Here is a 115343-nt window from a genome sequence, read left to right on the forward strand (position 1 = left end):
GTGGATGCAGACACGAAGCTTGTGCAGTACTCATCGCACCCGCATCGCAGGCTTCGGCGCAGCCGCAGGTATCGGCCTGCACGCGATGCTGGCTACACTCCAGGGCTATCCATGATGCGGGGTGTGCAATGAAGCGAGTTGCCGTAGGACTTCTGGCGATGGCGGTCTCGACCGCACTGATGGCGGCCACGCCGAGTTTCGATGGCGCGCGCATCTCGCGCGACGTCAAGGAACTGGCCTCCGACGCCTATGAAGGCCGCGGCCCGGCCACTGCCGGCGAAGAAAAGACCATTGCCTACCTGAGCGAGCAGTTCGCCGAAGCCGGCCTGCAGCCGGGCGGCGACCTGGCCAACGGCAAGCGCGGCTGGACCCAGGCGGTGCCGTTGCGGCGCGCCGATATCGTCGGCACGCCGACCATTGCGGTGCAGAACGCGGGCAAGCCGCAAACGCTGACCCAAGGCAAGCAAATCGCCATCCGTGCCGCGCTGGATGGCTCATCCAAAGTGGAGATCGCCAACGCGCCGCTGGTGTTCGTCGGCTACGGCGTCAAGGCGCCCGAGCGCAACTGGGACGATTTCAAGGGTGTGGACCTGAAGGGCAAGATCGCGGTGGTGCTGATCAACGACCCGGATTTCGAAACCGGCAAGGGCGACTTCGACGGCACCGGCATGACCTACTACGGCCGCTGGACCTACAAGTACGAAGAAGGCGCGCGCCAGGGCGCACTCGGCGTGCTGGTGGTGCACGAAACCGCGCCTGCCTCGTATGGCTGGGACACGGTGGCCAGCTCCAACACCAACACCATGTTCGACGTGGTGCGCGACAACCCGCGCAGCGCGCATCCCACGCTGGAAGGCTGGATCCAGCGCGATCTGGCCACCGAGCTGTTCAAGCACGCCGGGCTGGATTTCGAGACCTTGAAGAAGCAGGCGCAGACGCGCGGGTTCAAGCCGGTCGAGCTCAAGGACCAACGTTTGAGCGCCAGCTACCAGGTCAAATCCGATGTGATCACCTCGCACAACGTGGTGGCGCGGCTGGAAGGCAGCAAACATCCGGACGAGACGCTGATCTACAGCGCGCACTGGGACCATATCGGCGTGGGCAAGCCGGATGCACGCGGCGACACCATCTTCAACGGGGCACTGGACAATGCCAGCGGCACCGCCGCGCTGCTGGAGCTGGCGCGTGGTTTCGCCCAGGGGCCAACGCCTGAGCGCTCGGTGGTCTTCCTGGCGGTCACCGCCGAAGAAAAGGGCCTGCTGGGCTCGGAGTTCTACGCCTCCAAGCCGCTGTACCCGCTGGACACCACGGTGGCGGTGATCAACATGGACGGCATGAATCCGTTCGTGCCCTCGCGCGACTTCGGCATCTACGGCACGGCAAAGCTCGAGCTGCTCGATCAACTGAAGAGCGTGGCCGCGCAATCCAAGCTGCGTTACACGCCCGATCCCAAGCCGCAGGCCGGGTATTTCTTCCGTTCCGATCATTTCTCGTTCGCCAAGCGCGGCGTGCCGGCGCTGTCGTATGCAGCCGGCCAGGATTGGGAAGTGGGCGGCGTGGCGGCGGGAAAGGCGGCCGCCGACGACTACACCGCCAAGCGCTATCACCAGCAAGGCGACGAATGGAAGCCGGATTGGACCTTCGCCGGCGCCGCCCGCGACCTGGGCGTGCTGTATGCATTGGGCCAGCAGCTGGCCGACTCGCGCCAGTGGCCGAACTGGAGCCAGGATTCGGAGTTCCGCGCTACCCGCGACGCCAGCGCGGCGGCACGCAAGTAAGACGGCTCACAACGTCATTGCGTGAGGACCAGGGCGGCTGCCCTTGCGCGATGGCGCATGTGCCATATCGATATGCCGCGTTTGAATAAGCCTTGCCTGCCATGCGGTTTGTGCTTGCTGTTGTCGGTCAGCAAGCGGCGAACGTTCTGTGTAACGCCCTCGCTGCTGGCGGCATGGATGCCGCATCGCGCCCCAGATGCATTCACGGCGTGTCCGGCGAGCGGCGAGGGCACTGCGCACGCGACACGCCGGGCCTGAGGATCGCCGAGCGCTCGCAGACGTCATTGATGCCTCGATCAAGCGGTTGCATCAGCAAACAAACCACGTGCGATGAGCCGCTTTCCCGGGCATCGCGCAACTGTCTGGTGCGGCGAGGACGCCGCATACTCGACCAATCAAGCTGTTGCCGCAGGCCTTGAGAACGTTCGACCACCGCAATGCCTGGAATTCCAGAGCGCCTTGAGCGATGCAGAGCGACCAACCAATCGCTTGCCCCAACCTCTGACCGCATCGGCACAACGCAACGCCAGCGCCCCGTCGCCGCAACCGATTGCACGCCATGGCACACCAATTGCACCTCTCCGGCAGGATGGCCCGGCCAGCGGTCCGTGACAGGGTCTGCGCTAGGCTGCAATCTGTTGGGGTTGCGTTCGGTCGGTGCGGCGTAGTCTGCCGCGCGGTCCTCGTGGGGGAGGGCGAAGACCGTACGCGGCGTTCGTTCCTTTAACGGTCGATTCTTTAGGATGAGCTGCGAGGTGAGATTGCAGCCAGGAGAACTTGTGCATCGGAGTGGTTTCAGAGCGTCTTGGTCGTACACCGTCGGGCTCGCCCGCTCGGCCGCGTGCCAGGCAACATCGCACTGCATGGCGGGGATGGACCTCCCGTGTCAGCCCGCACTGTCGTCCTCGCGCGACGGGCAGCCCTGATGGATGGCACCGTGACTCCTTCCCCGACAACGACTGCAATGCCCCCCGTTTCCGCCCTCGATGCCGGCACGCCCACGCTGCCGCCGGAAGCACCGCTGGCGATGCCCGAACAGAACCTGCGCGAAGGCAGCCTGCAGGTGCGCCACCAGCGCACTTCGCCGCCCGGCATCGGCGTGCGCCGCTTCTATTTGATCGGCGGCACCTTCGCCACCACCGCCATCGCCGTGTGGGTGATGCTCAGCGTGCTGTGGCCCGACGGCATCAGCGTGCTGGAAGGCTGCCTGCTCGGCCTGTTCGTGTTGCTGTTCGCCTGGATCGCCATGTCCTTCGCCAGCGCGGTGGCTGGTTTCGTCACCGTGGTGGCGCGCGCCGGCCGCAAGCTCGGCATCGACCCGGAGCAACCCCTGCCCACGCTGCGTTCGCGCACCGCGTTGCTGATGCCCACCTACAACGAAGACCCGCGCCGGCTGTTGGCCGGCCTGCAGGCCATCTACGAATCGGTCGCCGAGACCGGCCAGTTGGAGCATTTCGATTTCTTCGTGCTCAGCGACACCACCCGCGAGCACATCGGCCGCGCCGAGGAGCTGGTCTATAACGAACTTTGCGATCGCGTCGACGGGCATGGCCGCATCTTCTACCGCCGCCGCGCCGACAACGCCGCGCGCAAGGCCGGCAATGTGGCCGACTGGGTGCGTCGCTTCGGCGGCAGCTACCCGCAGATGCTGATCCTGGACGCCGATAGCGTGATGACCGGCGACACCATCGTGCGGCTGGTCGCCGGCATGGAAAACAACCCGGACGTGGGCCTGATCCAGACCTTGCCGGCAGTGGTCAACGGGCAGACCCTGTTCGCCCGCATGCAGCAGTTCGGCGGGCGCGTGTACGGGCCGATCATCGCCTTCGGCGTGGCCTGGTGGCACGGCGCCGAGAGCAATTACTGGGGCCATAACGCCATCATCCGCACCCAGGCCTTCGCCGATCACGCCGGCCTGCCGTCGCTGCGCGGGCGCAAGCCGTTCGGCGGGCATGTGCTCAGCCACGACTTCGTCGAAGCGGCGCTGATGCGGCGCGGCGGCTGGGCCATGCACATGGTGCCGTACCTGCAGGGCAGCTACGAAGAAGGCCCGCCCACGCTGACCGACCTGCTGATCCGCGACCGCCGCTGGTGCCAGGGCAACCTGCAGCACGCCAAGGTGGTGAGCGCCAAAGGCCTGCACTGGATCAGCCGCATGCACATGCTGATCGGCATCGGGCATTACTTCACCGCGCCGATGTGGGGTCTGTTGATGCTGATCGGCATCGGCATTCCGCTGGCCGGCGGCGGTATCGATCTGGCCGGCGACCTGCCGTTCTCGCCCGCCCGTTACTGGCACGGCAGCAGCCAGGGCAATGCGATCTGGATCTTCATCTGCACCATGTTCGTGTTGCTGGCGCCCAAGCTGCTCGGCTACATCGCGTTGCTGCTCAACCCGCGCGAACTGCGCGCCTGCGGTGGTGCCTTCCGCGCTGCGGTGAGCATCCTGCTGGAGACCGTGCTGGCCGCCCTGATGGCGCCGGTGGTGATGTACCTGCAGTCGCGCGGTGTGTTCGAGGTCCTGGCGGGCAAGGATTCGGGCTGGGATGCGCAGGTGCGCGACGACGGCAAGCTGTCGTGGCCGGCGCTGTTTCGCAGCTATGGCGGTCTGACCGTGTTCGGCCTGTTCATGGGCGCGGTGGCCTACGCGGTCTCGCCCGCGCTGGCCGCCTGGATGGGGCCTGTGATCGTCGGCATGGCGTTGTCGATTCCGGTGGTGGCGCTGACCTCGCTGCGTCGCACCGGCATGGCGCTACGCCGCGCCGGCATTTTCTGCATCCCCGAAGAACTCGACCCGCCCAAGGTGCTGGTGCGTGCCTCCGAGCTGCGCCGCGCCGCTGCGCTGGAACCGTCGCTGATCTGAGTGTGCGTCGGCGCCGGCCTCATTGGCCGGCGCTGTGGCGCGGTCGCCTGCAGAGGCCCGTGGCGATCGGCGGGCCTCAAGCCTCTGGCGCCGGTTGATCTGGCCCACCCCTCGCGCAAGGCATAATGCCCAGCCCGCAAGCGGAGCTGGATGATGCTGGAAGTGATCGAACGCGAGACCGGACCGAACCCGCAATGGAGCGTGCTGTGGCTGCATGGCCTGGGCGCCGATGGCAGCGACTTCGCCCCGATGGTGCCCGAGCTGGTACGCCCGCAGTGGCCCGCGCTGCGCTTCGTGTTCCCGCATGCGCCGATCCGCCCGATCACCATCAATAATGGCGTGCGCATGCGCGGCTGGTACGACATCGTCGGCATGGATTTCGCCCAGCGCGCCGACAAGGCCGGCATCGCCGAATCGGTCACCCAGGTCGAGGCCTTGATCGCCCATGAGCAGAGCCGCGGCATCGCGCCGAAGCGCATCCTGCTGGCCGGCTTCTCGCAAGGCGGCGCCGTGACCCTGGCCGTTGGCCTGCAGCGCAGCGTGCCGCTGGCCGGGCTGATCGCCATGTCCACCTATCTGCCGGATCCGGCCGCGGCCGCCAGCCAGTTGCAGCCGGCCGCCCTGCGCCAACCGCTGTTCATGGCGCATGGCACGGCCGACCCGGTGGTGCCGTTCGCGGCCGGCCAGGCCAGCATGCAGACCTTGCGCACGCTGGGTTTCGCACTGGATTGGCACACCTACCCGATGGGTCACCAGGTCTGCCTGGAAGAGATCGAGGCCTTGCGCAACTGGATGCAGGCACGCTTCACCGCTGCCTGAGCCCATGGCCCAGCGCGCACCGCAGATCGCCTGGATGCCGGACCTGTGCCGGCTGCCGCGGTTGGGCGCGATGCTGGGCCTGGCCGAGTTGGTGGTGCTGGTGGTGACCTTGGTCCCCGACGCCGGCGCGCGCAACATCACATTGTCGCGGTTCCTCTCCGCCAGCGGCCTGGCGCTGTGGCTGGCGTTGGCGGTCACCGTGCTGCTGTGCGTGTTACGGCCCACCTTGTCGCGATTGCCGCCACGGCTGGGCGGGCTGAGCGCCTTGCTGATCGCTGCCGTGGTGGCGATGCTCGGTGCCGGCATCGTGCACGGCCTGTATGCGGTGCTCGGGCAGGTCCCGCTGGGCGCGCAGGTCGGCTTCTGGCGGTTCACGCTCGGCAGTGCGGCCACGGTGGTGCTGATCACTGCGCTGGCGCTGCGCTACTTCTATGTCAGCGACCGCTGGGAGGCGCAGGTGCAGGCCAATGCACGCGCCGAGGCGGATGCCCTGCAGGCGCGCATTCGCCCGCACTTCCTGTTCAACAGCATGAACCTCATCGTCAGCCTGCTGCGGCGCGATCCGGTGGTGGCCGAACAGGCGGTGCTGGACCTGTCGGATCTGTTCCGCGCCGCCCTCGGCGCCGGCGAGGGCGTCTCCACCTTGCGTGCCGAATGCGAACTGGCCGAACGCTATCTGGCAATCGAATCGCTGCGCCTGGGCGAGCGCCTGCAAGTGCGCTGGCACCGCCAGGAACCGTTGCCGTGGGAGCTGCCGATGCCGCGCCTGGTGCTGCAGCCGCTGGTCGAAAATGCGGTACTGCATGGCGTTTCGCGCATGCCCGAAGGCGGTACGCTGTACCTGTCGCTGCGTCAGCGCGGCAACCAGCTGCAGATCCGCATCGTCAACCCGGCGCCGCAGCCCGGCACCCAGTTGCCGCTGCTGGCCGGCGCCGGGCATGCCCAGGCCAGCATCTCGCACCGGTTGGCGTTCCAGTTCGGCGCCGGGGCACGGATGGCGGCCAGCTGGGCTGAAGGCTACTATGCCTGTGAGATCACATTGCCGCTGCCGTGAGGGGAAAGTCACTGCAGCGAGGGGGAGTCCATGACGGCCACGCAAGTGCGGGTGCTGATCGCCGATGACGAGCCACTGGCGCGCGAGCGCCTGCGCATGCTGCTGGGCGAGCATCCGCAGGTCGAGGTGATCGGCGAGGCCGAAAACGGCCAGCAAGTGCTGCAGCAGTGCGAACAGCTGCGCCCGGACCTGGTGCTGCTGGATATCGCCATGCCCGGCGTGGACGGCCTGGAAACCGCGCGGCTGCTGCGGCAGAGCCAGCCGCCGCCGGCGGTGGTGTTCTGCACCGCCTACGACCAGCATGCCTTGTCGGCGTTCGACGCGGCCGCGCTGGATTACCTGATGAAACCGGTGCGCCCGGAACGGCTGGCATCTGCACTGGAGAAAGTTGCCACCTTCCTGGCCGGCCGCGTGCCCGGCACCGCGTCCAGGCCGCTGCGCACCCATCTGTGCGCGCGCCTGCGCGGCAGCCTGCGGCTGATCGCCATCGGCGACATTCGCTATCTGCAGGCCGAAGAGAAGTACGTCATCGTCCATCACACGCGCGGCGAGGACTTGATCGAAGAGTCGCTGAAATCGCTGGAAGACGAATTTGCCGACCGCCTGGTGCGCATCCATCGCAATTGCCTGGTGGCCCGCGATGAACTGGTGGAACTGCGCCGCAGCGGCGATGGCCAGGTCCACGCGGTGCTGCGCAACGTGCCGCAGACCCTGGAAGTGAGTCGTCGCTGCGTGGCCAGCCTGCGCGATCAACTACGCCAACTGTGAGTTCGGTGCCGGCTCCGCGATAATGCCGGCATGACCACGCTCCGTATCGCCACCCGCAAAAGCCCGCTTGCCCTCTGGCAGAGCGAACATGTCGCCGCCGCGCTGCGTCAGCACCATCCCGGCCTGGAGGTGGTGCTGGTGCCGATGAGCACCCGCGGCGACGAAGTGCTGGACCGATCGCTCGCCGCCATTGGCGGCAAGGGCCTGTTCCTGAAGGAGCTGGAGTTGGCGATGTTGCGCGGCGAAGCCGATTGCGCGGTGCATTCGCTCAAGGACGTGCCGATGGAACTGGACGCCCCGTTCGTGCTGCCGGCCATCCTGGAACGCGGCGACCCGGCCGATGCGCTGGTGTCCAATCTCTACGCCAGCCTGCAGGCGCTGCCGCTGGGCGCGCGCGTGGGCACCTCCTCGCTGCGCCGCCAGGCCCAGTTGCGTGCCGCGCGCCCGGATCTGGAATTGATCGACCTGCGCGGCAACGTCAACACGCGGCTGGCCAAGCTCGACAACGGCGGCTACGACGCCATCGTGCTGGCCTGCGCCGGCCTGCAGCGGCTTGGGTTGGAAGCACGCATCAGCGCGCGGCTGGAGGCGCCGGAATGGTTGCCGGCACCTGCGCAGGGCGCGGTGGCGGTGGAATGCCGTGGCGACGATGCACGCATCCACAGTCTGCTGGCGGTGCTGGATGCCGGCCGCACGCGTGCCTGCGTGGAAGCCGAGCGCGCTATGAACCGCGCCCTGCACGGTAGTTGCCATGTGCCGGTAGCCGCCTTCGCGCGCTGGGAAGGGCAGGGCCTGTTCCTGCAGGGCATGGTGGGCAGCGCCAGCGACGGCCGCCTGATCCACGCCGATGCGCACGGCAGCGCCGAAGATACTGAAGCGCTTGGCCGCCGCGTTGCGCAAGGGCTGTTCGACAAGGGCGCCGCGCAGCTGCTGGCCGAGCTGTAACACGCTGTCGCGTCAACGTGTAACGCGACCGACATCGACGCCGGCGCCCAAGCGCAAGCTCCAGACCTAGCCGCTACACACGCAATGCCGCCCCACGCAGCGCCCGCTCTTCGTAGGAGCGGCCCTGGCCGCGAGAGGCTTTATCGGGAACGCCCTCGCGGCCAGGTCCGCTCCTACCGTTCGCGGTTGTTTACTTGAACGTGTAGACCAGATTGACCGTGGTCAGCGTATCGGTCTTCTTGTCGCCGTCGCTGACGTCGCTGTTGTGACGCATCTGCCACGCCGCCTTCAATGCAAAGTGCGAGTTCATGCTGACCTGCACGCCGAAGTCGTTTTGCGCATAGGTGTTGTACTCGCCCGATTCCACCAGCAGCGTGTTGATCAGATCGGTGTTGTCGGTGACGGTGTACTTCAGGTCGAACAGGCCGCGGCCGATCAACCCGGTTTCGTTACGGTCTTCGTCGCTATTGTGCGCGCGGCGCACACCCGGTCCCACCTGCGCATCCAGGTAGAAGCGGTCGGCGTCGATCAGGCGCGTGCCGTAGCCGATACCGAAGGTGGCCAGACGGTCGTAGGTGGCGAAGTCGTCGTGTTCGTAGCGGCCGGTGGCCGTGAGCTGGCGGTGTTCGCCCAGCTGCAGTGCGCTGCCGACGCTGCCGGTGTAACGCTCGGCGGTGGTCTGGCGCTCGCGCGTGGTGCTGCCGTCGTCGTTGGTGTTGGTGTATTCCGAACTCGAGCGCAACGCGGTGGCATCCAGGCTATGGATCCAGTCACCGTCGGTGTAGCGCAGGCGCACGCGGCCGTTGAGGCTGTCGGTGGTGCTGTTGCCATGCGCCGCTGCGTAGCCGAGCTCGCCGCTGCTGCCGCTCCAGGGCGACGGCAGCACCACGGCGGCCGGGTCTGCCGGCGCCGGTGCGACTGCCTGGGCCCAGACGGAGGGCGTGATCAACAACAGCGGCAACAGGGCAGACAACGGGACACGGCGGGACATGGGCAGCTCGCTTTGGAAGGCGGGAGAGGGGTGGAAGCGATTTCATGATAACGGACTGTGCGGTGACGTCATCGCCAAGTGAATATCCGCTTCATTGCCGGTTGGGACGCCGAAGGCGGCATGGACCGGAGCGGCCCTGCAGACGGGTGCGGCGATGAAAGGCGATTTTTGAAGCGGTCGGCGATGTGGTCGCAGTGGCTGGAGCGACCTGCGAGGTCGTTGTCAGGGGAATGAATGGTGGTTCGGGGCGAATGCCGGGCGTGAACCGCAGCGACCTGCGCGGGTGCGCGTGCGCATGGCAGGCGGCCTGGCGATGTCATCAGGACTTCTGGCCAGCCAAGTGGCAGGAGCCTCAGCGGCCCGCGCGGGTCGCGTGTCAGCGCTACCGGCGATGCCTGCCAACCCGGGGCCTGCGCGACCGCGCGCACGACCCCGGCACGCAGTGGCTGTGGGACCGACCCAACAGACCAGGCCGCTGCATCGCACATCCTCCGGGCGCTTGCCGCTGTCTGCCAGCCGTCACATCGCGATGCTCACCCCGCCACGCAAAGACTCGGACATAATCGACGCATGGACCGCTACGAACGCATCAACTCCCTGCATCGCTTGCTCAAATCGGCACGTTACCCGGTCACGGTGGCGCGGCTGCAGGACGAGCTGAGCTGTTCCCGCGCGACTGTCTACCGCGATCTGGCGTTTCTGCGCGACGCGCTGATGGCACCGGTGGAAGGCGACGGCGAATCGGGCTTTCGCTATCTCTCCGGCGAAAGCGACCGCTTCGAATTGCCCGGCCTGTGGCTGAGTTCGGAAGAACTGCACGCGCTGCTGGCCTCGCAACAGCTGCTCGCGCGCACCGGCGGCGGAGTGTTGTCTTCGATGCTGGCACCGCTGCAGCAGCGCATCGAAGGACTGCTGGCTGCCCAGGCCGGCGTCTCGCAGTGGCCAGTGGATCGGGTGCGGGTCATTCCACATCGCGGCCGCAAGCTGGACGAAGCCAGCTTCCGCACCGTGGCCTCCGGCGTGCTGGAGCGCAAGCAGCTGAGCTTCGACTACCGTGCGCGTTCCACCGACGAATCGACCAAGCGGACGGTGTCGCCACAGCGCATTACCCATTACCGCGACAACTGGTATCTGGACGCGTGGGATCACGGTCGCGACGGCGTGCGCAGCTTTGCGGTGGACCGCATCAACCACGCGCGTCTGCTCGATGCGGCGCCGCGCGATGTGCCCGACAGCGAACTGGACGAGCAGCTTGCCGCCAGCTACGGCATTTTTTCCGGGGCGCCCAAGGGGTGGGCGACCATCGTGTTCAGCTCCAAGGCCGCGCGCTGGGTTGCCGACGAACATTGGCATTCCAAGCAGCAGGGCCGCTTTCTGCCCGATGGCCGCTACGAGCTCAAGTTGCCCTACAGCAACTCGCGCGAACTGCTGATGGACGTGCTGCACTACGGCTCGGACGCAGAAATTGTCGAGCCCATGTCGCTGCGCGAGCAGGCCAAGGCGTTGTTGTCGCTGGCGCTGAGCAATTACGACTGAGCGTGGTAGACAGTTGACGCATACGGCAGGGCCGCAGTTGCGGCAGGCACGTGCACGCGTCTGGAAGCTGCATCAGCCCTGGTAGGCGCAGATGCGATCAATGGCGCCCAAGGCCTGAAGTGGCCGAGGTGCGAAGCGGATTCGGCCTTATGACGTCTCAGGCCCCATCTTGCACCGCGAGCATCTGCTGCGGCTGCAAGCCCAGGCAGTGGAAGTCAACCAAATCCTCACCCTGATGCCACTGCTGCTCTACCCAGGCCTGTCCCCACCGATCCACCTCGTAAACCTCGAACGTTTCGCCGAGCATCGAGAGAAGCCGGTCTCTTTCCAGTTGCGGCAGGTGGCAGACAGTGGACTGGCGGAGATGCGTGACCTGGACGCGCGTACCGACCCGAACGACCAGGCCGATGCTGTCAGTTGTGGTTTGCTCCGTCATGGGGCCTGATACCTCGGTTAGCCGAGCCGCGACGCGGCGTCGCCTTGGACGAATTGCCAGGCCGCGCGACAGGCACGATCGCAGGAGCTAGCGCTGCCACAGGCCGTGATCGTTTCCGCCGAGCAGGTAGATGGCACATCGACCCCGGCCGGGAAGTTCCATCGGTGGGACTGCGACCGTGCCGCCTGCCTCCACGATGGCCGAAACAGCCGATTCGATGTCTTCGACGAGCCAGTAGGGGCGAACAACGGGCCGTTCCGAGTCGCGCAGAGGTGCGCGTACACCGACGATGCCGCCGCCGGCCAGGTATGCGGTGCGGGCGTTACCCAGCTCGGGTACCGGCTCGCCGAATTCGGCGCCCTGCACCGCGTAGGCGGCACAGACCTCCTCCGTGTTGCAGGTAACGATCTCCAAGTACTGAACCTTCAAGCCACACCTCCAACGGATGACGTCCGATCGTGCTAGCGCTTGTTCGGCACTTCAAAGCCCAGGCGGTCCACCTGTTCGCGCAGCTGCGGTACCCGCTTGAGTTTGTCGGTATAGATGGAATAGTCGTCGCGCATCTTGTTGACCAGCATGCGGTACTGGTCGCGGCTCATGTCCGGCTTGCGCGAGAAGATCCAGGCCAGGTCGCGGCCCGGGTAGGAGATCAGCATCCACGAGCCGTCGGGGGCGATCTCCAGGATGCGCTGCTTGGCCGGGATGACCTTGTAGAACCACACGCGCCAGTCGCGGTTGCCGCTGTCGGCATCCACCGAGGCGCGCGCATTGACTTGCTTTTCCGGTTCGCCGAACCCGTCGCGGTACAGATAGCGCACCGCCACCTTGCCGTCTTCGACCAGGGTGTATTCGTCGCGGCTGGTGACGTGGCCACGCTCGACCGCGTTGGGCATGCGCGCAATCACGTACCAGGTGCCCATGATCTTGGACAAGTCGATTGCCGGCTCCGTGGCGGACGTGTCCTTGGCGTGTGCCACGGGCAGGCCGAGGACGAGCAGAACAGCGAGGGCGATCGTAACGGTCAGGCGCATCGCAACATCACAAAGAGGCAATCGGAGCAGCACACTACCGCATGCAGGGGGCAAGTTCGCGTCAACGGTCCCGTCTGGCATCGGCAGCCGGGCAATCCGCGGCAGACGCCGGGCGGCTGGGGCCGGCTGGCGGGCGCCGATCAGGCGCTGGCGCCGCGATCGACCCGCTGGCTGCGCCGCGCGGCGTCGGGCCGGTGCCGCGCGCCGACGTTGCAGGGGTCAGCAGCACGCGTGGAGGCCGGTGACGCGCCTGGGCAGGCGCCCGCAATCGCGCCCCGCAGGATGCCCGCGTCAAGGTCGCAGCCTGTGAGATGGGCTGCGGCAATCCTGCGCGCCTGTTGTGATCCTTCCTGCCACGGAGTGCCGCCATGTCGCATCGTCCTGCTTCCCGTTCCGAACGTCCCGACCCGCGCGTGCTGCGCCCGGTGCGGCAGATCGCCCTGGCCGGGCTGGCCCTGGTGCTGGTCTGGCCGGCCGCGCGAGGCAGCAGCGAGTGGATCGGCTGGTTGCCGCTGTGGCTGGTCGGCATGCCGATGCTGGCGTGGTGGAGCCTGCACCGGTTTGCCCTGCCTTCGTTGGCAACGCGTGGCGCGCGCCGTGTTGCGCCCCGGCGGCGTGGCCCGCAGGCCCAGCGCCGGCGCAGCGCTTCGCGTACGGCGACACAGGCGCGCGCAGCCTGACCTTCGGCAGGGTTGGCTGGCGGGGCGCTGTGCTACGTTCCGGGCATTCGTGTTTCCGGAAACATTCATGCCCAAGTTCGCCTCGATCTGCCTGGTTGCCGGCCTGATCACCGCTGGCGCCGTCTCTGCAGAGGAACCCCCCGTGTCCAACGATCCCTACGCCTGGCTGGAAGATGTCACTGGCGCCAAGCCGCTGGACTGGGTCAAGACCCAGAACGCCAAGACCGAGGCGCGGCTGGCCAGCACGCCGGCGTTCAAGCAGATGGAAACCAGCATCCGCGAAGTGCTGGATTCGGACGCCAAGATTCCCGGCGTGCAGAAGATCGGCGCGTTCTACTACAACTTCTGGAAGGACAAGCAGCACGAGCGCGGCCTGTGGCGGCGTACCACGCTGGACGAGTACCGCAAGGCTTCGCCCAAGTGGGAAACGGTGCTGGACCTGGATGCGCTCAACAAGGCCGAAGGCGAAAACTGGGTGTGGCACGGTGCCGACTGCCTGCGCCCGGACTACCAGCGCTGCCTGATCGCGTTGTCGCGCGGCGGTGCCGATGCCGATGTCACGCGCGAGTTCGACCTGGGCAGCAAGCAATGGGTCAAGGACGGTTTCTTCCGCCCCGAGTCCAAGGGCGGGCTGGGCTGGATCGACCGGGACACCGTCTACGTGTTCACCGATTTCGGCGCCGGCAGCATGACCAGCTCCGGCTACCCGCGCATCGCCAAGCAGTGGAAGCGCGGCACGCCACTGACTGCTGCGACCGTGGTGTACGAAGGCAAGTCGACCGATATGTACATCGCGGCCATGCATGACGACACGCCCGGTTTCGAGCGCGATTTCGTCAGCCGCACGCTGGCCTTTTACAACGACGAGCTGTATCTCAAGGGCGCCGACGGCAAGCTGGTCAAAGTGGATGTGCCCAATTCGGCCAGCAAGTCGGTCAAGCGCCAGTGGCTGACGCTGGAGCTGCGCGAGCCGTGGACGGTGGGTGGCAAGACCTACAAACCCGGCACCTTGCTGGCCACGCGTTTCGACGATTTCATGGCCGGCAAGCGCAACTTCGATGTGTTGTTCGAACCCACCGACACCACCTCGCTGGCCGGCATGGCGTGGACCAAGTCGCATCTGGTGTTGAACGTGCTGGAAGACGTCAAGAACCGTCTGAGCGTGATCACGCCTTCGCGTGATGGCTGGAAAAAGAGCGCGTTCGTCGGTGCGCCGAGCTTCGGCACGGTGGATGTCGGCGCGGTGGATAGCGACGACAGCGACGCGCTGTGGCTCACCGTCACCGATTACCTGACCCCCACCACCTTGTCGTGGGTGGAGGTGGGCTCTGCGCCGCAGCCGCTCAAGACCATGCCGGCGTTCTTCGATGCCGGCAAGGACACCATCGAGCAGCACTTCGCCACCAGCAAGGACGGCACCCGCGTGCCGTATTTCCTGGTACGCCCGAAGACCTTGAAGCTCGACGGCAGCGCGCCGACCCTGCTGTACGGCTACGGCGGTTTCGAGATTTCAATGACGCCCAATTACTCCGGTGGCCTGGGGCGCGCGTGGCTGGAGAAGGGCGGCGTCTACGTGGTGGCCAATATCCGCGGCGGTGGCGAATACGGCCCGCGCTGGCACCAGGCCGCGCTCAAGCAGAACCGCCACAAGGCGTATGAAGATATGGCCGCGGTGGCCAAGGATCTGGTGGCGCGCAAGATCACCTCGACCAAGCATCTGGGCGTGCAGGGCGGCAGCAATGGCGGCCTGATGACCGGCAACATGCTCACCCAGTATCCGGAGCTGTTCGGTGCGGTGGTGGTGCAGGTGCCGCTGCTGGACATGAAGCGCTACAGCCACCTGCTGGCCGGCGCCTCGTGGATGGCCGAATACGGCAACCCGGACACCGACGACTGGAAGTTCATCCAGACCTTCTCGCCATATCACTTGTTCGATGCGAAGAAGACCTATCCGCCGGTGATCTTCCTGACCTCCACGCGCGACGATCGCGTGCACCCCGGCCACGCGCGCAAGATGGCCGCCAAGATGATCGAGGCCGGCAAGGACGTGACCTACTACGAGAACATCGAAGGCGGCCACGGCGGTGCGGCCAACAACGCGCAGGCCGCGCATATGGCCGCGCTGGCGTACAGCTTCCTGTGGGAGCGGTTGGCCGACTGAGGCGCCGTCCACATGCGGCATGATGCGTCGCGCGACACGAGGCCGCTGGCAGTTTGCAGCGGCCTCGTGTCGTCAGAGGGTTTTGTCGTGAGTCAACATGCCCGAGCGTGCGCGATGTTGGCCTTGCCGATGGCGTTGGCGGTCAGCGGGTGCGTAGTGGAGAACGCGCGCGCTACGCAATGCGCAAGGCGTCGGCGCCTTACGCAAAACGTCCGTGCAGCGCACTGCGGGTCACGCAGCCCACTACAACCGCTTCAACCCACGCGCAATCCGCTCTACCGCCTGCTGCAGACGCGGCAGGCTTTGCGTGTAGGCAATGCGTACATGGTGATTGGCGCGGTAGTGGCCGAAATCGATGCCGGGCGTGAACGCAACATGTTCGGTTTCCAAGAAATGCGCGCAAAACGCCTGCGCATCATTTGAAAACCGGCTGATGTCCGCATACAGATAAAACGCGCCTTGCGGTTCGACTGCGATCTCCAACCCCAGCGCGCGCAATGCCGGCAGCAGGTAATAGCGACGCTGCTGGAACTCGGCGCGGCGCGCTTCGAAGAGGGCAATGCTCTCGGGCGTGAAGCAGGCCAGTGCGGCGTGCTGGGCAATTGTCGAGGCACTGATGTAGAGATTCTGCGCAAGCTTTTCCAATTCCGGCACCGCGTCGGGCGGTGCGATCAGCCAGCCCAGCCGCCAGCCGGTCATGCCGAAGTACTTGGAAAAACTGTTCAGCACGAACGCGCCATCGTCCACCTCCAGCACGCTGTGCGCGTCCAGGCCGTAGGTCAGGCCGTGATAGATCTCGTCGACCACCAGATGGCCACCGCGCGCATGCAGCGCCTGCGAAAGCGCAGCCAGTTGCGTGCGCGACAGCACGCTGCCGGTGGGATTTGCCGGTGAGGCCACCAGGGCGCCCACGCTGTCGGCGTTCCAGGCGCTCTCCACCAGCGCAGGGGTCAACTGATAATCGCTGTCCGGGCCGACCGGGACCAGTTGCGCGGCGCCTTCGACCAGGCGCAGAAAATGCCGGTTGCACGGGTAGCCCGGGTCGGCGAGCAACCAATGCTTGCCCGGATCCACCAGCAGGCTGCTGGCCAGCAGCAATGCGCCAGACCCCCCGGGTGTCACCAGAATCCGCTCCGGATCGAGGTTGCAGGCGTAGCGTTGCGCATAGAAGCCGGCAATCGCCTCGCGCAGCGCCGGCAGCCCGCGTGCGGCGGTGTAGCGGGTGTGGCCGGCTGCCAATGCCGCCTGGCCGGCAGCGACGATCGGCGCGGCAGTGGTGAAGTCGGGCTCGCCGATTTCCAGGTGGATCACGTCGTGGCCGGCCTGCTCGAGCGCATTGGCGCGCGCCAGCAGCGACATGACATGAAACGGGGCGATGTCCTGGCTGCGACGGCTATAGCCGCCTGCGTACGGAAGTGTGGAATCCATTGGCTCGATGATAGACCAGCATGACCCAGGACACATGGCGCCCGACAAGGGGCTCTTCCACACTCCGGTGCCGGGATGGCATTGCGTTCATCCAATGGACCCCAATCTGATGAAGCCGTCCTCACTCTTCTGATCGCCAGCCTGATGACCACATCCCCTGCCTTCGCCGCCCTTCCGTCGCCGCCAGACGTCGCCAAGCACCCGCATGTGGTCAAGGCGCCGTTCGGTGCGACCCGCAACGACGACTATTACTGGTTGCGCGACGACAAGCGCGAAGACAAGGCGGTGCTGGCGTATCTCGACGCCGAGAATGCCTACACCGACAAGGTGATGGCGCCGCTGAAACCGTTGGAAGAAGCGCTGTACACCGAGATCGTCGGGCGCATCAAGCAGGACGATGCCAGCGTGCCGTATCGCGAGCGCGGCTATTGGTATTACACGCGGTTCGAGACCGGCAAGGATTATCCGATCCAGGCGCGTCGCAAGGGCAGCATGGAGGCGCCGGAACAGATCCTGCTAGACGTCAACCAGATGGCGCAGGGCAAGGGCTACTTCAGCGTGGGCGATGCCGCAGTGAGCCAGGACAACCGCATCCTCGCCTGGGCCGACGATGCCGTTGGCCGCCGTCAATACACCATCCGCTTCAAGAACCTGGACACCGGCGAACTCTATCCGGACACCGTGGAAGGCGTCTCGGCCAATGTGGTGTGGGCCGACGACAACAAGACGCTGTTCTATGTCGAAAACGACCCGGAAACGCTGCTCACCGTGCGCGTGAAAAAGCATGTGCTCGGCACGCCGTCCAAAGACGATGTGCTGGTGTACGAAGAGAAGGACGACAGCTTCTACATGGGCATCGGCCGCACGCGCGACGACAAGTACATCGCCATCGCGGTGGAAAGCACGGTTTCTTCGGAAACCCGCTATGCGCTGGCCGCCAAGCCGGACACCTTCACGGTGCTGGCCAAGCGCGAGCGCGATGTGGAATACCACGCCGAGCATTTCGATGGCCGCTGGGTGATTCGCACCAATGCCGACGACGCCAGGAACTTCAAGTTGGTCACTGCGCCCACCGATGCGACCACGCGCACGCAGTGGACCGACTGGGTGGCGCACGACGACAACGTCTACATCGAAGACTTCGAATTGTTCGATGGATTCACCGCCATCGAAGAGCGTTCGGGCGGACTGGAGCGTGTGCGCTTGCTCATGCGCGATGGTAGCCATGAATACGTCAAGGCCGATGAACCGGCGTATTCGATGGGTCTATCTGTCAACGCCGAGCCGGATACCGTCTGGCTGCGTTATAGCTACACCTCGCTGACCACGCCGGCGACCACCTACGAGCTCAACACCCAGACCGGCGAGCGCCGGTTGCTCAAGCAGCAACCGGTGATCGGCTACGACGCCAGCAAGTACGTGACCGAACGCGTGTGGGTGACGGCACGCGACGGGGTCAAGGTGCCGGTGTCGCTGGTGTACAAAAAGGGCTTCAAGAAGGATGGCAGCGCGGCGCTGTTTCAGTATGCGTACGGCAGTTACGGCATGTCGATGGACCCGGCATTCAATCTGCCGGCGATCAGCCTGCTGGACCGCGGTGTGGTGTATGCCATCGCGCACATCCGCGGCGGCCAGGAAATGGGGCGCCAGTGGTACGACGACGGCAAGCTGCTGCACAAGCAAAACACCTTCAATGACTTTATCGATGTCACCCGCGGTCTGGTCGCGCTAGGTTACGCCGCCAAGGACCGGGTTGCCGCATCCGGTGGGAGCGCGGGCGGTCTGCTGATGGGCGCGGTGGCCAATATGGCGCCGCAGGACTATCGCGTGATGGTCGCGCAGGTGCCGTTCGTCGATGTGGTCACCACCATGCTCGACGCCAGCATTCCGCTCACCACCAACGAATACGACGAGTGGGGCAACCCGGAAACCCAGGACGATTACCAGTACATGCTGTCGTACTCGCCGTACGACAACGTGCGCAAGCAGGCGTACCCGGCGCTGTTCGTGGGCACCGGCCTGTGGGATTCGCAGGTGCAGTACTGGGAGCCGGCCAAGTGGGTGGCCAAGCTGCGTGACGACAACACCGGCACCCAGCCGATCGTGTTCCGCACCAATATGGAAGCCGGGCATGGCGGCAAATCCGGACGCTTCCGCCGCTACCGCGAGCTGGCCGAATCGTATGCGTTCGTACTGGATCAGTTGGGCGTGAAGTAGCTGGACGGGCGGGATTGGGAAGTCGGGATTCGGGATTCGTTAGAGCGGATGGCTTGGGGGGAGCTGGCTGCTCGCTGGGATGCGAGCGGCTTGCACGTCTTCCATTTTCCGCCTCACCGCCTTCGTTTTTCCTTATCGACGCGCTGCGTTCGCTGCCTCACCCTGCAGCGAGCCGGGCATCGCAGTCAGGCGTCGCTGCGGCTGGGGCTGCGTATCTGACCGCAGCGCGGCGGGGCGACGCGGCAGATCTGGCGGCCAGCGCGCGCTGTACGCCGCCCGCTGCGCAGAGCGCGCCCTTCTGCAGCGATAGAATCATCGCTGCAGGGCCGACTCACCAAACCGCAGCGCTGGCCGTATCATTTGCGCATGACGCGACCGACTCGATTCCGCTGGGCCTGGTGGTTGCTGGCCTACGCCAGCCTGGTTACCGGCATCGTCGGGATCTTCGTCCCGGGGCTGCCGACGACGGTCTTCATCCTGATCTCTGCCTGGGCGGCCTCGCATGGCTCCGAGCGCCTGCACAACTGGCTGCTGTCGCATCCGCGCTTCGGCCCGGCGATCGTGGAATGGCAGACCTACCGGGCAGTCAGCCGCAAGGCCAAGTGGATGGCGACGCTGACCATGACGGTCTGCGCCGCGATCATGCTGTGGTGCGTGCCGGTGCTCTGGATCAAATGCCTGTCGATCGGCAGCATGGCCGTGGTGGCGATCTGGCTGTGGTTGCGCCCCGAGCCACCGCCGCGCTCGCTGCCAGGTGCGCACTGAACGCGGCGCGCCGGCGAGCGCACGGCCATAACGGCGTTCTGGCTATACTTCGGCCCATGAGCATCATGTCCCGACCGTCTGTTCGTCTCGCACTGGTTGGTGCGACCTTTCTCCTGCTTGCCGCTTGCGGCAACAAGGGCCCGCTGGTGATGCCGCAGAAGCCGGTGCCGGTGGAAGCCCAGCCGGTGCCGCAGCCGGCGGATGCGTCGCAACCGCTGGACGAGTCCACGCCTGCGCCTGCGCCGGTGGATGGCGATACCAAGCCCGCATCCACCACCGACCAGCCCGCTAGCAGCGGCAATGAGCGCTGACGGTCGCAGCGGGCGTCTGCGTTTCACCAAAATGCATGGCGCCGGCAACGACTTCGTGGTGCTGGACCTGCGCGACGGTACGCCGCCACCGGATGCCGCACTGGCGGCGCAGCTGGCCGACCGCCACTTCGGGGTGGGCTGCGATCAGATCCTGACCATCGAGGCACCGCGCAGCCAAGGTGCCGTGGCGGCCTACGGCATCTGGAATTCCGATGGCTCGCCCGCACGCCAATGCGGCAACGGCGCACGCTGTGTCGCCGCGTGGCTGGTGCGCGACGGCACGGCCCAGGGCGAGCGCTTCATCATCGACAGCCCAATGTCCGCGCACGCGGTCGAGCGCCTCGACGGCGACCGCTACGCGGTGGCGATGGGTGTCCCGCAGTTCGAGCCCGCCCAGATTCCGCTGGCCGGGTTTGCACATGCGCGCGACGAATATGCGCTGCCGGTGCACGGCGAGACCGTGCGCTTTGGCGCGGTGTCGATGGGCAATCCGCACGCGGTGGTCGAAGTCGGTCGCGTCGATGCAGCACCGGTGGAACGCGTAGGCGCGCTGCTGCAGCAGAACGCGGCGTTTCCCGATTCGGTCAATGTGGGTTTCGTGCAGGTGGTCGACCCCGCGCATGTGCGCCTGCGCGTGTTCGAGCGCGGGGTGGGCGAAACGCTGGCCTGTGGGAGTGGCGCCTGTGCGGCCGCGGTGGTGTTGATGCAACGCGGCCGTGTCGAGCGCGATGTGCAGGTGTCCTTGCCCGGTGGCGAGTTACGCATTCGTTGGCCCGGCGACCAGGAGCAGGTGGTCATGTCCGGCCCGGCGGTGTTCGTCTTCGATGGAGAATGGAACCGATGAGCGAGAACACGGACAAATTCGGCGCGCACGAAGTGGCCACCTGGTTGCGACGTCACCCCACCTTCCTCAAGCAGTTCCCGGATCTGGCGGTGAGCTTGCTGGTGCCGCGCGACGACGGCCCCACCGCTTCGTTGGCCACCTACCAGCTGGAAGTGCTACGCGACAAGAACCGCGAACTTTCGCGCCGCCTGCACGAGCTCGGCAGCAATGCGCAGGAAAACGAGCGGCTGGCAGTGCGCACGCATCAACTCACGCTTGCGTTGATGCGCCAGACCAGCGCGGCCGACACGCTCAAGGCGATGGCCGCCTCGCTGGCGGAAGATTTCAACGGCGAACTGGTGCGGCTGGTGTTGCTAAAGCCCGTCGATGCGCTGGATGCGGACTGGCTGCAGACCATCGCAATCGACGATGCACGGCTGGCGCCGTTTCGCGATTGCCTCAACGATGGCGAGCCCATCTGCGGCCGCCTGCAAGCTGAAAAACACACGCTGCTTTACGGCGCACAAGCGGGGCAGGTGCACTCCACCGCGTTGCTGCCGCTGCCGGGCATCGGCCTGATCGCGGTGGGGAGCAGCGATGCCAACCGGTTCTATCCCGGCATGGGCACGCTCTTCCTGCGCATGATGGGCGAATCGTTGAGCGTGGCGTTGCAGCGCTTCGACGTGTGAGGCCCATGGCTGCGCACACAGGCGTTGGCGACATGGGGCGCTGGTGGTGGCGCTGCTTCTGCAGCAGGGAGAGTGAGGTGTTGGCAGTCGAGTCTCTGCGTTGTCTGCACCTGCAGGGCGCGCGCGTCGCGCGCGTGTTGCAGATGACGGCAGTCACCCCGCGCAATCGGGAGCGCTGAGGTGTCATCGGTCGACGAGTTCCTGACGTACCTGCAGGTCGAGCGGCAAGTATCGGCGCACACGCTGGACGCGTATCGGCGCGACCTTGCAGCCCTGGTCGTCTGGGCGGCCGAGCAGGCGACCGAAGCTGGCGTGCAGGACGCTGCAGTGCCTGGCGAGACTGCACAGCTCGACAGCGCGCACTTGCGGCAATTCGTTGCGGCAGAGCATCGACGCGGGCTGTCGGCAAAGAGCCTGCAGCGCCGCCTGTCGGCATGCCGCAGTTATTACGCCTGGTTGCTCAAGCATGGCCGCATTTCGGCCAGCCCGGCGGCGGCGCTGCGTGCGCCCAAGGCGCCGCGCAAGTTGCCGCAGGTGCTGGACGCCGACGAAGCCGTGCGTCTGGTGGAAGTGCCGACCGATGCGCCATTGGGCCTGCGCGACCGCGCGCTGCTGGAAGTGTTCTACTCGTCCGGGCTGCGCCTGAGCGAGTTGTGCGCGTTGCGCTGGCGCGACCTGGACCTGGACAGCGGCCTGGTGATGGTGCTCGGCAAAGGCAGCAAGCAGCGCCTGGTGCCGGTGGGCTCGCACGCGATCGCCGCCTTGCGCGAGTGGCGACGCGACAGTGGTGCAAGCGCCGACAGCCACGTCTTCCCTGGCCGTGCCGGCGGTGCGCTTTCGCAACGTGCAGTGCAGATCCGCATCAAGCAGCTGGCCGTGCGCCAGGGCATGTTCAAGGACGTGCACCCGCATATGCTGCGCCACAGCTTCGCCAGCCATATCCTGGAATCGTCCGGCGATCTGCGCGGCGTGCAGGAGTTGCTGGGCCATTCGGACATCGCCACCACCCAGATCTACACGCATCTGGATTTCCAGCACTTGGCCAAGGTCTACGATGCCGCGCATCCGCGTGCCAGGCGCAAGAAAGCTGCAGAGTGAGCGCCAAGCTGTAAGCAGCCGGCAGCCGGCGTCATCGATTCGTGCGGTTCATTGCCGCAGGTCGGTCTGCATGTCGCGTGCAACCGTGTTGCTGTCTCGCAAGTGAGCGCCGCCATCCCTGCCTGCGGCGACTGGTCGCGGCGTGCTTGAACCCGGCATGGGCGTCCCCACCTCCTTGGAAACCCTCGGAGGATCCATGGACCCTAGCCAGAACCCCAATATCGTTCACGCCACCACCATCATTTCGGTTCGACGTGGTGGGCATGTCGCCGTCGCCGGCGATGGCCAGGTCACCCTTGGCCATACGGTCATGAAGGGCAATGCACGCAAGGTGCGTCGGCTGGGGCGCGAGGGCCAGGTGCTGGCCGGTTTCGCCGGTGCGGCAGCCGATGCGTTCACCTTGTTCGAATTGTTCGAAGCCAAGCTCGACAAGCACGGCCAGCTGACGCGCGCTGCAGTGGAACTGGCCAAGGATTGGCGCACCGAGCGCCGGCTGGGCAAGCTCGAAGCGCTGCTGGCCGTGGCCGACAAGGAAACTTCGCTGATCATCAGCGGCACCGGCGATGTGATCGAACCGGAAGACGGCATCATCGCCATCGGTTCTGGCGGCTCGTACGCCTTGTCGGCCGCACGCGCGCTGCTGGCGCACACCGAGCTGGATGCCAAGACCATCGCCACCGAAGCGATCAATATTGCCGGCGATATCTGCATCTATACCAATCGCAACGTGGTGGTCGAAGAGCTGTGATTCGGGATTCGGGATTGGGGATTCGCAAAAGCGCTCCTTTCCCTCCGCCCGGATATCCATCGATCGTTCCCATTCCGCTTTTACGAATCTCAAATCCCTAATGCCAAATCCCGATACCGCCACCATGACTCCGCGCGAAATCGTGCAGGAGCTCGACCGTCATATCGTTGGCCAGCACGATGCCAAGCGCGCGGTTGCCATCGCGCTGCGTAACCGCTGGCGCCGCATGCAGTTGCCGGAAGAACTGCGCAACGAAGTGATGCCCAAGAACATCCTGATGATCGGCCCCACTGGCGTGGGCAAGACCGAGATTGCGCGGCGCCTGGCGACGTTGGCCAATGCGCCCTTCGTTAAGGTCGAAGCCACGCGCTTTACCGAAGTGGGGTATGTGGGCAAGGATGTGGAGCAGATCATCCGCGACCTGGCCGATACGTCCGTCAAGCTGTATCGCGAGCAGGCCAAGGTGCGCGTGCGCAATCAGGCCGAAGAGCGTGCCGAAGACCGCATCCTGGACGCATTGCTGCCACGTCGCGCGGCCGGGATTGGGTTTGATCCGGAAGCGGCGCGCAACGAGCCCTCGTCGCAGGACAACGAAACCCGCATCAAGTTCCGTCGCATGCTGCGCAACGGCGAGCTGGACGAGCGCGAGATCGAACTGGACGTGGCGGTGAACGCCAGCATGGACATCATGACCCCGCCGGGCATGGAGGAAATGGGCCAGCAATTGCGGCAGATGTTCTCCAATCTGGGCAGCGGCAAGTCGCAGAAGCGCAAGCTCACCATCAAGGCGGCGCGCCCGCTGTTGATCGAGGAAGAAGCCGGCAAGCTGGTCAACGAAGACGACGTGCGCACTGCGGCCATCGAGGCGTGCGAGCAGCATGGCATCGTGTTCATCGATGAGATCGACAAGGTGGCCAAGCGCGGCGAAGCCGGCTCCAGCGGCGGCGATGTCAGCCGCGAAGGCGTGCAGCGCGATCTGTTGCCGCTGGTGGAAGGCTCCAACGTGTCCACCAAGTACGGCACAGTCAAGACCGACCACATCCTGTTCATTGCATCCGGCGCGTTTCATCTGGCCAAGCCCAGCGATCTGATTCCGGAGCTGCAGGGCCGCTTCCCGATCCGCGTGGAACTGACCGCGCTGACCAAGGCCGATTTCGTGCGCATCCTCACCGAGCCCAAGGCCGCCTTGATCAAGCAGTACGAGGCCTTGCTGCAGACCGAAGGCGTGGCATTGACGTTTGCGTCTGACGCGGTGGATCGGCTTGCCGAGATTGCCGCGCAGGTCAACGAGCGCCAGGAGAATATCGGCGCCCGTCGCCTGCACACGGTGTTGGAGCGTCTGCTGGATGTGTTGAGCTATGAAGCGCCCGATCGCGATGGGCAGAGCGTGACCGTCGATGCAGCTTATGTGGATGCGCAGCTGGGTGAGCTGGTGCAGGATCCGGACCTGAGCCGCTACATCCTCTGACGGTGCTGCACGGTGACGTGCGAACGGTTTAGAAAAGACCCGCCATTGGCGGGTCTTTTGTTTGCAGAAGGCACTGCGAACAAGCCAGGTCTTGGTGCAGACTAGCACTGCGACGCAAGCCAAACAGCAGCGCCACTGCGCAGTGGCATTGCCTGCCATCTGTCACCGCGTACGGCTACGCACCTGCAGTGACGCTGACCTCAATCCTCGCCAATATCTTCGTTCCACACATCCGGGTTGGCGGAAATATAGCCGCCAAGCAGGTCGATGCATTCCTGGCTCTGCAGATCGATCACGTTGACGCCGTGCTCGCGCAACCACGCGATGCCGCCCTGGAATGTGACCGATTCCCCGACCACCACCGTGCCGATGTTGAACTGGCGAACCAGCCCGCTGCAGTACCAGCACGGCGCCAACGTGGTGACCATGATGGTGTCCTTGTAGCGGCGCTGGCGGCCGGCCTTGCGAAATGCGTCGGTCTCGCCGTGTACCGAGGGGTCGTTTTCCTGCACGCGGCGGTTATGGCCGCAGCCGAGCAGGCGCCCGTCGTTGTGGTATAGCGCCGCGCCGATCGGGATGCCGCCTTCGGCCAGGCCCTGGCGTGCTTCGGTAATGGCGGTGTCCAGCAATGCGCGGTAGTCGGGGGTGGTGATCATGCGAACTCCAAAGGGGCCGCGCCGGCAGGGCGCAGCATGTCGAGATGGGGAATACCATCTTCCAGGTACGGTGCGGAAGCAGGTGCAAACCCGTGCGCCGCGTAGAACGATTGCAGGTGCGCCTGCGCACCGAGCTGGATCGCGTGACCCGGCCACTGCGTGTGCACCAACCGGATGCCTTCGCCTAACAGCGCATGCGCAAGTCCAGTGCCACGAAATGCAGCGGCGACGACCACACGGCCGATGCTCGGTTCGGAATAACTCAAGCCCGGCGGCAGCACGCGCAGGTAAGCCGCCAACGCGGCGTCATTGGCGGTGCCCAGCAGATGCAGCACCGCCGGATCGGTATCTTTGCCATCCAGTTCCGGATAGGCGCATTGCTGCTCCACCACGAACACATCCGTGCGCAGCCGCAGCAGCGCATACAGCTGCGTGGTGTTCAGTTGCGCAAACCGCAGGTGCTGCCAGTGCAGGGCAGGAAGGGGCATGGCGGGCATCACTGCATGATAGCGGCAGTGCCGCCGTTGAGCTGCGACGTCATGCCGGTGTGGGGTACTGGCTGCCTGACCTGCGCCGGCACTGGTGCCCACGCGCGGATACCGGTTTGTGCCTAGTCGACTGCGCTGTCGGTATCGACGGCCACCACCACCGACATGCCCGGCCGCAGCCGCGGCGCCAACGGCTGGTCCGGATCGACGCTGATGCGCAGCGGAATGCGTTGGGCAATCTTGACGAAGTTGCCGGTGGCGTTATCGGCCGGCAGCACGCTGAATTCGGAGCCGGCAGCCGGCGAAATGTCTTGCACGCGGCCATGCAGGCGCGCGTTGTCCAGCGCATCCACGGTGAAGCTGGCGCGCTGGCCGATGCGGATCCTGGCCATCTGGGTTTCCTTGAAATTGGCCACGATCCACAGCGTGTCCGGCACCAGCGACATCAGCTGCGTGCCGTTGGTGACGTAGGCGCCCTGGCGCACGCCAAGCTGGCCGAGCTGGCCGTCGCGCGGGGCCAGGATGCGCGTGTTGTCCAGGTTGATCTGTGCCAGCTGCACGGCGGCCTGCGCATTGGCGAGCGCGGCTTCCAACGCGGCGCGGTTGACGGTCACGCTGCGGGCGTTTTCTTCGGCGGCCTGCACTGCGGCACGTGCCTGCGCCACGCCGGCATCGGCTTGCGCGCGCGCGGCAAATGCGGTGTCGCGGTCCTGCTCGGAGACCAGTTGCTGGCTGGCCAGCTGCTGCGTCCGTGCATAGGCCGAACGGGTGCGCTCGCGTTGTGCCTGGTTGCTGCTCAGCGCCGCGCGCTGCTCGGCGATCGTGGCTTCGGCGCTATGGCGTTGTTGATCCCAGTTGGCGAGGTTGGCCTGGGCGGTCTGCACTTGCGCCTTGGCCTGTTCGAGTTGCTGGGCATAGATGCGATCGTCGATGCGTGCCAGCAACTGGCCGCGCTTGACGTGCGCAAAGTCCTGCACCGGTACCTGCGTGACATAGCCGCTCACCTGCGGCGCAATCACCGTGATCTGACCGTGCACCATCGCATTTTCGGTGCGTTCGATCGCACTGACGAACGGCGGCAGGCGCCAGGCATACAGCACCAGCGCCACGCCGATCAGGGCAAGCCCGCCGAAGCCGATGACCCCGGCCAGACGACGACGCCGACGACGTTGCCGGTCGGCAGGCGGGGAGGAATCTGCTGGTGTCTTCATGGGCGCGCAGTGGGAGCAGGAGGAGGAGGGGGCGATACCGAGGGGCGCAGATAGCGGCGCCACAGCAGCACGGACAGGATCCACACGCCGGTGGCGATGGCGATACAGCCGATCAACAGGAACACGTCGTTGTACGCCAGCACATTGGCCTCGCGCGTGGCGACCGTGCCCAGCGTGCGCACGCCTTGGGCCTGACGCAGTGCCGGGTCGCCGATGCTGCGGCCATACAGGCTTGCATAGGCCTGTACGCGCGCGGCCACCTGCGGGTCGGTCAGCGCCAGATGTTCCACCAATTGGCTGGAATGGTATTTCTCGCGCACCACCTGCACGGTGCCGAGCAGGGCGCTGCCGAGCAGGCCGCCCATGTTCTGCGCCATGCCGAACAGCACGATGAAACTGATCAGGTTGCCCGGCTGCGCGATCACCCGGCCGATGCCGGCCACCATCGCCGGGCCGATGAAGAACGTGCTGCCGAAGGCGAGCAGGAACTGGCTCACATACATCTGTTCGGGGCGGGTGAGGCTGGTGGCATCGGCATCCATGAAGCAGCCCACACAGATGGCCGCCACCGCGATGATCAGATGTTCGGCAACCCGCGCCGGGTTGATCAGCCACGCGCTGGCCGCCACGCCGACCACCGCGCCCAGCAGCATCAGCGCAAACAGGGTCTGCAGTTGCGTGTTGGCCAGGCCCAGCGTCTGGAAGAAGCCGATGGCGCCGGTGCTTTGTTCCGACAGCACCAGGCGGATCAACAGGATCGCCAGCCCCAGCCGCAACATGTCCGCACTGGCCAGCCAGCGCGTGTTGATCATCGGATTGCGGCGGTTGTGTTCGATCCAGGCCGCCGTGCACAGCAGCACGATGGACGCGGCCAGCACCACGCCCAGCCACGGCGTGCTGGTCCACCACAGCAGGCGCCCGAGCGAGAGCACCGCGGCCAGGCCGGCGGCGCCGGCGGCGAACAGGCTGAAGGTGAGGAAATCCAGCGGCTCGAACACGCGATACCGGTCGCTTGGCGGTAACTTGAGCGCCAGCACGCAGGCCAGCGCGAACACCGCCAGCCCGCACTCGAACAGGTACAGGCCTTGCCACTCGCCAAATTCCAGCAGGTCGGTGGAAAACACCCGCGCCAGCGGCAACGCCAGCTGGGTCATGCCCAGGCCCAGCACCACGGCCTTGAGCCGATATTTGCTCGGGAACGCCTGGATCACGTAATACAGACCCAGCGAGCTGAGCGCCGCGCCCACCAGCCCATGCGCGGCACGCACGGTGATCGCCGAGCTCAGGCTGTGCACGAACAGGTGCGCGAAGGCGATGAGCGCGTACAGCGCCAGGAAGATTTCGGTGAACCGGCGCAACCCGAACTGCTGGCGAAACTTCACCAGCAGCAGGTTAGCCGACATGTTGGTCATCACATAGGCGGCCGGCAGCCACGCCATTTCGGTGGCATAGGCGCCCAGCGTGCCTTGCAGGTAGGGCAGGTTGGCGGTGACCAGGGCGTTGCTCAGCCCTCCGGTGAGCGCCACCACCGCGCCCACCAGGCCGTACTGAATACGCCGCCGGATAGGGTGCAGGGGGGTGGAGGCCGACCCGGGCAGGGTGGGCCGCTCGTGGGGCTGCCAGTCGCGCTGGACGTACTTGTCGCGCACTGAGTGCTCGCAGGGCCGGTCGCAGGTGAAAACGCGATTGTGGTCCGGTTGCGGTCATGGCGGCGTCAGCAGTGCGATAATCCAGCCATGAGCGAATCCCCCTATACCTCCGGTACCACCCATTTCGGCTTTCGCGATGTCGCTGCCAAGGACAAGCAGAAGCTGGTCGGCGAAGTGTTCACCTCGGTCGCGCGTAACTACGACCTGATGAACGATCTGATGAGCCTGGGCGTGCACCGCGCATGGAAACGCTACTTCGTGGCGACCGCGCAGGTGAAGCCAGGCGACCGCGTGCTGGACCTGGCCGGCGGTACCGGCGACATCGCCGTGCTGCTCAAGGAGCGCGTGGGCAATGAAGGTGCGGTGGTGCTGGGCGACATCAATGCCGGCATGCTGTCGGTGGGCCGCGACCGGCTGACCAACCGCGGGCTGGTGTCCGGTTTCGACTACGTGCAATGCAATGCCGAAGCGCTGCCGTTCCCGGACCAGAGTTTCGACCTGGTGACCATTTCCTTCGGCCTGCGCAACGTCACCGACAAGGACGCCGCCTTGCGCGAGATGTACCGCGTACTGAAGGTCGGCGGCCAGGCGCGCGTGCTGGAATTTTCCGAAGTCACCGCCGAGTGGTTCAAGCCGATCTACGACTTCCACTCGTTCAAGATCCTGCCCAAGCTGGGCCAGCTGTTCGCGCGCGATGCCGATAGCTACCAGTACCTAGCCGAAAGCATCCGCAAGCATCCGCCTCAGGAATCGCTCAAGGGCATGATGGGCGAGGCCGGGTTTGCGCGTTGCCACTTCAAGAACCTGACCGGCGGCATCGTGGCCATCCACTCCGGCTACAAGATCTAAGCAGGTCGTTTCAGCCTGGTTGGCGTCGGCGCGCGTAGCGTGCGCTGGCGCTCGCCCGCCGCGTGCACGGGATCGCGCGTGGCGTGGAAGCGGTGTCGCACATGGATACACCAGCGAAGTTCTGAGACTTCCGTCGCGTTGGCTCCACACGCTCTCGGCGACACTAAACGCTCTTTTGCCGGAGTGTTGGATGCGCTTGTACGCCGGGCTCTCGCGCGTGTTTCCCCGCTCCTTCAGCGCCAAACTGCTGGCGGTGACCTTCCTGGGCATCCATCTGCCGTTGCTGTTGTTGATCGCCTGGTTGGCAGCGCAGAGCGAACTGGACGGGCGCCCGCTGTGGTCGGTGGTGATCGTGGCATTGCTGGCCACCCTGGCCGGCACGGCGCTAACCTTGGTCGCGCTGTACCGGCTGCTGGCGCCGCTGCGCATCGCTGCCGATGCGCTGGATTCGTATTACGCCGATCAACGCCTGCCTACGCTTCCCGAACAGGGTGACGATGAATTGGGCCGCCTGTTGCGCGGCATCAACCGCAGCCTGCGCGGCATCGATGCCGGCATGCGCGATCTCAAGAAACACGCCTTGTTCGACCCGTTGACAGAAGCGCTGAACCGGCGCGGCTGCGAACAGGCGATGCGCGATTCGGTGATCGCCTCCCAGCGCGAAGGCTGGCCGTTCGTGCTGTTCGTGCTGGACATGGACAACCTCAAGCAGATCAACGACCGCTTCGGCCATCTGGCTGGCGACCGCGTGCTGGTGCGTCTGGTGAACTCGGCGTACGGCTGGTTGGGCGCGCAGGACTGGGTCGGGCGTTGGGGCGGCGACGAATTCCTGATCGGCATCCATGCCAGCGAAGACGACGCCACGCTCAAGCTCAACCAATGGCTCTCGATGCTCGAGCGCGAAGATGCCGACGAGGCGCCGCTGCATGTGAGCGCCGGCAGTGCGGTGTGCGAACAAGGGCTGGATGCCACCGAACTGTATCGCCGCGCCGATGCGGCGATGTACCGCGCCAAGTTCTCCGGCGGCCGGCGTCTGGTGCGCGACGGGCACGACGCCCCGCGCGGCCATCCGGTGGCCTGACCTGGGCAAGCCGGTTGCGACAGCGCGTGGCAGGCCATCGCGCGCATGGCCACCGATGGCACGGGCAGGCTGCGGCGCAGGGCGTTAAAATGCCTCATTCTCCTTGCTGCGGTGCCGTCGATGCGCTTCCCGTTCCTGTCGCTGTCCCTGGCCGTGTCCATCGCGCTGGCCGGCTGTTCCAATGACTCCACGCCGTCGGCCTCCCCCACCGCGCCGGCCGCCACTGCCAAGGCCCCCGTGAAAGCAGACGCCCGCAACCACGACGAAAGTTCCTACGCCCAGCCGCAGCTGGTGGTCATCAAGGACCTGGCGCTGGACCTGAAGCTGGATTTCGATGCCAAGCAGATCGGCGGCACTGCCACCTACACGCTGGAGTGGAAGGACAAGGCCGCCAAACAATTGGTGCTGGATACGCGCGAGTTGAGCATTGCGCAGGTACAGGCGGACGATGGCAAGGGCGGCCTGTCGCCGCTGCAGTTCGCCCTGGCACCGGCCGACAAGACCTTCGGTAGCAAACTCACCATCGAAGCGCCGAATCAGCCGGGCAAGGTGGTGATTACCTATCACACCGCACCCACCGCCTCGGGCCTGCAGTGGCTGGAGCCGTCGATGACCGAAGGCAAGCAACTGCCTTTCATGTTCAGCCAATCGCAGGCGATTCACGCGCGCAGCTGGGTGCCGATGCAGGACACCCCGAGCGTGCGCTTCACCTATAGCGCGCATGTCACCTCGCGCCCGGACGTGATGGTGCTGATGAGCGCCGACAACGACCCCAAGGCGGCACGCGACGGCGATTACAGCTTCAAGATGCCCGAGCCGATTCCGTCCTACCTGCTGGCGATCGCCGCCGGCGACGTGGTGTTCAAGCCGATTTCTGCGCGCTCGGGCGTGTGGGCCGAGCCGGCCATGGCCGACAAGGCCGCCAAGGAATTCGAAGACACCGAAAAGATGATCGGTGCCGCCGAAAAACTGTATGGCCCTTATCGCTGGGGCCGTTACGACATGCTGGTGCTGCCGCCGTCGTTTCCGTTCGGCGGCATGGAAAATCCGCGCCTGACCTTCGCCACGCCTACCGTAATCGTCGGCGACAAGTCGCTGGTCTCGCTGGTCGCGCACGAACTGGCGCATAGCTGGTCGGGCAACCTGGTGACCAATGCCAGCTGGAAGGACATCTGGCTCAACGAAGGGTTCACCACCTACGTGCAGGGCCGCATCACCGAGGCGCTGTACGGCAACGAGATGGCCGAGATGGAGCGCGAAATCGACCAGGGCGATTTGCTGGCCGAAGTCAAAGACATGCCGCCGGCCGACCAGGTATTGGAGTTGCCGCCGCTGGCCCAGCGCGACCCTGACGAGGCCTTGAGCCAGGTTGCCTACGTCAAGGGCGCGTGGTTCCTGCAGTTCCTGGAGCAGCGTTTCGGCCGCGAGGTATTCGACCCGTTCCTGCGCGGCTGGTTCGACGATCATGCCTTCCAGAGCGCCACCACCGACCAGTTCGTCGATTACCTGAAGAAGAACCTGCTGGACAAGCATCCCAACACGGTCAGCGCAGCCGAAGTGGATGCGTGGCTGAAGCAGCCGGGCATTCCGGCCTTCGCCGCCAAGGCGCGCTCGCGCAGCTTTTCGATCGTGGATACCGCACGCATCGCCTGGAGCGGCAGCGGCACCTTGCCGAACAAGCAGGTCACCAGCGAGTGGGGCACGCAGGAATGGGTGCACTTCCTCAGCGGCATGGGCGCCACGCTCAAGCCCGAGCAGCTCAAGCAGCTGGATGAGGCGTACCACTTCACCGGCACGCCGAATGGCGAGATCGCCATGCGCTGGTATCCGCTGGCCATTCGCAGCGGCTACACCGATGCGCGCGCTGCCGCGGGCGAGTTCATCGAACGCGTCGGCCGCCGCAAGCTGGTGCTGCCGATCTACGCCGAATTGTTGAAGACGCCCGACGGCATCGCGTTCGCCGAACAGGCCTTCGAAAAGGCCAAGCCCAGCTACCACCCGATCACCACCGCATCGGTGGCCGAGATGATCGCCAAGGCCAAGGCGGCACCGCCGGCGCAGCCGTAAGGGCAGCGGAGGGCGTTGCAGACGCCCTCCCGCCACCTCCATCGCTGCCGTAGGAGCGCACCCGGGCGCGAGGCGGCTTTACCGGGAATGCTCCATCGCGCCCAGGTGCGCTCCTACGGTCGCCGGCGGTTTGATCGCGGCTGTCGCGGGCAGGCTGCTATCGTGGCTGTCGTTTTCCATGCCTTTCGGAGTCGACGATGAAGTATCTGCTGAGCGCGGCCTTGTGCGTTGCCGCCTTGAGTGCCTGCACTGACCGCGAGGCGCAACGTCAGGCGCAGGCCACCGCGCAGGCGCAGGCCAGGGAAGCCCAGGCCGATGCGCTCGCCAAGCAATACGACGAAGCGGTGAAAGCGCAGAACTGGGACATGGCGCGTGCGCATGGTGCGGCCTTGATCGAAGGTTATGCCGGCACCGCGGCTGCCACGCGTATCGAACCCGGCTATGCCGATATCAAGGCCAAGGGCGAGCAGGCGCGCGAGCTGCGCCGCATGCAGGCGCTGTGGCAGTACTCGCAGGTGCCGGCCAAGGGCGGTACGCAGCGCTCGGCGATGATCGACGCCAAGCAACGTGTGGATGTGGATGGCAGCGGGCCCAAGCCGGTCAGCCTGGTGTTTCGCGATCATCCGCAGTGGAAGCGCCACAGCTACCTCGTGCTCAAGGCCGGCGATTTCAATTGCTACGGTGGCTGCAAGGTGCAGGTGGCGGCCGATGGCGGCGCGCCGCGTGCCATGGCGGCGCACCGCCCGGACACCGACGAAGCCATTGCCATGTTCATCGACGATGACAAGGCGTTGTGGAAGCTCGTACGCAACGCCAAGCGCATCAGCATCACGTTCCCGGTCAAGGCCGGCGGTACGCGCACCGCAGAGTTCGAGGTCGGCGGCCTGGACACCACGCAGATGCCCGGGTGGAAGTAGGCCGGCTCGCGATGACATGCCGGCGTACATCGAATGTGTGTGCGGGCTGGTGCAGCACTAGCGGGCTTGATCGACTGTGCGGTACCCCGGTGTGATGGCGCTGCAGCGCGTCGGCACTGCGCGCTCGGGGCGGTCGGCAAAGCTGGCGCGCATTCGTTCGGTGGCAGGCGCGCGCGCGTTGGAGTGTCCGCGCAAGTACATGCCGAGCGGGCGCCACACGCACCGGCTTGGCGGTGCGTGCAGACGCCATGTCGACCGCGTTGGGCGAAGTCGCTGATGGCGCCCTGCAAGTTGGCCGCACCGCCGCATGCCGCATCGAATCGATCACTTTCTTGTCTTTGCACGGATGGACAGCATGACACTCACCGCGCGCGCTCCCACGTTGTCCGACTACCGCCATTGGGTCTTCGACATGGACGGCACCCTGACCGAGGCTGCGCACGATTTCGCCTTGATCCGCCGCGCGCTGGACATCCCGCCAGAGGCGGACATCCTGCACCACCTGGCCGCGCTGCCGGCCGACGAAGCGGCGACCAAGCATGCCTGGTTGCTCGAACACGAGCGTGCGCTTGCCCAAGGCGCACGCGCCGCGCCGGGCGCAGTGGCGCTGGTGCGCGCGCTGCATGCTGCCGGTTGCCGGCTTGGCATGCTCACCCGCAACGCACGCGAGCTGGCAAAGATCACGTTGCAGGCGATCGGTCTGGACGATGCGTTCGCCTGGGACGACATCGTCGGCCGCGACGAGGCGGCCCCAAAACCTGCGCCCGACGGGCTGCACTATTTCGCGCAGCGCTGGTCGGTGCAGGGCAGCGCGCTGGTCATGGTCGGCGATCATCACAATGACCTGGCCTGCGGCCGCGCCGTCGGTGCGTGCACTGTGCTGGTCAATACACCCGGCGATCCCTGGCCCGGTTTCGCCGACTGGCGCCTGCACAATTGCACGCAGTTGCTCGCGCAATGGGAGGGCCAGGCGCGCGTTGTGCCTGTGCAACGCGGGTAACGTGCAGCCGATCGGGCATCGGAATGGTTAACTGCCTGCCGACGCCATGACGCGTCTCAAAGGGGGCTCGCCGTATCCGCATCCGCCTTTCGGACACCTGCTCCCGGCGGAAGAAGAAATGCGTGGCGCCACCGCGCGGTGTTGCTTGCCTTAGCGCATCGCGCTGCACCAGCGGCGCAGCGATCGGGGTCCAGCACACGCCCGGCATTGCTGAAACATCTTTCCCGACCGTCTGCACCACTGTGTCACAGCACGTTCGGCGCAAACTGTGCCAAAACCGTGACAGCGCCAAGTGCCCAGCTCGCCGTCATTGCCCCCAACCCTTGCCGACTCGACGTGGTGCGGCGCACCAGTGTGCTGGCATGACGTTTGCTCAGGTCTCTCCCGACGTTTCCTACGTCCGCATCGCCACGGCGGTGACAGCGCCTGCGCTGCGGGATGTTTCAACCGACTGGTTGTTCAAACGAGAGGGGTAGACGCACATGCACCAATCTTCCTGTCGCAGCGTATGCAGCACTGCGCTGCTTATGCTTGCGCTGAGCGCCGTTCTGTCTGGCTGCAAGAAAGACACACCGACCGAAACTGCGGCGCCGGCAACGGCTGCAACACCTGCCGCTGCGCCCGCCGCTGCACCTGCCGCCGCGGTCGATACCGATAGCGAGTTCACCGCCAATGCCAGCAATGCGGACAACTGGGGCGGTGTGGGGCGCGACTTCGCACTCACCCGGCATAGCCCGCTGGCCGAGATCAATCGCGACAACGTCAAGAATCTGAAGATGTCGTGGGAGATGAAAACCGACGCCACGCGCGGCCACGAAGGCCAGCCGCTGGTGATCGGCAGCATCATGTACATGGTCAGTGCGTATCCGAACAACGTCTTCGCCATCGATCTGGCGGCGCAGGACGACGGCGGCAAGGTGTTGTGGAAATACACCCCGCAACAGGACGAACGGTCGGTGGCGGTGGCGTGCTGCGACACGGTCAACCGGGGCGCCTCCTATGCCGATGGCAAGCTGGTCTTCGGCAGCCTCAGCGGCGATGTGATCGCACTCGATGCCAAGACCGGCAAGGAAGTGTGGAAGCAAAAACTCGCCCACCCGGACAAGGGCGAAACCATCACCATGGCGCCGATCATCGCCGACGGCAAGGTGGTGGCCGGCATCAGCGGCAACGAATTCGGCGTGCTCGGTCGCGTGGCCGCCTACAACCTCGCCGATGGCAAGCAGGCCTGGTCCTGCGATGCGGCCGGCACCGACAAGGCGATCTGCCTGGGTCCGGATTTCAACAAGGCCAATCCGCAGCATGGCCAACTCGGCGACCTGGGCGTCAAGACCTTTCCCAACGAAGAATGGAAGCGCGGCGGCGGTGCAGCGTGGGGCTGGTACAGCTACGACCCGAAGTTGAAGCTGGTGTACTACGGCACCGGCAATCCCGGCCTGTGGAGCCCGTCGTATCGTTGCGGCAAGACCTCGCAGGAGGAGTGCAACAACGGCGAGCATGACAACAAGTGGTCGATGACCCTGTTCGCCCGCAAGATCGATACCGGCGAGGCGGTGTGGGGCTACCAGAAGACCCCGTTCGACCAGTGGGATTACGACGGCATCAACGAGCCGATCCTGGTCGACCTGACCATCGACGGCAAGCAAGTCCCCTCGGTGGTGCAGTTCGATCGTAACGGCTTTGCCTACGTGCTCGATCGGCGCGATGGCACGCTGCTGCGCGCGCACAAGTTCGTGCCGGCCAACTGGGCCGAACGCATCGACATGAAGACCGGTCGCCCGGTCAAGGTGGCTGCGCATTCTCCGCTGGAACGCGGCAAGAAAGTGCAGGCGTTTCCGTCGGCGATGGGCGGCAAGGACCAGCAGCCGTGCTCGGTGGATCCGGCCAATGCGGCGGTGTTCTTCTGCGGCACCAATAACTGGCACATGGAGCTGGAACCGCAGGAGCGCGGCAACACCATGATGGGCCTGCCGTATGTGTTCGCCAACGTGATGATGAAGCCGAACGAGCCGGGCGCGCTGGGCATCGTCAAGGCGTTCGACGTGGTGGAAGGCAAGTCCAAGTGGGAGATCAAGGAGAAGTACCCGGTGTGGAGCGGCACCCTGGTCACTGACGGCGGGCTGGTGTTCTACGGCACGCTGGATGGTTGGTTCCGCGCGGTGGACAAGGACACCGGCAAGAAGCTGTGGGAGACCAAGCTGCCGTCCGGCATCATCGGTAACCCCATCGCCTACAAGGCCAACGGCCATCAATACGTGGCGGTGTTCTCCGGTATCGGCGGCTGGATCGGCCTGCCGGTCACTGCGGGCCTGGATCCGTCCGATCCGTATGGCGCGCTGGGTGCGGCAGGGCTGGCGTTCGGTGCGGGCTTTGACAAGATCCCGCTCGGCGGCATGGTCCACAGCTTCCGTATCGATGGCGCCGGCAAGACCGTGACTGCCACTGCGACCGCCACTGCGGCCGCAGGTGGCGGTACCGCCAATGCCGCAGCGAAGACGGCACGATGATCTGCACGCAAGGCGTTGGACGCGCACCTCGGCAGCGTGCTGCCGGCGTGCGCGGCATCACCCGGCACCTGCAGCAGGTGCTGGTGCTGTGCAGCCTCGGACTCGTCGCCGCAGGCTGCACACGCGAGCCGTCTTCACCGACGGCTCGCGCTTCTCGTTCGGATGTGGTGCCCGCTGCGGCACCTGCATCAACCAACTCGCCGGCAACACCGCCGCCAGCGCCCGACCCGCACGTGCTGCGCGTGTGCGCAGACCCGGGCAACATGCCGTTGTCCAACAAGGCCGGCGAAGGCTTCCAGAACAAGATTGCCCAGGTCGTAGCCGCTGCCATGGGCCGGCGCCTGGAATACGAATGGCGCACCTACTACCAGCGCGGGCTGGCACGCAGCACGATCAACGCGGGCCGTTGCGATGTGCTGATGGATCTCAACAGCGATTTCGAGCAAGGGGTGGTCACGCGCCCGCTCTATCGCTCGACCTATGTATTGGTCACACGCAAAGGCTTGAATGTGCGGCCTGCTTCGCTGGACGACCCGGCGCTGAAGAAGCTGCGCCTGGGCGTGTTCCAGAGCTCGCCTGCGCGTCAGGCGCTGTACGAGCATGGCATCAGCGGTGAGGTGCAATACCTGTTCTACGACTCGGCCACTGCGCCGGAAGAACACCCCGGCAAGCTGGTCGAACGGGTTGCCGCCAACACGCTGGATGCGGCCGAATCCTGGGGCCCGGTGGCCGGGTATTACGCACAGCGCAACGGTCTGGGAATGGTGCCCTTGAACACCATCGACGATGCGGTGCTGGAGTATTCGATGGCCTGGGCGGTGTCGCGCAAGAATGCAGACCTGCGCGATGCGTTGAACACGGCGCTGCAGCAGAGCGCGGCAAAGATCGACCAAATCCTGCGCAGGTATCACGTGCCGCTGGTGCGCTGTAGCGACTGCGTGGTGGCCGGCGATCTGGCGTCGCACGGGCCGTATGTCACGCCGACACCGGCATCCACTGCACCCAGTCCGGCGGCCTCGTCGCAAGAGTTGGCGCAGCTGCAATTGCGCATCGCCGACGGTGCAGACCCGAACCAGGAACTGGCGCATGCACTGGACGCGGGCGATGCCGTGCGTGCGGCATGGCTGCTGCGCCATGGCGCCGATGCCAATCACGCGAACCTGCTGGGCGAGCCGCCGTTGCACCAGGCCATCCGCAACCAGGAGCCGGACCTGGTCGGCCTGCTGCTGGATGCCGGCGCACGCATCGAGGCGCGCGACGCCAGCGGCTGGACCGCACTGATGAAAGCCGCCTGGGCCAATGACGCCGACAGTGTCGGCAGGTTGCTGGCCAAGCGCGCGCCGGTGGACACCGTGTCCAGCGACGGCTGGAGCGCGCTGGATCTTGCGGTGTCCTATGCCGACGTGGGAGTGGTGCAGGCGCTGCTGGACAAGGGCGCGACCGTGCGGCGCGCCAACCCCACCGGGTTCACCCCGGTGATGTTTGCGGTGGCGCGCGACGACCCGGCCATTGTGGAGGCTGTGCTGGCACGCGGCGCCGAGGTCAACCACGCCAATCAGGCCGGTGTCACAGCGCTGATGCTGGCTGCCGCGGCCGGGCGCGAAGCGGTTGCCCGACGCCTGCTGGCCGCAGGTGCCGACCCGTCTGCGCGCAACCGCGACGGCAAGAGCGCTGCGGATTTGGCGCAGGCACGTGGGGACACCGCGCTGGCCACGCTGCTCGCCGAGGCCCCGCGCCCGGCACCCAAATGATTGCCTCACCCGTCGCGCGCACCGGAGTGCGCGGCGTTCCCTCCGATCAAAAAGGTTCGTTCATGCGCACGTCCACTACACGTTATCTCGATCGTTCCGTCTGCGCACCGCTGTGCGCGTTGATGTTCAGCGTCGTGTTGGCGGCATGCGGCAAGGACGCGCCACCGGCCCCGGCCGCCGATGCGCCGCCGCCTGCGCCCCCGGCGGCCGCCGGCGCACCGGCGCCTGCGCCAGCCGCCGACAGCACAGCGTCTGCACCTGCACCTGCGGCCGCAGGGATGCCGAATGTGGCGGCCGGGCCTGCCCCGGATCCAGCGACGCCGGTCGCACCACCTGCCACGATCGTGCCGATTCCCAAGGGACCCGAGGTCAAGGTCACGCCCGAACTGGTCGCCGAAGGCAAGAAGATCTATTTCTCGGCCGGCTGTAATGCCTGTCATGGCGGTACCGGTGGCGGTGGCATGTGCCCGCCGCTGACCAACGACATCTGGGTGTACGGCAGCGACGACGACACCCTGCGTACGCTGATCAATGAAGGCACCGCGGCCATGATCACCCACGGCAAGACCCGCGTCGGGCACGAAAAGGTCGTCGGGCAGATGCCGCCGTTCGCACCGGTGCTCAAGCCCGGCGATACCGAAAAGTTGCTCGCCTTCATCCACTCGATCAACAAGACTGCAGGCAAGGCGCAATGAGGCCAGCGCCTGCTCGCTGGCCATGCATGCTTGCAGCAACGCTGCTGACCACGCTGCTGCTGGCCGGCTGCCAGCGTGACGCTGCCTCGCCGGCCTCCACCGCCGCACCCGCGACGACGGGCACTGCAGCACCGGCGCCGGCAACGCCGCCGGTGTTTGCGTATGTGCCCAATCAACGCAGTGGTACCGTCTCGGTAATCGATACGCACACCGATACCGTGGTGCGCACGCTCAGCGCGCAGGGCCAGCTCGGCAAGCGCTTGCAGCAGCTATTGCCCGGCCCGCAAGGGCATCTGTATCTGATCGATGCCGAGCATCACCGGCTGGTCGAACTCGATACCGAAAAAGATGCGGTGTTGCGCAGCGTGGACATCGGCGAGAACGCCGAAGGCATCGCGTTGTCGCCGGACGGCAAGCAGTTCGCGGTATGCGTGGAAGGCCAGAATCAGGTGACGCTGATCGACGCGGCGCAATTTGTCGTGCAGCAGGTGATCGCCACGCGCGGGCAGGCGCCGGAGCATTGCGCCTACACCCCGGATGGCAAGTGGTTGCTCACCAGCAATGAAGGCTCCAACGACATGGACATGATCGAGCTGGCCACGCATCGATCGCGCGGCGTGGTGGCCACCAGCGGGCATCCGCGCGGCATGGCGTTCGCACCCGACGGGCACAGCGTGTACATCGCCCAGGAAACCGCCAACGTGGTGGACGTGATCGACCTGCAGACGCGTCAGCGGCGCGCCAGCCTGCCGGGCGGCGTGCGCACCGCCGGCGTGGCGCTGTCGGGAGATGGCGCGCGGCTGTATGCCTCCAACGGGGGCGCCGGCACGGTCAGCGTGATCGATCTCAAGACCGCACGCACCCTGGCCGAGATCCCGGTCGGGCAGCGTCCGTGGAATCCGGCGCTGACGCCGGCCGGCGACAAGCTCTACGTTGCCAACGGGCGTTCCAACAGCGTGAGCGTGATCGACACCGCCAGCTTGCGCGAACTCAAACAGATCCCCGTCGGCGAGCTGCCGTGGGGCGTGATCATCGCGCGCTGAGCGGCCGGCAGGCCGACGCGCGTCAGGGAGGCCGGATGAAGACACGCGCTGCGGTGGCCTGGGGTCCGCACCAGCCGTTGACCATCGAAGAGGTAGACCTGCAGCCGCCGCGTCCCGGTGAGGTGCTGGTGCGCCTGGTCGCTACCGGCATTTGCCATGGCGATGCGCATGCGTTGGCGCATGGCCACGCCGGCAGCTTCCCGGCGATCCTGGGGCAGGAGGGCGCCGGTGTTGTCGAAGACGTCGGGATCGGCGTCACCAGCGTGCGGGCCGGCGATCACGTGATTCCGCTGTACATGCCCGAATGCGGCGTGTGCAAATTCTGCCGTTCCGGCCGTACCAATCTGTGCCAGGCGATTCGCAGCAGCCAGGAACGTGGCCTGATGCCCGATGGCAGCAGCCGGTTCTCGTTGCACAGGCGTCCGGTCCTGCATCACATGGGCACCAGCACGTTTTCCGAATACACGGTATTGCCGGAGATTGCGGTCGCACGCATCCATCCGGATGCGCCGCTGGAGCAGGCCTGCCTGCTCGGCTGCACGGTCACCACCGGCGTCGGTGCGGTGCTCAACAGCACGCATGTGCGGCCAGGAGATTGCGTGGCGGTGTTCGGGTTGGGCGGCATCGGATTGTCGGTGATACAGGGCGCAGTGCTGGCCCAGGCCGGTCGCATCATCGCGGTGGACATCGACCCTGCGAAATTCGCACTGGCACGCACGCTGGGCGCCACCGATTGCCTGGATCCGCGCGACTACGGTGCGCCGATCCAGCAGGTGATCGTGGACCTGACCGATGGCGGCGCCGACCACAGCTTCGAATGCATCGGCGATGTCGGTGCGATGCGCGCCGCGCTGGAGTGCTGCCACAAGGGGTGGGGCGAGAGCGTCATCCTGGGCGTGGCCGAGGACACGCAGGAAATCAGCACGCGCCCGTTTCAATTGGTCACCGGGCGGGTGTGGCGCGGCAGCGCCTTTGGTGGCGTCAAAGGCCGCAGCGAGTTGCCTGGCTATGTCGAACGCTATCTGCACGGCGACATTCAACTGGCGCCGCTGATCACGCGCACGCTGGCGCTGGACGACATCAACCAGGCGTTGGCGGACCTGCGTGCGGCACGCGGCATCAAATCCATCGTGGTGTATTGAAGGAGACGCACATGGCAGCAGGCAGATGCAGGACAGCGACGCTGCATCGCAGGGGATTGGCAGGCGCATGCGCCATGACCTTGCTCGCACGCAGCGCAGTGGCCGTTGCAGCGGAAGCGCCGCAAGTCACCTGGTTGGACCGTATCGAGGTGACCGCCACGCCGATCCCGGGCACCACCATCGATGCGGCGCAATTGCCGTACATGGTGCAGTCGGCAAGCAATGCCGAACTGTCGCGTGGGCGCAGCAACAACCTGAGCGATCTGCTGCAGCGCCGCTTCGTGGGCGTGGACGGTAACGACGTGCAGGGCAGTGCGTTCCAGAACGATCTCACCTTCCATGGCTTTCGTGCGTCGGCGCTGCCGGGCGCCTCGCAGGGGGTGTCGGTGTATCTGGATGGCGTGCGCTTCAACGAACCGTTCGCCGATATCGTCAGCTGGGACATGCTGCCCGAAGCGGCAATCAGCGCCGTGACGCTGATGCCGGGTTCCAACCCGCTGTTCGGGCCGAACACGCTGGGTGGCGCGGTGGTGCTGTCTACCGCCTCCGGGCTGACCGCGCCCGGATTACAGGGGGAAGCGAGCATCGGCAGCGGCGCGCGCAAGCGGCTGGATGCCAGTTACGGCGTTGCCGGCGCCGACGGCTGGCATGGCTTTGTCGCGCTGACCGGCTTCGACGAAAACGGCTGGCGCGCTGCCTCCGAAGGCCGGCTTGGCACCGTGTTCGGCAAGGTCGGCAAGCAAGGCGAGCAGACCGATTGGAGCCTGTCGCTGCTGCACGGGCGCAGCCGTCTGATCGGCAATGGTCTGCTGCCCGATACACGCTACACCGACGAAGGTCCGGAGCCCGGCTTGTATCGCGCCGATCGGCGCTCGGTCTACACATCGCCCGATCTCACCCGCAATCGCAATACGCTATTAAGCGTGCAGTTGGACCATCGTTTCGATGCAGACACTGCGCTGCACGCGCTGGCTTATTCGAAGATGGGGCGGCGCGACACCGTCAATGGCGACATCGGGCAGGACTACGAGGAATTCGTCGAAGAGTGCGCTTCCGGTTACGCCACCGATGGCAGCGCACTGGATGCCGATTGCGACGTCGCCCGCACCGATGCCGACACGCTGCACACCGGCGCGCTCAACACCACCCAGATGCGTCAGCACGCGCAGGGCGTTGCGCTCAATCTGAGCATGCAATGGGGCGCGCATGCGCTCACCACCGGCGCCACTTTCGATCGCGGCCATGTGCGTTATCGGCAATTCGCCCGCGACGGGTGGGTGCAGCCCGACCGCTCGGTCGTTGCAGATCCGGCGACAGACCGCGCGTTCTTTTCCGGCGTGCGCGGCAGTACGCAGACATTGGGCGTGTTCCTGGCCGACACCTGGGCACTGGACGATGCCACCCATCTCACCGCCGCGGTGCGCTGGAATCATGTGGTGGTGGACAACGTTCTTTCCACCGCCGACGACGGCGACCGCCCACGCGAGCGCTTCGTTTATGCCAAAGCCAACCCGTCGCTGGGGCTGACCCGGCGGCTGGCGTCGGCGGTGACGCTCTACGGCTCGGTCGCGCAGAACAGCCGTGCACCGACCGCCATCGAATTGGGCTGCGCCGATCCCACTCAGCCATGTCGGTTGCCGACCGGTCTGCAGGCCGATCCGCGCCTGGAGCAGATCATCTCGCGCACCTACGAACTGGGCGCGCGCTGGACGCCGTCGGCCGATCGCAACGCCACGCTGTCGGTCTACCGCGCCGACAATCGCGACGACATTCTGTTCTTGCGCGCACCGGACACGCAGTTGGGTTACTTCGACAATGTCGGCCGCACGCGCTATCAGGGCGTGGACGCGGCACTGCATCTGCGCAGCGGCGATTGGCAGTGGTCGGCCGGCTACAGCTACCTGGATGCCACTTACCGCAGCGACGGCCAATTGCTGTCCGGCGAGCGTGTGATCGCGCTGCGGCCGGGACTGCGGATCGCCGCGCTACCGCGGCACAACCTCAAGCTCGGGGTGGAGTGGCAACGCGATGCGCTGACGCTGGGCGTGGGCGTGCGTGCGGTCTCCGGGCGGGTGGCCAGCGGCAACGAAGATGGCCAGGTCGACAATGCCGAAGAAGGCCAGGCCGCGCCCGACCGTATCGACATCGGCACCGCCGGCTATGCCCTGGTCGACCTGCAGGCGCGCTGGACCATCAACGCGCGGGTGTCGCTGTTCGCCCGGATCGACAACGTCTTCGACCGCCGCTACGCCACCTATGCCGCCGTGGCCGAAGACGTGTTTCCCGACGGCGGACTCGCGCGCCCGCAGGATGCGCCAGTGGAAACCGGCCCGGCACGATTTCTCGCACCGGGGGTGCCCCGGCAGTACCTGATCGGCGTGCGCTGGGCGCTTTGATCGCGGGAAATCGGGAATCGGGAATCGGGAATCGTAGAGCGTCAGCGCGCTGCTTTTATCTATTCCCGATTCCCGATTCCCGATTCACCCGGTCTCCAGCCCGTGCTTGCGCAACTTGCGGTACAAGGTGTTACGGCTGATGCCCAGGGCATCGGCGGTGCGGCTGACATTCCAGCGATGGCGTTCGAGTTGTTGCTGCAGCACCAGCCGTTCGGCCTGATCCAATGCAACGCGGCCGGGCATATCGTCGGCCGCGACCGCGCGCGCATCGACCAGGCAAGGTGCGCTGCCCGCGTCGACGATCTCCTGCGGCAGATTCGGCAGGCGAATCACCTCGTCACTGCACAGCACGGCCGCCGTGCGCAGCACATTGCGCAATTGGCGCAGGTTGCCCGGCCAGGCGTAGCTGAGCAGCTTGTGCAGCGCATCTTCGCTGATGCGCACGCTGCGCTCGCTGTTTTCCTCGCGCAACAGGGTGCGGATCAGTTCGGCCTTGTCGCTGCGTTCGCGTAGCGGCGGCAGATGCAGCACCACGCCGTTGAGGCGGTAGTACAGGTCCTCGCGGAATTCGCCGGCGGCCACCATCTGCGCCAGGTCGCGGTGGCTGGCGCTGATCACGTGCAGCTCCAGCGGCATTGCCCGGTCGCTGCCCAGCGGGGTCACGCTCTGTTCTTCGAGCACGCGCAGCAGCCGCGTCTGCAGCGGCAGCGGCATGTCGCCGATTTCGTCCAGGAACAAGGTGCCACCGCTGGCCTGCAGCAGCTTGCCGTGGCGGCCTTCGCGCGCGGCGTCGGTGAACGCGCCGCGCGCGTAGCCGAACAGTTCGCTCTCGATCAGCGCCTCGGGAATCGCCGCACAGTTCACCGCCACGAACGGCCGCGCCGCCCATGGCGAGCCGCGGTGCACCGCCTTGGCGAACTCCTCCTTGCCGGTGCCGGTGGCGCCGCACAGCAGGATCGACACGCGATGCGCGACCAGCTTCAGCGCGTTGTCCAGGTTGTGGCGCATGCGCGGATCGGAGCCGACGTGCTCGCGTGCGTAAGCGGCCTCGCCATCGTCGGCGGGGGTGGCGTGTGCGCCGCCAGCAACCGCGTTGCGGCGCGGCGGCTGCGCCAGGGCGAAGAAACGGCGCCCGTGGCAGGCGCAGCGGATCGACCAGAGCGTGCTGGCAGCGTTGCGCGCACGCTGCTCCACGGTGTCGAAGTCCAGCTGCATCACCTGCGAGATGTCGCGCCCGACCAGCAGGCTGCGGTCGCCCTTGCCGAGCTGTTCCAGCGCCGCTTCGTTGACGGCCAGCACGCAGCCGTCGGCGCCGATCGCCATCAGCGCCTCGTGCAACAGGCCGGCGAACTCCGGGCGGCTGTGGAAGCGCAGGATCCACGCGTGCCGATACTGCTCCAGGAAATACGAACGCGCGATCTGTGCCGCCGACATGCGCACCAACGCGCTGGTGTGGCGCTGTACCAGCTTGGTGTCGCGCGCGTCCGGCGTGGACGCATCCAGCACCGCCAGCAATTGCCCGTGCGGGTCGAGGATCGGCGCACCGCTGCACGACAGCGGCAGATGCCGGGCCAGGTAATGCTCGCCGCGGTGCACGCCGAGCGCGCTGCGCTCCACCGCGCAGGTGCCGATGCCGTTGGTGCCCTGGTAGCGCTCGGCCCAGCTGGCGCCGCAAAACAACCCGGTCTGGCGGAATTCGCGCAGCAGTGCCGGGTCCTGCACGCTGTGCAGCAAGGTCGCCTCGGCGTCGGCGAACACCACGGCATAGCCACCGCCGGCGATCTGCTCGTAGAGGTTCTCCATCTCCACCTTGGCGATGCGCAGCACTTCCTCGAGCCGCTGCTGGCGCTCGCGCAGCCCGCTACCGTCGTGGACCATCGGCAACGGGGGGGCATCCGGACTCAGCCCATACTCGTCCAGGCAGCGCTGCCACGAGCGCGCCAGCGCCGGCGGCAGCGGTTCGATCTGGCGGAAGCGGCGCATCCGCGCCAGCAGCGCCGATTCGGCCTGGGCATCGGACGAGGGCCCGGCCGTGGCCTGCAGGAGGTTGGCGACAGTCACTTCCGACACGTGGCGCTTCCTCGGTCCCTACCCGGGGCCAGAGCGGCAGTGACGCATAAACCGGGGCGAGGCTCAAACCGCGGTGCAGCAAACGCCGGGGATGCGGATTCGGGATTCGGGATTGGCAAAAGCGGCTCGGCTGGGGGCGGCTGCCTTTTCGCCTGGGCCAAAACGAAAAAACCGCGCCATCGCGCGGTTCCTCGTGGCCTCGAGGCGCCAGGACCCAGCTTTTATAACTCCCGACTCCCAAATCCCCACTCTCGGCTACAACGCGTAGCCGAACTGCTGCTTGAACTGGTCGTTGAACTCGGCGAAGTCGAAGCGCTGGTTCTGGGTGCCCGGGTGTTCCACTTTCAGCGCGCCCATCAGGTTGCCCATGCGGCCGATGGTCAACCAGTCGTAGCCGCCCTGGATGCCGTAGATCAGCCCGGCGCGGAACGCATCGCCGCAGCCGGTCGGGTCGACCACGCGGCGCTCGTGCGCCGGCGGAATGTCGTAGGTCTTTTCCGGCGTATGCACCAGTGCGCCCTTCGGGCCCTGCGTGGTGATATAGGCCTGCACACGCGAGACGATGTCTTTTTCGTCCCAGCCGGTGCGTTCCTGCAACAGGTTCGACTCGTAGTCGTTGACCACCACGTACTGGGCCTGTTCGATGAACTGGCGCAGCTCCGGGCCGTTGAACAGCGGCATCGCCTGGCCGGGGTCGAAGATGAAAGGGATGCCGCCGGCAGCGAACTCTTCCGCGTTCTGGATCATGCCTTCGCGCCCGTCCGGGCCGACCAGGCCCAGGGTCACGCCCGGCACATCCTTCACGTGGTTTTCGTAGCTGCGCATCATCGCGCCCGGATGGAAGGCGGTGATCTGGTTGTTGTCGTGGTCGGTGGTGATGAACGCCTGCGGGGTGAACAGGTCGTCGATGATCTTCACCCGCGACAGGTCGATGCCCAGCGTTTCGAAGTGTTCGCGGTACGGGCCGAAATCCTGGCCGACGGTGCCCATCGGGATCGGCGCGCCGCCGAGCAGATGCAGGTTGTAGGCGATGTTGCCGGCGCAGCCGCCGAATTCGCGGCGCATGCGCGGCACCAGGAACGACACATTCAGGATATGCACCTTGTCCGGCAGGATGTGGTTCTTGAACTGGTCCGGAAACACCATGATGGTGTCGTAGGCGAGGGAACCACAGATCAGTGCGGACATCGAGTCGGGCCTTTGCGTTGGGAAAACCCGCCAATTGCCGGGCATGGCAGCGGGACGGCGCGTGCGCCGCGGCGCAAAGGGTAACGGCTGCGGCCGATCAGGGCCACAACCGCATGCCATGGCCGGCGTGACCGCCACATGAAAACGGGGGCGAAATCGCCGATTTTTCCTTGCTCACCCCGGGGGGGATTGCTAGGCTAGCCGACTTCGTTTTCTGCCCAAATTTTCGCCAGTCTGGCGGCGGGCATGCGACTCACCCAGGAACGACTCCCTCGATGTTCAAGAAACTCCGCGGCATGTTCTCCAACGACCTGTCCATCGATTTGGGCACGGCCAATACGCTGATCTACGTGCGCGGACAGGGCATCGTGCTGAACGAGCCGTCGGTGGTTGCGGTGCGGCAGGATCGCGCAATCGGCGGCACGCGCTCGGTCGCTGCCGTCGGCGCGGAGGCCAAGCAGATGCTCGGCCGTACCCCCGGCCACATCACCACGATTCGCCCGATGAAGGACGGCGTCATCGCCGACTTCACCTACACCGAGGCGATGCTGAAGCACTTCATCAAGAAGGTGCACAAATCGCGCTTCCTGCGCCCCAGCCCGCGCGTGCTGGTGTGCGTGCCGGCTGGCTCCACGCAGGTCGAGCGCCGCGCCATCAAGGAATCTGCGGAAGAGGCCGGTGCGCGCGATGTCTATCTGATCGAAGAGCCGATGGCCGCAGCGATCGGCGCCGGCATGCCGGTGACCGAGGCGCGCGGTTCGATGGTCATCGACATCGGCGGCGGCACCACCGAAGTGGCGGTGATCTCGCTCAACGGCATCGTGTACTCGCAATCGGTACGCGTGGGCGGCGACCGTTTCGATGAGTCGATCACCAATTACGTGCGCCGTAACCACGGCATGCTGATCGGTGAAGCCACCGCCGAGCGCATCAAGCTGCAGATCGGCTGCGCCTACCCGCAGGACGAGGTGCAGGAGATGGAAATCTCCGGCCGCAACCTCGCCGAGGGCGTGCCGAAGATGATCAAGATCAACTCCAACGAAGTGCTCGAAGCGCTGCACGAGCCGCTGTCGGGCATCGTCTCGGCGGTGAAGCTGGCGCTGGAGCAGACCCCGCCGGAACTGTGTGCCGACGTGGCCGAGCGCGGTATCGTCCTTACCGGTGGCGGCGCGCTGCTGCGCGACCTGGACCGCCTGATCTCCGAAGAAACCGGCCTGCACGTGCAGGTGGCCGACGATCCGCTCACCTGCGTGGCCCGCGGCGGCGGCCGTGCGCTGGAGCTGGTGGACATGCACGGCAACGAGTTCTTCGCGCCGGAGTAATGGAGCTGGGAATGGGGAATCGGGAATGGGGAATCATGAAAGCATTCCCCGCCTGCGGCCCTGAGCGGTTGCGACGCGATCCCGCCCCTGTGAGTTTTCGCCTCAATCGTCTCGGAGGCAGCCGACTGCTTCCCGATTCCCCATTTCCGATTCCCCATTCCCGGCCCTGACAGTGCCCTCCTACGCCGGTCCTCCCGTCGCCTCCCGTCCGGGCGAAGTCACCTCCACGCTGCGGCTGCTGGTTTATCTGGTGCTGGCGGTGGTGCTGATCGCGCTCGATAGCCGCGGTGGCTGGCTGAGCCAGGTGCGCATGCAGGCCAATCTGCTGATCCAGCCGATCTGGGCGGTGGCCGGGCTGCCGGGGCGCATCGGCTCGCAGGTGCGCGACAACGCCGCAACGCATGCGCAACTGGTGGAGGAGACCCGGGATCTGCGCAATCAGCTATTGGTCGCCAATGCGCGCCTGACCCGGTTGCAGACCGCAGCCCTGGACAACGCGCAACTGCGCGAACTGCTCAACGTGGCCGAGCGCCGCGGTCTGGACGTGCAACTGGCGCCGATCCTGAACATCGATCTGGATCCGACGCGCCAACGCCTGCTGCTGGACGCCGGTAGCCGCGAAGGGGTGGTGCTGGGCCAGGCGGTGATCGATGCCGGCGGCCTGATGGGACAGGTAATCGAAGTCACCCCGCTGCATTCCACCGTGTTGCTGCTCACCGACCCCGACCACGCCGTGCCGGTCAGCGTGGCGCGCAATGGCGTGCGGCTGATCGTCTACGGGCGCGGCGACCGCCTGGAACTGCGCGACATCCCGCTCAGTGCCGGCGTGCAGGTGGGCGATGAAATCGTCACCTCGGGGTTGGGCGGCCGCTTCCCGGCCGGCTTCCCGGTCGGCAAGGTCTCCGAACTGCATCCCGACGATACCCACGCCTTCCTGGTCGGCGAACTGACCCCGGCCGCCAAGCTCGATCGCGGCCGCGATGTGTTGCTGCTGCGTGCCGGCAAGCCGTTGCGGTTGGTGCCGGGGGCCGGGATTGGGGATTCGGGAGTTGGGATTCGCAACAGCGACAACAGCAACGGCGGCGCGGCAGCCGCCAGCGCGCCGGTGGCTGCCACGCCACGCACGCCGGTGGGCGGGATTTCCAACGTAATGATTGATACCGCGCGTCCGACGGCCGCTGCGGCATCGGGCACCGGCACTGTTCCCGCGCCGCGCACACAGTCCGTGTCGACACCTGCCGCGCCTGGTGTCCAGTCGGCCCGCGCATCAGCGTCAGCATCCAGCGGCCACGCCAGCCTGCCGGCCAGTCCTCCTGGGTCGAACGGCCCTGAACTCCAGACCCGCGGTTCCCGCGCAGCGTCATCGCAGGGCTCACAGGCTTCAGGGAGTGGAGACGCTGGAAGGGGCAACGGCAACGGCAACGGCAACGCCGCACCAGCACAGGCGGCCGCTTCTAACCAATCCCCAATCCCCAATCCCCAATCCCGTTCTTCTCCGCAGGAGACGGACCAATGACCCGCATGCGCAACACCTGGATCCTGCCGGCGAGCATCTTCATTGCGCTGGTCCTGGGCCTGCTGCCGTTGCCGATGGTGGTGCAGCCGCTGCGGCCGTACTGGCTGGCGCTGGTGCTGGCGTATTGGGTGATCGAGGAGCCGGACCGGGTTGGGCTGGGCCTGGCCTTCGTGGCCGGCGTGCTGGCTGATCTGCTGTATGGCGGGCTGCTCGGCGAACAGGCGCTGCGGCTGGTGATCATGACCTTCATCCTGCAGCGCTTCCGCGCGCGCATGCGTTTTTTCCCGGTCTCGCAACAGGCGCTGGCCATCGGCGGGCTACTGCTCAACGACCGCATCGTGTCTTCGGCGGTGCATCTGGCGGTGGGCGAGCCGACCCTGCCGTGGAGCTACTGGTGGGCGCCGCTGCTGGGCATGGCGCTGTGGCCGCCGCTGTTCGTGGTGCTGGATGCGGTGCGGCTGGGCAAGCGGGGCAAGAAGTAAGCCATGCACGGGCGCCGTCATCCCAAGAATCCGCATGCGGAGGCCGAACAGTTCCGCCGTCGCGCGGTGCTGGGCTTTGTGATGGTGGTGATCTGCCTGGTCGGCCTGGGCGGCTGGTATTTCAAGTTGCAGGTGCTCGACCACGAGGTCTACGCCACCCGTTCGGAGGCCAACCGCATCAAGCCCAAACCGGTGGTGCCCGGGCGCGGCATGATCTACGACCGCACCGGCCGGCTGCTGGCCGAAAACGTGCCGGCCTTCCGTCTGGACGTGACCCCCGACAAGGTCGCCGACATGAACGCCATGCTGGACGCGTTGGGCAAGGTGATCCCGATCGCGCCGGAGGATCTGGAGCGCTTCAACCGCGAGCGCCGCGCACGCCGCAGCTTCCTGCCGGTGACGCTCAAGCTGCGCATGAGCGATGAAGAGATGGCACGGTTCGCGGTGGAGCGCTGGCGCTTCCCCGGCGTGGAGCTGGAGCCGTATCTGACCCGGCGTTATCCCTACGGCCCGTTGTTCGCGCACATCATCGGTTATGTGGGCCGGATCGACGAAAAAGACCTGGCAGTGCTGGGCGAGGGCAATGCTGCGCTCACCCATATGGGCAAATCCGGGCTGGAGCGCTACTACGAGCAGGATCTGCGCGGGCAGGTCGGTTACGAGCAGGTCGAAACCAATGTGCAGGGGCGGGCCATCCGCACCGTCGGCCGGGTCGCCCCGCAGTCGGGTGCGGATCTGCGCCTGTCGGTAGACGCCGACCTGCAGCGCGCGATGGTGGCCGCCTTCGGCGAGCACGAAGGGGCGGCCATTGCGATGGACCCGCGCACCGGCGAGATCCTGGGCATGGTCAGCTTGCCCAGCTACGACCCCAACCTGTTCGTCAACGGCATCTCGCACACCGATTTCAAGATGCTCAACGACAACCCGTCCCGGCCGCAGTTCAACCGGCTGGTGCTGGGCGGCGTGGCGCCGGGCTCCACGCTCAAGCCGCTGATCGCGTTGGCCGGTTTGGACAGCGGCCTGCGACGGCCGGAAGACCGGGTGCTGTCCACCGGCATGTTCTACCTGCCCGGCGTCAGCCGCGGTTGGGGCGATTCGCACCGCGGCGGGCATGGCTGGACCGACCTGCGCAAGTCGATCGCCCAGTCGGTCAATACCTACTACTACCGCCTGGCGGTGGATATGGGCATCGAGCGCTTCGACCACTACATGTCCGAGTACGGCTTCGGCCAGCCTACCGGGGTGGACCTGCTGGGCGAAATCGGCGGCATCCTGCCGTCGCCGGCCTACAAGTACAAGACGCGCAAGGAGCGCTGGTATCCCGGCGACACGGTCAACATCGCCATCGGCCAGGGCGACTGGAAGGTCACGCCGCTGCAGCTGGTGCGCGGCGTCTCGGCGATCGCCAGTGGCCTGCTGCTGCGCCCGCACCTGGTGCTGGAAGAACGCACCGGTTTCGATCATCCCTGGGAGCCGATGATCCAGCCGCCCGGCAAGCCGCTCAGCCAGAACCCGGCGCATCTGCAGGTGGTGCGCGAAGGCATGATGGACACCATGCGGCCCGGCGGCACCGGCTATGCGATCACCCCGGGCGCGCCGTACCAGATGGCGGGCAAGACCGGCACCGCGCAGGTTGTCAGCCGCAAGGGCGTGGCGGCAGTGGACCCGCGCAGCCTGCCGTTGCACCTGCGTCACCGCGGCCTGTTCGTCGGCTTCGCGCCGGCCGACAACCCGGTCATCGCGGTGGCGGTGGCGGTGGAAGGCGGCGGTTTCGGCACCAGTTCGGCGGCGCCGATCGCACGCAAGATCTTCGATGCCTGGCTGCTGGGCAAGATGCCCGCCGGTCTGGAGCCGCTGGACAGCGAGCTGGGCATGACCGCCGTGGGCGTCAATCAGTTCGAAGCCGGCGTCACCGACGCGCGCGCAGCCGGCGACGCCGCCGCTGCCACGCTGGACGAGCTGCCGGTGGTGATCGGCCAGAGCGCCGTTGCGCTGGACCCCAACACTCCCGCGCAACCGGTAGTGCCGGATGTGCCGGACGCGGTGCAGGAGACCGACCATTGAGCGACATCCTGCGCTGGTTGGTGGACATGGCTGCGCGCTTTACGCGCAGCCTGGACTGGGTGCTGTGCCTGGCGCTGGGTGGGCTGATGGCCATCGGCCTGTCGGTGCTCAAGAGCGCCGGCGGCACTGCCAATGGCGAGCACCTGATGATGGCGCAGGGCATCCGCTTCATCATCGGGGCAGCGGCGATGTGGGGCATTTCACGCATGTCGGTGCTGCGCCTGCGCGCCTGGACACCGTGGGTGTACGGCTTGTCGATGCTGCCGCTGCTGGCGGTCTTCGCGCTGGGCACCGGTAAGTACGGCCGGCAGTGGCTGGACCTGAAAGTGTTCTACCTGCAGCCGGCAGAACTGCTCAAGATCAGCCTGCCGATGATGGCGGCCTGGTATCTGCACCGCATGCCGCTGCCGCCGCGCATTGCCACCGTGCTGGTGACTGGCGTGATTATCGGCGTGCCCACCGCGCTGATCATGTTGCAGCCGGACTTCGGCACCGGCGTGTTGATTGCTGCCAGCGGCGTGTTCGTGCTGTTGCTGGCCGGCCTGCCGTGGTGGTGGGTGGCCGTTGGTGTGGGCGGTGTGTCCGCGGCTGCGCCGGTGGCGTGGTTCTGGCTGCTGCGGCCGTACCAGAAGGACCGCATCATGATGTTCCTCAACCCCGAAAACGACGCGCTTGGCGCGGGCTGGAACATCATCCAGTCAAAGATCGCGATCGGTTCGGGCGGGTTGAACGGCAAGGGCTGGGGTCTGGGCTCGCAATCGCACCTGAACTTCATTCCCGAACAGACCACCGACTTTGCGTTTTCCGTGCTCAGCGAAGAATTCGGCTGGATCGGTGTCGCCACCGTGCTGACCCTGTACCTGATCGTCATCGGCCGCTGCCTGTGGATCGCCTCGCAGGCGCGCGACACCTATTCGCGCCTGGTTGCCGGCGCCACCGGCCTGGCGTTCTTCGTCTACGTGCTGGTCAACGGCGGCATGATCTCCGGCCTGCTACCGGTGGTGGGCGTGCCGATGCCGCTGATGAGTTACGGCGGCACCTCGGCGGTGTCGTTGCTGGCCGGCCTGGGCCTGGTCATGGCAGTAAAGTCGCATCGCCCGGTGCACGGTTACTGAGCCGTGCCGGAAATATGCTCGTACGGCAGGTGCGCCTTGAACATTGTCCCTTTTGCTGGCGACGCGGCAGCCCCTGGCAGGAAGGGCTGCCGCGCGTGTCAGTGGCTGAGCGTTGCGGCCTTATTGGGAAACCCGGATGCTGCCGTTAACGTCGATAAAGACTTGAAACACGTTGCCGACTGTGAAAGTCGGCTGGTTCAGGGTTCGCAGCGCAGTGCCGAGTCTGCAGTCGGTCGTGCTGAATCCACCTACTTGAAATGTGGAGCCGACAAGAACCGAGGCAAGGGTTGTGGTCCTGCCGTTCGAAGGTACCGGGGTGCAGCTCCATCCGCTGCGAACTTTGACGTTCTGTACGAAAATTGCTTTTACGCCGGGGTTTTTATTTGTCGCAAAAATGGGAACGGCCTGCTGCGCGCTGGCCGTCGTGGCGACTCCCGCTGCCAATGCGAGCAAGGCACAGCATGCGGCTTTCCTGAAATCACGAGCGTTCGAATACATGGTCATTTAAATTTGATTTCGGTTGGAGGAGGGCAGCCTGTTGCAGGCTGCGGGGGGTATTGCGAGTGGCGCATTTAATTGTTGCCTGAGCGTCGCGCATTTTGTCTATGGTGAAGTTAATGGATAAGATGGAATTGCGGAGAAAGTCACGAAAGTGTGTGGGTCGGATATGGATGTATATGACTGGGATTTTTATCTAATATAATTCGATTAAATGGAGTGGTGGGCCGGGTTATTATTTGCCACTGAAAACTATGTGAATTAAATTCACTGGCACCTTTGGATAAACTGGTCAAGCCGGCCGCGTGTGGTGACTGGAATGAAGGCTCAACGAGACCCATGCCATCGCGCGTGCAAGGCACCTAAGAGCGCAGTCCTGTGCAGCACCAGCGCAGGTGATCGTCGGCCGCTCGCCGCCGGGCAGATGCAGTGCATCGCCATGGCTGCTTCAGTCGGCATCGACGGCGATGGCAGTCGGCGCTCAGACGGAGGATCGCCACTCTGCTGAGGGCTCTTGATCCGGCGACCTTGAAGTCGCGTCGGCGTCTGGAGTTTTGCGGGAGCCTGTAAAAACCGGCTCCCTGGGCGACTGGTTCGGTGCCACGGTGGCCGATTCGCAATCGCTGCCGCCAGCTGCGCCGGGCGCTTGTAGAGTCCGCACGCTGGCGCCACTGCGTCGATCGCGACGTGCAGGCGACACATTCCTTCGCATTCGAGTGATCTCCCCGATGAAACTGCTCGCCACTGCCATCGGCGGTGCCTGTCTGGCGCTGGCCGGTCATGCCGCCGCCATCGATTTCGCCACTGGCGATTCCCGTCCGCTGTCCGAGCCGGTCGTTCCGGCCACCTGCAAGCTGCTGCGTGCCGGCCGGACCGCCAGCGATCGCCAATTCGACCCGGCATTGGAAAGCGCGCCGCCCGATACCCAGGCCATCCAGGCCGCGCTGACCGATTGCGCCAGCAAGCACGGTAGCGTGCTGTTGACCACCGGCAGCGGCGACGCCTTCCTGACTGGCCCGTTGTCGATCCCCGCTGGCGTGACACTGGTCGTCGATCAAGGCGTCACCGTGTACGGCTCGCGCAACCCGGCCGACTACGGCAACGGTTGCGGCACGGCAGGCGCCAGAAGCGGAGGCTGCCAGCCGTTGATCGCCATCAAGGGCGCTCGATCCGGCGTGATGGGGGTGCGCCGCAATGGCCACCAGGGCACCATCGATGGCCGCGGCGATCTGCCCATGCTGGGCAAGACCACCACCTGGTGGGAGTTCGGCGAGGCCGCCAAAGGCGCCGGCCAGGTGCAGAACAGCCCGGACCTGGTCAAGTTGCAGAACGCCAGCGCTTTCACGCTCTACGACATCAACCTGGTCAATGCACCGTACTTCCATTTCTTTGCGCATATCGTCGACGGCCTGACCATTTGGGGCGTGCGCGTGAAGTCGCCGGCCACCAGTCCCAATACCGACGCGCTGGACCTGGACAGTGTGCTCAATGCCACCATCCAGGACAGCGACGTGATGAGCGGCGATGATGGCGTGGCGATCAAGACCATTGCGTCCAGGTCGGCCAACATCAGCGTGCTGAATTCGCGCTTCTATGGCACCCACGGCATCTCGATCGGTAGCGAATTGATGTCCGGTGTCAGCAACGTGCTGGTCGACAACAACGTCATCGTATCCACCGATGCCAACGGCAATCGCAGCACCGACAACAATGGCCTGCGCATCAAGACCAGCCTGGCCAAGGCAGGGGCGGTCGACCTGGTGACCTACCGCAACACCTGCCTGTACGGAGTGAGCAACCCGCTGGTGATCAATCCGTTCTACGGCAGCGCCCGCGGCGGCAACGTCCCGACCTTTCGCAGGATCGTGGTCGATGGCTTGCGCAGCGTCGACGGGCGCGGCGGCAAGGGATGGGTCCTGCAGGGCGCCGATGCGAGCGCTCCGCTCGATCTGGTGCTGGCGAACGTGGCGTCCGACAACCTCGGCAATACCACCGGCAATGCGCGGATCGGTCTGAGCAATAGCGCGTTGACGCCGAGCGGCAGCAACGTGGTGACCACCGCAGTCCAGCTCGACGGTGCAGTGCCTACCTGCCCGGGCGCTTCGCAGTTTCCAGATCTATAAGCGGTGCGGCGCGACCTTCGCCGGTCGTGTCGCTGACGAATGCTCCTGCGCGGCAGCGCAGGCCGGTTGCCAGAATGCAGCCTGTGCCCCGAAGAAGGGGGCCGACGCCGGGCTTGGCCCTATAGATCGGCAGGGCCACGCGACATTAGCGGCCTCATCCGGGTTGCACGAGCCGCGGTGCTGCCACCACCGCCAGCCGCAGACCTTTGAAGCGCCCTTCAGCGCCCACCGCGGACCACTGGCCGGTTCGCTCTGGCGGAGGTGGCATGCTGCGGAGAGCCTTGACATTGGCCAAAGTTCTTCGTTTTCATGGCCTTATTGCCAGAAGTTCATCTGATGTCTGTTACCCTCGGCCGATGATTCGACGCACCCTGACCTGCCTGCTCACCCTTGGCCTTGTCGCCTGCGCGACCCAGCCCAGTCCTCCGTCGCCGCCACCGGCTGCCAGCGCGCCGCCGGCCAAGCCGCCGCTTGCGCCATCGGCATCAGCACCGCCGGCCAGCGCCGCCGCCGAGGCGCCTGCGCTTCCGCCAGTCGACCTGACCCCGGTGCCGTTCGAGATCGCCCGCGCCAACTTCGTGCGCGACACCTCGGCCAGGTACGGCATCGATGCCGCGCAGATCGAAGCGGTGCTGGCGCAGGCGCAATTCAAGGACGCCATTGTCACTGCGATGTCGCGCCCGGCCGAACGGGTCAAGCCGTGGAACGAATACCGGCCGATGTTCATCACCCAGGCGCGCATCGATGGCGGCCGCCAGTTTCTCGCCGAACACCGCGCCGAGCTGAGCAAGGTCGAAGCCGCCACCGGTGTGCCGGCGCAGGTGATCGTAGCCATCATCGGGGTGGAAACCAGCTACGGCAGCAACGCCGGCAAATACCGCGTGCTGGACGCGCTGTACACGCTGGCGTTCCGCTATCCGCGCAGCGGCGACCCGGCCAAGCTCGAACGCGAAGTGCGCCGCGAACTGTTTTTCCGCGATGAACTCGCCCAGTTGTTCGCGCTCGGCAAGGAAGAGCAACTGGACGTCAGCACCCTGATCGGCAGCTATGCCGGCGCAATGGGCATGGGCCAGTTCATGCCGTCCAGCTATCGCCAGTTCGGCGTGGATGGCGATGCCGACGGCAAGCGTAATCTGTTCACCGACTACAACGACGTATTCGCCTCGATCGCCAATTACTTCGTCAAGAAGGGCGGCTGGGTGCGTGGCGGGCAGGTCGCGGTACCGGCCACGCTGGCCGCCGGGCACGAAGAATTCAATCCCACCGACTGGTCGCCGGTGTACACGCTGTCCGACCTGTCGGCGCGCGGCTATCACCCGAGCGCGCCGGTGGTGGCCGGCAGCACCGCCACCCCGATCAGCCTGGACGACGCCAACGGCAAGCAGTACTGGCTGGGCTTCCAGAACTTTTACGCGATCACCCGCTACAACATTTCCAAGATGTATGCGATGGCCGTGTTCCAGCTGTCCGAGGCCATCGCCGGCAAGGAGTTACCCCCGGCATGAACAGCATTGCAGGCCCCAAGTGGCTGATCCCGATGGCGCTGATGCTCGGCCTGGCGGCCTGTAGCAGTGCACCGAAGAAGACCGCCGGCGGCACCGGCAGCGGCGCGATCAAGGGTGTGAAGGTCGAAGGCAAGGGCCCGGCGTATGTCGCCACCGGTTGCCCGTCCACCTCGCCGTATGCGCCCGCCAAGGAAGATCCGTCCACGCGCGGCGACTACACCGCCGGCGGCTTGTACAAGCCCGGCGTGAAAGATTCCACGCCTGATCATGTGCCCAATGTGGCCTGCATCCCCGAGCCGCTGGTGACCAACGAGCCGCGCTCGGCGGTGGGCAATCGTTCGCCGTACGAAGTGCTGGGCAAGCGCTATGTGGTGATGGACAACCCCGGCGACTATGTCGAACGCGGCACCGCCTCGTACTACGGCAACAAGTTCCATGGCCGGCTGACCTCCAACAAGGAGGTCTACGACATGTACGCCTTCACCGCCGCGCACAAGACCTTGCCGCTGCCCAGCTTTGCGCTGGTGACCAACACCGACACCGGCCAGTCGGTGGTGGTGCGCGTCAACGACCGCGGCCCCTTCCACGACGGCCGGGTGATCGATCTGAGCTACGCCGCGGCGGTGAAGTTGGGCATCACGGGCAAGGGCACCGGCAATGTCGAAGTCCGCGGCCTGACCGAAGCCGACAACGGCAATCTGCTCGCCAAGCGCCGCAGTGGCCAGACACCGGTGAATACCGCCGTTGCCGCGGCGCGGCCGGCTGCCGGCGCCAGTCAGATCGATGGCCTGGTGCAGCGCTTGCCCACCCGCACCGTGCCGCCGCGTGCGGTCGCCACCGGTACCGCCACCGCGGTTGCTACAACTGCCGCTGCACCCACTGCCGGTGCACCGGTCATTCCGGCCGGCGAGCGTTGGCGCTACCGCGTCGCCGATTCGCGCCAGCCCGGCAATGCCGACAACTTCGATGCCTGGATGAAGGCGCAGGGCGTGCGTGTGGCCACCGGCAAGCCGGCCGCTGCGGCCCCGCGACCGGCCGCGTCAGCGTCTGCCGCCGTGCCCGCCGCGGCGGCGCCAGTGGCGGTTGCGGCGGTCAAGCCGTCCGAAAGCACTGCCTCGCGCCCGCTCAAGGCCGACCCAGCGCCCGCCAAGGCGCCCAGCGTGGCCGAAGCTGCGCTCGGCGACATCCTGCTGCAGGTCGCCAGTTTCGCCAGCCGCGAAAACGCCAATCGCGCACTGTCGCAACTGGCTTCGGCGGGGATTGCCGGCGCCAGCGTCAGCGACATCGTCAGTGGCGGGCGCACGCTGTGGCGGCTACGCGTGAATGCACGCGACCATGCAAATGCATCGGAGATTGCCCAGCGCATCGCCGGCCTCGGGTTCGGTCGCCCGCAGATCGTGGCCAATTAACGCGCCTGGGTGGGCCACTGCGATGCCGATCAAGCGTGAGCGCATCCGTCGCTTGCGCGCTGGCTGCAGTGGCGTTATCGGGAACGGCTGAGCACTCCCGATCGGCGGGTAAACATTGCGCATCTGCATTGCGCATCTGCGAGGCGGATGCGACCAAGGTCGGCTTCGATATGCACGTCGCGCACGTCGGAGCCTCGCGTCCTCTGCCTCCAGCTCACGCCTGCGCACCGGCGTCGCCCGTCGAATGTGCTGCAAGCAATGCCGCACGTGTGCGTGTCGCCGCATGCGGCAGTTCGCCTCGAGCACCGCAAGCGTCCTTACGCCTGGCCGCCATCGCTGAACTGCGCAAGCGCACGCATCGCGCAACGCGTCGCCCTGATCGCCGCAGCGCCTTACAATTTCGCATTGCCCGGCTTTCGGGCCCGTCAGGAGTCGTTCTTCAATGAAATTCCGCTTCGCCGCCGCTGCCGTGGCCACGTTCGCCTTCGGCCTGGTCTGCGCCCAGACACCTGCGCCGCAGCCGACTCCTGCCGTGGCTGCCGCCCCGGCCGCCTTGCCGGTGCCGCCGGCGCCCGCACCGGCCGTGTCCAAGTCCTGGATCCTGATGGACTACGCCACCGGGCAGGTGCTGGCCGGTGAAAACATCCACCAGCAGCTGGCGCCGGCCAGCATCACCAAGGTGATGACCTCCTACGTGGTCGCCGCCGAGATCAAGAACGGCAAGGTCAAGCGCGACGACCAGGTCATGATGAGCGAACGCGCCTGGCGCGAAGGCGGCGCGGGCACCGACGGCAGCTACAGCGGCTTCCCGGTCAACCAGACGGCGCGTCTGGAAGACATGGAAAAGGGCATGGCGATCCAGTCCGGCAACGATGCCGCCATCGCGCTGGCCGAGCACGTGGCCGGCAGCGAAGAAGCCTTCGCCTCGCTGATGAACAGCTACGCCGCCAAGATCGGCATGAAGGATTCGTACTTCGTCAACGCGCACGGACTGAGCGCCGAAGGGCATCACTCCACCGCCTACGACCTGGCCCTGCTGGGCCGCGCGATGGTGCGCGATTACCCGGAGACCTACGCCTACAACAAGATCAAGGAATTCCAGGTCGGCACCATCAAGCAGAGCAACCGTAACCGGCTGCTGTGGCGCGACCCGGCGGTGGACGGCATCAAGACCGGCCACACCTCCGAAGCCGGCTACTGCCTGCTGAGCTCGGCCAAGCGCGGCGATCAGCGCCTGATCGCGGTGGTGATGGGCGACAGCTCCGAAGAACAGCGCGCCACCGATAGCCTGGCGCTGCTCAACTGGGGCTTCCGCTTCTTCGAAACCCACAGCCTGTATGCGCCCGGCAAGGTCGTCACCAAGCAGAAGGTCTGGAAGGGTCAGCAGGATGAAGTGCAGCTCGGCGTGGCACAGCCGTTGCTGGTCAGCCTGCAGCGCGGCCGCTACAACGACCTCAAGCCCAGCATGGAAGTGCCCAAGAACCTGCAGGCACCGATCAAGCAGGGGCAGCAGGTTGGCACCGTGAAGGTCAGCCTGGACGGCAAGGTCATCGCCCAGGCCCCCCTGGTCGCCATCAACGCGGTCGAAGAGGGCGGATTCTTCAAGCGCCTCTGGGATGCGTTCTGGATGTGGTGGGAATCGGAGTGAAGAAAATGCCGGCGAAAGCCGGCATTTTTTTGGAATCGGGAATTGAGAATCGGGAATGGTTTAAAAGCTAGGGCACAGCCTTGGCTTTTGCGATTCCCCATTCCCCATTCTCGATTCGCCGCCCTCAAAGCATTCGACTGATAGTAAAACTGCCATACACCGGCGTTTCGCGCTGGGTGTCGAATTCGCGGGTACGGTGGTAGCGGGCGAGGGCGAATTTCCAGCGGCCGTACATCACTGCCAGGCCGTAGCCCACATCGCCGACGAACGGGCGCTTGTCCACGCTGTGGCTGTTGCGGAAGGTGTTGCCGTCCAGGGTGATGTCGCGGATCACCCAGCGCGCGTCGGTGGTGACGAACAGGTGGCCGGACCAGCCGCTGGCGCGCCCGAGCCGGCTGGGGGCGGTGTTTTCGCCCGCGGGGCGAGTCGGGGTGCTGCCGAAGTCGTCCGGCAGCTTCCAGCCGAAGCGCGCCTCGCCGCCTGCATTCAAGTGCGTGGCCATGTTGCCGACCGCGCCGCCCCAATGCGAAATGAAATCCCAGCCGAACCCACCGGCATTGCCGCTGGCATCGGCCGGCCAGCGATGCATGCGCTCGTGCACCAGGTTGATCAGCGGTTCGTTGTGCAGTTGGTTGTCCCAGCCCTGGAATTTCTCGTCCCCGAGCGCATCGTGGATCGCATCCTGCGCTTCCTTCGCAAGCGCCCACGGGCCGACAACGCCGACCTGCAACTGCGTGGTGCGCAGGTGCGCATCGTTACGCGCGTTGTAGCCGAAGCTCGCCAGCAGGATGCCGGCATAGGGGCGGTCGTCCGGGATGACGTCGCGGCGGGTGTAATCGGTCGGGGTGAAGATCGCCTGGCCGATGGAAAACACCATGTTCTGCTGGTCGAACTCGCCCGGGTGCAGCCGCTCCAGATAGCTGTTGACCCACCGCGCAGTCCGCGGCAGGCACGGATCGTCGGTGTAATCGACCAGGTTCGGCGACACCAATGTCAGTACCGCGCCGTTGGAATACCCCTGGTCCTGATCCTCGCCGCCGAACAAGTCGTTATCGACACGGAAGTTCACCGCAGGCGGCGTGCGCCCAAGACGGCTGGAATCGCACTGATCCGCCGCCAGGGCCGGCAACGACAGCCCGGAGAGAGAAAGCAGCAAGGCAGCAGACAACGCGCGCGGTCGGAGCATGGAGGACCTGGGGGAGGAGAGCTGGAATCGGAAAAATGCCTGCGTCTTCTGTTGCGCCGTGTGAAGTGCGTGGTCGCGACTGCAGCCTCTGCCGCTTCGGCTTGCGACCGCGTTGCCAGCTACCCATGGCTGCGCTCGGTTCATCAGCGTGGTTGCGTCACGTTTTTTGGAAAGTTCGGTGCCGATTGCATGGCGGCACTACAGACCAACCAGGCGCGGCGATCGGCTGCAGAGGCTTGGGTTTGCCCATCGTCGGCCCGATAATGGGCGGATGGATATCAGCACCGACAACCCCGATCACGGTTTTCAGTTTCCCGGCACCTTCGAGCTCAGCGCCATGGGCACGGCCGAGCGCGGACTGGAAACCGAGCTTCCGCGCCTGCTTGCTGCCACCGGCGTGGAGCTGCTGCAGGAGAGCGTGAGCTGGAAGCATTCTTCCAGCGGAAAGTATGTCTCGGTCAAGATTGGCTTCCGTGCCGAAAGCCGCGAGCAGTTCGAGGCCGCACATCAGGCGCTGCGCGATCATCCGGAAGTGAAGTGGACGCTGTAGCGGCCGAGCCCGTGAGCAGCTCTACGGCTGGCCTGCCTGCGCAATTACGCGACCTCGGCCAGCAGAATTACGCGCCTGTGTGGCGTGCAATGCAGCGTTTCACCGATGCGCGTGGCGAACACACGGCCGATGAGGTCTGGGTGGTCGAGCATGCGCCGGTGTTTACGTTGGGCCAGGCCGGCAAACCCGAGCATGTGCTGGCCCCGGGCGAGATTCCGGTGCTGCAGGTCGATCGCGGCGGGCAGGTCACCTATCACGGCCCGGGCCAATTGGTCGTTTACCCGTTGCTGGATCTGCGCCGGCTGAAGATCGGTGTGCGCGATTACGTGTGCAAGATCGAGCAGGCGCTGATCGATACGCTGGAGGAGTGGAACATCGTGGCCGAGCGCCGCGACGGTGCTCCTGGCGTGTACGTGGGCGGGGCCAAGATCGCCGCGCTCGGGATTCGCGTGCGGCGTGGCTGCACCTTCCACGGGTTGTCGTTCAACGTGGCGATGGACCTGGAACCGTTCCACCGCATCAACCCGTGTGGCTACCAGGGTCTGCAGGTGACCTCGGTGCTAGACTTGGGCGGCCCCTCCGGGATGGACGCCGTCAAGGCGGTGCTGCTCGACCAGCTGGCGCGCCAGTTCGGCCTCGTGCTGCAGCCCACTTCCGCATTGCCCGACCTTTCGCTTCCGGCCTGAGCGCCCCGTATCGTCATGACCCAGCCTATCGCCCGTTCCATTCCCTTGCAGGTCGTCTCCGGCGACACCGCCGCGCCTGCGCCGCTGCAGACCGGCGTCAAGCAGATCGGTGGCGACAAGATCAACCGCTCGCCGGTGCAGTTCGTCGACGCGCCGGTGCTGCGGAAACCTTCGTGGATCCGGGTGCGGATTCCCTCCGGCAATGCGGTACAGAACCTCAAGGCCAAGTTGCGCGAAAACCGCCTGGTCACGGTGTGCGAAGAAGCCAGCTGCCCGAACATCCACGAATGCTTCAGCCACGGCACCGCGACCTTCATGATCCTGGGCGAGGTCTGCACGCGGCGCTGCTCGTTCTGCGACGTGGCGCATGGCCGGCCGAAGCCGCCCGACGCGAGCGAGCCGGCCAGCCTGGCCGCCACCGTGGCCGACATGGGCCTGAAGTACGTGGTGGTAACCAGCGTGGACCGCGACGACCTGCGCGACGGTGGCGCCCAGCATTTCGTCGACTGCATTTCGGCCATCCGGGCCAGTTCGCCCAACACGCGTATCGAAATCCTGACTCCGGATTTCCGCGGCAAGGGCCGCATGGACCGCGCGCTGGAGATCCTGGCGCTGAGCCCGCCGGACGTGTTCAACCACAATATCGAAACCGTGCCGGACCTGTACCCGAACGTGCGCCCCGGCGCGGACTACCAATGGTCGCTGACGCTGTTGCAGCGCTTCAAGGCGCAGCATCCGTCCATCGCCACCAAGTCCGGCATCATGCTGGGCCTGGGCGAAACGATGGAGCAGGTGCAGGCCACGCTACGCGACCTGCGCGCGCACGATGTGGACATGATCACCATCGGCCAGTATCTGCAGCCCACGCCGCACCATCATCCGGTGATGCGTTACTGGACGCCGGAGGAATACAAGGCGCTGGAAGACTACGGCAATGCGCTGGGCTTCAGTCATGTCGCCTCCGGCCCGATGGTGCGTTCGTCGTACCACGCCGATCGGCAGGCTGCAGGCGCTGGCGTCGCCGCCTGAGTCGGTAACAGGCAATCGGGCGACTGCCGCGGCGGACGTGCGATCGATGTCGGAACCAGCCCCGCGGTGCGGGTGCGTCGATGCGGCCGGTCCTGCGTGTGTCGGTAGGCCACTGATCGATCAGTGGCGACGTGCTACGGCCGGCCACATCGCGATGCCAATCAACGACAGCCCCGTGCATCGCGCGGGGCTGTGTCGTCTCTGGCCCATGCGGCGCGCAGCCGCAAGGTACGGTCTCGTTCACAATCCGCTACAGGCCCGGCGCTAGGCTGATTCAGCCAGCGGATGACAACGCCAGCAACTTTCGGCACTGTCATGCTGTCTGATCCGTTCACCGCCCTTCTTTCGTCGGCCTCGTGCCGAGAGCCATTCGATGACCTACAACGTTTCTTCGTGCATGAAGGCCGGCCTGCTGGCGCTGGTGTTGACCACTCCGATGGCCTTGCTTGCACGCGCCGATACTGCGCTGCCCGCCGCCGCCACGCCCGACCAGGCGACGGCCACCAAACTCGTCTACGGCCTGCTCTCCGACAGCCGCTATGCCTACCGGCCGCGCACGCTGGACGAGGCGATGTCCAAGGACGTGTTCAAGCGCTACCTGGAAACGCTGGATGGCGGCAAACAGTTCTTCACCCAGGCCGATATCGACAGCTTCGCGCCGCTCCAGGCCGGCGTGGGCGACGCGTTGCGAGGCGGCAACCTGGAGCCGGCGTTCCAGGTGTTCTCGGTCTACAAGAAGCGCGTCGATCAACGGGTCAAGTACGCGCGCGACCTGCTCAAGCAGGACTTCGATTTCAGCGGGAACGACAAGTTCGAGTACGACCGCAAGGACGTGCCGTGGGCTGCAGACGACAAGCAGTTGGACGTGCTGTGGCGCCAGTCGGTGATGAACGATTGGCTGCGCCTGAAACTGGCCGGCAAGAAGCCCGACGACATTCGCAAGACGCTGGACAAGCGGTATGTGGCACTGGCCGATTCGGTCAAGCAGCTCAAGGGCGAAGATGTGTTCCAGTTCTTCGTCAACGCCTATACCAATGCCGTCGACCCGCATACCGATTACTTCACCCCGCGCACTGCCGAAACGTTCAACCAGCAGATGTCACTGTCGCTGGAAGGCATTGGCGCGCAGCTGCAGAAGCAGGACGACATGGTGGTGATCCGCGAGGTGATCCCGGGCGGTCCGGCGGCGGTGGACGGCACGCTCAAGCCGGGCGATCGCATCGTCGGCGTTGGGCAGTCCAAGAATGGCGCGATCGAAGATGTGATCGGCTGGCGCATCGATGACGTGGTGGCCAAGATTCGCGGCAGCAAGGATACCCAGGTGCGCCTGGAGTACATCCCGGCCGAGTCGGGCATCGACGGCAAGCACCGCACGGTGACTCTGACCCGTCAGAAGGTGCGTCTGGCCGAGCAGGCTGCCAAGGGCGAAACCATCACCTTGCCGGCCACCGGCAGCGAGCCGCAGCGCCGCATCGGCATCATCAAGCTGCCGGGCTTCTACCAGGATTTCGAAGGCCGTCGCCGTAACGCAACCGACTACGCCTCGGCCACGCGCGACGTCGCCAAGCTGCTGGCCGGCTTCAAGACCGACAAGGTCGATGGCGTGGTGCTCGACTTGCGCAACAACGGCGGTGGGTCGCTCGACGAGGCGATCGAACTGACCGGCTTGTTCATCGAGCAGGGGCCGGTCGTGCAGGTCCGCGAATCCGGCGGCCGCGTCACCGTCAACGGTGACAGCGACCCCAAGGTCGCCTGGGACGGCCCGCTGGCTGTCTTGATCAACCGCGGCTCGGCGTCGGCATCGGAGATCTTTGCCGGTGCCATCCAGGACTACGGTCGTGGTCTGGTGATCGGCGAAACCAGCTTCGGCAAGGGCACCGTGCAGAACATCGTCGACCTGGACCGTTGGCCTGCTGCCGAAGGACAGCGGTATGGGCAGGTCAAGTTGACGATCGCGCAGTTCTTCCGCGTCAGCGGCTCGAGCACCCAGCACAAGGGTGTGGTGCCGGATATCGCCTTCCCGGCCAGCGTGGATGCCACCGAGTTCGGTGAGAGCACCTACGACAATGCATTGCCGTGGACGCGGATCGCCGCTGCGCCGCACACCCAGTACGGCAACTTCGCACCGCTGCTGCCCAAGTTGCAGGCTCTGCACACTGCGCGCATCGCCACCGACAAGGAATTCCAGTGGTGGGAAGAAGACGTCAAGCAGTTCCGCGACGAAAAGGCCAAGAAGTACATTTCGTTGAATGAGGCCGAGCGCGTTGCCGAGCGACAGAAGCAGGATCAGCAACGCAAGGATCGCCAGCAGATTCGCAAGCAACTCGGCCTGCCGCTGGATCCGCTTGCCGAAGACAGCGACGACGGCCTGACCGGTAACGAGCGCGACATCGTCAAGGACACTGCACGCGAAAAGGCCGCCGAAAAGCGTCCGGATCCGCTGCTGCATGAGTCGGCGGCCATCCTGGCCGATGCGCTGGGCTTGCTGTCGCAGGACAAGCCGTTGTCGGCGCAGGTGCTGCCGAAGTCGACCGCACCGGGACGTTGGGCAGACTGAGCCAGACTGCCGATTCAATGCATGGGCGCCACCGCTTGCCGGTGGCGTTTTCATTTGGACAGTAGTGTTGCCGCTGGCAGCGTCTCAGGCGATGGCCTGCCAGCAGGCCTGCAGGCCGAGCAGCAGCAAGGTGCCGAAAAATATCCGGCGGAATGCCTCGGGAGAGATGCGGCGTCGCAGCTTCGTACCGGCCCACACTCCCAGCGCGGTGGGCAGCAACGCCAGCAGCGATGGGAGGCCGGCCGAGAGCGGCACGCCACCGTGCCAGACCAGTGCGATGGCCAGCGCAAGCGTTGCCGTACCGAAGCACGCGGCCAGTGCGCGGATCAACACCTCGCGTGGCAGGCCCAGTGCAGAGAGGTACGGCACCACCGGGAGGACCAGCACGCCGGTGGCGCCATTGAGCAGGCCACCGACCAGGCCGATCAGCGGGCTGCCCCAGCGCTCGTGACGTGGCGGCAGGGTCCATTGCCGGCGGGCAAGCCCCAGCAGGGCATAGGCAACCAGCAGGACCCCAAGTGCGCCGCGCAGGTAACGCGGATGACCGCCAATCATCAACCCGGCGCTCAACCAGGTGCCCGCCACCACCATCGCCAGCACCGGCCACAGACGCCGCAACAGCCCGGTCGCAGCGGGCCCCCAGGCCTGCTGCAGATTCGTCACCAACGAAGGCAGCACCAGCAGCGCGGCGGCTTGGCTGGGCGGAAGCCACAGCCCCAGCAACCCCATTGCCACCGTTGGCAGCCCCATGCCGGCCACGCCTTTGACCGCGCCAGCCAACAGGAATACCGCGGCAACCATGACCAGCTGCGAGACGTCTTCATTCATGGGGAGCAGCATCGGCGCGGGGGCGGTGCCCGGCAAGCTGTCTTTGTTTGAGGCAGACTTCGGCCACACCGAAGGCTGGAGGTGCAGATGCAGGTGGAATTCACCGACTTGCGGATCTTTGTTGCGGTGGCCGATACCGGCAGCATCACCGCCGGCGCCGACCGCGTGGCGCTGTCGCTGGCGGCCACCAGTGCGCGTATTCGCGCGCTGGAGCTGCAGGTCGGCGCGGCCCTGTTCGAGCGTGGCCGGCGGGGCGTGACGCTCACCGCCGCCGGCCAGGTCCTGCTGCGTCATGCACGGGTGCTGGCACGGCAGGAACAGGCGATGCGCAGCGAGCTTGGCGATTACGGTCTTGGTGGACAGGTCACCCTGCGATTGGCCGCGAACACCGCCGCACTCTCCGAATGGCTGCCCGAGTGCGTCGCGGATTTTCTGCTGGCCCATCCGCGGGTGGACCTGACCCTGGCCGAATGGGGCAGCGAGGAGGCGGCCGATGCCGTGCGCGACGAACGTGCCGACCTGGCCGTGGTGGCCGGGCATGCCGACTTCACCGGCCTGCAACGGCGCCCGTTTCGGCAGGATCGCCTGGTGGTCGCGGTGGCTGCCGGCCATCGGCTTGCCGGCGCCGGCAGCCTGCGCCTGGCCGATATCGCGCCGATGCAGTTGCTGGCGTTATCGGCCGACAACGCCTTGCAGCGCCACCTGCGGACGCATCTGGCCCGTGCCGGCGTGCAGCTGCGCATCCGCGCACGCGTGCCGGGCATCGAAACGCTGTGCCGCATGCTGGCACGCGGCGTGGGTGTGGCCATCGTGCCGCACGCGGCGCTGGCTTGCTCCAGTGTCAGGCAGCAGCTGGCGGCGGTACCGCTGGAGGAAACCTGGGCGCGGCGCGAGCTGTCCATCATCTGGCGCGACGCCCCCTCGGCCACCCTGCAGGCCTTGCTGGAATGGCTACAGGCCAGCGCCGCGAACGCCGGAATTCACCCGGCTTGATCACCGCAGCGCTGCGTGCATCGGCTGGACCGTGTCACCGCCGGCGCGCGCGCCGGCTGCCGGCCGCTGGCTCTTGCGCGCTCTTGTCCTCAGCGTGGCCAGTCGAACTCGGCCATCACCGGGTAATGGTCCGACGGCAGAATGCCACCGGGACGATCGTCCAGGGTCGCGAAGCGGGTAGGACGCAATCCGCGATACAGGATCCAGTCGATGCGCCGAGTCGGGTGCGTGGTGAAGTCCTGGAAGGTGTTTTCCGGCCCGCTGCGCTTGCTGGCCTGTGCACGTGCATCGCGAAGTACCGCGGTCAGCGTGGGGTAGGTGATTTTGTCCGGATCGCTGTTGAAGTCGCCGGTCAGCACCACCGGGACAGTGGCGGGCAACTGCGCGATGCGCGACAGGATCAGGCGCGCGCTGCGCTCGCGGGCGGGCTCGTCCTCATCGCGATACGGAAAGTGCGTGTTGAACAGATAAAAGCGGCGTTTGTCGCTGCGTCGCTCGAACAGCGCCCAGGTGGCCATGCGTGGCAGCACATTGCCCCAGGTAATGCTGCCGGCGCGTTCGGGAGTGTCGGACAGCCAGAAGTTGCCCGACTCCACCACCTTCAGTACACGCGCGTCGTAGAACACGCCCATGTGCTCGTCGCTGTCATCGCCGCGCCGGCCCTGGCCGAACCAGCGGTAGTCGGGCAACTGTTCGGCCAGAAAGGCAGCCTGTTCGCTCACCAGTTCCTGCGTGCCGAACACGTCCGGATGCGTCTGTTTGATCAACGCGACCATGGCAGCGCGACGCACCTGCCAGCGTTTGTCGCCATCGGTATCGGCCGGCACGCGCACGTTGAACGACATGACCCGCAGTGGCGCGGCCGGCGTGACAGCCAGCGCGGGTAAGGCGATACACAACAGTGCACCGATTGCGAGAAGGCGGCGCAGCACCTGCGCGATGGAGCGTGGCATGCAGGGAAATTCCTTGAAGAACAAGAGCGCCGAGTCTAGCCAGAGATGATGACCGCTGCGTCACGGCGACGACCACCGATGCAGAGGCAAGTGGCCGCTTGACGCCATCGTGCATCGGCGTAGCATTTGCACTAGGCAGGCGGACAGACCGCCAGCCCACCACTCAACCGTGAGGGATTCTCATGGCAACACCGTACGATTATCTTGTGTTCATCGGGCGTTTCGAGCCCTTTCATAACGGCCACGCCGCCGTCGCCCGCCATGCGCTGGGCAAGGCGAAAAAGCTCATCGTGCTGATCGGCTCGGCCGACACGCCGCGCACCATTCGCAATCCTTGGACCGTCGCCGAACGTGCGGTGATGATCGAATCCGCGTTGCCGGACGAAACTGCGCGGCTGATCGTGCGCCCGCTACGCGACCATCTCTACAACGAAAGCCTGTGGATTGCCGAAGTGCAGCGGCAGGTTGCCGAAGCGGTGCAGGCCGATGGCGGCTCGCTGGATGCGAACATCGGTCTGATCGGCATGGACAAGGATGCCAGCAGTTATTACCTGCGTGAGTTTCCGCAGTGGCCGCTGGAAGATGTGCAACACACCGCAACGCTGTCTGCCACCGAATTGCGCCGCTACCTGTTCGAAGCCGGCGACATCGGTTTTCACGGCGGCCTGTTGATGCTGCGCGGCAATGTGCCGGCGCCCGTCTACGACATGCTGGAAGCGTTCCGGCGCAATTCCCCCAGCTACGCGCAGCTGGTGGCCGAATACCGGTTCATCGAGCAATACCGCGCCGCGTGGAAAGACGCGCCATATCCGCCGACGTTCGTGACCACCGACGCGGTGGTGGTGCATTCGGGCCACGTGCTGCTGGTGCGGCGTCGCGCCGAACCGGGCAAGGGCTTGTGGGCATTGCCCGGCGGTTTCGTCGGCCAGGAGGAAGGACTGCTGGACTGCTGCCTGCGCGAGCTGCGCGAGGAAACCCGGCTCAAGCTGCCGGTGCCGGTGCTCAAGGGCTCGTTGCGTGGCAAGCAGGTCTTCGATCATCCCGAACGCAGCCAGCGCGGACGCACCATTACCCATGCGTTCCATTTCGAGTTTACGGCCGGCGAGTTGCCTGCGGTGCGCGGCGGCGACGATGCCGACAAGGCGCGCTGGATTCCGATCGCCGAAGTGATGGCGATGGGCCCGCGCCTGTACGAAGACCACCTGCATATTCTTGAATTCTTCCTGGGTCGTGGCTGACGCGCGCAACGACGACGTGCTGCCGCGATACCACCAGGGCCGCACATGCCGTGACCGCTTGAACCGTGACCTCCCGCCGGCGGACAGACCGCCGGTTCATTCGACGCGAAGGAGCTTCCGTCATGCATTACCTCGATAACCTGCTGCTCAACACCGATAGCTACAAGGCCAGCCACTGGCTGCAATATCCGCCCGGCACCGACGCGTCGTTTTTCTATGTCGAATCACGCGGCGGACTTTACGAGCAGACCGTGTTCTTCGGCCTGCAGTCGATCCTGAAGGAAGCGATCAACCGGCCGGTGACGCACGCCGACATCGACGATGCAAAAGCGTTGCTGGCCGCGCATGGCGAGCCGTTCAACGAAGCCGGCTGGCGCGATATCGTCGACCGGCTTGGCGGTCAGTTGCCGATCCGCATCCGCGCGGTGCCCGAGGGCGCCGTGGTGCCAACGCACAACGTGTTGATGACCATCGAGTCCACCGACGCCAAGGCGTTCTGGGTGCCGTCGTATCTGGAAACCTTGTTGCTGCGCGTGTGGTACCCGGTGACGGTGGCCACGGTGAGCTGGCAGGTGAAGCAGATCGTGCGCGGCTACCTGGAGCGCACCAGCGACGATCCGGAAGGGCAGTTGCCTTTCAAGCTGCACGATTTTGGCGCGCGTGGCGTGTCCAGTCTTGGCTCGGCCGCGTTGGGCGGTGCCGCGCATCTGGTGAACTTTCTCGGCACCGACACCTTGTCGGCGTTGCTGCTGGCGCGTGCGCATTACCACACGCCGGTGGCCGGGTATTCGATTCCCGCTGCCGAGCACAGCACCATCACCAGCTGGGGCCGCGAGCGCGAGGTGGATGCGTATCGCAACATGCTGAAGCAGTTCGCGCGTCCGGGTTCGATCGTGGCGGTGGTGTCGGACAGCTACGACATCTACCGCGCCATTGCCGAGCATTGGGGTACCACCTTGCGCGAGGAAGTGATCGCCTCCGGCGCAACGGTGGTGATTCGTCCGGATTCGGGCGACCCGGTGGATGTGGTCGAGCAGTGCCTGCTGTTGCTGGACGAAGCGTTCGGCCATCAGGTCAATGGCAAGGGCTACAAGGTGCTCAACCATGTGCGGGTGATCCAGGGCGATGGCATCAATCCCACCTCGCTACGCGCGATTTTGGAGCGCATCACCGCCGCCGGCTACGCCGCCGACAATGTCGCCTTCGGTATGGGCGGTGCGTTGCTGCAGAAGGTGGACCGCGACACGCAGAAGTTTGCGTTGAAGTGCTCGGCGGTGCGCGTGGACGGCCGGTGGGTCGATGTCTACAAGGACCCGATCACCGACCAAGGCAAGCAGAGCAAGCGCGGCCGCCTGACCTTGCTGCGCAACCGCAACGATGGCAGCTACCGCAGCGCCTTGCTCGATGAGATGGACGCCTACCCCGACAGCGAAGACGCGCTGGTGACGGTGTGGGAAAACGGCGTGTCGCAACAGGAGTGGACGCTGGAGCAGGTGCGCGCGCGTGCCAACGCCGCACGTCGCTGACGCGCGGCGCGCAGGGTTCGCCATGCACGCTTCCATCGACGACATCTCCTTGTTGCCTGCTTCGGCGCTGTTGGCGCGCCTGCGCGCCGCAGCACCCCACCTGCAGCGGCGCGTGCCGCTGCAGGACGAGGCCAGCCGCTGGCATGCGCTGCGCATCGGCGCGCGCACCTATCGCGCAGCGTTGCCGATCACCTTTACCCCGTATGCCTCGGTGCGGCCGTGTTCGGCGCGCTGCGGGTTCTGTTCGGAAAATCTGCGGCAGCACGGCGGCGGTCGTGCGGCAGCGACGTTGCGACCCGGGCCTGCGTATTTCCAGCAGCTGAGCGCTGTCTTGCAGTTGCTGCGCGATGTGCCGTTGTCGTATTCGTTGTCCGGTCTGGAAATGACCGACGATGCGGCGTGGTTGCAGACCTTGCTGCGGACCCTGGCAACCACGCCCAATGGCCCGCGCGTCGAGCAGCGCGTGCTGTACAGCAACGGTGCCGGGCTGGCGCGTGCGCACGGTGCGCGCTTGATCGAGGCGCTGGTCGCGTTCGGGCTGTCGTGGGTCGAGCTGTCGCGTCACCATCGGCTGCAGGAGCGCAACGACGCGATCATGCGTTTCCGCCCCGACGAGCCGATCGCCGATGTGGCGACCTTCGTACAGACGGCACGGCGGCTGGCAGCACGGCTGCCGCTGCGACTGGTCTGCATCGTGCAGCGCGGTGGCGTGGACAATGCCGACGCCGTTGCGCAGTACATCGCGTGGGCGCGCAGCTGCGGCGCCAGCCAGGTGATCTTTCGGGAATTGTCGCGGTTGGACGATGCCTATCGCAGCAACGGCACGCTGCGCTACATCGGCGAGCACCGCGTCGGCGTGGACACACTGCTGGAGGAGTGCATGCAGCAGCCCTGGTGGTCGCGCTGGCAACCCGATGGCCTGACCGAAGGCTATTACTTCTGGAATGTGCGGCTGCGCGATCAGACGGGCTTGCAGGTGGTCTTCGAAAGCGCCGACTACGCCGCGATGCATGCGCGCCACGCGACCGGCGATCTGTACAAGCTGGTGTTCTTCGCCAACGGCCGTCTCTGTGCGGGCTGGGATCCGGAGGCCGATGTGCTGTGGGAGCCCACCGATGGATGAGTTCGATCGGCGCAGCTGGTGGATGCCGGCCCCGGACGAGGCCGCCTGGGCGCTGCCCGACGATCTGCGCGCGGTCGACCCGCTGAGCGGGCGCGATTGTGGCTGGGTCAATCAGATGCGCCCGTTTGTGCGCCATTTCAGCCGGCCGGGCGAGCAGGTGTTCGACCCGTTCTGCGGCTTTGGCAGCACCTTGCTGGCGGCCGCGCTGGAAGGCCGCAACGCGCATGGCATGGAAATCGATGCGGCACGTGCGCAGTTGGCACGAACGCGTCTGGCGCGGCATGCGGTGGCGGCGCCGGTGGTGGTCGGCAGCCTGGCCGATATCGCGCCTGCGGCCCCGATCGACCTGTGTCTGACCAACGTGCCGTATTTCGGCTGCCACTGGCATGGCGACGTGCTGCCCGGGCAGCTTTATGCGAGCAGCGATTACGCCAGCTATCTGACCGGCATGCGCGCGGTCTTCCATGCGCTGCGCAAGCAGATGCGGCCGGACGGCGTGGGCGTGGCGATGGTGCAGAACGTGGTGGTCGGCGGCCGCGTGATTCCGCAGGCCTGGGATCTGGGCCGCATCCTGGCCAGCCTGTTCACCCTGCGCGAAGAGCGAGTGCTGTGCTATCGGCGTCCGGCCGCAACGCTGGCGCATGCCAAGACACAGAGCGATCGCAGCCACGAATACGCACTGATTTTTCAGCATTGTCGTGCCCGGCTGGATCTGCAGCAGGCTGCGCAATTGCTGCAGGCGGTGCAGGCACAGGGCCTGCCGGTCGTGGTGCATGGCAGCTACGCGCGCTGGCTGGCGTCGCCGACCTCGGTGCCCGAAGGCCCGGCCGATCTGGACCTGATGCTGCGTGGCGAACAAGCGCTGTGGGACCGCCTCACCCTCTGGCTGCAGCAGCAGGGCTTCGCGTTGAGCCTGTGGGGCGAACCGTGCCGGGCGCCGGTGGCACTGGCGGTGGTGCGTGCGCACCACTACCTGCGTGCCGAGCGCATCGGCGCCGATGGCCGCCGCCTGCAGGTAGACCTGCAATTGCCAGTGGATGAACCGCCGTTGCCCTGACCCGGCAGCGCGACGCCGCGCGCACACGGGTTGCCGCTATGCTCTGTGCCGGTTTTGGATGCCGGAATCTCCCTATGTCTTGTTCTTCCCTGATCGCGCGCGGCGCACTGCTTGGCGCGCTGGCAACCCTGGCTGGCTGCGGCGGCAGCAAGGGCGACACGATGCTGATGCGCGAGTCGTTCAATTCCGATGACACCTATTCGCGCAGCGTGGCGGCCAGTTCGCCGCAAGCCTGCGAGGCGGCGCGGCGTGTGCTGTTGAGTCAGGGCTACGCCGTCACACGCGCAGATGCCGCCGCGGTGGAAGGCAGCAAGAACTTCCAGCTCAAGGAAGCAGACCAGAGCGAACAACTCAATCTGCGCATTTCCTGCGCCAGCCAGGACGGCGGCAAGGCGCAGGTCTTCGTCAGTGCGTTGCAGGACCGTTACGCACTGAAAAAGAGCTCCACCTCGGCCAGCGTGGGCGTCGGCGTGCTGGGCTCGTTATCGTTGCCGGTCGGCAGCAGCGGCGATTCGCTGGTGCGCGTATCCAGCACCACGGTGCAGGATGCGGCTTTCTACAAGCGCTTTTTCGAACGCCTGAATTCGTATCTTCCCAAGGTCACCGAAGCGGCACCTGCTGCGGTGAGTGCAGCGCCCGCACCTGCACCTGCAGCCACACCAGCGCCGGCAGCTGCGGCCGCGCCTGCCGCAACCACCACGACGTCGGCAGCTCCTGCTGCGGCTCCCACCACGGTTGCACAGCCTCCGGTTGCGCCGTTGCCCGTCGAAGCGCAAGACCCCCCACCGGCACCGGCGAAGGTGCCGCAAACCGAGCCTGCCACGCAGCCGTGATGGCGCGGTTCACGCTCCGCTCCAAAGCCTGAATAGCGACTGCGCGCTTCACGTTGTGTTCTCGACCCAGCGGCCAGAGTGCGCCCATGCCTCGCCGAGCGGGCGAGAAACGTGGAGAACAACGATGAAAATGCGCACCTCCCTGCTGGGTATGTCCCTGATCGGCCTGATGGCGACGAGCACTTTCGCACAGGCTCAAAACTACGCGCATCAGCAGCGCTATACGGAAGCGGACGAAGGTCGCAGGTTCAATGACGGCACCCGCGTGCGCTGCCGCAATGTCGAAGTGCAAAAGAACTCGACCGACCCGAACCGCATCGGCGGTACGCTGGCCGGCGCTGCAATCGGTGGCCTGTTGGGCAACCAGGTTGGCGGCGGTAACGGCAAGAAGCTGGCGACCGTGGCAGGTGCAGTGGCGGGTGGCGCGGCAGGCCGCACCATTCAGGGCAATCGCCAGCAGGCCAACGGCAACCGCCAAGTCGAGCGCGTCTGCGAACGTCGCTGAAGTTCGGTGCGGCGATTGGTCTGAGTTGAGTCCTGCAAGCCCCGGCCATGCCGGGGCTTGCTACGTTTGAGAGTGGCGTCGTGCCGACGATTCATTGCGTATGCCATCGATGAGTGTTGTCCACGCGCATGGCAGTTCGTCATCGCGCGCACCATCGGCGCCGATGCCGCCGCGGCATGCGCGCCTGCGCCGGCTTGCCGCGCTGGCATGTGCAAGCGGTTTGCTGGCGGGGCAGCTGCTGCAGGTCGCCGATGCTGCACCGAGCCAGACCGCACGTGCTGCCAGCGCAGAGTGCCTGGAAGCACTGCTGCGACGGCTGGGCTGGACCATCCAACGCGCCGCAGTGAGCGAACCTGTACTAAAGCGTGGTGAACCGTGTACGCGCGGCACGCTTGCGCAGGCGCAGGCCTCCGGCGATCTGCACCTGACGCTTCCAGCCGATTGGAACACGCACCAGCGCGGCGCAGCGCTCACCGCTGTGCTGGACGATGCAGCCACGCACTGCGCCTACGCGTTCGAACTCGGTGCAGCCACCCGCCGCGCGGTCACGCAATTGCAGAACAACCCGCGCTACCGCTTCTCGGCGCTGCAGCTGGGTTGGGTCGGATTCGGCTGGCGTGGCGCAGCGGCGCAGGGCTGGAGCGGTTTTCGCAGTTTCGGTCGCGGATATCAGCCGCGCGGCAGCAATGCGCGGGCGCTGGATGCGTTCTATCGCGGCCAGGTGCGTTCCGAGTGCGGCGTGGGCCGACAAGTGGCTCAGCTCGCCACCCAGCGCGAATTGTTCGGCGATGCCGGGTTCGATGACGTATTTACGCCTGGCGAATTGTCGATCGGCACGTTCCTGACCTTGCACGATACCGACAGCATCCTGCTCGGTGCGCATGCCGGCGACTTCTTTGCCGACGGCAAGGCGGTGAAAACCTCACAGCTCGGGCGGCAGGCGTTCGTGGGCGCACCAGGCTTCATCGCGCATGTGTTCGATAAGTCCTATCTGGATGACATCCACAATCAGGCCGAGAATTTCGTGGTGGTGGATGTCAGCGATGCAGCCGCGCAGGCGCTGGCGCGGCACGGTGGCTTTGCGTACTACGACGCGCGCAACCGGCAGATCTGGGAGCTGGCCAAACAGTTGCGCGGGCCAGGCAAGCGCCGCTTCGAGCGTCTGCTTTACGAGCGTGATGCAGCGCTGCGCGCCACGCTCGACCCGCAGCAGCAGACCCAGCTGCAGCAGTTGCAGGCGCTGCTGGACGACCCGTTCTACCAAGGCTTTTGGGTTTATGTGCACCCCAAGGGCACCAAGCCGATCGGCTACCACGTGGCACGCCTGCTCGACCGTAACCCGCGCACGCCGTACGCCATCGACCTGACCTTGCACAATCTGCGCACCACCTTGTACTGGCGATGGATCGACTGGCAGCTGCAGCAGTGCAGCGCCGCCACCGTCGCGGAACAATCCATTGAGAATTCCGCCACGCCAGCGTACGCCGAGCGTGGCACCCTGCACTGATCAGATCATGAGGAGCGATTATGGAACTGGGTATGGTGGGACTGGGCCGCATGGGCGCCAACATGGCCGAGCGCCTGGTCAATGGCGGGCATCGCGTGCATGGCTACGATCCGGGCGCGAACGCGCGCACCAGCGCGCAAGCCAAGGGCATCGTCACCGCCGATGCGCTGGCAGCGTTGGTGTCGGCACTGCCGAGCCCGCGCGTGGTGTGGCTGATGGTCCCGGCCGGCAAGATCGTCGATGACACGCTGGCGCAGCTGCTGCCCCTGCTGCAGGCCGGCGACATCGTCATCGATGGCGGCAATTCGTACTACAAGGATTCGCAGCGGCGCGCGGCGTTGCTGCAGGACAGCGGCATTGCCTTTGTCGATTGCGGCACCAGCGGCGGCATCTGGGGTCTGCAGGAAGGCTATAGCTTGATGGTGGGTGGCGACGAAGCGGCGGTGACGGCCTTGCATCCGATCCTGGCAACGCTCGCACCGGCGCCGGACAAGGGCTGGGGGCGGGTTGGCCCGAGCGGTGCAGGCCACTTCACCAAGATGGTCCACAACGGCATCGAATACGGAATGATGCAGGCCTATGCGGAAGGCTTCGCGCTGATGCAGCACAAGGCCGATTTTGCGCTGGATCTGCACCAGGTTGCCGAAATCTGGCGCGATGGCAGCGTGGTGCGTTCGTGGTTGCTGGACCTGACGGCCGATGCGTTGACGCATAACCCGACCATGGCCGGCATCGCGCCGTTCGTGGCCGATTCGGGCGAGGGCCGCTGGACGGTTGCCGAAGCGATTGATCTGGAAGTCTCGGCACCGGTCATCACGTTGTCGCTGATGGAACGGCTGCGCTCGCGCGACAAGGATTCGTTTACCGACAAACTGCTCGCAGCGATGCGCAACCAATTCGGCGGCCACGCGGTGATGACCACCACCCCGGCAGCGCCGACTATCGGTAGCAAGGACGCGTAAGGACTTGGATGCAACCACGGTGCGCGCCGGGACTACGGCGCGCGCTGTTGGAAGTGCAAAACCGTTGCAGCGTGATCAACCGCGCGCGGCATCCAGCCACTGCACTCGGCCGTCCGCAGCGCTGCGTTGCGCAAGGTCCACCAACCGCATCAGTTGCACCGCATCGCTGCTGCTGACCGGCGCTGTGCCGGTGCCTGCCAGCGCGTCGCGAAAGGCGGCGTAGCACTGCCGATAGTCGCCCGGCAGGTTGTCGGGCTGATGGGTGTGGACGCGGCCTTCGTCATCGACGCGGGTGAGCGTGCCCGGTAACGGGTCCACGCCCCAGCCGACCGTGCCGGGGCGACGGCCGGCGCGCAGCTGGTCTTCCTGCGTATCCAGGCCGTGCTTGAGATAACTGCCGCGCGTGCCATGCACGGCGAAGCGCAGGCTGCCATCGGCCACCAGCGATCCCGCGTGCAGAATCACGCGCAGCCGAGGGTAGTGCAGGGTGACGTGGAAATAATCCACGCTGCGCGCCTGGTCGCGCTGACGTTGCAGATCCGCGCCAATGCCCTGCGGCATACCGAACAACTGCATTGCCTGATCGAGCAGATGCGGGCCCAGGTCGTACCACAGTCCGGCACCGGGGCTGTCGCTCTCGCGCCAACGGTCGCGCACCTGCGGGCGATAGCGGTCGAAGTGCGAATGAAATTCCACCACCTCGCCCAGCTGGCCTTCTTCGATCAGCCGGCGCACGGTGAGAAAGTCCGCATCCCAGCGGCGATTCTGGAACACGCTGATGATGCATCCCGCCGCATCGGCGGCATCGACCATCTGCTGCGCTTGCGCCGCATCCAATGCAAACGGCTTGTCCACCAGCACATGCTTGCCGGCGGCCAGGGCTTTCAGCGCGAAGGATGCATGGGTGTGGTTCGGGGTGGCCAGCACCACGGCATCCAGTGCCGGATCGGCCAGCGCACTGTCCAGATCGGCCACCACGGTGACGCCGGGAAAGTCGGCCTGTGGCTGTTGCGGCTTGGACGACACCACGCTGTGCAACTGCAGGCCGGGGGTGCTTGCGATCAGCGGTGCATGAAAGGTGCGGCCGACATAGCCATAGCCGACGACGGCCAGATTGAACAGTTTAGGCATTGAAAACGGTTCATCGCAACGACGGAGGGAGCCCGCATGGTATTGCACCTGCCCGTGTGCGCAGGGTTCACAACCTCTGCATGCAACGGTCACGTCTGCTCGACGAGCGCCACCGCAAGCTGCGCCCACATTCAACAGGAGGTGCTTGGTATGAAGAACATGACGCATGCACGCAAGCTGCTGGCTCTGTCGCTGTCGCTCGGTCTGACCCTCGGCGCGTCGCAGGCATTTGCGGCACCGCAGGAACATGCCGACCACAAGGACCACGCTGCCGGCATGAACGAGTCCAAGAAGCCGGTCACCGACACCTGGATCACCACCAAGGTCAAGGCCGACCTGCTGGCGACCGACAATGTCTCGGGTACCGACGTGAAGGTCGAGACCAAGAACGGCATCGTGACCCTGACCGGCGCGGTTGCCACCCAGGCCGAGCATGACAAGGCCGTTGCCGTTGCCAAGGGCATCGAGGGCGTCAAGAGCGTCAAGTCGACCGGCCTGAAGGTCACCGCTGCGAAGAAGTAAGCGCAGCTGCTGCGAATGCCGGGCCGCCGAGGCGAGGCGGCGACCCGAGCACCAGGCGCACTCCACGGAGTGCGCCTTTTTTGTTTTTGATGAACCGGCCGGCAAGCCGACAGCTGGCAGGGCGCTCGCGCCATTTTCACGCATGCTGCACGTATGCTATGCCCATTCAGCTATGTCACAGACTGACCTGATTTCTCTGAATCATTAATCTGGCAAGCTGCGTGATCGGAGACAATGCCGGTCAGCCCTTGGCCCTGCAGCGAGTGCAATTCGGTCCAGCAATGCAAACAACGGTCCAAGCAGACAAGTGGGATCGCTGGCGCCTGCCTCTGTTGGCGGCCGCCGTGTTCCTGATTGTGGTGGTGCCCTCCTTGTTGCTGCAGCAGATGGCCCGCAACGCCAACCAGGCCGCGTCCTGGGTGTCGCATAGCCAGGAAGTGCAGGAGACCGCGCAGCGCCTGGAGGCGGCGATGCGCGATACCGAATCGGCGGCGCTGATGCGCTCGCATGGCGTGGAGCGCGAGGCGCTGAACGAGCGTATGCGCCGCGGCCGGCGCGAATCGCTGGCCGCCGTGCAGCGACTGATCGAACTGACCAAGGACAACCCCGCCCAGCAAGTACGCATGGGGCGCATCCAGAGCACCATCGAACGGCGTCTGCTGTTGGCCGAGCGCATTGCGGTGACCACTGCGCCGGAGCAGATACGCGCGCTGATCAACGACATGACCCTGAACAACCCGATCCGTGTGCTGATCGACGACCTGCAGAGCGCCGAAGGCCGGTTGCTGGCGCTGCGCAATGCGCGCGCCGCAACCGAGCGCATGCATTACGCGGTGCTGAGCTGGGCGGCGCTGGCGGTGCAGTTGCTGTTGCTGGGCACGGTGACCTGGCTGCTGCAGCGGCAGATCCGCCGCCGGCTGGCGGCCGAGCAGGAATACCTGCGCGCCAACGGGCGCGCCAGCTCGGTGCTGCAAACCGTGCGCGAGCCGATCGTGCTTCTGGATGCCAGCCAGCGCATCGTGCTGCATAACCCGGCCTTCGCCGACCTGTATGGCCTGGAAGAGCGCGGCAACGAATTGATGCCGCTGGAAGAGGTGGGCGATGGCGTCTGGCGCGATGCGCAGATCCATCAACGGCTGGCGGACGTGTTGTTGCGTGGACGCGAGTTGTGGGATTTCGAACACGAGCAGCGCGCCGCCGACGGCGTGCTGCGCACCATGTTGATCAATGCACGCCGCATGCCGCTGCCCGACAGCACAGACGAAGACGTGGTGCTGATGACGGTGAGCGACATCAGCCTGCAGAAGGCCGCGCAGTTGCGTATCCAGGAGCTCAACCGGCAGATGGAAGGCAAGGTGGAGCAGGTCTCGGAAGTCAATCGCGAGCTGGAAGCCTTCAGCTACTCGGTCTCGCACGATCTGCGCGCACCGCTGCGGCACGTGGCCGGGTTCTCCGACAAGCTGGCGCGCCATCTGGGCGATGCGGCCGACGAGAAGTCGCGCCATTACATGGAGGTGATCAGCAGCTCGGCGCGGCGCATGGCCTCGCTGATCGACGATCTGCTGGTGTATTCGCGCCTGGGCCGCGGTGCGCTGCGCCTGCAGGCGGTGGACATGCAATCGCTGGTGGCCGAAACGCGTGCGATCCTGGATTCCAACGTGCAGAGCGAGAACACCGGCCACCGGGTGGAATGGCATATCGCGCCGCTGCCGGTACTGGTTGCCGACGAAAACATGATGCGCCAGCTGTGGATGAACCTGCTCGGCAATGCGGTCAAGTACAGCGCCAAGCGCGAGGTGGCCAAAATCGAGGTCAGCTATACGCCGATGTCCGACGGCGGCCACCAGTTCAGCGTGCGCGACAACGGCGCCGGTTTCGATATGGAATACAGCGGAAAATTGTTCGGTGTGTTCCAACGTTTGCACAAGGCCAGCGAATACGCTGGTACCGGCATCGGCCTGGCCAGCGTGCGGCGCGTGTTGACGCGTCACGGCGGCCGGGTGTGGGCCGAAGGCGTCGTCGACGAGGGCGCCACGTTTTATTTCGTGTTACCTCCTGCGCTTGAAGCGCCCAACCAAGAGTTCATTGCATGACCGCCATCCGTACCATTCTTCTGGCAGAAGACAGCCCGGCCGATGCGGAGATGGCGGTCGACGCCTTGCGCGAAGCCCGCCTCGCCAATCCCATCGTGCACGTCGAAGACGGCGTGGAAGCCATGGACTACCTGCTGCGCCGTGGCATGTTCGCCGACCGCGAGGAAGGCCTGCCGGCCGTGCTGCTGCTGGACATCAAGATGCCGCGCCTGGACGGGCTGGAAGTGCTCAAGCAGGTGCGCAGCGACGAAACGCTCAAGCGCCTGCCGGTGGTGATCCTGTCGTCCTCGCGCGAAGAAAGCGATCTGGCCCGCAGCTGGGACCTGGGCGTGAATGCCTATGTGGTCAAGCCGGTGGACGTGGATCAGTTCTTCAACGCGGTCAAGACGCTCGGTACCTTCTGGGCGGTCATCAACCAGGCACCGGAGCTGGACTGAACCATGCCGCATGAGGGGGGCAACCTGGAGCAGCTGAAGATCCTTCTGGTGGAAGATTCACCGGAAGACGCCGAGCTGTTGTCCGATCAGTTGCTCGAGGCCGGACTGGATGCGGCATTCGAGCGCGTGGACAGCGAGCCGTCGCTGCGCGCCGCGCTGGACGACTTCCAGCCGGACATCGTGCTGTCGGACCTGAGCATGCCGGGCTTTTCCGGCCACCAGGCGCTGCGCCTGGTGCGCCAGAACGGCGCCACGCCCTTCATCTTCGTCTCCGGCACCATGGGTGAGGAGACCGCGGTCAAGGCGCTGCAGGATGGTGCCAACGACTACATCATCAAGCACAACCCGACGCGTTTGCCGAGCGCGGTGATCCGCGCGATCCGCGAAGCACGCGCGGATCTGGAACGCCAGCGCGTGGAAAGCGAACTGATGCGCGCGCAGCGCCTGGAAAGCCTGGCGATGCTGGCGGCCGGTCTGAGCCACGACCTGCGCAATATCCTGCAACCGTTGTTGATCGTGCCCGACCTGCTGGCCGGGCGCACCGACGACCCGCAGCTGCGTCAGCTGGCCAACGTGGTGGCCGAATGCGGCCGGCGCGGGCATGAGATGGCCGAGTCGATGCTGTCGTTCGTGCGCGGTTCCAACAAGCCGCGCGAGCAGGTGTCCATCGCCAACCTGTTCCAGGCAGTGCAGATGCTGCTCAAGAGCAGCCTGCCCGATGGGGTACGCCTGCAGATGGACACCATCGCTGCGGATCTGACCATCGAGGCCAACTACACCGAATTGCAGCAATGCCTGCTCAACCTTGGCTTGAACGCGATCCAGGCGATGCCCGAGGGCGGCAGACTGATCCTGGCAGCCGATCGCTACGATGCCTCGCGCGTGCGCATGAGCGTGGCCGACACCGGCGTGGGCATGAGCGATGAAACCCGCGCGCGCCTGTTCAGTCCTTTCTTCACCACCAAGGCCGATGGCACCGGGTTGGGACTGATTTCGTGCAAGCGCATCATCGAAAGCTATGGTGGCAGCATCGTGGTCGATAGCCGGCTGGGCGAAGGGACGCGCTTTGACATGATCGTGCCGATGCGTGCGGTGTCGGCGGCGGTGACCGAAGCCGAACTGCCGCTTCCGCTTGGCCATGGGCAGCGCATTTTGCTGGTGGATGGCGAGGCAACGCGCCTATCGCTGCTGGGCAATGCGCTCTCCAGCCAGGGCTATCAGCCGCAGCTGGCCAGCGATGGCGCCGCGGCGCTGCAGCTGGTGCAGCAGCACGCGATGCCGGACCTGGTGATCATCGACAGCGACATCATCCTGCTCTCGGCCGTGAGCGTGCTGCTGAGCATGCAGGAGCTGGGGTACCAGGGCCCGGCGATCGTGCTGGAAGATGTCGGTGCGCCGTTGCAGCGTGCGCATTTTCCGTCGGATCTGCCAGTGCATGTGCTGCGCAAGCCGCTGGAAATGCGCCGGGTGTTCCGCGCCGTTTCGCATGCGCTGGAAGTGGCCTGACACCACGTCTGCGCGCACCCGGCGCATGTCGATGGGTGCAACGCGATTGCAACAGTTGACGTCCGTGCCGGCCGCATGCGCGAATAACGTATGACCACCGTGCTTCTCAGCCTCGGCAGCAACGTCCAGCCGACCCACTACCTGCGCCTGGCTGTCGCCGCCCTGCGCGCACGCTTTGGCCAGATCGTCGTGTCACCCGCGTACCGCACGCCTGCGGTGGGCTTCGAAGGGCCGGACTTCGTCAACAACGCGGTGGTCTTGCAGACCGATCTGGAGCTGGACGCGCTGGATCACTGGCTGCATGCACTGGAAGATGCGCATGGGCGCGATCGCAGCGGCCCGCGTTTCAGCGACCGCACCCTGGATCTGGACGTGGTGTTCTTTGGCGACCGTATCGTCGAAGGCCCCGGGCATCTGCGCATCCCGCGGCCCGAGCTCAAGCACGCATTCGTGCTCAAACCGCTGGCCGACATCGCGCCGGACTTCGTCGACCCGCTGAGCGGGCAGGCGTTGGCAGCCCTGTGGCAGGCGCACCCGCAGTACGGCAGCGCGTTTGCCACGGTGGAGCTGGATGCGGCTGCGCCGCAGTTGAGCGTCACGCAATAGTGCTGTTCTGGCAGCGCGGTTGAGCGCGGCCGAGCACGCGCGCACGTAGCGCAAGGACGTGTGCAACCGTCCGGCAATGCCGCATTCGGCGAGGTGGCAACCGGGCGCACGTGCATGACACGGGGGGCGTCCCTTTGCAGCGAAAGTGCGCAGGCCCCGGAAGCGTCGTTCAACTGAGCTGGCGGCCGCCATCGACGTGCAGGGTATGGCCGGTGACGAAGCTGGCCTCGTCCAGCAACCAGCGCACCGCTTCGGCAATTTCCTCCGGCGTGCCGATGCGCGCCAGCGGCGTACGCGCGAGCAACGCCTGCTTGGCATCGGCGGACTTGCCTTCTTCCGGCCACAGGATGGCGCCAGGCGCGACCGCGTTGACACGCACGTGCGGCGCCAGTTCCAGCGCCAGCGAACGGGTCAGCATTTCCAGCGCGCTTTTGGAGGCGCCGTACAGCGGGTGATTGCGCATCGGCTGCTGCGCGTGCAGATCGGTGAGGTTGACGATGGCCCCGCGGCGCTGGCGCAACTGTGCGGCGGCCGCTTGCGCGATGAAGAACGGCGCGCGTGCATTGACCGCAAACAACTCGTCCCATTGCGCTGCAGTGGCCTCGCCAATGGCGGTGGAGTAGAACGCCGAGGCGTTGTTGACCACCCCATCCAGGCGACCAAACGCGGCGACGCAGTCGGCCACCAACTGCGCAGGTGCGTCGGGCAACCGCAGATCGGCGTGCAAGGCCTGTGCGCTGCCGGCACGCTGGGCGCACAGTTCGGCCACGCGAGCGTCCAGCACCTCGGCGGAACGGTGTGCGTGCAGTGCAACGCGGTAGCCGGCAGCGTGCAGCGTGGTGGCGATCTGCGCGCCGATGCGGCGGGCGGCACCGGTGATCAACACCACCTTGGAACTGTCTGTCATGGCGTACTCGCTCGGCGTTGCGGAGGGCTCGGCTATCCTGTGCATTGTCCCCGCAACCGGTGCCCGCATGCACGCCGACCTTCCCACACCCGATCCGGACGCGCTGGCCCACAGCGACCGGCTGGCTGCGCATGTGCGCGCCGAAATCCAGGCCGCCGGCGGTGCGATCCCGTTCTCGCGCTTCATGGAGCTGGCGCTGTATGCGCCTGGCCTGGGCTACTACAGCGCCGGCGCCAGCAAGTTCGGCGAGGCCGGCGATTTCGTCACCGCCCCGGAATTGGGGCCGTTGTTTGCGGCCACCGTCTCCGGCGCGTTGGCGCCGGTATTGCAACAGCTCGGGCCGCAAGCGCGGGTGCTGGAAGTGGGCGGCGGCAGCGGCGCGTTTGCCGAAGTCACGCTCAAGCGGCTGCTGGAACTGGACGCGTTGCCCGAGCGCTACGCGATCCTGGAGCCCAGCGCCGACCTGCGCGAACGTCAGCGCGAGCGGTTGGGGCGCAGCCTGATTCCGCCGGTGTTCGATCTGGTGGAATGGCTGGATGCGCCGTTCCCGGACGATTGGGATGGCGTGCTGTTTGCCAACGAAGTCATCGACGCCTTGCCCACGCCGCGTTTCGCACTGCGCGATGGGCAGGTGTATGAAGAAACCGTGGTGCTGGATGCCCAGCAGCACTTCGCGCGCGGCGAGCAACCGGCCGATGCGTTGCTGAGCGCGGCCGTGCGTCACCTGGAGCGTTATCTGGAGCAGCCGTTCGCCGATGGCTATCGCTCCGAGTTGCTGCCGCAGTTGCCGTACTGGATCCAGGCGGTAGCCGGCGGTTTGAAGCGTGGCGCGATGTTGTTCGTCGACTACGGTTACCCGCGCGGCGAGTTCTATCGTGCGCAGCGCGAGGACGGCACGTTGCGTGCGTTTTACCGGCATCGCATGCACGAAGATCTCTACCGTTGGCCGGGCCTGCAGGATCTGACCGCATCGGTGGACTTCACCGCGTTGGCCGAGGCAGGCACCGGCGCAGGTTTCGAGCTGGCCGGGTATTGCACGCAAGCAAGCTTCCTGCTCGGCAATGGGCTGGACGCATTGTTGGCGCAGGCCGATACGCGCACCGATGAAGTGGGGCGCATGCGTCTGCGCGAACAGATCAAGCGGCTGACGCTGCCCAGCGAGATGGGCGAGCGCTTCCAGGTGATGGGCTTCTCGCGCGATGTCGATTTTGCCCCGGCATTCCTGTCCGGCGATCTCACATGGCGGTTGTGAGTTCGGCACTCCGGCCGTTTCACCGGCCGCGGTTGTGGGTGGGCGTGTGGATCGCGGCAATCGTCGTGGTCATTGCCGTGTGCCTGGGGCCGCCGCCGGAGTTTCCGGAGTTGCCGTCCAACAGCGACAAGGCCGAGCACTTCATCACGTTCGCGTTGTTGTGCTGGGGAGCGGTGCAGTTGTTTGCGACCCGGCGCGCGCTGGCGTTGGCTGCGTTCGGATTGGTGTTGCTGGGCATCGGCATCGAAATCGCGCAAGGCGCGCTGACCACCAATCGCAGCGCCGACCCGTACGATGCATTGGCCGATACATTAGGCATTCTCGTCGGGCTCTGTCTGGCATGGACGCCGTTGCGATGTGTGATGTTGCGGATCGATCGGCGCCTGTTTGGACAGCGGCGACGGTGACTGAACGATGCCTCGGCAGGCCAGGCGCCTGCCCGCTGCCGTAAACGGAGCCAGGCGGCGACGCGATCCTGATCAACCTGGCAGCGTATTTCCGCAGCGATCTGAAGCATCGTGCACCAGGACCGCTTGCGCCAAGCAGCGTGCCGAAGCCGCGGCGGGGCGCCAGGTGCCGGCTTGGCGATGACGGCTTGTGCAGCCGCTACGCTGCGTCGCGGACCCGTGGTTCGCACCTCGCCACCGCTGCCGCGGCGTTACAGCTTCATTCTCAGCCCGAGATACAGCTGCCGTCCGGCCGCTGGCGAGAACATGGGCTGCGCCTGTGCCCAGAAGAAGCTGTCGTACCACACGTAGGCATACTCGCGACCGGTGGCATTGCGGACCTGCACGTCCACGCTCCAGTTCGGGTTGATCGTATAGCGCGCGGTGAGGTCGAGCGTTGCAAAGCCGCCGTACTTGCCCGCCACGTTGCGCTCTTCGAGGTAGTAGTTGCCCTGGGCGCGTCCCTGCAGGCCCAGTTGCAACGCCTCGGTCGCGCGGTAGTCCACGCCGATGTTGCTGATGTAGCGGGGCGTGGCGATGACTTCGTTGCCTTGCAGCGAAAGCGCAGCGGCACGGTCGTCGCGCGTGATCCTGGCTTCCTGGTAGGCATGCGATGCCCAGAGCGTCCAGCGATCGCCCAGCTGTGCGCTGATCTGCGCATCCACGCCGCGGCGACGCGTCTTGCCCAAGGTGACGGTGGTGCCGGTGGCCGGCATGTTCGACACCTCGTTTTCCGCATCCTGTTGCCAGACGGCGATACGCGCCTGGCTGCCTGCAAATGGGCTGAATTTCATACCCAGCTCGACGCCGGTGTTGGTGGAAGGGCGGATGCCGGCTTGCCCTGGGGTGAGATAGGCCGGGGCGGTGGAGCCGGTCAACACCTGGAAGGTACGGCCCCAGTTGGCGTACACGTTGGTGCTGGGCGTCAGGGCGTAGATCACGCTGAGTTTGGGCTGCCCGATGCTGCCGTAACGCTGCAGCGGTGCGCGCACCGCACCCGGTAGCTGTGTGTCGCCGTCGAAGCGGTCCACGCGATAGGCCGGCACCAGCTTCAGGGCCTCGACCGGCTGATAGATGGCCTGTACGTAGGCGCCCCAATTGTCGAAGGTATAGCGGTCGTCGTTCTGGATGCGCGCTGGCACTGCGGCAAAGTCGGTGGGCTCGGCATAGTTGAAGCGTTCGCGCCGGTACGCATTGTCCTGATGTTCGTAGTTGATGCCGCCTTCCAAGGTCAGCAGGTCGTTGGCGCGCCAGGTCAGGGTGTTGAGCATGCCCACCTGCGTTTCGTTCCAGCGCCGACGCTGGCGCGGGGCATTGCCGGTGGGCAGGTCGCTGAAGGTCACCCGGCGGTCGTCCTCGTAGCGGTTGTAGTAAAGCTTGCTGCCCAGGAACAGGGTGTCGGTCAGTTTCAGGTCCAGATGCACGCCGAGCTGCTGCATGTCGCGGTCGTCGCCATCGTTGCGGTTGCGGCGGTCCGAGTTGCGACGATCCGCCTGCAACTCTGCTGCGGTCATGAAGCCCGGCTCGTCGGCCTTGGTGCGGTACGCGCGTGCCGTCAGGCCGATGCGCATGCCGTCGTCGAGACTGCCGTAGAACCATTTGCCGCCCAGCACATGCTTGCTGGAGCGATCGTGCGCACGATAGCCATCCGACGCCTGTGCGCCGATGAAGTAGTTCTGCGCGAATCCGTCGCGTTCGCGCCCTATCGCGATCTGCGCATCGCGGCTGGCGTAACTGCCGTAGGCCACGCGGGCATCGGTGTAACTGCCGCCCTGGCGGGTGCCGAAGTTGATGTTGCCGCCGATGTTGTGCAGCCCATAGCGCGGATCGTTGGTGCCACGCACCACCTCGATGTAGCTGATCTCCAGCGGAAACAGCATGTCGATGAAGCGCTGATTGCCGCTGTTGACGTTGCTGGGAATACCGTCGATCAAGGTCTTGATCGCATTGAGATAGCCCTCGCCGTTGAAGGCGCGGAAGCTGACCTTGCCGGATTCGGCACCCTGGCGGGTTTCGGTCAACTGCATGCCTGGCATCTGCCCCAGCAATTCCCAGCTGTAGGACACGTTCTTGTCCTCGATCTGGTCGGCGCCCAGGACATCCACCGACGTCAGCACCTGATGCGCACTGAGCTGGCCTTCGTGATGCTGGTGGACGTCGACCTTGCCGAGCGTCAGCGCCGAATCGGAGGACTGCGCGCGTGCGTCGGCCGCAAACAGCAGAGCGGCGACAGTCGCCACGAGGGAATGGATCTTCATGAAGCGGGCAATACCTGCGGGCCAATGGAATCGTGTCAGTAATGACATGTTATAACATATTTTGACAAATTCAATTCGCGTCGCGCTGCTGCCGCCTTGGGGGACGATCGGCAAGTGATCGTGTTGCAACGCCTGATGGGCCGCTTGCGTGTCGGCGATGCGCCGCTCGCGGCGTGGGGAACAGCCAACAGCCAATGGTGCTGCATCCGACAGCCGCAGCACGCAGGCGATGCAGGTGCCGTGTCGCTTCGCGCTGGCGGCGGACGGGGTCGATCCCGCCGGCGCGGTGTTGCGGTGCTTATCCGGGCATGCGCACTGCGCGCTCGCGCAGCCACTTGGTGGCCACCCACTTGTCGCCAGCCAATACCGGCGCACCGGCGTGCAGGCTGCGTGTCATCGGGTGCGGGCGGTCATAGCTGAAAAACACTGCATTGCCCTTGACCGCAGCGACATCCAGATGCGCGTCAGGAAAACGCGTCGCACCACCGCGTTCTGGCGTGTTGAGGTACATCACCAGCGAGGCGACGCGTTGCCCGCCGGCCTGCACCAACACCGGGGTGCCGGCTGCGTCCGGATCGAAGTAATCGTAATGCGGCCGGTATTCCGCACCGGTGGCGTAGCGCAGCACTTGCAACCCTTCGCCGTGATCGACTGGCCAGTCGAGCAGGCGCGCGATGCGCGCTTCGATACGTTGACACAGCGCATCCTGGCCAAGGCGCAGGCACATGCTGTCGCTGGTGCGCGCGGCATGCACCACGTGCTCTCCGTTTGCATTGTCCACGGTGCGCGAGCGCGCCAGATGCGGCTGGGCCAAGGCGATCAATGCATCGCATTCCTCGTCGGAAAGAAAGCCGCCGAGTACCACCACGCGCGGCAGCAACAGGCTGACCAACACGCGCACATCGCGGTCGCCCAACGCAAGTAGCGAGGCATCGGCGTCTTGTTGCAACGCGGGCACGCGCACCGGCATCGGCAAGCCGTTCGCTTGCGCGTGTTGCCGGATGTGGGCACGGACCAGTGCCTCGACTGCATCGATGGCGTCCTGTTCGTTCCAGCCCTGATCCAGTAGCGGCTGTAGCGCTTGCTCGGGCGGATGGCCGGCCACGGCTTGCGCCACGATCCAGTGGGCCAGCGGGGTCGGGATATCGGCGTGTGTCATCGCTCTACAGTGCATGTCGGCATGTGGCATTGGTATGTCAATTGTGTCGTGGTAAGACAAATGAAACAGATGCCCTCTATAAAAGTGACGGGGATCTTGAACGTGCTCGCCACTGCAGTGCGCGGAACGCCACCAATTCTTGACGACTCCTCTTCATACCGACCTTTGACCTGGAGATCAGCCGCATGGCCGTTCGCAACAGCAGCAAGACACTTCTCATGACCTTTGGTACCGCACTGGCGCTGTCGGCCTGTGGTGGCGGAGCCGACCGTGTCGCCTCGCCAGGTGAAGGCGCATTCCCGCCGGCACCGGCCCCCACACCGACGCCGGCGCCCACGCCTGCACCAACGCCGGCACCCGCACCGAGCGGCCCGGCCGCCGATTGCCCGAGCGGTTTTTCCAACGTCGGCACCATCGCCAACAACACGCTACGCGCCTGCCAGTTGCCGGAAACCATCAATGGCAACCTGGTGGTGCCGGCGCGCGCGGGCACCGTTTACTCGATCAGCGGCCGCGTCAATGTCGGCACCGACCGCGGCGGCAACGCCACCGCACCGGCCGCCGGCAGCACGCAGGGTGTCTTGACCATCGAGCCGGGCGTGACCCTGTTCGGGTCGGCCGGTAGCGACTACATCGTGGTCAATCGCGGTTCGCAGATCTTTGCCGAAGGCAGTGCGACTGCGCCGATCGTCTTCACCGCACGTCAGGCGCTGGAGAGCACGGTCAGTGCCAATACCATCGGCCTGTGGGGCGGTATCGTGGTGCTGGGGCGCGCGGCGATCAACAACTGCCCGGGCACCACCGTGTCGGGGACGCCGGAATGTCAGGCGCAGGTCGAGGGGACCAATGCGTTCTATGGCGGCAACAACGCCACCGACAACAGCGGTTCGATGCGCTACCTGCGCGTGATGTATTCGGGCTTCGAAATTTCGCCCAACAACGAATTGCAGGGCATCACCCTGGCGGGCGTGGGAAGCGGCACCAAGCTGGATTATGTGCAGATCCACAACAGCTCCGACGACGGCATCGAATGGTTCGGCGGGACGGTCAACGGCAGCCACCTGGTCATCACCGGTGCCGACGACGATTCGCTGGATACCGATGCTGGCTGGAGCGGTGCACTGCAGTTCGGCATCGTGGTGCAGCGCGCCGGTGGTGGCGACCGCATGAACGAGTGGAGCAGCCTGCGTCGCCAGCCGTATTCGCGCCCGAAAGTGGCCAACTTCACCTACGTGGGCAACGCGCGCGCCGGTGCGGCGATCATGCTCAACCAGGGCACCCAGGCCGCGTTCTACAACTCGGTGGTCACGCGCCCAGCCGGCGGCACTGGTGATGGCCTGGTATGCTTCAACCTGGCCGATACCGACACGCTCGGCACCTTCAACTCGGTGTTCTTCGCCTGCCCGACGGCCTTCGGCAGCGACGCGCGTGCGGCCAGCCAGTTCGCAGCCGGCACCAACAATGTCGCCAACGGCGTGTCCACCTTGCAGAACACCTTCGTCAATGGCGCCAATGAATCGGCAGTACCGGCGTTCCAGGGCCTGAACGGGGTGAGCAGCTTCTTCCAGCAGGTGAACTACATCGGTGGCGTGCGCGATGCCAACGATACGTGGTGGCAGGGCTGGACCTGCGGGCTGACCGCCGACCGTCCCTGCTGAGGCATGGCATCGCACGGCGGCCATCGGTCGCCGTGCGATGCGTCCAGCTTCATCTTTCTGTTGCCAGGGCTCCCACGATGCGAACCTCTGCTGTTGCCCGTCTCTCGCGGACGGGCCTGTCTCTTTCCATTTCCACCTTGCTGATGTCCGGCGCCGCCATGGCGCAGTCGACCACCAGCGACGCCGACGCCGGCAGCAGTACGTCCAGCGCGGCCAGTACCAGTGTGCCCAAGCAACTCGACCAGGTCGTGGTGCGTGGCGACTACATTCCCGAGCCGATGCTGCAAACCTCCGAAGTGGCCTCGTTCGTGACGCGCGAAGACATGGAGCGCACCGGCGACAGCAGCGCCGCGGTGGCGCTGACGCGTGTCACCGGGCTGAGCCTGTCGCGCGGCAAGTATGTGTATGTGCGCGGTCTGGGCGAGCGCTATTCGTCTGCGTTGTTCAACGGTTCGCCGCTGCCCAGCCCAGAGCCGATGCAGCGCGTGGTGCCGCTGGACCTGTTCCCCAGCGATGTGCTGGCCAGTGTGACCGTGCAAAAGACCTATTCGGCCGATTATCCGGGCGAATTCGGCGGCGGCGTGATCGATCTGCAATCGATGGAAATCCCCGACACGCCGTTCCTGTCGTTGACCGTGGGTGGTGGGGCCAACAGCGTCAGCACCGGCGAAAAAGGCCTGACCTATTACGGCTCCGACGATGACGAGTGGGGTTTTGATGATGGCATCCGCAAGCAGCCTACCGCCTTGCGCGATGCGATCAGGACCGGCCGCCGAGTCGATCTGGGCAGCTTTTCGCGCGAGGACATCCGTCGCATCGGGCGCAGCTTGAACGATGCCAACCTGTATGTGCTGCAGGAAAAGGACAGCATCGCTCCGGACGTCAATGTCGGCGGCAGCGCCGGCTACAGCATGGATGTGGGCGAGGCCAAGCTGGGCATCATCGCGGTGGCCAGCTACGACAACGAATGGCGCACGCGCACCGGCAAGCAGCAGGACGGCATCTTTGTCGGCGACAGCGTCGAGTTCAATTCCAACTACGACTTCGCCACCACCCGCAACAACGTGCGCAGCAACGGCATGCTGGGGCTAGGGTGGGAATATGGCCGGCATACCATCGGCTGGACCACGCTCTACGTGCACGACACCTTGAAGGTGGCGCGCAGCCGCGCCGGTCGCGACGAACTGGCAGGTTTCGACGTGCGCGACGACAACACCGAGTGGTACGCGCGGCAGTTGATCAACAACCAACTACGCGGCACGCACGCCTTCGGCGAATACGACGACCTGAAGATCGAATGGCGCGCTGCAGTGGCCAACGCCAGCCGCGATGTGCCTTACGAAACCGGGATTCGTTACGAGCGGCTGGACGGCTACTGGGCGCACGATGCCTCACGCGTGCAGAACTACACGCGTTTCAGCAAGGTCGACGACAAGGTGGCCAGCGGTGGCGTGGATGTCACCTGGCGCTTGCCGATGGAGCACGACCTCACCGTCAAGGGCGGGCTGGCCTATCTGGACAACGACCGCAGCGCGTGGAGCCGCGAATTCCGTTTCCTGGCGCTGGACGGGCCGCTGCCGTTCCTGAACCAGTACCAGCGCGTGGATTATCTGTTCTCCGATTACAACCTCAGCAACGATCTGCTGCGTCTGCGCGAAACCACCGGTAGTTTCGGTGCGGCTGCCTACGACGCGAACTTGAAGGTCAAGGCGGCGTATCTGCAGGCAGAGGGCGAGATCATGCCGACGCTGCGCGCCACGGCAGGCGTGCGTTACGAAGACGCCACCCAAGCGGTGCATCCGTACGACATCTTCAGCGGCACGCGCCAGGACGGTGTGGCACCGTTGCACAACAGCTATGCGCTGCCGTCGGCCACGGTCACCTGGAATTTTGCCGAGAACCAGCAGCTGCGCTTTGGCGCTTCCAAGACCATCGCACGCCCGCAGTTTCGCGAAATGGCGCCACAGCAGTATCTGGACCCGGACATCGACCGCCAGTTCTTCGGCAACCCGTTTTTGGTCGACAGCGAGCTGGTCAATCTGGACGCACGCTACGAATGGTTCTTCGAACCGGGCCAATACGTCACCGTCGGCGCGTTCTACAAGAACATCGACAAGCCGATCGAAGCCATCGTCAACGACGCCCCCGGCGGCGGCATCGTGCAGAGCTTCATCAATGCGCCCAAGGCGACGCTGTACGGCGTGGAGCTGGAGGCCAAGAAGTATCTGGAGTTGCCGATCGCTGCCGACTGGTGGGGCGACAAACGCATGTTCGTGTCCGGCAATTACACCCGAACCACGTCCGAGGTTAGTGCCAGCGATGGCGATACGGTGCAGCCGTTCGGCTTCAGCGCACCGGTGCAGGCGACCTTGTTCATCCGCGATGGTTCGGCATTGCAAGGCCAGTCCGATGACATCGCCAACCTGCAGATCGGGGTGGAAAGCGAGCGCACGCTCAGCCAGGCGACGTTGATCGCCAACTACGTGGGCAAGCGGGTGTCCGCGCGTGGTCGCCCCGGGCAGCCGGATTACATCGACAAGCCGGGCACCTCGCTGGATCTGGTGATCAAGCAGGGCCTGACGTGGTCCGGCGAGACGGTGTCGGTGAATTTTGCCGCGCGTAACCTGCTCAAGACCAAGTACCAGGAGTACCAGAAGGTAGGGAGCAACCGGGTGGACCTGTACACCTACCAGCCTGGCATCAGCTATGACATCAGTGTGACAGCGCGCTTCTGATCTGAGGTGCAGTTGCCAGTGTCGCAAGCGCCCGCTGTGCGTTGCATGGCGGGCGTTTGCGTTTAGTCGTATGGCGCCGTGTGTCGGTCTGTGTCATTGGTTTCTTCGAACTGACACATTGCAGCCGCATTCTGTCATCCAATCGAAATCCTGAGACGGATGTCCGCTTTGCAGCGCGCCTGGCCCTCGTTGAATTCCTTGTTGCTGGCGCCAGGCGTTCGCACGGCGGTGGCGTGTTGCGTGGTTGCGTTGCTGGTGCTGCAAGGTGTGCGCCTGTTGTGGCTGGTGCTCACGCCGATCGGGCCGTTGGGCACTGCGCAGCGCGGTCGCGTCACTACTCTCGACGTGTCCGCATTGCGTCGCGATGTGTTCCATCGCAGCGCCTCCGACACCAATCGCGATGGCATGGTGCTGCATGGCGTGCGTGCTGGCGGCACCCAGGCGGCCGCCTATCTCAGCGGTAGCGATGGCCGGCAAGGCGTCTACCGCGTCGGCGACACGGTTGCGCCCGGCGTGGTGGTGCAGGCGATCGCGGCCGATCAAGTGCTGCTGCGCGCTGGCGCCAGTGTGCGTCGCATTGCATTGGGCGAGGCATCTGCTGCGGGTGCATCGCTCCGGCCTGCAGCAACGAGCGCAACCGCGCCGACCGTTGCTCCGGCAGCCGTGCAATCGAATGTCACCACGGCAGCAGGCGCGAGCGCAGCCACCGCCGTCGATGCGCAGCAGCTGCTCGCCAGTGCCGGCTTGCGCGCCAGCGCCGATGGTGGCGGTTTCACCATCATGCCGCGCGGCGATGGCGCACTGCTGCGTCAGGCCGGTCTGGCGCCGGGCGATGTGCTGACCCAGATCAACGGCCGCACGCTCGATGCAGAACATCTGCGCGAGCTGCAGGACGAATTGCGCGATGGCCAGAGCGCCACGCTGACCTACCGCCGCGACGGCCAGACCCACACCATGACCTTGAAGCGCCCGCAATGACTGCTGTTCGCCCGCTCTGGCTGCTCTCGGCCACGTTGTTGCTCGCGCTGCCCGCGGTGCCGATGACTGCGTTGCATGCCGCCGATGCACCGGCCGTGCGCCTGCAGGACGTGGACCTGCGCGCTTTCATCCAGGACGTCTCGCGTGCCACCGGCATTACCTTCATCGTGGACACGCGCGTGCAGGGCTCGGTCAACGTGGCGCGCGCGCAGGCGATGTCCGAAGCCGATCTGCTGGGCATGCTGCTGGCCGTGTTGCGCGCCAATGGATTGATTGCGGTGTCCAGCGGGCCATCGACCTATCGCATCATTCCCGACGACACCGCCGCGCAGCAGCCGGGTAGCGCCGCCAACGGCAACCTGGGATTTGCAACGCAGGTCTTCACCCTGCAGCGCGTGGACGCACGCAGCGCGGCAGAAATCCTCAAGCCGCTGATCGGGCGCGGTGGTGTGATCATGGCGATGCCGCAAGGCAACAGCCTGTTGATTGCCGACTACGCCGACAACCTGCGACGCATTCGCACGTTGGTGGCGCAGATCGACACCGACCGTGCGGCCATCGACACGGTGACGCTGCGCAACAGCTCGGCGCAGGAACTGGCGCGCACCCTGACCTCGCTGTTCGGGCAAGGCGGCGAGCGCAGCAATGTGTTGTCGGTATTGCCGGTGGAAAGCAGCAATTCCTTGATCGTGCGCGGCGACCCCGCACTGGTGCAGCGCGTGGTACGCACCGCAGTCGATCTGGACGGGCGCGCCGAGCGCCGCGGCGACGTGAGCGTGGTGCGCCTGCAGCACGCCAGTGCCGAGCAATTGCTGCCGGTGCTGCAGCAGCTGGTCGGGCAGACGCCCGGCAACGAGGCGCAGGCCGGGCAGGACACACGTTCCACTGCGATGGACGTGGCTGCGGCGAGCGGCGCGGCGCAGACGCAGGTGATCGCGCCGGCGGCAGGCAAGCGCCCGGTGATCGTGCGCTACCCGGGCTCCAATGCGTTGATCATCAATGCCGACCCGGAAACACAGCGCGCCCTGATGGATGTGATCCGGCAGCTGGATGTGCATCGCGAGCAGGTATTGGTCGAAGCGATCGTGGTGGAGATCTCAGACACCGCTGCCAAGCGCCTGGGCGTGCAGCTGCTGTTGGCTGGCCGCAATGGCACGGTGCCGCTGATCGCCACGCAATACGGCGGCGCCTCGCCAGGCATCGTGCCGCTGGCTGCGGCGGCGGCTGGCACGCGCAGCGGCAATGCCGACGACGATTCGGTGCTGGAACAGGCACGCAACGTGGCTGCGCAATCGCTGCTGGGCCTGAGCGGTGGCCTGATCGGCCTGGCCGGGCAAAGCAACGACGCGGTGTTCGGCATGATCATCGACGCAGTCAAGAGCGACACCGGCTCCAACCTGTTGTCCACGCCGTCGATCATGACCCTGGACAACGAGCAGGCGCGCATCCTGGTAGGCCAGGAAGTGCCGATCACCACCGGCGAAGTGCTCGGTGCGGCCAACGACAACCCATTCCGCACCATCCAGCGCCAGGACGTGGGCGTGGAGCTGGAAGTGCGCCCGCAGATCAACACGGCCGGCGGCATCACGCTGGCGATCAAGCAGGAAGTCTCGGCCATTGCCGGGCCGGTCAGCGCGCAATCCTCGGAGCTGGTGTTCAACAAGCGCCAGATCGAAACGCGCGTGGTGGTGGAGAACGGTGCCATCGTGGCGCTTGGCGGCCTGCTCGATCAGAACGACCGCCAGACCGTGGAGAAAGTGCCGCTACTTGGCGATGTACCCGGCCTGGGCGCGTTGTTCCGGCACAAGTCGCGCAACCGCGACAAGACCAATCTGATGGTGTTCATTCGCCCTACCATCATTCGCGATGCAGCCGATGCCCAGCGCATGACCGCGCCACGCTACAACTACCTGCGCGAGCGTCAGCTGGCCGATGGCGATCCGGAAGCGGCGCTGGATGCGCTGGTGCGCGACTACTTGCGTGCGCAGCCGCCGCAGCTGCCGGCCGGTCCATCGTCGGTTGCGCCGGCACCGGCAACAATACCTGCGCCCGGCGCACGTCCCGTGCAGCGTTGATGCCATGAGCAGCGCCCGCGCCAGCATTTCCTATGCATTCGCCAAGCGTCACGGCGTAGTGCTGCTTGGCAGCGACACCACCGCGCAGATCGGTTTGCGCGAAGGTGGCGATGTGCAGGCCCTGATCGAGTTGCGCCGCGCGTTGGGCATGCCACTGCAGGTGCGCACGCTGGCGCCGCCAGTGTTCGACCGGCAGGTATCGGAGATCTACGCCGATGCCGGGCTGGAGCAAGGTGTGCAGGTGGAAGCGCTGGATCTGCATGGCAGCCTGGATTCGTTGATCGACGACATTCCCACCGCCGATCTGCTCGACAGCCAGGACGATGCGCCGATCATTCGTTTGATCAACGGCATCATCGCCGAGGCCGCGCGGCTGGGTGCATCCGACGTGCATCTGGAATCCTACGAGTCGCGCCTGCGCGTGCGCCTGCGCGTGGATGGCGTGATGCGCGAGGCAGCCACGCTGCCCGGACGCATCGCACCGCTGCTGGTGTCGCGCGTCAAGGTGATGGCGCGGCTGGATATCGCCGAAAAACGCATCCCGCAGGATGGGCGCGTGTCGCTGGTGATGGGGGCCAAGGCACTGGACGTGCGTGTGTCCACGTTGCCCACGCGCGGCAGCGAGCGGGTGGTGTTGCGTATCCTGGACAAGGAGCAGGGCACGCTGTCGCTGGCGCAGCTGGGCATGCCACCTGCGGTGATGCACACCGTGCAGCGCGCATTGCAGGTGCCCAATGGCATCGTGCTGGTCACCGGGCCCACCGGTTCGGGCAAGACCACGACCTTGTACGCGGCGCTGCGCCTGCTCAACGATGGCTCGCGCAACATCCTCACCGTGGAAGATCCGGTGGAATACGCCATCGATGGCGTCGGCCAGACCCAGGTCAACGCACGTGTCGGCATGACCTTCGCCGCCGGCCTGCGCGCGATCCTGCGCCAGGACCCGGACGTGGTGATGATCGGCGAGATCCGCGATACCGAGACCGCGCAGATTGCGGTACAGGCCAGCCTCACCGGCCATCTGGTGCTCTCCACCGTGCACACCAACGATGCGGTGGGCGCGGTCACGCGGTTACGTGACATGGGGATCGAGCCGTTCTTGCTGGCTTCCAGTCTGCGACTGATCCTGGCGCAGCGGCTGGTGCGGCGCTTGTGCACGCAATGCCGCAGTGCACGGCCGATGGACGCCGCAACGGCCCAACTGCTGGATGCGCCGGCCGATGCAGTGATCTACACCGCCGTGGGCTGCAACGTCTGCCACCATAGCGGATACGCAGGGCGCGTGGGCATCTACGAGGCCATTGCGGTAGACGATGCGATGCGCCGTTTGATCGGCGACAACGCCGACGAAGACGCGCTGGCTGCTGTGGCCTTCGCACGCGCGCCGCGGCTGGGCGATGCCGCACGCGCTGCCGTGCTGCAAGGCCTGACTACGCTGGAAGAAGCGCTGCGTGTGACCCGCCAACAGGACGACGCGCATGCCGCAGTTTGATTACACCGTGCTCGATCTGCATGGGCGCAACCGGCACGGGGTCATCAGTGCCGACAGCGCGCACGGCGCACGTGCGCTGCTGGAACAGCGGCAATGGGTGCCGGTGCGCGTGGAAGTTGCGGCCGCGGCCGGCAGCAAGGCCGGCCGCGCAGCGCGTTTCAGCGGCAAGGATCTGGTGCTGTTCACCCGCCAGCTTGCCACGCTGGTGGAGACCGCGCCGCTGGAAGAGGCCTTGCGCACCATTGGCACCCAGTCCGAACGCCGCGGCGTGCGTCGGGTCACCAGCCAGACGCATGCATTGGTGGTCGAAGGATTCCGCCTGTCCGATGCGATGGCACGCCAGGGCAAGGCGTTCCCTGCGTTGTATCGGGCGATGGTGGCCGCCGGCGAAAGCGCGGGTGCGTTGCCGCAGGTGCTGGAACGACTGGCCGATCTGCTCGAACGCCAGGCACAGGTGCGCAGCAAGTTGCAGTCTGCATTGGTCTATCCGGCGGCGCTGGCAGCGACGGCCGGTGCGGTGGTGATCGTGCTGATGACCTTCGTGGTGCCCAAGGTGGTGGACCAGTTCGATTCGATGGGCCGCGCCCTGCCGTGGCTGACGCGCGCGGTGATCGGCGTGTCGCATTTTCTGCTGCATGCCGGTATCCCGCTGCTGATCGCGCTGGTGATTGCGGTGGTTGCGGCGTTGCAGCTGCTCAAACGCCCGGCACTGCGCCTGACGGCGGACCGCGCGTTACTGCGTGCGCCACTGCTGGGCCGGTTGCTCCGCGATCTGCACGCCGCGCGCATGGCGCGCACCCTGGCCATCATGGTCAACAGCGGCTTGCCGTTGATGGAGGGGCTGATGATTGCCGCACGCACCGTGGACAACCGCGCGTTACGCCTGGCCACCGACGGCATGGTCACCGCGATCCGCGAAGGCGGCAGCCTGGCCGCGGCCATGAAGCGCGCGGGGGTGTTTCCGCCAACGCTGCTGTACATGGCCTCCAGCGGCGAAAACAGCGGACGCTTGGCGCCGATGCTGGAGCGTGCCGCCGATTACCTGGAGCGCGAATTCGAGACCTTCACCGCCGCCGCGATGAGCCTGTTGGAGCCGGCCATCATCGTGCTGCTCGGCGGCGTGGTGGCGGTGATCGTGTTGTCGATCCTGCTGCCCATCCTGCAATTCAACACCCTCGCGCTTGGTTGAGCGCGTCCGCTTATCCATGGAGATCGTCATGCAGTCCATCCACCCTCGTGCACGCCTTGGCTCGCTGACGGCACATCGACGCAGCCGTGGTTTCACCCTGGTCGAACTGATGGTGGTCATCGTCATCATCGGCCTGCTCGCCACGGTGGTGATGATCAATGTGATGCCCAGCCAGGATCGCGCGATGGTGGAAAAAGCCCGCGCCGACGTGGCGGTATTGGAGCAGGCGCTGGAAACCTATCGCCTGGACAACCTCAGCTACCCAAGCACCGAACAAGGGCTGCAAGCCTTGCTCAACCCGCCGGTCGGATTGACGCGGCCGGAGCGCTATCGGCAGGGCGGTTACATCCGCCGGTTGCCGGAAGACCCATGGGGCCATGCATACCAATACCGGCGCCCCGGCCGCCATGGCGGCTTTGACGTGTACTCGTTTGGCGCAGACGGTGCCGAAGGTGGCGATGCCGACAATGCCGATATCGGCAACTGGCGCTGAGTGACGGCCGTGTCTGCAATGCTGGGCCCTCCAAGGCCGTGTTCATCGCGCATGCCGATGCGCGTGGCGAACCGATGCGCGCGTGGCTTCACCTTGCTTGAGGTGCTTGCCGTGTTGGTCATTGCCGCGCTGGCCAGCACGTTGGCGGTGATGACCTTGCCGGATACGCGGCGCGATCTGCACGATCATGCCGACACCCTGGCCAGCGCGCTGATGCATGCACGCGACGAGGCGATCATGAGTTTGCGCATGGTGGAGGTCAGCATCGATACCGGCGGCTATGGTTTCCGTCGTCAGGCCCAGCAGCAGTGGGTTGCCTTGGATCAAGCGCCATTTGCCGCGGTCCGCTGGCCGCAGGGCATCCAGGCGCAGCTGCCTGTCGACAGCAGACACATAAGTGTGCGCTTCGACCCCACCGGTGCGGCCACACCGCAGCGCATCGCGTTGGGCGATGGCCGGCAACAGATGCAGATCGTGGTAGATGCCGCAGGCGTGGTGCAGGTCGATGCGCCATCTCGCTAATGCACGCGCATCAAGTGGATTTTCGCTGCTCGAACTGATCGTCGCGCTGGCGATCTTCGGCATGGCGGTGGTCGGCCTGTTGAACCTTTCCAGCGAGAGTACCCGCACCGCCGTGGTGCTGGAGGAGCGCGCGTTGGCCGCGGTGGTGGCGGAAAATCAGGCGATCGAGGCGACGCTGGCGCCAGCTGCCGCGATCCGCGCGCCGGCGAACGGGCAGGTGGTGATCGGCGGGCGCAGCTGGGAGTGGCAGCGCCAGTCGAGGCCGGCCGGCGCGGCAGGTTTGGTGCAAATCGAGGTGCGCGTGCGCCCTGCAGGCCAGGCGCAGGAAGTTGCCGGTCTGAATGTCTTGCGGAGCGCCGAATGATCGGCAAGCAACGCACGCGCGGCTTCACCTTGATCGAATTGCTGGTGGCCCTGGCGGTGTTCGCGTTGGTGGCCGCAGCTGCGGTGGTGGTGATGCGGCAGAGCATCGACCAGCGCGATGCCGTGCGCGCGCGGCTGCAACAGATTCGCGACTTTCAACTGGCCCATGGCCTGCTGCGCAGCGACCTGCAGCAGGCGGCCGTGCGCCGCACCCGCAACAGCGAGGGCAGCGCCGCACGCAGTGCATTTGTCGCCAGTGCGCCCGGAACGTACGGGCCCTTGTTCGGGTTTGTGCGACGTGGCTGGAGCAATCCGGACCAGGCACCGCGTGCGTCGCTGCAATACGTGGAGTACCGCGTCGTGGATGGGCGGCTGGAGCGCAGCGCACGCTCTGCGCTCGACGGCGCGGCAGCTGGCACGCCGCAGGTACTGTTGCGCGGCGTGCGTTCGGCGGCGGTGGCATTCCATTACCGGGCGCAGTGGAGCGATGGCTGGAGCGGCGGGCTTGAAGCATTGCCGGACGCGGTCGCACTGGAGCTGGACCTGGAGCACTGGGGGCGCGTGCGCCAACTGTTCCTGTTGCCGGAAGGGCGCACGTGATGGCACTGCACGTACCTGCCAGGCAACGCGGCGTGGCCTTGCTCACGGTATTGCTGCTGGTTGCCGTGATGACCTTGCTGATGGCGGCTGTGCTGGAAGACCTGCGCTTTGGTCTGCGTCGCAGCGGCAATGGCCAGGCGATGACGCAGGCGCAGTGGTACGCCCTGGGCAGCGAGGCCGTTGCGCGGCAGCGCTTGCAGGCGCTGTCCCAGCGGGATCCGCTGCGCACCACGCTGGACGGCGGCTGGAACGACCAGCCGGTCCGCTTTCCGCTGGACGACGGTGCGGTGAGCGTGCGCCTGCGCGATCGCGGCGGCTGCTTCAATCTCAACAGCGTGGTCGTTGGTGCGCCCGAACAATGGCAGCGTAGCGATGAGGGAGCACGCCAATATCGCGCATTGCTCCAGGTGTTGGGCATCGCCCCGCAACAGGCATATGCGCTGACCGACGCATTGGTGGACTGGATCGACTCCGACACACAGCCGGGCGTGCACGGCGCCGAAGACGACCGCTACCTGCAGGTCGCCGCGCCGCGGCGTACCGGTGCAACCTTGCTGGCAGGCGTCAGCGAACTGCGCGCCATCGCCGGTTACACGCCGCAATTGATCGCGCAACTGCAGCCGTATGTCTGCGCATTGCCGGAGGGGCGCTTGTCGCCGATCAATATCAACACGCTGCGCCTGGACGATGCACCGGTGCTGGTGGCGTTGACCGGAGGAGCGCTGGAGCTGCCGGCCGCGCGACGCGTCATCGCTGCACGGCCGGCTGGCGGATGGCGCGATGTCAGGATGTTTCTCAGCCAGCCGGCGCTGATGCAGGCCGAGCTGTCCAATGCGGTATTGGAACAGCTCGAACTACGCACCCGCTACTTCTCTCTCTACAGCCAGGTCGACCATGCCGGCGCGCAGGTCATGCTGGAAGCGTTGCTGCAACAGGAAACGGCCGGCCGGGTCCGACTGGTCGCGCGCCAATGGAGTTCTGACCAATGACCACGACGCTGTTGTTGCTGCCAGCCGATGCAGCCGCCCAAGCCACTGCAGTGCGTGTGGATGCGCAGGGGCAAGTGCAATCGATGGGTCAGGCCGCCACGCCGCCTGGGCCCTCCGCGCGCAACCTCCTGGTGGTGCCGGGTGTGGATGTCCATCTGCGCTGGTTGAGTTTGCCTGGCCGCAGCATTGCGCAATCGCGGGCCGCTGCGCGCCTGCAATTGGCCGAGCATCTGGCTGTCGACGCGCAGGCCTTGCATGTGGTGATCGCCGCTGGCGCTGAGGCCGATGGCACGCGCCTGGTCGCCGCAGTGGACAGCGTGGTGATGCAGCACTGGCTGGCGCGCGCAACGCAACTGGGCTTCGTTCCCGATGCGGTGGTGCCGGATTGCCTGCTGCTAGAGCCCGGTGCCGATGCGACGGTCGCGGTGATGCACTGGGACGGCCGATGGCTGATCCGCGGCGCACAGCTGGCCTGCAGCCTGGAGCCAGAGGCGGCGCGTCTGCTGTTGGGCGATCGTGTGCCGGCCGTGCCGCCGGTGCCCGACGCGACGCAGTCCATTGCCTGCGTTGCGCGCAATGCTGCCCACGTGCCGATCGATCTCCTGCAGCACCCGTTCGCGAACAAGGCCGCTGCTGAGCAACGGCGCGCTCCGCGCCGTCTGGCGGTGTTGGCCGCATTGCTGCTGCTATCGCCGGGGGTGCTGTTGCTGGGGCAGACCTTGCGCTACGAGATCGGTGCGCGTGTCCTGCAGGCCTGCGCCGCCACGCAGTTGGGTGTGCGCGATGCAGCGGCGGTACCGGCCGCATTGCAGGCGCGTCGGCAGGCCGGCACGGCGACCGATCGCCTGGCGGTGCAACTGAGCACCTTGTTCGGCGCAGTCGATACCCTTCCAGCGGCAGAACTGGATCAGCTGGACTACAACGCCGCACAGCCGTTGCGCGCGACCTTGCTGCACACCGATGACGCCAGCCTGCAGCAGCTCTCGGCGCGGCTTGCGGATGCCGGCTGGCACGTGGATCCGGGCAGCAGCCAGGTCGAAGACGGTCGCATGCGGACACCGTTGGCGCTGGAGCCATTGCGATGAAGACATCTGTGCAACGCGGCACGTACTGGTGGCAGACACGGGCGCCGCGTGAGCGGCGCATGCTGGGTGTGATGTGCGCCGCACTGGCGGCATTCGTGGGCTGGTATGCGCTTTACATGCCATTGCGGCACTGGCATGACCGGGCTTGGGCGCGCTATGCCGACGCTGCGCAGCTGGTGCTCGATGCATCTGCACAGGCGGCATCGACCAGACGCACCGCCGCACCGGGACCCGCGGCTCTGGCCGAGATCATCGCAAGCAGCGCACGCGATGCCGGCGTCAACATCACCTCCCAACAGCGCAGCGCCGCAGGCGGGGTGGAGGTGCAGATCGAGGCCGTCAGTGCCGCCACGCTGTTCGGCTGGCTTGAGCGATTGCGACAGGCGCACGGCCTGGCGCCGACCCAACTGCACGTGGCACGCGAGCAGGGCCAACTCCGCGTACGCTGCGGGTTTGCGGAATCGGAACCGTGACACGCATGCGCTGGGCCTTGCTCTTGGTGTCGATGGTGGGGGTCGCGCTACTGGCGTTTGTCCCGTTGCGCCTGGTGCTGCCGCGCGAGGGACTGCCGTTCTCGGTGCTGGATGTGGAGGGCCCGATCTGGGCCGGCACGTTGCGGCAGGTGCAATGGCAAGGCATCGCCTTCGGCGATGTGGCGGTGCGGCCGCGGCTCTGGCCGCTGGTGCGTGGCGAACGCCAGGTGCAGTTGCAGTCCACACAGCTGCACATGCTGTTGGTGGATGGCGCGCAACGCGGCATACGCAATGCACAGGGCCAATTGCTGGTGCGCCAGCCCGGTGGCGTGGCGCTGATCGATCTGGCGTTGCAGCTGCAGCAGGTGGATCTGCTCTTCGATGCCACCGGTTGCGTGCAGGCGCATGGGCGGGTCAGCCTGCAATTGCTGGCAAGCGGTGCGGGCGAGCTGCCCGGTCTGCCGCCGCTGCGCTTGTCCGGGCAGCCGGCGTGCGTGGATCACACCGCCGTGCTGACCTTGCTGCCCGACACCGCATTGCCCGCCGGCGTGCAGGCCGAAGCACAGCTGCAACTGTGGCCCGACGGACGCTGGCAGCTACAGTCGCGTGTCGATCCGGCGCAGGACGCGGTGTTGGGCGTCGGCCTGCAATTGCTGGGCTTCGCCGCCACGCCGGAGCGCGGGATGGTGCGCAACGACCACGGTCAATTGCGCTAGTGGCGATGTGGCTGGCTGCGCGCCGTAGTGCCGGTTTTCTGCACCATGCACGTGCGCGCGGCACCGCTGGCGCATCCATCGCGGCCGATTAAGCGACACGCCGGGGCATCCGTCGACAAACCTGTCGTCATGGTGCGGTGGCGAGTGGTTACGGCATTCGTCAGCGCGCACGCAACCTACGCAGCAGCTACCGAACGCCTGCACGGTGCCGGCCGAACGAGTGCAGCCGGTCTGCCGCGGCCGGATGCGTCGCCGATCCGGCGCTTTCGCGATTGCACGCGGTCTGATGCGCGCGGGGCAAATTGGTACTATATTGGACCTAACAAATCCAAGTCGGTCCGGAGGACAGGCAGTGGCCAAACCGAGAACCAATGCCAGGACGGATGACGACCCCAGGATGGACGCGCTGGCGCTGGAGGCTTCCGCGCCGACGCCGCTGTATCTGCAATTGGCGGCCAAGCTCAGCGACGCCATCCGTGGAGGGCAGTGGAAGGCCGGCGAGGCGTTGCCGGCCGAGCGCCAGCTGTGCGAGCGCCTGCAGATTTCGCGGGTGACCCTGCGCCAGGCGGTGGATGTGCTTGTCGAACAAGGCCTGGTCTCGCGCCGGCAAGGCGCCGGCACCTTCGTCACCACCCAGATCCAGCATCAGCTCAGCGGCCTGACCAGTTTCAGCGAGACGCTGCGCATCAAGGGCTATGAACCCGGGACGCGCTGGCTGGAGCGTCGGCTGCGCCCGGCGCATGGCGAAGAGATCCTGCGGCTGGGCTTGTCGCCGGATGCGGCGGTGGCCTCGCTGACGCGTCTGCGCAGCGCCGACGACCGCGTGATGGCCTATGAGCACGCGGTGTTGCCGCAGCGCATCGTCACCGACCCGCAGCAGATCGGCGATTCGCTCTACAGCTATCTCGATGCCCAGGGCACGCCGGTGGTGCGCGCGCTGCAGTACTTCCGCGCCATCAATCTGCCCGCACGGTTGGCCGAACACCTGCGCATGAAAACCGGCGAGGCGATTTTGCATGTAGTGCGCGTGGGCTATGCCCGCGATGGCAGCGCGATCGAATTGACCGACACCTATTGCCACAACGACTTCTACGACTTCGTCGCCGAACTGCGCCGCTGACGCCAACGGCATTCCTTACGACAACCTCAGAGCCAGCCGATCCATGACTACCGCCAGGCCCGCAAATCCCGTTGTCTCGATCGCCATCGTCGGCGTGCTGTTTTTCATCATCGGCTTTTTTACCTGGATCAACGGGCCGCTGATCACCTTCGTGCGGCTGGCGTTCGACCTCAACGAGGTCAATGCGTTTCTGGTGCTGATGGTGTTCTACCTGTCGTACTTCTTTCTGGCCTTGCCCTCGTCGTGGATTCTCAAACGCACCGGCATGAAGAAAGGCCTGGCGCTGAGCCTGGTGGTGATGGCCGTGGGCGCAGCAGGCTTCGGCCATTTCGCCACGCAGCGCTGGTATCCGGGCGCACTCGGCGGCTTGTTTGTCATCGGCAGCGGCCTGGCCTTGCTGCAGACGGCGATCAACCCGTACATCAGCATTCTCGGGCCGATCGAAAGTGCCGCGCGCCGCATTGCCTTGATGGGCATCTGCAACAAGATCGCCGGCATCCTGGCGCCGATCCTGATCGGCTCGCTGGTGCTGCACGGTATCGGCGACCTGTCCGCACAGGTGGCCAGCGCCGATGCGGCGACCAAGGAAGCCTTGCTCACCGCGTTCGCCGCCAAGATTCACGCGCCATATCTGGTGATGTCCGGCGTCCTGCTGCTGCTGGCCATCGGCGTGCTGTTCTCGCCATTGCCCGAGCTCAAGCCCTCCGAGGCCAACGCCACGCCGGGCGCGACCGGTGGCGTGCAGAAATCCAGCATCTTCCAGTTCCCGCACCTGTGGCTGGGCGTGCTGTGCCTGTTCGTCTATGTGGGCGTGGAAGTGATGGCCGGCGATGCCATCGGCACCTACGGGCACGGCTTCAATCTCCCGTTGGACAGCACCAAGATCTTCACCTCCTACACATTGGGCGCGATGTTGCTGGGCTACATCGCCGGCCTGGTACTGATTCCGCGCGTGATCTCGCAGGCGCGTTACCTGAGCGTGTCGGCGGTGCTGGGCGTGCTGTTCTCGCTCGGTGCCTTGTTCACCCACAACTACGTGTCGGTGGGCTTCGTCGCCGCGCTTGGCTTTGCCAACGCCATGATGTGGCCGGCGATCTTTCCGCTGGCCATTCGCGGACTGGGCCGGTTCACCGAAATCGGCTCGGCACTGCTGGTGATGGGCATCGCCGGCGGCGCGATCATTCCGCAGCTGTTCGCCATCCTCAAGCAGCATTACGACTTCCAGGTCGTGTTCGCTGCGCTGATGGTGCCGTGCTATCTGTACATTCTGTTCTATTCGCTGCGCGGTCATCGCGTGGGCCTGCCGGCCCAGGCCCAGTGATCGCGGCGGCATGATGCGTTCCGACGGACAAGGTACCTCCATGCGCAGGCCCACCATCAAAGATGTCGCCGAACGCGCCAAGGTCTCGTTGAAGACCGTGTCGCGGGTGATCAACAACGAGCCGTCGGTGATGCAGGCCACGCGCGCGCGCGTGCTGCGCGCCATCGCCGACCTGGATTACGAACCCGACCCGTCCGCGCGTAATCTGCGCAGCGGCACGCCGTTCGTGATCGGCCTGGTGTACGACAACCCCAACCCGTACCACATCATCGGCATCCAGAACGGCGTGCTGGCCGCGTGCCGGGAAACCGGCTTTGGCCTGCAGATCCATCCCTGCGATTCCACCTCGCCGTTGCTGGCCGAAGAACTGGCCGAATGGGTGCAGCGCTCGCGCCTGGCCGGGGTGGTGTTGACCGCGCCGATGTCCGAACGCCCGGAATTGCTGGCCGGTCTGGCCGCGCGCGGCATCAAGAGCGTGCGCATCATCGCCTCCACCGACGACCCCGGCGACGGCCCGTGCGTGTACATCGACGACCGCGATGCCGCCTATGAAATCACCGAGCACCTGATCCAGCTCGGCCATCAACGCATCGGCTTCCTGTGGGGCGGCCCGCAACATCGCTCCAGCGGCGAGCGTTACGCCGGCTATGAAGCGGCATTGAAGGATTACGGCATCAGCCTGGACAAGCACCTGGTGATTCCGGGCGACTACACCTTCGACGATGGCTTCCGCGGCGCACGCCGGCTGTTGTCGCTGCGCGAACCGCCCACCGCCATTTTCGGCAGTAACGACGAGATCGCTGCAGGCGTGCTGGCCGCAGCCAAGTCCACCGGCATGAACGTGCCGTATCAATTGTCGATCGCCGGTTTCGAAGACAGCCCGTTCTCGCGCCAGTCGTGGCCGGCATTGACCACCGCCAAACAGGCCACCGATGACATCGCGCGGCACGCCGCACGCTTGTTGATCAGCCAGCTGCGCAGCGACGCCTACGACGACCAACCGGCGCAATTGCAGAGCCGTGGTTTCGTGCCGCAGTTGGTGGTGCGCGGCTCCACCGCGCCGGCGCCCGCGTCCACCGGCAAACCCCTTCCTCCTGAATCTGCCTGAGCCACGATGAGCCTTCCCTCCGAAACCGAGACCTTGATGTTCCGCGAAGCGGCGCAGACCGCCGATGTGGTGGCTGCACAGTTCGCGCGTAATGCCGACACCATCGCCGCGCTCGCGCAGTCGCTGCGCCAGACGCCGCCGCCGTTCGTGGTGACCTGCGCGCGCGGTAGCTCCGATCATGCGGCCACCTATGCCAAGTACCTGTTCGAAACCCAGCTCGGCATCGTCACCGCATCTGCGTCGCCATCGGTGGGCTCGGTCTATGCAGCGCCGCTGCAGCTGCGTGGCGCGCTGTACATCGTGATTTCGCAATCGGGCAAGAGCCCGGACCTGCTGCGCAATGCCGAAGCGGCCAAGGCGGCCGGCGCGCGCGTGGTCGCACTGGTCAACGTGGAAGATTCGCCGCTGGCGCAACTGGCAGAGGTGGTGATTCCGCTGGGCGCAGGCCCGGAAAAGAGTGTGGCCGCCACCAAGAGTTATCTTGCCTCGCTGGCCGCGGTCCTGCATCTGGGCGCGGTGTGGAAAAACGACCCGGCCCTGCTTGCCGCGCTCGACGCATTGCCGCAACAGTTGCGCAGCGCGTGGCAGGCCGATTGGTCGGCGCTCACCGCCGGCCTGGTGCCTGCGCACAACCTGTTCGTGCTCGGCCGCGGCCTGGGCCTGGGCGCAGCGCAGGAAGCAGCATTGAAGTTCAAGGAAACCTGCGGCCTGCACGCCGAAGCCTACAGTTCGGCCGAGGTCAAGCACGGCCCGATGGCCCTGGTGGGGCCGGGCTTCCCGGTGCTGGTCTTCGCACAGCCCGACGAAACCGGTGCCGGCACCCGCGCACTGGCCGAAGAATTCCGCGCGCGTGGCGCGCAAGTGTGGCTGGCCGCGCCCGGTGGCGATCTGCCGCTGGCAGAGGCCGCGCATCCGGCTTGCGCGCCGCTGCTGACCGTGCAGAGCTTCTATCGCGCGATCAATGCGCTGGCGCTGCAGCGCGGCAACAATCCCGATCTTCCGCCGCATCTGAACAAGGTCACGGAAACCGTCTGATCATGCACGCTCTCGCGACTCAGGCACTGTGTAATGCACGCGTGCTCACCGACAACGGATTGCAGGACGGCCTGGTCGTGGTACTGGCTGGCACGCAGATCCAGGCGATCGTGCCGGCCGACGATGCGCGCGTTGCGCAGGCGCACACGCGCGTGGATCTGGGCGGCGCCACCTTGTTGCCGGGCTTTATCGACATCCAGGTCAACGGCGGCGGCGGCGTGTTGTTCAACAACGCACGCGACCCGCAGGCGCTGGCCACCATTGCGGCCGCACATCGCCGCTTCGGTACCACCGGCATGCTGCCGACCTTGATCAGCGATACCGCGCAGGTGATGGCCGAGGCGATCGATGCCACGCGCCAGGCCATCGCACAAGGCGTGCCCGGAGTGCTCGGCATCCATCTGGAGGGCCCGTACCTGAGTCCTGCGCGCAAGGGCACGCACGACGCAGGCAAATTCCGCGTGCCGGACGCGCACGAGATTGCCGTCGATACCTCATTGGACAACGGCGTCACCCTGATCACGCTCGCACCCGAGCGCGTGCCGCTGGACGATATCCGTGCCTTCGTTGCCGGTGGCGCGATCGTGTTCGCCGGCCACACTGCGGCCACCTACGAGCAGGCGTGCGAGGGCATTGCCGCCGGCGTCAGCGGCTTCACGCACGTGTACAACGCGATGTCCCAGCTGGCTGGCCGCGAACCCAATGCAGTCGGCGCAGCGCTGGAAGACCCCAACGTGTGGTGCGGCGTCATCGTCGACGGCGTGCACGTGCATCCGGCCAGCCTGCGCGTGGCGCTGGCGGCCAAGACACGCGGTAAATTGCTGCTGGTCACCGACGCCATGCCGATGGTCGGCAGCGACAGCGCCAGCTTCGACCTCTACGGCGAAACCATCACCGCCGTGGACGGCGTGGTGCGCAATGCCGATGGTGCATTGGCCGGCTCTGCATTGGACATGGCCACCGCCGTGCGCAACAGCGTGCGCTTGCTGGGCGTGGACCTGGCCGAAGCTGCGCGCATGGCCTCCACCTATCCCGCGCAATGCATTGGCCTGGGCGAACGCCTGGGACGCATCGCACCTGGCTACCAAGCCGATCTGGTACTGGTGGATGACGATGTGCAGGTGTTGAGCACGTGGGTGGCTGGGCAGCGCGATTAGGCGGCACTGGCAACATGACTTGGCCAATCTACGCATCGTGCGCGCCGCATTGCGTAATGCGGCGCGCGTGTCGTGTTTGATTTTTGAAATGCAGGGGCGTGCAGCGGCCCATGCACATCGAATTGGCGCATGTCGCATGCCTCGCCTTGCTTACCCGCCCCCTTATGCGAACAGGCCGCAAGGCGCAGTGGTCTGCATCGGCGCCAAGGGCAGTGAGACAGCGAGCACGCCGTCATCCCGATATCTGCAGGGAAGCCGGTGTTTAGCGCATAAAAATAGACGTATGCAGCAGCGGGTTGACACTGCAACCCACCGAAGGCACCTTCGCTGGTAACGTTCTCAGCGAAGAAACGTCTGCTCCACGTTTGAGAAGACGACAACCGGCCGTTGTTCCAGCGGTCCGGCGTTTACCCGCATGTGGTCATGCAATGCGGGCAGTTGTTCGTATCCGGCACAGGGGACGGATCACGGGCATGGCACGCGCGTCGCGCGCCGTTGTGCAACCAGGCGGTTGCCATCCGACATCAGTGATGAGGTCCACGCAATGCTGCTTTCCCGTCTGTTCGCGTCATCCCCTTGCGTTCCGGTATCTGCGTTCGTCAACCCACTGCGCCGCTCATCGTTGAGCGCTGCTGTCAGGCGCCTGCTCATGGGTGGCGCCAGCCTGGCCTGCGTCGCAAGCCTTCCCGCATTTGCGCAGGAGCAGCCCGCACCCGCGCAGCAACAGACACCACCACAAACCAGTCCCTCGGTCTCCACCCTGGACGAAATCAAGGTGGTGGGTTACCAGGCCAGCCTGGGCAAGGCGCTCAACGTCAAACGCAACGCCGATGCGATCGTCGATGCGATCAGCGCCGAGGATATCGGCAAGTTTCCCGATACCAATGTTGCCGAATCGCTGTCGCGGTTGTCCGGCATCACCGTGGACAGACAGTTCGGCGAAGGCGAAAAAGTCAGCATCCTCGGTACCGATCCGGCACTCAATCGCGTGCTGCTCAATGGTCAGACCATTGCATCGACCAGCTGGGGCGGCGACCCCAACGACCCGGACAGCCGCTCGTTCAACTACAGCACGCTGGCGCCGGAAGTGGTCGGCCTGATGGAGGTCTATAAGACGCCCGAAGCGCGCATCGACGAGGGCTCCATCGGCGGAACCGTGATCGTGCATGCGCGCAAACCGCTCGATCTGGATCGCAATACGCTCACCGGCACCGTGAGTTATGGCTACAACGATCGTTCCGACGAAGGCAAGCCGAACGCATCGGCGCTGTATAGCTGGAAGAATCAGGACCAAACGTTGGGCGTGCTTGCCTCGGTGATGCATTCGCAGCGCGTTCTGCGCCGCGACGGCGTTGAAATTTTCGGCTACGACAATGTGCAGGGCGCCGGGTTTCCGCCCGGTGTGGTCGGCAACAACACCGGCGTGTTTCCGACGTCGATCAACACGGCGTTATTCCAGCAGACACGCAAGCGCGACGGTGTCAGCGCGGCGCTGCAATGGAAGCCGGACAGCGATTTCGAGCTCAATCTGACCGGTTTGTACGTCAAGGAAAGCTTCGACAACTACAACCAGAGCCGCTACGGCTACTGGGGCTCGACGCCCGGCGATGCGCAGGCCTTGGGCTTCGAAAACGGTATCGCCACCTCGGGCACCTTCGGCGATCAGTCCAACACCTATCTCGACGGCTATCTGCGCAATAGCCAGGTCAGCACCGGCAGCATCCACCTGCGCACCGACTGGCATGGCGATGGTTGGAACGCCTCCAGCCAGGTGGGCTACACCAGTTCGCAAGGCGGCGCAGAGCGTATCTACGGCATCCAGTTCCGCAATCTGGCTGGCTACAGCTACGCCATCGACGGGCGCCGGACCGCGATGGACTACAGCACCGATCCCACCAATGCGGCGGCGATGCAGCTCAACAACGCCTCGGCCAGCCATAGCCCGCAATACGACAAGGAGCGCTATCTGCAGCTGGATTTCGATCATGCGGTGGAGTGGGGGCCATTCACCCAAATCCTCACCGGCATCAAGCTCACCAATCACGCCACCGGGCAATCGTCCTATAGCCGTACCTGGACCCCGAACGATGGCAGCACGCTGGCGGCATTCTCGCCGGGTACCACACCGTCGGGCTATCTGGACGGGCTGTCGACCAGCACCGACATGCAACGCTGGTCGACCATCAACAGCGGTGCGATCGGTCGGTATATCGGCGGATTGGAAGGCAATGATGGGTTGCCCATCAGCTATGCGGGCAACTACAGCATCCAGGAGCAGAACCGTGCGTGGTTCCTGCAAGGCAATTTCTCCGGCGAGCGGTATCGCGGCAACATCGGCGTGCGCTATGTGCACTCACGCGATTCCACCGATGGCTACAGCTATGCGCCGGGTGGCGGCTACACACCGGTCAACTTTCTCAGCAGCTACGGCAAATGGCTGCCTTCGTTCAACATTGCCTACGACCTGCGCGACGACCTGATGCTGCGGTTTGCCGCCTCCAAAGTGATCGCGCGGCCGCGCTACACCAACATGACGCCGTACGTGGCTACCGATGACACCACGTTGACGGCCTCGACGGGGAACCCAGGACTGAGTCCATACGAGTCGACCAACCTCGGTGCATCGCTGGAGTGGTATTTTTCCGACAGCAGCTTGCTCAGTGGCGAATTCTTCTCGCGCGACATCTCCAACTACATCCTCACCACCGTGCAGGACCGTGTGTTCTTCAACAACGCTACCGGCGGCTCAAGCACCTACCAGACATCCGTGCCCACCAACGCCGGCGATGCCACGGTGCGGGGTGTGGCGCTCAATCTGCAGCACAATTTCGGCAATGGCTTCGGCGTGGTGGCCAACTACACCTATTCCGATTCCAACACCGACGGCGACTACAGCCTGCCGTACAACTCGCGCAATGCCTACAACATCAGCCCGTACTACGAGCAAGGCAAGTGGAGTGCGCGGGTGAATCTGGGCTGGCGCTCGGAATACTTCACCCAGATTGGCCGGCTCAACGGGCAGCAGATGACCGACGCGTTTACGCAGGTAGATGCCTCATTCGGCTACCAGGCCACCGAGCGGCTGCGCGTGGCGCTGGAAGCCACCAACCTGCTGGATGAAACCTATTTCAGCTACATCGGCAACAAGAACCAGCCGTACTACATCTACAAGAACGGTCGCTCTTTCATGTTGAGCCTGAATTTCAAGCTGTGATGCCCGGCCGGGGCGGCTGCTCGTGTGTAGCCGCCTTGGTTTAGAGCGGCTAACAAAACGTCGCGAGCAGTCGTCAGGCGGGTGCGGACGGCGCACAGGAACCGCAGTGTACGAGTGGCACATGAGGATTCCGAGCACCGGCCGCGCCCGCCTTGCGGCTGCGCAGTAG

Annotated in this window: 96 protein-coding genes and 1 other RNA gene; 77 read left to right on the forward strand and 20 right to left on the reverse strand. The window is 65.7% G+C overall.

Features of this window, described 5'->3' with window-relative positions; all coding sequences use genetic code 11:
• Positions 1–128 precede the first annotated feature (128 nt).
• The 6 genes from J7396_RS14600 to hemC all read left to right on the forward strand — a co-directional run bounded on the left by J7396_RS14600 (position 129) and on the right by hemC (position 8227).
• Entirely contained in the window at positions 129–1778 is a 1650-nt protein-coding gene (locus tag J7396_RS14600) for a M28 family metallopeptidase (RefSeq protein WP_014089297.1), read from the forward strand.
• Between the two features lie 925 nt (positions 1779–2703).
• On the forward strand, positions 2704–4641 hold the full coding sequence (mdoH, locus tag J7396_RS14605) for a glucans biosynthesis glucosyltransferase MdoH (RefSeq protein ID WP_011346300.1): 1938 nt from the start codon (positions 2704–2706) through the stop codon (positions 4639–4641).
• 150 nt (positions 4642–4791) lie between these two features.
• Positions 4792–5460: an alpha/beta hydrolase gene (locus J7396_RS14610; RefSeq protein ID WP_008574348.1), complete on the forward strand. Its 669-nt coding sequence runs from the start codon at positions 4792–4794 to the stop codon at positions 5458–5460.
• A 4-nt stretch (positions 5461–5464) separates the two neighbouring features.
• The gene (locus J7396_RS14615) at positions 5465–6514 is read left to right on the forward strand and encodes a sensor histidine kinase (protein ID WP_008574347.1); all 1050 of its coding nucleotides are present in this window, start codon (positions 5465–5467) and stop codon (positions 6512–6514) included.
• 30 nt (positions 6515–6544) lie between these two features.
• Positions 6545–7282 carry a LytTR family DNA-binding domain-containing protein gene (locus tag J7396_RS14620; protein ID WP_039416989.1) on the forward strand — a complete coding sequence of 246 codons (738 nt, stop codon included), beginning with the start codon at positions 6545–6547 and terminating at the stop codon, positions 7280–7282.
• Between the two features lie 30 nt (positions 7283–7312).
• A complete protein-coding gene (gene hemC, locus J7396_RS14625) occupies positions 7313–8227 on the forward strand; it encodes a hydroxymethylbilane synthase (RefSeq protein WP_209261653.1) in 915 nt (304 codons plus the stop codon).
• 190 nt (positions 8228–8417) lie between these two features.
• On the opposite strand, the gene J7396_RS14630 is transcribed toward hemC, so the two are convergent.
• Complete coding sequence (locus J7396_RS14630) at positions 8418–9218, reverse strand: DUF481 domain-containing protein (protein ID WP_008574344.1); 801 nt, start codon at positions 9216–9218, stop codon at positions 8418–8420.
• Positions 9219–9788: 570 nt separating this feature from the next.
• On the opposite strand from J7396_RS14630, the gene J7396_RS14635 reads away from it, so the two are divergent.
• Positions 9789–10754, forward strand: coding sequence for a YafY family protein (locus J7396_RS14635; protein ID WP_005916857.1), 966 nt, complete (start codon positions 9789–9791; stop codon positions 10752–10754).
• A gap of 157 nt (positions 10755–10911) precedes the next feature.
• Here the strand turns inward: J7396_RS14635 and J7396_RS14640 are convergent, their stop codons facing one another.
• From J7396_RS14640 to J7396_RS14650, 3 genes are all read right to left on the reverse strand, one after another.
• Positions 10912–11190 (reverse strand): hypothetical protein, encoded by a 279-nt coding sequence (locus tag J7396_RS14640; protein ID WP_136733534.1) that lies wholly within the window; start codon positions 11188–11190, stop codon positions 10912–10914.
• An 87-nt stretch (positions 11191–11277) separates the two neighbouring features.
• Positions 11278–11619 (reverse strand): hydroxylase, encoded by a 342-nt coding sequence (locus J7396_RS14645; protein ID WP_209261654.1) that lies wholly within the window; start codon positions 11617–11619, stop codon positions 11278–11280.
• A 32-nt stretch (positions 11620–11651) separates the two neighbouring features.
• Complete coding sequence (locus J7396_RS14650; protein WP_008574341.1) at positions 11652–12221, reverse strand: lipocalin family protein; 570 nt, start codon at positions 12219–12221, stop codon at positions 11652–11654.
• A 368-nt stretch (positions 12222–12589) separates the two neighbouring features.
• On the opposite strand from J7396_RS14650, the gene J7396_RS14655 reads away from it, so the two are divergent.
• Positions 12590–12901, forward strand: coding sequence for a hypothetical protein (locus tag J7396_RS14655; protein ID WP_014089304.1), 312 nt, complete (start codon positions 12590–12592; stop codon positions 12899–12901).
• Between the two features lie 67 nt (positions 12902–12968).
• The gene (locus J7396_RS14660; protein ID WP_209261655.1) at positions 12969–15062 is read left to right on the forward strand and encodes a prolyl oligopeptidase family serine peptidase; all 2094 of its coding nucleotides are present in this window, start codon (positions 12969–12971) and stop codon (positions 15060–15062) included.
• A 243-nt stretch (positions 15063–15305) separates the two neighbouring features.
• Here J7396_RS14660 and J7396_RS14665 read toward each other — a convergent pair whose 3' ends face one another.
• A complete protein-coding gene (locus J7396_RS14665) occupies positions 15306–16490 on the reverse strand; it encodes a pyridoxal phosphate-dependent aminotransferase (protein ID WP_209261656.1) in 1185 nt (394 codons plus the stop codon).
• Between the two features lie 144 nt (positions 16491–16634).
• On the opposite strand from J7396_RS14665, the gene J7396_RS14670 reads away from it, so the two are divergent.
• The 8 genes from J7396_RS14670 (at position 16635) to hslU (ending at position 24609) form a co-directional block, all read left to right on the forward strand.
• Entirely contained in the window at positions 16635–18707 is a 2073-nt protein-coding gene (locus J7396_RS14670; RefSeq protein ID WP_127172406.1) for a S9 family peptidase, read from the forward strand.
• Between the two features lie 366 nt (positions 18708–19073).
• Complete coding sequence (locus tag J7396_RS14675; protein WP_057681162.1) at positions 19074–19472, forward strand: YbaN family protein; 399 nt, start codon at positions 19074–19076, stop codon at positions 19470–19472.
• 56 nt (positions 19473–19528) lie between these two features.
• The gene (locus J7396_RS14680) at positions 19529–19783 is read left to right on the forward strand and encodes a lipoprotein (RefSeq protein ID WP_008571698.1); all 255 of its coding nucleotides are present in this window, start codon (positions 19529–19531) and stop codon (positions 19781–19783) included.
• Positions 19773–20627 (forward strand): diaminopimelate epimerase, encoded by an 855-nt coding sequence (gene dapF / locus J7396_RS14685; RefSeq protein ID WP_008571699.1) that lies wholly within the window; start codon positions 19773–19775, stop codon positions 20625–20627. Before J7396_RS14680 ends, dapF begins: the two co-directional genes overlap by 11 nt.
• Positions 20624–21295: a DUF484 family protein gene (locus J7396_RS14690; RefSeq protein ID WP_011346312.1), complete on the forward strand. Its 672-nt coding sequence runs from the start codon at positions 20624–20626 to the stop codon at positions 21293–21295. Before dapF ends, J7396_RS14690 begins: the two co-directional genes overlap by 4 nt.
• A 180-nt stretch (positions 21296–21475) precedes the next feature.
• Positions 21476–22393, forward strand: coding sequence for a tyrosine recombinase XerC (gene xerC / locus J7396_RS14695; RefSeq protein ID WP_014089311.1), 918 nt, complete (start codon positions 21476–21478; stop codon positions 22391–22393).
• A 196-nt stretch (positions 22394–22589) separates the two neighbouring features.
• Positions 22590–23141, forward strand: a complete 552-nt coding sequence (hslV, locus tag J7396_RS14700) for an ATP-dependent protease subunit HslV (RefSeq protein WP_005997221.1) — start codon at positions 22590–22592, stop codon at positions 23139–23141.
• A gap of 100 nt (positions 23142–23241) precedes the next feature.
• The gene (hslU, locus tag J7396_RS14705) at positions 23242–24609 is read left to right on the forward strand and encodes an ATP-dependent protease ATPase subunit HslU (protein ID WP_029818597.1); all 1368 of its coding nucleotides are present in this window, start codon (positions 23242–23244) and stop codon (positions 24607–24609) included.
• Between the two features lie 200 nt (positions 24610–24809).
• Here the strand turns inward: hslU and J7396_RS14710 are convergent, their stop codons facing one another.
• From J7396_RS14710 to J7396_RS14725, 4 genes are all read right to left on the reverse strand, one after another.
• Complete coding sequence (locus tag J7396_RS14710; protein ID WP_008571705.1) at positions 24810–25265, reverse strand: nucleoside deaminase; 456 nt, start codon at positions 25263–25265, stop codon at positions 24810–24812.
• Positions 25262–25762: a GNAT family N-acetyltransferase gene (locus J7396_RS14715; protein WP_209261657.1), complete on the reverse strand. Its 501-nt coding sequence runs from the start codon at positions 25760–25762 to the stop codon at positions 25262–25264. The genes J7396_RS14710 and J7396_RS14715 overlap by 4 nt, the downstream gene beginning before the upstream one ends.
• 113 nt (positions 25763–25875) lie before the next feature.
• Positions 25876–26964, reverse strand: a complete 1089-nt coding sequence (locus tag J7396_RS14720; protein ID WP_228734608.1) for an HlyD family secretion protein — start codon at positions 26962–26964, stop codon at positions 25876–25878.
• Positions 26961–28613 carry an MFS transporter gene (locus J7396_RS14725; protein WP_011346316.1) on the reverse strand — a complete coding sequence of 551 codons (1653 nt, stop codon included), beginning with the start codon at positions 28611–28613 and terminating at the stop codon, positions 26961–26963. The genes J7396_RS14720 and J7396_RS14725 overlap by 4 nt, the downstream gene beginning before the upstream one ends.
• Positions 28614–28700: 87 nt before the next feature.
• On the opposite strand from J7396_RS14725, the gene ubiE reads away from it, so the two are divergent.
• The 11 genes from ubiE to J7396_RS14780 all read left to right on the forward strand — a co-directional run bounded on the left by ubiE (position 28701) and on the right by J7396_RS14780 (position 44061).
• On the forward strand, positions 28701–29462 hold the full coding sequence (gene ubiE, locus J7396_RS14730) for a bifunctional demethylmenaquinone methyltransferase/2-methoxy-6-polyprenyl-1,4-benzoquinol methylase UbiE (protein ID WP_008577300.1): 762 nt from the start codon (positions 28701–28703) through the stop codon (positions 29460–29462).
• 190 nt (positions 29463–29652) lie between these two features.
• Positions 29653–30543, forward strand: a complete 891-nt coding sequence (locus J7396_RS14735; protein WP_008577298.1) for a GGDEF domain-containing protein — start codon at positions 29653–29655, stop codon at positions 30541–30543.
• Positions 30544–30663: 120 nt separating this feature from the next.
• A complete protein-coding gene (locus J7396_RS14740; RefSeq protein ID WP_209261658.1) occupies positions 30664–32610 on the forward strand; it encodes a M1 family metallopeptidase in 1947 nt (648 codons plus the stop codon).
• Between the two features lie 197 nt (positions 32611–32807).
• Complete coding sequence (locus J7396_RS14745) at positions 32808–33527, forward strand: hypothetical protein (RefSeq protein WP_008577295.1); 720 nt, start codon at positions 32808–32810, stop codon at positions 33525–33527.
• A gap of 346 nt (positions 33528–33873) precedes the next feature.
• Positions 33874–34527 (forward strand): HAD family hydrolase, encoded by a 654-nt coding sequence (locus tag J7396_RS14750; RefSeq protein ID WP_008577294.1) that lies wholly within the window; start codon positions 33874–33876, stop codon positions 34525–34527.
• A gap of 482 nt (positions 34528–35009) precedes the next feature.
• Entirely contained in the window at positions 35010–37034 is a 2025-nt protein-coding gene (locus J7396_RS14755) for a methanol/ethanol family PQQ-dependent dehydrogenase (RefSeq protein WP_080721041.1), read from the forward strand.
• Entirely contained in the window at positions 37031–38785 is a 1755-nt protein-coding gene (locus J7396_RS14760; RefSeq protein WP_209261659.1) for a quinoprotein dehydrogenase-associated putative ABC transporter substrate-binding protein, read from the forward strand. The genes J7396_RS14755 and J7396_RS14760 overlap by 4 nt, the downstream gene beginning before the upstream one ends.
• Before the next feature lie 26 nt (positions 38786–38811).
• On the forward strand, positions 38812–39480 hold the full coding sequence (locus J7396_RS14765) for a c-type cytochrome (RefSeq protein WP_209261723.1): 669 nt from the start codon (positions 38812–38814) through the stop codon (positions 39478–39480).
• Entirely contained in the window at positions 39477–40523 is a 1047-nt protein-coding gene (locus J7396_RS14770; RefSeq protein ID WP_209261660.1) for a beta-propeller fold lactonase family protein, read from the forward strand. The genes J7396_RS14765 and J7396_RS14770 overlap by 4 nt, the downstream gene beginning before the upstream one ends.
• 35 nt (positions 40524–40558) lie before the next feature.
• Positions 40559–41665 carry an S-(hydroxymethyl)glutathione dehydrogenase/class III alcohol dehydrogenase gene (locus J7396_RS14775; RefSeq protein ID WP_014089321.1) on the forward strand — a complete coding sequence of 369 codons (1107 nt, stop codon included), beginning with the start codon at positions 40559–40561 and terminating at the stop codon, positions 41663–41665.
• Positions 41666–41676: 11 nt separating this feature from the next.
• Entirely contained in the window at positions 41677–44061 is a 2385-nt protein-coding gene (locus tag J7396_RS14780) for a TonB-dependent receptor (RefSeq protein WP_209261661.1), read from the forward strand.
• An 84-nt stretch (positions 44062–44145) separates the two neighbouring features.
• On the opposite strand, the gene J7396_RS14785 is transcribed toward J7396_RS14780, so the two are convergent.
• Both J7396_RS14785 and J7396_RS14790 read right to left on the reverse strand, forming a co-directional pair.
• Positions 44146–46131, reverse strand: a complete 1986-nt coding sequence (locus J7396_RS14785) for a sigma-54-dependent Fis family transcriptional regulator (protein ID WP_209261662.1) — start codon at positions 46129–46131, stop codon at positions 44146–44148.
• A 255-nt stretch (positions 46132–46386) separates the two neighbouring features.
• Positions 46387–47319 (reverse strand): carbohydrate kinase family protein, encoded by a 933-nt coding sequence (locus J7396_RS14790; protein ID WP_008573357.1) that lies wholly within the window; start codon positions 47317–47319, stop codon positions 46387–46389.
• Positions 47320–47594: 275 nt separating this feature from the next.
• Here J7396_RS14790 and J7396_RS14795 point away from each other — a divergent pair, with 275 nt between their 5' ends.
• The 5 genes from J7396_RS14795 (at position 47595) to rodA (ending at position 53818) form a co-directional block, all read left to right on the forward strand.
• The gene (locus J7396_RS14795; protein WP_003482734.1) at positions 47595–48641 is read left to right on the forward strand and encodes a rod shape-determining protein; all 1047 of its coding nucleotides are present in this window, start codon (positions 47595–47597) and stop codon (positions 48639–48641) included.
• Between the two features lie 172 nt (positions 48642–48813).
• Positions 48814–50157 (forward strand): rod shape-determining protein MreC, encoded by a 1344-nt coding sequence (mreC, locus tag J7396_RS14800; protein WP_031420977.1) that lies wholly within the window; start codon positions 48814–48816, stop codon positions 50155–50157.
• On the forward strand, positions 50154–50639 hold the full coding sequence (gene mreD / locus J7396_RS14805; RefSeq protein WP_005911183.1) for a rod shape-determining protein MreD: 486 nt from the start codon (positions 50154–50156) through the stop codon (positions 50637–50639). The genes mreC and mreD overlap by 4 nt, the downstream gene beginning before the upstream one ends.
• Positions 50640–50642: 3 nt before the next feature.
• Complete coding sequence (mrdA, locus tag J7396_RS14810; protein WP_008573355.1) at positions 50643–52703, forward strand: penicillin-binding protein 2; 2061 nt, start codon at positions 50643–50645, stop codon at positions 52701–52703.
• Positions 52700–53818: a rod shape-determining protein RodA gene (gene rodA, locus J7396_RS14815; RefSeq protein WP_184420455.1), complete on the forward strand. Its 1119-nt coding sequence runs from the start codon at positions 52700–52702 to the stop codon at positions 53816–53818. The genes mrdA and rodA overlap by 4 nt, the downstream gene beginning before the upstream one ends.
• Positions 53819–53938: 120 nt before the next feature.
• Here rodA and J7396_RS14820 read toward each other — a convergent pair whose 3' ends face one another.
• Positions 53939–54322, reverse strand: a complete 384-nt coding sequence (locus J7396_RS14820; protein ID WP_241238106.1) for a hypothetical protein — start codon at positions 54320–54322, stop codon at positions 53939–53941.
• A 722-nt stretch (positions 54323–55044) separates the two neighbouring features.
• Here J7396_RS14820 and J7396_RS14825 point away from each other — a divergent pair.
• The 4 genes from J7396_RS14825 to J7396_RS14840 all read left to right on the forward strand — a co-directional run bounded on the left by J7396_RS14825 (position 55045) and on the right by J7396_RS14840 (position 61001).
• On the forward strand, positions 55045–56439 hold the full coding sequence (locus tag J7396_RS14825; protein ID WP_209261663.1) for a glycosyl hydrolase family 28 protein: 1395 nt from the start codon (positions 55045–55047) through the stop codon (positions 56437–56439).
• A 356-nt stretch (positions 56440–56795) separates the two neighbouring features.
• Positions 56796–57944, forward strand: coding sequence for a lytic murein transglycosylase B (mltB, locus tag J7396_RS14830; protein WP_209261664.1), 1149 nt, complete (start codon positions 56796–56798; stop codon positions 57942–57944).
• The gene (locus tag J7396_RS14835; protein ID WP_209261665.1) at positions 57941–59353 is read left to right on the forward strand and encodes a septal ring lytic transglycosylase RlpA family protein; all 1413 of its coding nucleotides are present in this window, start codon (positions 57941–57943) and stop codon (positions 59351–59353) included. Before mltB ends, J7396_RS14835 begins: the two co-directional genes overlap by 4 nt.
• 442 nt (positions 59354–59795) lie before the next feature.
• A complete protein-coding gene (locus tag J7396_RS14840; protein ID WP_003482723.1) occupies positions 59796–61001 on the forward strand; it encodes a D-alanyl-D-alanine carboxypeptidase family protein in 1206 nt (401 codons plus the stop codon).
• A gap of 124 nt (positions 61002–61125) precedes the next feature.
• On the opposite strand, the gene J7396_RS14845 is transcribed toward J7396_RS14840, so the two are convergent.
• A complete protein-coding gene (locus J7396_RS14845; protein WP_008577896.1) occupies positions 61126–62187 on the reverse strand; it encodes a lipid A deacylase LpxR family protein in 1062 nt (353 codons plus the stop codon).
• Between the two features lie 271 nt (positions 62188–62458).
• On the opposite strand from J7396_RS14845, the gene J7396_RS14850 reads away from it, so the two are divergent.
• The 4 genes from J7396_RS14850 to J7396_RS14865 all read left to right on the forward strand — a co-directional run bounded on the left by J7396_RS14850 (position 62459) and on the right by J7396_RS14865 (position 67009).
• Entirely contained in the window at positions 62459–62737 is a 279-nt protein-coding gene (locus tag J7396_RS14850) for a YbeD family protein (RefSeq protein ID WP_008577897.1), read from the forward strand.
• Positions 62725–63423 (forward strand): lipoyl(octanoyl) transferase LipB, encoded by a 699-nt coding sequence (lipB, locus tag J7396_RS14855; RefSeq protein ID WP_011346343.1) that lies wholly within the window; start codon positions 62725–62727, stop codon positions 63421–63423. Before J7396_RS14850 ends, lipB begins: the two co-directional genes overlap by 13 nt.
• Positions 63424–63438: 15 nt before the next feature.
• The gene (gene lipA, locus J7396_RS14860) at positions 63439–64452 is read left to right on the forward strand and encodes a lipoyl synthase (protein ID WP_008577899.1); all 1014 of its coding nucleotides are present in this window, start codon (positions 63439–63441) and stop codon (positions 64450–64452) included.
• 397 nt (positions 64453–64849) lie between these two features.
• The gene (locus tag J7396_RS14865) at positions 64850–67009 is read left to right on the forward strand and encodes a tail-specific protease (RefSeq protein WP_029818618.1); all 2160 of its coding nucleotides are present in this window, start codon (positions 64850–64852) and stop codon (positions 67007–67009) included.
• Between the two features lie 84 nt (positions 67010–67093).
• On the opposite strand, the gene J7396_RS14870 is transcribed toward J7396_RS14865, so the two are convergent.
• Positions 67094–67837 (reverse strand): sulfite exporter TauE/SafE family protein, encoded by a 744-nt coding sequence (locus J7396_RS14870; protein ID WP_209261666.1) that lies wholly within the window; start codon positions 67835–67837, stop codon positions 67094–67096.
• Between the two features lie 81 nt (positions 67838–67918).
• On the opposite strand from J7396_RS14870, the gene J7396_RS14875 reads away from it, so the two are divergent.
• Positions 67919–68830, forward strand: a complete 912-nt coding sequence (locus tag J7396_RS14875; protein ID WP_031420991.1) for a LysR substrate-binding domain-containing protein — start codon at positions 67919–67921, stop codon at positions 68828–68830.
• Between the two features lie 89 nt (positions 68831–68919).
• Here the strand turns inward: J7396_RS14875 and J7396_RS14880 are convergent, their stop codons facing one another.
• A complete protein-coding gene (locus J7396_RS14880; RefSeq protein ID WP_071117866.1) occupies positions 68920–69783 on the reverse strand; it encodes an endonuclease/exonuclease/phosphatase family protein in 864 nt (287 codons plus the stop codon).
• Between the two features lie 182 nt (positions 69784–69965).
• Between J7396_RS14880 and J7396_RS14885 the strand changes: the two genes are divergently transcribed.
• The 8 genes from J7396_RS14885 (at position 69966) to gnd (ending at position 78534) form a co-directional block, all read left to right on the forward strand.
• Positions 69966–71021, forward strand: a complete 1056-nt coding sequence (locus J7396_RS14885) for a bifunctional nicotinamide-nucleotide adenylyltransferase/Nudix hydroxylase (RefSeq protein WP_209261667.1) — start codon at positions 69966–69968, stop codon at positions 71019–71021.
• A 122-nt stretch (positions 71022–71143) separates the two neighbouring features.
• Positions 71144–72547 carry a nicotinate phosphoribosyltransferase gene (locus J7396_RS14890; RefSeq protein ID WP_008577908.1) on the forward strand — a complete coding sequence of 468 codons (1404 nt, stop codon included), beginning with the start codon at positions 71144–71146 and terminating at the stop codon, positions 72545–72547.
• Positions 72548–72569: 22 nt separating this feature from the next.
• Positions 72570–73670 (forward strand): hypothetical protein, encoded by a 1101-nt coding sequence (locus tag J7396_RS14895; protein WP_071117863.1) that lies wholly within the window; start codon positions 72570–72572, stop codon positions 73668–73670.
• The gene (locus J7396_RS14900; protein ID WP_071117862.1) at positions 73663–74727 is read left to right on the forward strand and encodes a DNA methyltransferase; all 1065 of its coding nucleotides are present in this window, start codon (positions 73663–73665) and stop codon (positions 74725–74727) included. The genes J7396_RS14895 and J7396_RS14900 overlap by 8 nt, the downstream gene beginning before the upstream one ends.
• Before the next feature lie 74 nt (positions 74728–74801).
• Positions 74802–75560, forward strand: a complete 759-nt coding sequence (locus J7396_RS14905; RefSeq protein ID WP_008572106.1) for a DUF2242 domain-containing protein — start codon at positions 74802–74804, stop codon at positions 75558–75560.
• 124 nt (positions 75561–75684) lie between these two features.
• Positions 75685–76065, forward strand: a complete 381-nt coding sequence (locus tag J7396_RS14910) for a glycine zipper 2TM domain-containing protein (RefSeq protein WP_008572108.1) — start codon at positions 75685–75687, stop codon at positions 76063–76065.
• A 163-nt stretch (positions 76066–76228) separates the two neighbouring features.
• Positions 76229–77572: a hypothetical protein gene (locus J7396_RS14915; RefSeq protein WP_209261724.1), complete on the forward strand. Its 1344-nt coding sequence runs from the start codon at positions 76229–76231 to the stop codon at positions 77570–77572.
• A gap of 20 nt (positions 77573–77592) precedes the next feature.
• On the forward strand, positions 77593–78534 hold the full coding sequence (gene gnd / locus J7396_RS14920) for a phosphogluconate dehydrogenase (NAD(+)-dependent, decarboxylating) (RefSeq protein WP_011346352.1): 942 nt from the start codon (positions 77593–77595) through the stop codon (positions 78532–78534).
• 75 nt (positions 78535–78609) lie between these two features.
• Here the strand turns inward: gnd and J7396_RS14925 are convergent, their stop codons facing one another.
• Positions 78610–79665 carry an oxidoreductase gene (locus J7396_RS14925; protein ID WP_071117861.1) on the reverse strand — a complete coding sequence of 352 codons (1056 nt, stop codon included), beginning with the start codon at positions 79663–79665 and terminating at the stop codon, positions 78610–78612.
• Between the two features lie 150 nt (positions 79666–79815).
• Here J7396_RS14925 and J7396_RS14930 point away from each other — a divergent pair, with 150 nt between their 5' ends.
• From J7396_RS14930 to folK, 5 genes are all read left to right on the forward strand, one after another.
• A complete protein-coding gene (locus tag J7396_RS14930) occupies positions 79816–80187 on the forward strand; it encodes a BON domain-containing protein (RefSeq protein WP_008572114.1) in 372 nt (123 codons plus the stop codon).
• Positions 80188–80468: 281 nt separating this feature from the next.
• Positions 80469–82280 carry an ATP-binding protein gene (locus J7396_RS14935; protein WP_008572116.1) on the forward strand — a complete coding sequence of 604 codons (1812 nt, stop codon included), beginning with the start codon at positions 80469–80471 and terminating at the stop codon, positions 82278–82280.
• Complete coding sequence (locus J7396_RS14940) at positions 82277–82717, forward strand: response regulator (protein WP_003482689.1); 441 nt, start codon at positions 82277–82279, stop codon at positions 82715–82717. The genes J7396_RS14935 and J7396_RS14940 overlap by 4 nt, the downstream gene beginning before the upstream one ends.
• 3 nt (positions 82718–82720) lie before the next feature.
• Complete coding sequence (locus J7396_RS14945) at positions 82721–84223, forward strand: response regulator (RefSeq protein ID WP_011346356.1); 1503 nt, start codon at positions 82721–82723, stop codon at positions 84221–84223.
• Between the two features lie 90 nt (positions 84224–84313).
• Positions 84314–84829 (forward strand): 2-amino-4-hydroxy-6-hydroxymethyldihydropteridine diphosphokinase, encoded by a 516-nt coding sequence (gene folK, locus J7396_RS14950; RefSeq protein ID WP_071117859.1) that lies wholly within the window; start codon positions 84314–84316, stop codon positions 84827–84829.
• A 169-nt stretch (positions 84830–84998) separates the two neighbouring features.
• Here folK and J7396_RS14955 read toward each other — a convergent pair whose 3' ends face one another.
• Complete coding sequence (locus J7396_RS14955) at positions 84999–85736, reverse strand: pteridine reductase (RefSeq protein WP_029818630.1); 738 nt, start codon at positions 85734–85736, stop codon at positions 84999–85001.
• Between J7396_RS14955 and J7396_RS14960 the strand changes: the two genes are divergently transcribed.
• Entirely contained in the window at positions 85735–86988 is a 1254-nt protein-coding gene (locus J7396_RS14960; protein WP_029818631.1) for a class I SAM-dependent methyltransferase, read from the forward strand. The two genes, J7396_RS14955 and J7396_RS14960, sit on opposite strands and share 2 nt — an antisense overlap.
• A complete protein-coding gene (locus J7396_RS14965) occupies positions 86976–87395 on the forward strand; it encodes a VanZ family protein (protein ID WP_209261668.1) in 420 nt (139 codons plus the stop codon). The genes J7396_RS14960 and J7396_RS14965 overlap by 13 nt, the downstream gene beginning before the upstream one ends.
• A 251-nt stretch (positions 87396–87646) precedes the next feature.
• Here J7396_RS14965 and J7396_RS14970 read toward each other — a convergent pair whose 3' ends face one another.
• Positions 87647–89692 (reverse strand): TonB-dependent receptor, encoded by a 2046-nt coding sequence (locus tag J7396_RS14970; RefSeq protein ID WP_209261669.1) that lies wholly within the window; start codon positions 89690–89692, stop codon positions 87647–87649.
• 298 nt (positions 89693–89990) lie between these two features.
• Complete coding sequence (locus tag J7396_RS14975) at positions 89991–90851, reverse strand: 2OG-Fe(II) oxygenase (RefSeq protein WP_209261670.1); 861 nt, start codon at positions 90849–90851, stop codon at positions 89991–89993.
• 185 nt (positions 90852–91036) lie between these two features.
• On the opposite strand from J7396_RS14975, the gene J7396_RS14980 reads away from it, so the two are divergent.
• The 20 genes from J7396_RS14980 (at position 91037) to J7396_RS15075 (ending at position 115174) form a co-directional block, all read left to right on the forward strand.
• Entirely contained in the window at positions 91037–92509 is a 1473-nt protein-coding gene (locus tag J7396_RS14980; protein ID WP_011346363.1) for a hypothetical protein, read from the forward strand.
• Positions 92510–92586: 77 nt separating this feature from the next.
• On the forward strand, positions 92587–95244 hold the full coding sequence (locus tag J7396_RS14985; RefSeq protein WP_122273292.1) for a TonB-dependent receptor: 2658 nt from the start codon (positions 92587–92589) through the stop codon (positions 95242–95244).
• Positions 95245–95403: 159 nt separating this feature from the next.
• Positions 95404–96222, forward strand: a complete 819-nt coding sequence (locus J7396_RS14990; RefSeq protein WP_008572136.1) for a type II secretion system protein N — start codon at positions 95404–95406, stop codon at positions 96220–96222.
• Positions 96219–98297, forward strand: a complete 2079-nt coding sequence (gspD, locus tag J7396_RS14995; RefSeq protein WP_209261671.1) for a type II secretion system secretin GspD — start codon at positions 96219–96221, stop codon at positions 98295–98297. The genes J7396_RS14990 and gspD overlap by 4 nt, the downstream gene beginning before the upstream one ends.
• On the forward strand, positions 98242–99789 hold the full coding sequence (gene gspE, locus J7396_RS15000; protein ID WP_280515042.1) for a type II secretion system ATPase GspE: 1548 nt from the start codon (positions 98242–98244) through the stop codon (positions 99787–99789). Before gspD ends, gspE begins: the two co-directional genes overlap by 56 nt.
• Positions 99776–100978 (forward strand): type II secretion system inner membrane protein GspF, encoded by a 1203-nt coding sequence (gspF, locus tag J7396_RS15005; protein WP_122273288.1) that lies wholly within the window; start codon positions 99776–99778, stop codon positions 100976–100978. The genes gspE and gspF overlap by 14 nt, the downstream gene beginning before the upstream one ends.
• Positions 100979–101006: 28 nt before the next feature.
• On the forward strand, positions 101007–101471 hold the full coding sequence (gspG, locus tag J7396_RS15010; RefSeq protein WP_014089352.1) for a type II secretion system major pseudopilin GspG: 465 nt from the start codon (positions 101007–101009) through the stop codon (positions 101469–101471).
• A gap of 57 nt (positions 101472–101528) precedes the next feature.
• Positions 101529–101993, forward strand: a complete 465-nt coding sequence (locus J7396_RS15015; RefSeq protein ID WP_065628810.1) for a GspH/FimT family pseudopilin — start codon at positions 101529–101531, stop codon at positions 101991–101993.
• Positions 101977–102357, forward strand: coding sequence for a type II secretion system minor pseudopilin GspI (gene gspI / locus J7396_RS15020; RefSeq protein WP_014089354.1), 381 nt, complete (start codon positions 101977–101979; stop codon positions 102355–102357). Before J7396_RS15015 ends, gspI begins: the two co-directional genes overlap by 17 nt.
• The gene (gene gspJ, locus J7396_RS15025) at positions 102354–102956 is read left to right on the forward strand and encodes a type II secretion system minor pseudopilin GspJ (RefSeq protein WP_008576733.1); all 603 of its coding nucleotides are present in this window, start codon (positions 102354–102356) and stop codon (positions 102954–102956) included. The genes gspI and gspJ overlap by 4 nt, the downstream gene beginning before the upstream one ends.
• Positions 102956–103945, forward strand: coding sequence for a type II secretion system minor pseudopilin GspK (gene gspK, locus J7396_RS15030; protein ID WP_071117853.1), 990 nt, complete (start codon positions 102956–102958; stop codon positions 103943–103945). The genes gspJ and gspK overlap by 1 nt, the downstream gene beginning before the upstream one ends.
• Positions 103942–105030, forward strand: coding sequence for a type II secretion system protein GspL (gspL, locus tag J7396_RS15035; protein ID WP_209261673.1), 1089 nt, complete (start codon positions 103942–103944; stop codon positions 105028–105030). Before gspK ends, gspL begins: the two co-directional genes overlap by 4 nt.
• Positions 105027–105503: a type II secretion system protein GspM gene (gspM, locus tag J7396_RS15040; protein WP_209261674.1), complete on the forward strand. Its 477-nt coding sequence runs from the start codon at positions 105027–105029 to the stop codon at positions 105501–105503. Before gspL ends, gspM begins: the two co-directional genes overlap by 4 nt.
• Before the next feature lie 5 nt (positions 105504–105508).
• Complete coding sequence (gene gspN, locus J7396_RS15045) at positions 105509–106219, forward strand: type II secretion system protein N (protein WP_209261725.1); 711 nt, start codon at positions 105509–105511, stop codon at positions 106217–106219.
• Between the two features lie 397 nt (positions 106220–106616).
• Entirely contained in the window at positions 106617–107339 is a 723-nt protein-coding gene (locus J7396_RS15050; RefSeq protein WP_008576739.1) for a GntR family transcriptional regulator, read from the forward strand.
• Positions 107340–107382: 43 nt separating this feature from the next.
• Positions 107383–108660, forward strand: coding sequence for a sugar MFS transporter (locus tag J7396_RS15055; protein ID WP_209261675.1), 1278 nt, complete (start codon positions 107383–107385; stop codon positions 108658–108660).
• 40 nt (positions 108661–108700) lie between these two features.
• Positions 108701–109768, forward strand: coding sequence for a LacI family DNA-binding transcriptional regulator (locus J7396_RS15060; RefSeq protein WP_003482633.1), 1068 nt, complete (start codon positions 108701–108703; stop codon positions 109766–109768).
• Between the two features lie 6 nt (positions 109769–109774).
• Complete coding sequence (locus J7396_RS15065; RefSeq protein WP_014089359.1) at positions 109775–110803, forward strand: SIS domain-containing protein; 1029 nt, start codon at positions 109775–109777, stop codon at positions 110801–110803.
• Positions 110804–110805: 2 nt separating this feature from the next.
• Entirely contained in the window at positions 110806–111960 is a 1155-nt protein-coding gene (nagA, locus tag J7396_RS15070; protein WP_209261676.1) for an N-acetylglucosamine-6-phosphate deacetylase, read from the forward strand.
• 544 nt (positions 111961–112504) lie between these two features.
• Positions 112505–115174: a TonB-dependent receptor gene (locus tag J7396_RS15075; RefSeq protein WP_209261677.1), complete on the forward strand. Its 2670-nt coding sequence runs from the start codon at positions 112505–112507 to the stop codon at positions 115172–115174.
• Positions 115175–115221: 47 nt separating this feature from the next.
• Here J7396_RS15075 and J7396_RS15080 read toward each other — a convergent pair.
• Positions 115222–115297: non-coding RNA, sX9 sRNA (locus tag J7396_RS15080), on the reverse strand.
• Positions 115298–115343: the final 46 nt, after the last annotated feature.

The sequence above is a fragment of the Xanthomonas sp. A1809 genome, assembly GCF_017746015.1.
GTDB classification, from domain to species: Bacteria; Pseudomonadota; Gammaproteobacteria; order Xanthomonadales; family Xanthomonadaceae; genus Xanthomonas; species Xanthomonas euvesicatoria.

Excerpts from the sequence above, each read along its gene's own strand:
- J7396_RS14865 (WP_029818618.1), top strand. The coding sequence starts at position 64,850 with ATGAAGGCCGGCCTGCTGGCGCTGGTGTTGACCACTCCGATGGCCTTG.
- J7396_RS14965 (WP_209261668.1), top strand. The coding sequence starts at position 86,976 with ATGGCGGTTGTGAGTTCGGCACTCCGGCCGTTTCACCGGCCGCGGTTG.
- J7396_RS14880 (WP_071117866.1), bottom strand. The coding sequence starts at position 69,783 with ATGCCACGCTCCATCGCGCAGGTGCTGCGCCGCCTTCTCGCAATCGGT.
- J7396_RS14935 (WP_008572116.1), top strand. The coding sequence starts at position 80,469 with ATGCAAACAACGGTCCAAGCAGACAAGTGGGATCGCTGGCGCCTGCCT.
- gspI (WP_014089354.1), top strand. The coding sequence starts at position 101,977 with ATGCGCCATCTCGCTAATGCACGCGCATCAAGTGGATTTTCGCTGCTC.
- J7396_RS14945 (WP_011346356.1), top strand. The coding sequence starts at position 82,721 with ATGCCGCATGAGGGGGGCAACCTGGAGCAGCTGAAGATCCTTCTGGTG.
- J7396_RS14980 (WP_011346363.1), top strand. The coding sequence starts at position 91,037 with ATGGCCGTTCGCAACAGCAGCAAGACACTTCTCATGACCTTTGGTACC.
- J7396_RS14600 (WP_014089297.1), top strand. The coding sequence starts at position 129 with ATGAAGCGAGTTGCCGTAGGACTTCTGGCGATGGCGGTCTCGACCGCA.
- J7396_RS14985 (WP_122273292.1), top strand. The coding sequence starts at position 92,587 with ATGCGAACCTCTGCTGTTGCCCGTCTCTCGCGGACGGGCCTGTCTCTT.
- J7396_RS14630 (WP_008574344.1), bottom strand. The coding sequence starts at position 9,218 with ATGTCCCGCCGTGTCCCGTTGTCTGCCCTGTTGCCGCTGTTGTTGATC.
- J7396_RS14655 (WP_014089304.1), top strand. The coding sequence starts at position 12,590 with ATGTCGCATCGTCCTGCTTCCCGTTCCGAACGTCCCGACCCGCGCGTG.
- gspN (WP_209261725.1), top strand. The coding sequence starts at position 105,509 with ATGCGCTGGGCCTTGCTCTTGGTGTCGATGGTGGGGGTCGCGCTACTG.
- J7396_RS14840 (WP_003482723.1), top strand. The coding sequence starts at position 59,796 with ATGAAATTCCGCTTCGCCGCCGCTGCCGTGGCCACGTTCGCCTTCGGC.
- hslV (WP_005997221.1), top strand. The coding sequence starts at position 22,590 with ATGGACCCTAGCCAGAACCCCAATATCGTTCACGCCACCACCATCATT.
- J7396_RS14660 (WP_209261655.1), top strand. The coding sequence starts at position 12,969 with ATGCCCAAGTTCGCCTCGATCTGCCTGGTTGCCGGCCTGATCACCGCT.
- gspG (WP_014089352.1), top strand. The coding sequence starts at position 101,007 with ATGCAGTCCATCCACCCTCGTGCACGCCTTGGCTCGCTGACGGCACAT.
- J7396_RS14835 (WP_209261665.1), top strand. The coding sequence starts at position 57,941 with ATGAACAGCATTGCAGGCCCCAAGTGGCTGATCCCGATGGCGCTGATG.
- J7396_RS14905 (WP_008572106.1), top strand. The coding sequence starts at position 74,802 with ATGTCTTGTTCTTCCCTGATCGCGCGCGGCGCACTGCTTGGCGCGCTG.
- J7396_RS15055 (WP_209261675.1), top strand. The coding sequence starts at position 107,383 with ATGACTACCGCCAGGCCCGCAAATCCCGTTGTCTCGATCGCCATCGTC.
- J7396_RS14745 (WP_008577295.1), top strand. The coding sequence starts at position 32,808 with ATGAAGTATCTGCTGAGCGCGGCCTTGTGCGTTGCCGCCTTGAGTGCC.
- J7396_RS14620 (WP_039416989.1), top strand. The coding sequence starts at position 6,545 with ATGACGGCCACGCAAGTGCGGGTGCTGATCGCCGATGACGAGCCACTG.
- J7396_RS14900 (WP_071117862.1), top strand. The coding sequence starts at position 73,663 with ATGGATGAGTTCGATCGGCGCAGCTGGTGGATGCCGGCCCCGGACGAG.
- mreD (WP_005911183.1), top strand. The coding sequence starts at position 50,154 with ATGACCCGCATGCGCAACACCTGGATCCTGCCGGCGAGCATCTTCATT.
- J7396_RS15075 (WP_209261677.1), top strand. The coding sequence starts at position 112,505 with ATGCTGCTTTCCCGTCTGTTCGCGTCATCCCCTTGCGTTCCGGTATCT.
- J7396_RS14635 (WP_005916857.1), top strand. The coding sequence starts at position 9,789 with ATGGACCGCTACGAACGCATCAACTCCCTGCATCGCTTGCTCAAATCG.
- J7396_RS14775 (WP_014089321.1), top strand. The coding sequence starts at position 40,559 with ATGAAGACACGCGCTGCGGTGGCCTGGGGTCCGCACCAGCCGTTGACC.
- J7396_RS15050 (WP_008576739.1), top strand. The coding sequence starts at position 106,617 with ATGGACGCGCTGGCGCTGGAGGCTTCCGCGCCGACGCCGCTGTATCTG.
- J7396_RS14915 (WP_209261724.1), top strand. The coding sequence starts at position 76,229 with ATGCCGCCGCGGCATGCGCGCCTGCGCCGGCTTGCCGCGCTGGCATGT.
- ubiE (WP_008577300.1), top strand. The coding sequence starts at position 28,701 with ATGAGCGAATCCCCCTATACCTCCGGTACCACCCATTTCGGCTTTCGC.
- hemC (WP_209261653.1), top strand. The coding sequence starts at position 7,313 with ATGACCACGCTCCGTATCGCCACCCGCAAAAGCCCGCTTGCCCTCTGG.
- J7396_RS14690 (WP_011346312.1), top strand. The coding sequence starts at position 20,624 with ATGAGCGAGAACACGGACAAATTCGGCGCGCACGAAGTGGCCACCTGG.
- J7396_RS15060 (WP_003482633.1), top strand. The coding sequence starts at position 108,701 with ATGCGCAGGCCCACCATCAAAGATGTCGCCGAACGCGCCAAGGTCTCG.
- J7396_RS14820 (WP_241238106.1), bottom strand. The coding sequence starts at position 54,322 with ATGACCATGTATTCGAACGCTCGTGATTTCAGGAAAGCCGCATGCTGT.
- J7396_RS14760 (WP_209261659.1), top strand. The coding sequence starts at position 37,031 with ATGATCTGCACGCAAGGCGTTGGACGCGCACCTCGGCAGCGTGCTGCC.
- J7396_RS14845 (WP_008577896.1), bottom strand. The coding sequence starts at position 62,187 with ATGCTCCGACCGCGCGCGTTGTCTGCTGCCTTGCTGCTTTCTCTCTCC.
- nagA (WP_209261676.1), top strand. The coding sequence starts at position 110,806 with ATGCACGCTCTCGCGACTCAGGCACTGTGTAATGCACGCGTGCTCACC.
- J7396_RS14850 (WP_008577897.1), top strand. The coding sequence starts at position 62,459 with ATGGATATCAGCACCGACAACCCCGATCACGGTTTTCAGTTTCCCGGC.
- J7396_RS14795 (WP_003482734.1), top strand. The coding sequence starts at position 47,595 with ATGTTCAAGAAACTCCGCGGCATGTTCTCCAACGACCTGTCCATCGAT.
- dapF (WP_008571699.1), top strand. The coding sequence starts at position 19,773 with ATGAGCGCTGACGGTCGCAGCGGGCGTCTGCGTTTCACCAAAATGCAT.
- mdoH (WP_011346300.1), top strand. The coding sequence starts at position 2,704 with ATGGATGGCACCGTGACTCCTTCCCCGACAACGACTGCAATGCCCCCC.
- J7396_RS14665 (WP_209261656.1), bottom strand. The coding sequence starts at position 16,490 with ATGGATTCCACACTTCCGTACGCAGGCGGCTATAGCCGTCGCAGCCAG.
- J7396_RS14740 (WP_209261658.1), top strand. The coding sequence starts at position 30,664 with ATGCGCTTCCCGTTCCTGTCGCTGTCCCTGGCCGTGTCCATCGCGCTG.
- J7396_RS14885 (WP_209261667.1), top strand. The coding sequence starts at position 69,966 with ATGGCAACACCGTACGATTATCTTGTGTTCATCGGGCGTTTCGAGCCC.
- J7396_RS14975 (WP_209261670.1), bottom strand. The coding sequence starts at position 90,851 with ATGACACACGCCGATATCCCGACCCCGCTGGCCCACTGGATCGTGGCG.
- J7396_RS14650 (WP_008574341.1), bottom strand. The coding sequence starts at position 12,221 with ATGCGCCTGACCGTTACGATCGCCCTCGCTGTTCTGCTCGTCCTCGGC.
- J7396_RS14640 (WP_136733534.1), bottom strand. The coding sequence starts at position 11,190 with ATGACGGAGCAAACCACAACTGACAGCATCGGCCTGGTCGTTCGGGTC.
- J7396_RS14615 (WP_008574347.1), top strand. The coding sequence starts at position 5,465 with ATGGCCCAGCGCGCACCGCAGATCGCCTGGATGCCGGACCTGTGCCGG.
- J7396_RS14610 (WP_008574348.1), top strand. The coding sequence starts at position 4,792 with ATGATGCTGGAAGTGATCGAACGCGAGACCGGACCGAACCCGCAATGG.
- J7396_RS14770 (WP_209261660.1), top strand. The coding sequence starts at position 39,477 with ATGAGGCCAGCGCCTGCTCGCTGGCCATGCATGCTTGCAGCAACGCTG.
- J7396_RS14680 (WP_008571698.1), top strand. The coding sequence starts at position 19,529 with ATGAGCATCATGTCCCGACCGTCTGTTCGTCTCGCACTGGTTGGTGCG.
- J7396_RS14710 (WP_008571705.1), bottom strand. The coding sequence starts at position 25,265 with ATGATCACCACCCCCGACTACCGCGCATTGCTGGACACCGCCATTACC.
- gspD (WP_209261671.1), top strand. The coding sequence starts at position 96,219 with ATGACTGCTGTTCGCCCGCTCTGGCTGCTCTCGGCCACGTTGTTGCTC.
- J7396_RS14940 (WP_003482689.1), top strand. The coding sequence starts at position 82,277 with ATGACCGCCATCCGTACCATTCTTCTGGCAGAAGACAGCCCGGCCGAT.
- folK (WP_071117859.1), top strand. The coding sequence starts at position 84,314 with ATGACCACCGTGCTTCTCAGCCTCGGCAGCAACGTCCAGCCGACCCAC.
- J7396_RS14825 (WP_209261663.1), top strand. The coding sequence starts at position 55,045 with ATGAAACTGCTCGCCACTGCCATCGGCGGTGCCTGTCTGGCGCTGGCC.
- hslU (WP_029818597.1), top strand. The coding sequence starts at position 23,242 with ATGCCAAATCCCGATACCGCCACCATGACTCCGCGCGAAATCGTGCAG.
- J7396_RS14890 (WP_008577908.1), top strand. The coding sequence starts at position 71,144 with ATGCATTACCTCGATAACCTGCTGCTCAACACCGATAGCTACAAGGCC.
- lipA (WP_008577899.1), top strand. The coding sequence starts at position 63,439 with ATGACCCAGCCTATCGCCCGTTCCATTCCCTTGCAGGTCGTCTCCGGC.
- J7396_RS14895 (WP_071117863.1), top strand. The coding sequence starts at position 72,570 with ATGCACGCTTCCATCGACGACATCTCCTTGTTGCCTGCTTCGGCGCTG.
- J7396_RS14755 (WP_080721041.1), top strand. The coding sequence starts at position 35,010 with ATGCACCAATCTTCCTGTCGCAGCGTATGCAGCACTGCGCTGCTTATG.
- gspL (WP_209261673.1), top strand. The coding sequence starts at position 103,942 with ATGACCACGACGCTGTTGTTGCTGCCAGCCGATGCAGCCGCCCAAGCC.
- J7396_RS14910 (WP_008572108.1), top strand. The coding sequence starts at position 75,685 with ATGAAAATGCGCACCTCCCTGCTGGGTATGTCCCTGATCGGCCTGATG.
- J7396_RS14960 (WP_029818631.1), top strand. The coding sequence starts at position 85,735 with ATGGCGTACTCGCTCGGCGTTGCGGAGGGCTCGGCTATCCTGTGCATT.
- J7396_RS15015 (WP_065628810.1), top strand. The coding sequence starts at position 101,529 with ATGCGCGTGGCGAACCGATGCGCGCGTGGCTTCACCTTGCTTGAGGTG.
- J7396_RS14870 (WP_209261666.1), bottom strand. The coding sequence starts at position 67,837 with ATGAATGAAGACGTCTCGCAGCTGGTCATGGTTGCCGCGGTATTCCTG.
- mrdA (WP_008573355.1), top strand. The coding sequence starts at position 50,643 with ATGCACGGGCGCCGTCATCCCAAGAATCCGCATGCGGAGGCCGAACAG.
- gspK (WP_071117853.1), top strand. The coding sequence starts at position 102,956 with ATGGCACTGCACGTACCTGCCAGGCAACGCGGCGTGGCCTTGCTCACG.
- mltB (WP_209261664.1), top strand. The coding sequence starts at position 56,796 with ATGATTCGACGCACCCTGACCTGCCTGCTCACCCTTGGCCTTGTCGCC.
- J7396_RS15065 (WP_014089359.1), top strand. The coding sequence starts at position 109,775 with ATGAGCCTTCCCTCCGAAACCGAGACCTTGATGTTCCGCGAAGCGGCG.
- J7396_RS14715 (WP_209261657.1), bottom strand. The coding sequence starts at position 25,762 with ATGCCCGCCATGCCCCTTCCTGCCCTGCACTGGCAGCACCTGCGGTTT.
- J7396_RS14750 (WP_008577294.1), top strand. The coding sequence starts at position 33,874 with ATGGACAGCATGACACTCACCGCGCGCGCTCCCACGTTGTCCGACTAC.
- J7396_RS14790 (WP_008573357.1), bottom strand. The coding sequence starts at position 47,319 with ATGTCCGCACTGATCTGTGGTTCCCTCGCCTACGACACCATCATGGTG.
- J7396_RS14735 (WP_008577298.1), top strand. The coding sequence starts at position 29,653 with ATGCGCTTGTACGCCGGGCTCTCGCGCGTGTTTCCCCGCTCCTTCAGC.
- J7396_RS14930 (WP_008572114.1), top strand. The coding sequence starts at position 79,816 with ATGAAGAACATGACGCATGCACGCAAGCTGCTGGCTCTGTCGCTGTCG.
- gspM (WP_209261674.1), top strand. The coding sequence starts at position 105,027 with ATGAAGACATCTGTGCAACGCGGCACGTACTGGTGGCAGACACGGGCG.
- gspF (WP_122273288.1), top strand. The coding sequence starts at position 99,776 with ATGCCGCAGTTTGATTACACCGTGCTCGATCTGCATGGGCGCAACCGG.
- gnd (WP_011346352.1), top strand. The coding sequence starts at position 77,593 with ATGGAACTGGGTATGGTGGGACTGGGCCGCATGGGCGCCAACATGGCC.
- J7396_RS14955 (WP_029818630.1), bottom strand. The coding sequence starts at position 85,736 with ATGACAGACAGTTCCAAGGTGGTGTTGATCACCGGTGCCGCCCGCCGC.
- J7396_RS14675 (WP_057681162.1), top strand. The coding sequence starts at position 19,074 with ATGACGCGACCGACTCGATTCCGCTGGGCCTGGTGGTTGCTGGCCTAC.
- J7396_RS14780 (WP_209261661.1), top strand. The coding sequence starts at position 41,677 with ATGGCAGCAGGCAGATGCAGGACAGCGACGCTGCATCGCAGGGGATTG.
- J7396_RS14720 (WP_228734608.1), bottom strand. The coding sequence starts at position 26,964 with ATGAAGACACCAGCAGATTCCTCCCCGCCTGCCGACCGGCAACGTCGT.
- J7396_RS14670 (WP_127172406.1), top strand. The coding sequence starts at position 16,635 with ATGACCACATCCCCTGCCTTCGCCGCCCTTCCGTCGCCGCCAGACGTC.
- J7396_RS14925 (WP_071117861.1), bottom strand. The coding sequence starts at position 79,665 with ATGCCTAAACTGTTCAATCTGGCCGTCGTCGGCTATGGCTATGTCGGC.
- J7396_RS14970 (WP_209261669.1), bottom strand. The coding sequence starts at position 89,692 with ATGAAGATCCATTCCCTCGTGGCGACTGTCGCCGCTCTGCTGTTTGCG.
- gspJ (WP_008576733.1), top strand. The coding sequence starts at position 102,354 with ATGATCGGCAAGCAACGCACGCGCGGCTTCACCTTGATCGAATTGCTG.
- J7396_RS14990 (WP_008572136.1), top strand. The coding sequence starts at position 95,404 with ATGTCCGCTTTGCAGCGCGCCTGGCCCTCGTTGAATTCCTTGTTGCTG.